Genomic DNA, 112,485 nt, shown 5'->3' with positions numbered 1-112,485 from the left:
GGACCGGACCTGCCTGCTGGACCTTGGCAAATCGCTGGAGCTGGAAGACGCGCCGCGCACATTGCGCGACAAGGTTGAGGATCTGACGCTTTTATTCACGAAAATCGAGGAGAAGCTCGGGACGTCGTATGTCGACAGCGAAGGGCATCTGGCGCTTCTCGCTTCGCAGATCAAACATTCCGGGTTGCTCGCTGAAGCGGATGTATATGTGGACGGGTTCGAAAGTTTCACGGCGCGTGAATACGAAATCCTGACGGAACTGATGAAGCATGCGAAACGGGTGACGGTCGTGCTGCCGATGGAGGACAATCTGTCGGGGCATGCCGATCACGAGCTGTTCTTCAATCCGGTGCGGACCGCCCTCCGCCTGCGGGAGATCGCGCGGACGGAATCAGTCGATGTGGAGGAGAGCGTCCATCTCGGCAAGCCGCTCCGGTACCAAAACGATGAGCTCCGGTTCTTCGAAGAGTCCTTCGAGCGTTATCCGGTGCCTTCCCGTGAATCGGAAGGGTGCATCCGGCTCATGGAAGCGTCGGACCGGCGCGCGGAAGTGCATGCGGTCGCGCGGAAGATCCGCGAGCTGGCGATCCGGGGCGAGCGCTATAAGGATATGACGGTGCTGTACCGTCAGCCGGATAAATATGATGAGTTGATCGAGACGATTTTCACGCAGTACGACATACCGGTGTTCATCAGCCGGAAAAAGCCGATGCTCCATCACCCGCTCATCGAATTCACCCGTTCCGTGCTCGAAGCGGTGCTGTCGAACTGGTCGTATGAATCGGTATTCCGCGCGGTGAAGACGGATATGTTCTTTCCGCAAGGCGAGGATCTGTTCACCTGGCGGGAGCGGGGGGACCGGCTCGAGAATTACGTGCTCGCAGGCGGCATCCACGGCAAGCGCTGGTTCGACGAGGATCGCTGGATCGTCAAACGCTACCGGGGGCTTGAGAAGTTCAAGACGGTGCAGACCGATGAGGAGCTCGCGCAGCAGGAGGAACTGCATATGGTGCGCGATCTCGTGCGGGAGCCGCTTGCGCAGTTCGAGGCGCGGCTGCTCCGCGCAAGGAATGGACGCGAGGTGGCGGAGGCGCTGTTCTCGTTTGTCGAGGATATGCGTGTGTACGATAAAATTATCGACCTCCGCACGGAAGAGGAGCGGGCCGGCCGTCTCCTCAGCATGACGGAGCACGAACAGGCGTGGGATAACTGGATCAATGTGCTCGACCAGTTCGTGCTCATGTTCGGGGATAAGACGATGGATCCGAAAGAGGCGGCGCGCATTCTCGATGAAGGGTTCGATACACTTGAATTCACCCGCATCCCGCCTTCGCTCGACCAGGTGACGGTGACAACGATCGAAATGAGCAGCCTGATGGAAATCGATTCCTGCTTCGTCATCGGCGTGAATGACGGCGTCTTGCCGCAGCGGATCGAGCCGGAAGGACTGCTGTCTGACAGCGACCGCGAATGGTTTGCGAGAAGCGGCCTGGAGCTTGCACCGACTGCGAAGATGAAGCTGATGGACGAGGCGTATATGGCGTACCGCGCGTTCACCGCATCGCGGGAGCGGCTGTTCATCTCCTACCCGATTGCGGATGAGGAGGGGAAGGCCCTTCTCCCGTCGCTGTACATTTCCCGCGTCCAGCAGCTGTTGCAAGGGGTCCCGCTTGAGCTGGCTGTGACAGATCCGGGCGAGCTGCTGCTAGATGTGGACCAGATGGAGTACATCAGCCATCCGAGGACCGCGCTTCCGTACATGGCGATGAAAATGAGGGAAGCGGAGCATGCAGGCGAGGGGCTGGCTCCCGAATGGCAGGCGGTCATGGATTATTATGAGGACGATCCGCTCTGGGCCTCCGTCGCTGCTTCCGTGCTGAAACCGATGGCGGGCAATCAAGCGGAGCGGCTCGCGCCCGACTTGACGGAAGGCCTGTACGGCTCGTCATTCGTCTCGAGCGTCTCCCGCATCGAATCCTATTACAGCTGTCCGTTCCAGCATTTTGCGACATACGGCCTTGAACTCAGGGAGCGGATGGAGTACCAACTGGAAGCGCCGTCGATCGGCGATCTGTTCCACGCAGGGCTCAAGTGGATTTCGGATGAAGTCTCAAAACGGCGCCTGTCGTGGGCGGAACTGTCCGCGGAGCAATGCTGGGTGCTTGCGCGCTCCGCAATGGAGGAGATCGCGCCGCGTTTCTTCAATCAGATCCTGCTGTCGACGAGCCGCTACTTATACATCCGCCGGAAGCTGACGCATATTTTGCAAAGGACGATCTTGGCGGTCACGAAGCAGGCCGCAACGAGCCATTTCCATCCGGTCGCGGTCGAAGCGTCATTCGGCCTTGGCGAACAGCTGCCGCCGCTTGAGATTCCGCTTCGCCACGGCAATAAGATGAACCTCTGCGGCCGGATCGACCGGGTCGACGGCGCGGAGATCGATGGCAAGGACTATGTGCGCGTCGTCGATTACAAGTCGTCTTCCAAAGGTCTCGACCTTGCGGATATCTACTACGGCATCTCGCTTCAGATGATGACATACCTGGATGTGGCGGTGAGCAATGCGGCAGAATGGCTTGGCGTCAAGGCGGACCCTGCAGGCGTCCTGTACTTGCATATCCATAACCCGATGATCAAATCGGAGCTGGAGCTCACCGAAGAATTGATTGAACAGGAACTGCTGAAATCCTATAAGATGCGCGGATTGCTGATCGAAGATGCGGAAGTCGTCCGGGGAATGGATACGGATCTCGGGAAGACATCGAATATCGTGCCGGCCGCGCTGAAAGTGGACGGTTCATTCACGAAGGCATCCAAAGTGCTAGCGCCGGACGACCTGAACGTCATCCGCAATTTTGTGCGGAAACGCCATCAGCAGGCGGGGGACGGCATGCTGGCGGGGGATGCGCGTGTGTATCCGTATAAGCTCAAGGACCAGATGCCGTGCACGTACTGCGCATACCGGTCTGTCTGCCAGTTCGACCCGTCGGACCCGGACTCGGAATACCGCAATTACGAACCGCTCGATGCAGGGCAGTCGCTTGAGAAGATGAGGAAGGAGGTGCTTGGCGATGAACATTCCCGTTAAACCGGAAGACGTGACGTTCACGGATGCGCAGTGGAAAGCGATCTGGGCGTCAGGGAAAGACATACTCGTCTCGGCTGCAGCCGGTTCTGGGAAGACGAAAGTGCTGATCACCAGGATGATCGAGAAAGTGCTGGATGAGAAGAAGCCGATCGACGTCGACCAGCTGCTCGTCGTGACATTTACGAACGCGGCGGCCGCCGAAATGCGGCACCGCATGGCAGAGGCGCTCGAGGAAGCGATCCTGAATAAGCCGGAGTCCGTCCATCTGCGCCGCCAGCTCAGCCTGCTCAATAAAGCGCAGATTTCGACGCTCCACTCTTTCTGCCTGAACGTCGTGAAACAGTACGCCTATCTGCTTGATATCGACCCGGGTTTCCGTATCGCCGATCAGACAGAGGCGGCATTGCTGCGGGACGATACGGTGGCGGAAGTGCTCGAGGATGCCTATGACGCGGAGGATCCATCGGCGATGTACCGGCTTGCGGACAGCTTCACGTCAGACCGGAGCGACCAGTCGATTGAGACACTCATCGACCGGCTGTACGATTACTCGCGGGTCCACCCGTCTCCAGAGGCATGGCTCAGGCTCATTCCTCAGCAATACGAAATCGGGGAACAGGCGGCGATCGATGAGCTCGATTTCATCGGTTCCTTGAAACAGGCGATCAGAAACGGGCTGGAGGAAGCGGAACATCTGGCGACAGATATGCGCCGCATCGCTCTCATGCCCGCAGGTCCTGAACCGTTAGCTGCAACGGCGGATGCGGATCTGCTCTGGATCCGCGAAGCGATCCGGCGCATGGAGGAAGGCTCGTGGCAGGAAGCGTATGATTTCTTCACTTCGCTTACTTGGGTGAAGGCGGGAACGATCCGCAAGAACACATGCGACGAAGAACTCGCGAAGCGGGCGAAGGCACTGCGGGATTCGGTGAAGAAGATCGTCACGGGCCTGAAAGATTCCTATTTCACAAGGACGCCCGCCCGGCTGCTGGATGAAATGCGTCTGATGGCGCCGATGATGCATACGCTCATTGAACTCGTCATCGAATTCGGCAAGCGGTACGGCAATGTAAAGACGGACCGGGGCCTCGTCGACTTCTCTGACCTTGAGCATTATGCACTCCGGATCCTGTCGAAGGAAGAGGATGGAAAGCTTGTGCCGTCCGATATCGCGGGCGATTATCTCGCGCAGTTCGAGGAAGTCCTCGTCGATGAATATCAGGACGTCAACTTGCTGCAGGAAGCGATCATCCAGCTCGTCAAGCGCGGCAAGGAAAAGGACGGCAATCTGTTCATGGTAGGCGACGTGAAGCAGTCGATCTACCGTTTCCGCCTGGCAGAGCCGAATCTGTTCCTCGGCAAATATGCGCGATTCCTCCCGGATGACGGCGAAGAGGGCCTCAAAATCGACTTGAACGCCAATTTCCGGAGCCGGAAGGAAGTGCTGGACGCAACGAACTTCATCTTCTCCCAAGTGATGGGCGAGCGGGTCGGTGAAATCGATTATGATGAGGCGGCCGCCTTGAAATACGGCGCCCAGTATCCGGAAAAGGAGATGCCTGCGCGGCTCACCCTGCTGTATGACGGAGGCGGCGAGGAAGAGGAAGACGCTACGGAGCTGACCGGCCAAAGCCTGAAGAGTTCGCAAGCGGAAGCGCGTTTCATGGTGAGGCGGATCAAAGAGCTCATGGAAGCGGGCGCAGAAGTGACGGACGCGTTCAGCGGCAAAAGACGGCCGCTCGAGTACCGGGATATCGTCATTCTCATGCGCTCGATGACATGGTCCGGAGAGATTGCAGAGGAATTCAAGCTTTCGGGCATCCCGGTATACGCGGAATTATCCAAAGGCTATTTCGAAGCGCTTGAAGTGATGATCATGCTGAACACGCTGCGGGTCATCGACAATCCGTACCAGGACATCGCGCTGGCGTCGGTTCTTCGCTCCCCGTTCATCGGCATGACGGAAAACGAGCTCGCGGGCGTCCGGCTGGCTGATAGGAAAGCGCCATTCTACGATGCGCTGCGCTCGTTCATCGCGCAGGGCGGGGCGGGAATCGCAGCTGAAACACAGCAGAAGCTGCAGCGCTTCTTCATCATGTATGAGGACTGGCGGAATCTGGCGCGCCGCGGCTCACTCGCCGACCTTATCTGGCAAGTCTACTCGGATACCCATTATTATGAGATGGTCGGCGCGATGCCGAACGGCAAGCAGCGCCAGGCGAACCTCAGGGCGCTCCATGACCGCGCGATCGATTACGAAAAGACATCGTTCCGCGGCCTGTTCCGGTTCCTCCGGTTCGTCGACCGCATGCAGCGGCGCGGGGATGACCTCGGCGCAGCGCGTTTCGTCAGCGAGACGGAGGATGTCGTCCGCATCATGACGATCCACTCGTCGAAAGGCCTTGAGTTTCCGTACGTCTTCCTTCCCGGCATGGGCAGGCAGTTCAACAAGATGGATTTCAATGAGCCGTATTTGTTCGATCAGCATTTCGGCCTCGCCGTCAAAGCGATCGATCCCGACATCCGGATCCAGTATACGTCTCTACCGTTCCTGGCGATGAAAGAGAAGAAGCAGCTTGAGATGCGGGCGGAAGAGATGCGGATCTTATACGTCGCGATGACGCGGGCGAAAGAGCATCTCGAGATGATCGCTTCCGTGAAGGATATCGAGAAGTCGATCGGATCGTGGCAGGACGCACAGCTCGTCGAAGAAGGCGGCATGCTGCCTGAGTATGTGCGCTCCAGGGCGAACGGTTATCTGGACTGGATCGGCCCCGCGGTTGCACGCCACAGGGATTTCGGGAAGTTCGGCGTGACGCAGGGCGGCACGCTGCTGGATGATTCATCCCTTTGGGAGATCAATGCGTATCCGGCCGCCGGCATGGCAGAAGCCGAAGACCCCGCGGAAAAGGAAACGGCGGAAGAAACGGCGCCCGCCGTACTGCAGAAGCGGGACGGTTTACTCGAGGCGGAAATCAGAAGACGCTTCGACTTCGTCTACCCGCATATGTCGTCCGTACGGAAACGGTCCAAACAGACGGTGAGTGAACTGAAACGGCTGAGTCTGCTGAACGACGAGCCTGATTTCGATGATCTGTTCACGACAAGGGACGACGAAGTGAGCACGCCGTATCTGCATGACCGGCCGGCATTCTTGCGGGAACGGACGCTGACCGCGGCTGAAGTGGGGTCTGCGATGCATACGATCATGCAGCATATCGACCTTTCGGCGAAGCAGTCCGTTGCAGATGTCGAACGGCTCGTCAATGACTTGCTGCAGCGCCAGCTCATCACGCAGGAAGAGGCGAACAGCGTCAATGCGCGGCTCGTCGCCCGCTTCTTCGACACCGATATATGGAAGCGGCTGAAGGGCGCGAAGCGTGTGTTCCGCGAGCTGCCCTTCACCTATGCGCATGACGGCGAGGACGGCGACTACCAGATCCTGCAGGGGATTGCCGACTGCCTGTTCGAAGACAAAGGCGGCTGGGTCCTGCTTGATTACAAAACGGACAGAGTGCGCGGCCTTATGCAGGACGATGCACTCACGGAGGAGATGCAGCGGCGGTACGGCATCCAGCTCAGCCTGTATAAGAAAGCGATCGAGGAGATCACAGGCATCCGCATCACAGAATTGATCCTGTACCTGTTTGACGGGGAAAGGGTCATCCATATCCAGGAGGAATCAGTTTGAACATGACACCGACGCTGGGCAAACGGATCGAAGCGCTCGATCTGCTGCGGGGATTCGCATTGCTCGGCATTTTCATAGCGAATATGCTCACATTCCATTCGCCGTATTTCCATATCAATCCGTATTCATGGTTCACGGCGCCCGGGGATGTCGAGACATTCAAGATCATCAACATTTTTGTGGAAGCAAGCTTCTATCCGATTTTCGCGTTCCTTTTCGGCTACGGCTTGAACATGCAGTATGAGAAAGGGCTGGCGGCTGGCGTGAAGCATGCGCCCCTCATGGCGAGAAGGCTCGGGATCCTGGCGCTCTTCGGCCTTTTGCACGCCATCTTCGTCTGGACAGGGGACGTCCTGTTCTCCTATGCCGTGCTCGGATTTGCGATGATTGCACTCGTGCGGGTGCCTGCCAAGTGGCTCGCCTCCATTGCTCTCGTCATGTACCTGATCCCGTCCTTCCTCATGATCGGCCTTTTATTCATGTCGGAAAAACTGTGGCCCGATGCGATCATGGATGACTATGTCAATATCCATGCCATTGAGCTCGCAATCAGCGCATACGGGCACGACAGTTACATGGGGGCGCTCGTCTACCGCGTGAAAGAGTGGATGAGCATCGGCCTGACGGGAACGCTTCTCGGCATTTTCATCATTTTGCCGCTGATCATGCTCGGCGCGGCATTTTCGAAAATGAAATTGATTGAGCGGGCAAATGAATTGCGGGGCAAGATTGCTGCTGCCGCAATCATCGGCCTTCTCCTCGGAACGGCGATCAAGTCCCTTCCGTTCATCTTTGAGCCGCACGCTTCCATGCAGCTGCTCCAGCAGCTCATCGGCGGGCCGCTTCTCGCAATGGGATATCTCTGCCTGCTCCTGCTGTTGACAGGAATCCCGGTATTCAGGTCTGTATTCCGGCCGATTGGAAGAGCGGGCCGGATGTCGCTTACGACGTATTTATCACAATCGATCATAGCGACACTCATTTTTAACGCCTATGGCTTCGGCTTATACGGAAAAGTGGATCTGGCGACAGGCACATGGATTGCGGTAGGCGTCTTCGCCCTGCAGGTCATCTTTGCGGAACTCTGGCTGATGAAATTCAGGATGGGTCCGTTTGAATGGATTTGGCGCAAAGGGACATACGGAAAAAATATGCCGAAAAAAGAGGGAAATGCGCAAGGCTTGTAGAATTGGAATGCAGCAGAGCCGCATTGGTTCGCGAGTATCTTAGTAAACGAGGAAGGTAGGGCTAGCACATGAAACTGTTATCGTACCGGTTTGGAGGCAAGACGGCATTCGGTCCGAAAGTGAAGAAAGAGGAAGCGGTCTGGGACATCCTGGCCATTGCGGAAGCTTACGGAGAGACGGATTTTCCGCAGACGATCATCGAAGGGATTGCAGGCGGAATGGATTTCGTCGAGAAGGTCCGCAAACTTGCCGAAAAGGCGCGGACAGACGAAGAGTCTCATCGTTTCAAGCAATCATTTACGGAAATCGAATGGCTCGCGCCGATACCGCGGACGCCGAAAAACGTGCTTTGCGTCGGCAAGAATTATGCGGACCACGCAGCGGAGATGGGCGGGGAAACGCCGCCTGAGAAGCTGATGATCTTCACCAAAGCGCCGACCGCAATCGCTGCCGACGAGCAGGAACTGCCGGTGCACGCCGATGTGACGGACCAGCTGGACTACGAAGGGGAGCTTGCGGTCGTCATCGGCCGGAAAGGGAAGGGCATCCCGAAACAGCTTGCCTATGACTATGTATTCGGCTATACGATTGCCAATGATGTGACGGCCCGTGATTTGCAGTACGGCCACAAACAGTTCTTCCTCGGCAAGAGCTTGGAAGGCTCCTGTCCGATGGGGCCTTACATTGTCACCAAAGACGAGATCCCTGATCCGCATCAGCTATCGATCGCGACGAAAGTGAACGATGAGGTGCGCCAGAACGGCAATACGTCCACGATGATCTTTAAAATCGATGATCTGATTGCGGAGATCTCGAAATATGTGACGCTCGAGCCGGGGGATGTCATCCTGACAGGAACGCCTGCCGGAGTCGGCAAAGGCATGAACCCGCCGTCCTTCCTGAAAGCGGGCGACACGGTGAAGATTTCGATCGAGAACATCGGCACCCTCGTAAACCGGTTTGCATGAGCCAGTTTCCTAACGCGGCCATCCGAATCTATGATAGGATAGATGCGAGGAACTGTAGATTGAAGATGAGGTGACTGTTTTGGATTTCTTGTCAAATACGACGCACTTCCATATTTTTACGTGGGTCGTCGGAATTATTGTCTTTCTCGTAGCGGCATTTATGCCAGCGGGATCAAAAGGTAAAAAAATCACGCATATGATTGCGCGCTTATTCTATGTGCTCATCCTGTTCTCCGGCGTCATGTTGTTCATCAAAGGGATGGATTACAACATGGGGGCGCAGTACGGCATCAAGTTCTTGCTTGGTATCATCACGATCGGCATGATGGAAATGGTCCTCATCCGGTCCGCGAAACAGAAGAATGTCACAGTCCTATGGGTACTGTTTTTCGTATTCCTGTTCGCAACCATGTTCATGGGCTTCAAGCTGCCGATGGGCTGGGAACTGTTCTAAGGCATTGATCAAAAGGGGGAGCGCATATGCACCAGGCATCCGGCATGATCTTTTTCATAGCGGTCATTGTCCTGATGGCACTGTTTGCGCTTTCTGTCATTTTGACATACCGCAGGCAGCGGTCAGATGAAGAAGAATGATAAAAGGCGGAATTTCCCACGCGGGAGGTTCCGCTTTTTTGTGTCATCTTTTCACAAAACAGCCCAATTTGCATCTGTAATATTTCCGAATTCCTTACAAGTGATGGCGGCAGGCGAAAGGGTTTGGTAAAATGGCGTGAGACATGCGTTTTTTAGGAGGCCTTTGTAGTGAAATTGAACTATGTACGTCATGCCGTTTTGGCGGCATCTTTAGCATTTGCATCCATCCTTCCGGCAACGGCGCACGCGGCCAGCGACCGCACCGTCGCTGACGAAAGCATATACGACTTGCTGGTCGACCGGTTCAATGACGGCAACCAGGCGAATGACGAAGGGGTGAATCCGCAGGACCCGTACGCATTCAGCGGCGGTGATTTTGAAGGGGTCGCCAAAAGGCTCCAGCACATCATCGACATGGGTTTCACCATCGTGTCGCTCGGACCCGTCTTTGACACGGAGACCTATGACGGCAGTGAAGTGACGGATTACGGGAAAATGGAACCGCACTTCGGTACGGAAGATGAATTCCATGCGCTCATCAAAGAGATCCACAAGAAAGAGCTGAAAGCGATGGCGGACTTCCCGCTAGGTATCGTCGGCAGCGATCATGTATGGGCGAAAGACGGCAACCTGCCATTCAGCGACCTGGGAGACGGCAAGATCGCCTGGGACCCTGAAAGCAGCGCGGTGCAGGATGCACTTCGGGAAGCCCTGGTCGATTTCGTCACAACCTACGACCTTGACGGCATCCGCCTCACGAAGCTGGAGGACTTCAGCGACCGGTATTTGAATGAATTGATCGCTTCCGTCAAAGAGGCGAAGCCGGGGATCTACGTCATGACGAACGAAGAGAGCGAGGCGGATTTTGATTCCAAACCGGATCTTGAGAAGATGCGCGTGCTCCGCCAGTCATTTGTCGAAGTGAATCCCGATTCGTCAGGGATGACCCATTTCTCGAACGCGACGGAAAACGAAATGACCGAATTCGACGACCTGCTCGGCTCCCGTTTCACATACGACATCGTAGAGAAGCGGATGTTCCCGCCGACCCGCTGGAAACTTTCCGCAACCGCGCTCTTCACCTTGCCCGGCGTGCCGACCATGCCATACGGAACTGAAATCGCCGTGAACGGCAAAGAGGCGCCCGAAAGCCATCCGATCATGAACTTCAAGACCGACATGGAACTGAAGGACTTGATCGGCAACCTGAACAGCCTCCGCAACCAGTCGGAGACGCTGCGAAAAGGCAAATTCGAGCTCCTGTACAATGAACACGGCTACATCGTGTACAAGCGATCCTCCGATAAGGAAACATGGATCATTTCCATCAACAATACCGATAAGACCGCGGACGCCATGATCCCGGCCGATAAAATCGGAGCCAACAAAAAGCTCCGCGGTCTGCTCGACGGCGACTTGATCCGCGAATCCAAAGACGGCATCTTCCGCATCGTGCAAGACCGGGAAACCGCGGAAGTCTACATCGCCGACGAAGACAAAGGATTCAACACGCCGTACCTGATCGCCACCATCCTCGTCTTCAGCTCGTTCCTCGTCTTCCTGATCATCCTGATCCGAAGAGGACGCAAGACGGCGCAAGAGGGAAACATCCATAAATAAGACAAGCCTTCGCACTGGTGTCATCCAGCTGCGAAGGCTTTTTAAGTAGGGGAGGAGCGGCCGGATTTCGCAAAGTAAGCAACCCGCGCGATTTAGAAGCAATCGTGTGTAGGAAGTAAGCAACGATGCTGGTCAAGTAAGCAATGACGGCTCTAAACGAAGCAACGGCTAGGTCGAAATGAGCAACGACTGCTTGCTAGTGAGCAATAGCCTCCTTGGCATGGGCACTAGGCTGCGCGGATGTGGCGTCGCCATCCATGTAAGCAATCCACGCAAATAAGAAGCAATCATCAACCGAAAGTAAGCAACAGCACCAGTCAAATAAGCAACACCCACTCCAAACGAAGCAACGACTGGCGCAAAATGAGCAACAACCACTCAAAAGTAAGCAATAGCCTCTCGCGCACGGCGCAAGGCTGCACGAAACCGGCGCGCCATCCAAGTAAGCAATCCACACAAATAAGAAGCAATCGCCAGCCAAAACCAAGCAACCGCACCAGCCAAGTAAGCAACGCCCAATCCAAACGAAGCAACGACTGGCTCTAAATGAGCAACAATCCCTCAAAAGTAAGCAATGGCCTCCCGCGCACGGCGCTAGGTTGCGTGTAACCGGCCGTGCCATCGAAGTAAGCAATCCACACAAATAAGAAGCAATCGTCAGCCAAAACCAAGCAACAACACCAGCCAAGTAAGCAACGCCCGCTCCAAACGAAGCAATGGCTGGCGTGAAATGAGCAACAATCCCTCAAAAGTAAGCAATAGCCTCCCGTGCACGGCGCAAGGCTGCGTGTAACCGGTCACGCCATCCAAATAAGCAATCCACGCAAATAAGAAGCAATCATCAACCGAAAATAAGCAACAACACCAATCAAGTAAGCAACACCACCTCCAAACGAAGCAACGACTGGCGCAAAGTCAGCAACAACCACTCAAAAGTAAGCAATAGCCTCCCGTGCACGGCGCAAGGCTGCACGGAACCGGCCGTGCCATCGAAGTAAGCAATCCACACAAATAAGAAGCAATCGTCAGCCAAAACCAAGCAACAACACCAGCCAAGTAAGCAACGCCCGCTCCAAAAGAAGCAATGGCTGGCGCAAAATGAGCAACAATCCCTCAAAAGTAAGCAATAGACTCCCGCGCACGGCGCTAGGCTGCACGAAGCCGGCGTCATCATCCAAGTAAGCAATCCGCGCAAATAAGAAGCAATCGTCAGCCGAAAGTAAGCAACTGCACCAGCCAAGTAAGCAACGCCACCTCCAAACGAAGCAACAACTGGCGCAAAGTCAGCAACAACCGCTCAAAAGTAAGCAATAGCCTCCCGCGCTCGGCGTAATGCTTCCCACGCTACCAGCATCCACCCATAAAAAAGAGACGCCTGATCAAAGGCGTCCCCCGTCACTTCACTCATTCACTTTATTCAAAAAGAACATGGCAATGGTCCCGGGGCCGGAGTGCGAGCCGACTGCGGAGCCGATCATATGCACTTCGACCGCTTTCGGGTGGAAGCGCTCCTCCACTGCTTTTTTCACTTCGAGCGCGGTCGCTTCGTCGTCGCCGTGGCTGATGGCGATAATCTGTTCCGAGAGCTTGTCGCCGCGTTCCTCCATAAGGTCCACCATCCGTTTCAGCACTTTCTTGCGGCCCCGGTGTTTTTCGAGCGGGACGAGCTTGCCGTTTTCCACATGCAAGAGCGGCTTGATGTTCAGGAGCCCGCCGATGAAGGCGCTCGCCTTGGAGACCCGTCCGCCTTTCGCTAGGTAATCGAGGTCTTCGACTGTGAATAAATGCTCCATATGGGCGGCCATCGCGCGGATTTTCCGTTCGATCGTGCGCACATCATCCCCCGCGTCCCGCAGGCGGACCGCTTCTTCAACGAGCAGGCCATGTCCGAGCGATGCGCAGCGGGAATCGATGATGACGAGGTTCATCCCCGGATTGCCCTCTTTCACCTGATCCTTCATCATGACGCCCGTATTGTATGTACCGGACAGCTCGGAAGAGAATGCGATGTACAATCCGTCTTCTCCCGATTCTGCTAGATCCTTCCACAGTTCGTGGAATAATTCCGGTGATGCCTGCGACGTCTTCGGATGCCCGCCGCTCCGGATATCCTTATAAATCTCTGTAGAATCAATTTCCGCGATATCATCATATTCCTTGCCGCCGATCAACACACGCAGCGGGATGAGTGTCACGTCATTCTCCTGAAAGAACGACAATGGCAGATCGCATCCGCTGTCCGCATATATTCTCATGTACTACCCCTCCCAAAGGTTCTTTCTATATAGATTCTACGCCAGGCGCAATCTTTCCTCCAAGACGCGCGCAATTCCATCCTCATTATTCGAAAGTGTCACTTCATTGGCAATCGATTTCAGCCGGTCGATCCCGTTGCCCATTGCAACGCCGACCCCTGCATAGTCGATCATCTCAAGATCGTTGTCCTCGTCGCCGAACGCGATGATCCGCTCGCGGGGGATATCGAGCCACTTGGACACATGCGAGATGCCGACTGCTTTATTCAACCCGTGGCGGACAATTTCAACGACATCCCACGGAGCTCCCCAGCGTCTATGATCAATCACTTCCGCATGGACTTCCGCCAAATGCCTGCGGATCGCTTCGACATTTTCACTGTCAGACTGGATCAGCAAACTGGTCGGCGCGTCCGTCAGCGATTTCCTGATATCGCCTTCCTTGATGACCGGGTTGCCTAATTCGAATATGTCGAGAAGCTGCGCGTCATGCTTCTGCAAGTAGACATCATCCATCACTTCCGCGATGATATTCTCGATGGGGAAATCTTGCATCGCGTCAATGACATCACGGACGACAGGAAGCGAAATCGTTTCGTGGATCGTCTTCCAGCTTCTGTCTTTCGGATGGTGGACAAAGGCTCCGTTGAAATTGACGATCGGCGTCATGAGATCCAGCTGCTTGTAATAAACTTCACTCGCGCGGTACGGGCGGCCAGTCGCAATCATCACTTTGTGGCCATGCTCTTCCGCTTTCTTCAATGTATGTGCGGTCTTTTCGGATATGATCTTTTCATCTGTCAGCAATGTTCCGTCGAGGTCGAGTACTATCAAATGCGGTTTCAAAGGCAATTCCTCCAAGTTATACGGTTATTGTATTCTTTACTATAACACGCTTTGCTGCCAGTTAATCATTTCAACCCTTCATCGGGGAAGGTGCGCTGAAGGGTGAACTTAAGGGTGCAATGAAGGGCGCACTTAAGGGTGAACTTAAGGGTTCCCTTTTGTTTTTTTAGAAAAACTTTGTTACGCTCTACTAAAAGTCAGAAGGTGTTTATGATGATAAAAGTGATGGAAGAGACATGGAAAGGGATTCCGCTGCTGCATATCTCAGAGGAAGAAACAAAAGAAGACGCGCCGGCGGTCATTTTCCTGCACGGTTTTACAAGTGCGAAGGAACATAATCTGCATTATGCATACAATATGGCGAAGCAAGGCATGCGTGTCCTGCTGCCGGAAGCACATTTGCACGGCGTCCGCGCAGAAAATCTGGATGAAGTGCAGCTCAGCCTGCGTTTCTGGGAAATCATCTTGACATCGATCGAGGAAGTGGAACTGCTGCACGAAGAGCTGACAAGCCGGGGCATCCAGCGTATCGGGGTCGGCGGCACATCGATGGGCGGCATTACAACACTCGGCTGCCTTGCCGCCTATGACTGGATTGACGCGGCGATCGTCATGATGGGGGCGCCGGGCTTTGTGGAACTCGCCAAACACCAGATGGCCGGTTTCGAGCGGAAAGGGTTCGAGCTCCCGGTCACGCCGGAGGAACGGAAATCGCTGCTCGACTCGCTCGCCATGTTTGATTTGACGAAAAAACGGTCGCGCCTGGCAGGACGGCCGGTCCATTTCTGGCACGGCAAGCAGGATGCGGTCGTGCCGTATGAGCCGACGCATAATTTCTTCATGGCGGCGAAAGAGGATTACCAAAACGCGGCAGGACGTTTCACCTTTACGACGGACAAGACGGCTGGACACGCCGTATCACGCAGCGGAATGCTCGAGGCATGCGATTTTCTGGCAACATATTTGAATGAATAAGCAGATATTTGCTATGATGGAACCAGTACTTGAACGGAGAGGAGAATGGCTAATGATGGATGAAGATATGAAAGGCAGCCTATACGGGGCGCTTGAGAACGTCATCGACCCGGAGCTCGGCATCGATATTGTCAATCTGGGACTTGTCTATGATGTGGACCTTGACGATGAGGGGACAGCGCACATCACGATGACGCTCACTTCGCTCGGCTGTCCGATGGGCCCGCAGATTGTGGCCAATATGAAGCAGGAACTTTTGGAGCTGCCGGAAGTGAAAGACGTCGACGTCAACATCGTCTGGAATCCGCCATGGTCCCGCGATAAAATGTCACGCTATGCAAAAATGGCGCTCGGCGTCCGCTGAGTCAGAAGCCGTATGACCGTTTCAACAGGTCATGCGGCTTTTTTTGTGCATCCGGATATTGAATGAGAACTTCTCTGCAAAGCGGGTAAACATCGCGGTCAGCCTGATTTCTGCCGCCCCCGGCTTGCTGCGTTTTGCCCCGCCGAGCACGGGTAGAGAACATATAGTGCCTCGGGCAATCCTCTTTACTTTATCAGGAAATAGGACTATAATTAAATTAATCAAAGATAGTCAAAGTCAAACACAAATTTAAATGAGGTGAATGCGAATGAGAATGGATGGCGTACAGGAAGATCAGCGGACTCCGCTCGAGCAGTTTGGACGCAATCTAGTGGAAGAAGTGAAGAATGGAAAGATGGACCCGGTCATCGGACGGGATGAGGAAATCCGCAATGTCGTGCGGATCCTTTCGAGGAAGACGAAGAACAATCCGGTGCTCATCGGGGAGCCGGGCGTCGGGAAGACGGCGATTGTCGAAGGGCTCGCCCAGCGAATCGTCAAAGGGGACGTGCCGGAAGGGCTCAAGGACCGTCAGATTTTCGAGCTGGACATGAGCGCGCTCATTGCCGGTGCGAAATTCCGCGGTGAGTTCGAGGAACGGCTGAAAGGTGTCTTGAAGCAAGTGAAGGACAGCGACGGGGAAATTATCCTGTTCATCGATGAAATCCATACGATTGTCGGGGCAGGGAAGACGGAAGGCGCGATGGATGCCGGCAACATGCTGAAACCGATGCTGGCCCGCGGCGAACTGCACTGCATCGGCGCAACGACGCTCGATGAATACCGCATGTACATCGAGAAGGACCCGGCGCTTGAGAGAAGGTTCCAGCAGGTGCTCGTCCGTGAACCGTCGATCGAAGATACGATTTCTATCCTGCGGGGACTGAAAGAACGGTTCGAGCTCCACCACGGCGTGCGGATCCATGACCGGGCGCTTGTCGCCGCGGCGACGCTGTCGGAGCGGTATTTGACGGATCGCTTCATGCCGGATAAGGCGATCGACTTGATCGATGAAGCGAGCGCGATGATCCGGACGGAAATCGACTCGATGCCGCAGGAATTGGATTCGGTGACGCGCCGGATCATGCAGCTGGAGATCGAAGAGCAGGCGCTTCGGAAAGAGAAGGACACGATCAGCCAGACGCGTCTTGAGGCGCTTCGCGACGAATTGCAGGACTTGAAGGAATCCTCCTCGGGCATGCGGGAGCAGTGGACGAAAGAGAAAGAAGCCTTGCGTGCAATTCAGGAGAAGCGCGGCGAACTCGACCGGTACCGCCGTGAACTGGAAGATGCGCAGAACCGTTTTGACCTTAACAAGGCGGCGGAACTGCAGTACGGCAAGATCCCGGAACTTGAGCGGGAACTGAAAGAACTCGAAGGGCCCCTTGAAGGCAGCCAGGACAACCGGCTGCTCCGGGAAGAAGTGACGGAAGAGGAGATTGCGGCGATCGTCGCCCGCTGGACAGGGATCCCGGTCACGAAACTCGTCGAAGGGGAACGGGAGAAGCTCTTGCGGCTCCGCGAAACTTTGGAAGAGCGGGTCATCGGACAGGATGACGCCGTGCAGCTCGTGACGGAAGCCGTCTGGCGCGCCCGCGCGGGGATCAAAGACCCGAACAAGCCGATCGGATCGTTCCTGTTCCTAGGACCGACAGGAGTCGGGAAGACGGAACTCGCGAAGACGCTCGCCGCAACGTTATTTGATTCGGAAGACCATTTCATCCGGATCGACATGTCGGAGTATATGGAGAAGCACAGCGTGTCGCGCCTTGTCGGGGCGCCTCCAGGCTATATCGGCTACGAGGAAGGCGGCCAGCTGACAGAAGCGGTGCGCCGGAACCCGTACTCCGTCGTCCTTCTAGACGAAATTGAAAAGGCGCATCCGGACGTATCGAACATCCTGCTTCAGATCTTGGACGACGGCCGGATCACCGACAGCCAGGGACGCCTCGTCCATTTCACGAACACGATCGTCATCATGACATCGAATATCGGCTCGGCCTATTTGCTGGACGGCAAATTCGATTCGGAAGACCACGCGGCAGAAGACCTCGTGATGGCGGAGCTGCGGCAGCATTTCAAGCCCGAACTGCTTAACCGGATGGACGATATCATCATCTTCCACTCACTCTCCGGGGATTCATTCGGCCGGATTGCGGACAAGATGCTCGGAGACCTCGTCAAACGGCTCCGCGCGCAAGACGTGGACCTCGTGTACGACGGCAGTGTCATCGACTGGATCGTAAAGGAAGGGACAGACGCCGACTTCGGAGCACGGCCGCTCGGGCGTTTCATCCAGCGGCATGTGGAAACGACCGTTGCAAAAGAGATCATCAAAGGCGACATCTCGGAAGGGCAGCGCCTCCACTTATCCATGGAAGACGGCAAACTGCTCGTGACGAAGGAATAACAGGAAAAGAGCCATCCGCAGATCAGCGGGTGGCTCTTTTGGCATTTTCTTAATGATCCGCGACTGGCTCGTCCGGAATGATTGCGGAAATGAGCAATACAACAATCGCAAGAACAACAGATACGATTACGCCTGCTGTGAAATCGAAAGGCGTAATGTCGGCAATGGAGCCGGTTACATAGTTCACCATTGTCACAAGAAGGAATGACCAGACGAATGTCATGATATATTTCATTACTCTCACCTCAACATACTCTTGACTATAATCCCATTTATCATACCATACGACCGGCCGGGGAGGAACCACTTTATGCCGCGCTGCTATTTTCTTGCGGGAAATGTGACATCATATTGAAAAATCCTTTGACTTCTTTTATAATTAACACCAGGTACTAATAATAGATGATAAGGAACGGGGTATGGAAATGAGCGTAGGATTGATCAGTATTGGCCGATGTGTCCCATCTCATGTTGTGACGAACGCAGACCTTGAAAAGCGGATGGATACGACCGACGAGTGGATACGGACACGCACCGGGATTGAGGAACGCCATATCGCTTCGGACGAAATGGATACATCCGACATGGCGTATGAAGCGGCGCAGGAAGCGATCGAGAAAGCCGGCATCACGCCGGATGAAATCGGCATGATCCTTGTCGCCACAGTGACAGGGGATAAGCCGTTCCCTTCTGTTGCCACAATGATCCAGGAGCGTCTTGGCTGCATGAACGCTGCCGCAATGGACGTTTCAGCCGCCTGCGCAGGATTCATGTATGGCGTCGTGACGGCCAAGCATTTCATCGATGCGGGCACGTACAAATACGTTCTCGTCGTCGGCGTTGAAAAACTGTCCAAGATCACGGACTGGGAAGACCGCAATACGGCCGTTCTGTTCGGAGACGGGGCGGGTGCTGCGATTGTCGGGAACGTGTCCGAAGGCAGAGGGATCCTTTCGTATGACCTCGGCGCAGACGGCCGCGGAGGCAAGCATCTTTACCAGGATAAATACATTTACATGAACGGCCGGGAAGTCTTCAAGTTCGCGGTGCGCCAAATGGGTGAATCAGCAGTGAACGTCATCGAGAAGGCGGGTCTTACAAAAGAAGATGTCGATTACTTGATCCCCCACCAGGCGAATATCCGGATCATGGAATCATCCCGGGAACGTCTCGGCCTGCCGGTTGAGAAAATGTCGAAGAGCGTCCATAAATACGGCAACACATCATCAGCCTCCATCCCGCTTTCGCTGTATGACGATTTGGAGGAAGGCAGAGTGAAAGATGATGATGTCATCGTTCTTGTCGGCTTCGGCGGAGGCCTTACATGGGGCGCCATTTGTATGAAATGGGGAAAATAAAACGCGTTTCCGGTATACTACATCTAGAAGAAGCGTGCAGTTGATATGATGAAGGGGAGAAAACAACGATGGAAAAACGACGTGTAGTAGTGACAGGGATCGGCGCCATTTCGCCGGTCGGCAATACGGCTGAAGATTCCTGGCAAGCGGTCATCAACGGAAAATCCGGCATCGGGCCGCTGACAAGGCTTGACCAGGAGCAATTCCCGGTGAAAGTCGCCGCTGAAGTGAAAGATTTTGATATCGAAGAATACATCTCTCGGAAAGATGCGCGGAAAATGGACCGGTTCACCCATTATGCGCTCGCCGCTTCCATCATGGCGATGAAGGACGCCGGGCTCGAGCTCGACGAGGAGACTGCCCTTCGCACGGGTGTCTGGATCGGCTCCGGCATCGGCGGCATGGAGACGCATGAACAGCAGTTCAAGACGTTCCAGGAGAAAGGGTACCGCCGGGTGAGCCCGTTCTTCGTGCCGATGATGATTCCGGACATGGCATCCGGCCAAGTGTCCATCCATTTCGGCGCGAAAGGCATCAATTCCTGTACTGTTACCGCATGCGCATCCGGCACGAACTCGATCGGCGACGCGTTTGAAGTGATCAAGCGCGGCGATGCGGACGTCATGATCACAGGAGGAACCGAAGCGCCGATCACGACGATGGCGGTCGCTGGATTCTGCTCGAATACGGCACTTTCCCTCAACCCGGATCCAAGTACGGCATCGCGTCCGTTTGATAAGGACCGCGATGGTTTCGTCATCGGGGAAGGCGCGGGGATCTTGATTCTTGAAGAATATGAGCATGCGAAACAACGCGGCGCAAAGATCTATGCTGAAATCGTCGGCTACGGATCGACAGGCGACGCGCACCATATTACAGCGCCGGCACCTGAAGGCGAAGGGGCTGCGCGTGCAATGGAGCAGGCGCTCAAAGAAGCGGAAATCAATCCGGATGCGATCGATTACATCAATGCACACGGCACGAGCACGCCGTACAATGACCTGTTCGAGACGATCGCGGTCAAGACGGTGTTCGGCGACCATGCATACAAACTCGCGATGAGCTCCACGAAGTCGATGACAGGCCACCTTCTGGGCGCGGCGGGCGGCCTCGAAGCGGTCTTCACAGTGAAGGCGCTGCAGGAGGGCATCATGCCGCCGACGACGAACTACGAAACGCCAGATCCGGAGTGCGATCTCGATTACGTGGTGAATGAAGCGCGCAAAGCCGATCTCGGCTATGCGATGAGCAACTCGCTCGGCTTCGGCGGCCATAATGCTTCACTCGTCTTCAAGAAAATCTGATAGAAAAAACGGCCAACCGTCCGGGTTTCCGAGGCGGCTGGCCGTTTTTCTCTTCTGTCGTAAAGAGCCGGGGACAATCATAGGGTAGAAGAAACAGCAAAGGATGGTCGAAGTGACGCGGCTTTTCCTCTTCCTCATGAGCTACGGGCTCATCGTCATCACCGTGACGCATATGATTTTCTATTTGAATTACATCACACTCGGATATGGATGGGGCCAGGTGCTCAGATACATCGTGTCCACGACGGACTTTTACATCTTCCTCGCAGCCGCCGTCATTTTGACAGCCGTCGTCTGCGTCCGAGCCCCATCGCCGCCTCCATCTTTGTAAGTGTCTCACGCGCGATGGCGTCTGCTTTTTCCGCGCCTTCATCCAAATAGCGGTCAAGCTCAGGAGACTCGAGCAGTTCCGCGTATCTTGCCTGGATGGGCGCCAGATGACCGATGATCGTCTCGGCGACGCCCGCTTTGAAAGCGCCATAGCCAAGCCCGTCATACTTCTTCTCGAGTTCCTCGATCGAAGCCCCGCAAAGCGCTGATTCGATAGTCAATAGATTGGATACGCCCGGTTTATTCTCCACATCATACTTTACGAACCCGTCTGAATCGGTGACAGCGCTCTTCACTTTCTTCTCGATCTCTTTCGGCGTGTCCAGGATGGAGATGGTGCCTTTCTTATTCGGGTCCGACTTGCTCATCTTCTTCAGCGGATCCTGGAGCGATTTGATGCGTGCGCCATTTTTCGGAATCCGGAGATCCGGTACCGTCAGCACATCTCTGTACCGCTTATTGAACCGCTCCGCAAGATCGCGCGTCAGCTCGACATGCTGCTTCTGATCATCCCCGACCGGCACGATATTCGTGTTGTATAAAAGGATATCAGCGGCCATGAGGGGCGGATACGTCAGAAGCGCAGCGGAAACCCCTTCCTTGCCGTCTGATTTATCTTTGAACTGCGTCATCCGCTCGAGTTCCCCGATATATGAAATGCACTGCATGATCCATCCGGCCTGTGCATGCGCAGGAACTTCCGATTGGATGAAAAGGATCGCCTTCTCCGGATCGATGCCGCTCGCTATATACAGGGCAGCGAGCGAACGGATCGTCTTTGCCAGCTCATCCGGGTCCTGCTGCACGGTGATCGCATGCTCGTCAACGATGCAGAAAAGACAGTCGTTCGTATGCTGGAGCTCCGTGAACTGCCGGAACGCCCCGATATAATTGCCCAGTGTAACCGTGCCGGTCGGCTGTACGCCTGAAAAGATAGTTGTCATCTTGTTCTCCTCCTTGGAAATAAAAAAACAGCCGTCCCTAAAAAAAGGGACGACTGATCATAGCCGTGGTACCACCCGAATTGCCCGAAGGCCGCTCAGCGCCGTAACGTGGCGGGACGTATGATGCTACCCGGGCTTGCCGCTCGCATCATAAGCTCAGGAACCCAATTCATCATGCGCAGCCGCCTGCTTGCACCAACCGCAGGCTCTCTGTAGACTGGACGCAGGACTACTCTTTCCGTCATCGCGTAAATGTCATTGGTATGTTACATGCGATTATAATACGGGGCGCGGCGGAATGCAACAGGTCGGATTCATGTTTGAAGCAGGAATAATAGGGGAATTGCTAAATGTTGATATCCAAGCGATCGGTAGTTTGGTAGAATTGGAAGTAGTGAAAGGGTGAGCAGACATGAAATTGGCAAGATGGGGGAGCGCGCTGATCCTCGCCGCCTCTTTCGCATTTTCGACGGCCCATGCGGAGGAAAGCGGACAGGCGGAAGACTTTGCGCAGCGTACATATGGATTCAAGGACGTGGATGGAAGCCTGGTCCTGGATTCAAAGTTATTTACATATGATTCGGGCCTTACGTTCGAATATCCGGATGCAGTCCGGGGCATCTACGTCACCGGCCACTCGGCGGGGGGCGCCCGCTTTGAACGGCTGACAAAACTGCTGGACGAGACGGATTTGAACGCCATGGTCATCGACATCAAGGACGACTACGGCAATCTGACATACGTGCCGGCGGATGACTCGCCGCTGAAAGCCATGGATATCGGCAAGCCGTACATCAAAGATCCGCGGGCCATGCTGGAGACATTGGAAGAGAAGAAAATCTATCCGATCGCACGGATTGTCGTCTTCAAAGACAGCGTCCTCGCGGAACAAAAGCCTGAATTATCCTATATGGAAGGCAACGCCCTCTGGAAGAACGGACGCGGCGAGGCATTCGTCAACCCGTTCCTCAAAGAGGTGTGGGACCACAATGTCGAAATTGCAATCGAAGCCGCGAAAATGGGATTCAAGGAGATCCAGTTCGACTACGTCCGTTTCCCGGAAGGGTTTGAAAAGCGCTCCGACACGCTGACATATTCAATGGGCGAGTATAAGGACTCTGAACTCGACTCCGTACAGCGCCGGGTGGAAGCAGTCACTGATTTCGTCGCCTATGCGAATGAACAGCTGAAACCGTATGGCGTTGATGTCGCCGTCGATATCTTCGGCTACTCGGCAACTTTGCCGGAAGCGCCTGGCATCGGCCAGAACTTCTCGAAGATCTCCGAGAATGTCGACGTCATCTCGTCGATGATCTACCCGAGCCACTGGACATCTTACTTCGGCATCGCTAAGCCTGATCTTGAGCCGTATAAGCTGGTGGACGCCTACGCGAAAGTCGAGAATAAAAAACTTGGTGAACTCGAAAATCCACCGGTATCACGCCCTTGGCTGCAGGACTTCTCTGCCCCTTGGCTCGGCAGCGGCAACTTCCTGCGCTACGGCAAAAAGGAAGTCGAAGCGCAGATCAAGGCGCTGAAAGACAATGGCATCAACGAATTCCTCTTGTGGAATGCGGGCAATACGTATACCGAAAACGTGAACTATAAGCAATGATGGGAACCGGGGTGTTTTCGCCCCGGTTTTTTATCGTATGCAAAACCAAACTTTTATTCCCCTGCAGTGAAACTTTCAGGCGCCTAGAAACGTACTAGTAAGAGAAAGGCGGGATCGGCTGCCAAGCAACCGGTTTTTTCATTTTATAATGAGTAAATGAGAAAGCGAAAGAATTGACAAAGATGATGTTTAATTATTTGTCTCAGCGGGTACAACAGTATAGAAAACAAGTTTACGTTAGAAGAACAGCAGAAAACCCCTGACTATTGCGGAAATGTGTCAGGTGAAAAGGATGTAAAATTATTTCTTGAAAAAGTGTATTCATTCCTGTCAAATACGTGTATAATATGAGTCAAGATAAATCTTTTAAAATCATTCTAATGTAACCAATGAAATTTCAACATAAGCAAGCCGACTGAAAAGGAGTGTCAGCGAATGGGAGTCACATTATTTACTTCACCTAGTTGCACATCATGCAGAAAAGCGAAAGCATGGTTGGAGGAACATGATATTCCGTATTCAGAGCGTAACATCTTTTCGGAACCTTTGAATATAGATGAAATCAAACAGATCTTGCGCATGACCGAAGACGGTACAGATGAAATTATTTCAACCCGTTCGAAGATCTTCCAAAAACTGAACGTCGACGTGGAAAGCCTTCCGCTGCAGCGTCTATATGAATTGATCCAGGAACATCCAGGCCTTCTTAGACGGCCGATCATCCTGGATGAAAAAAGGCTCCAGGTAGGGTATAATGAAGATGAGATCCGTCGTTTCCTTCCTAGAAAAGTGAGAGCCTATCAGCTGCTAGAAGCGCGGCGCATGGTAAACTGATTAAAGAAATAGGAAAAAGCTGATAGGGAGTGGAGTTTTCTCGCCATGGCCTTATCAGCTTTTTGATTTCCCCCTTGCTTTCTGGACCGGCGTTCTCTACAATGCTATATAAAACAAAGACTTCTTTTTCGGAGTTTTTGAATAAGATGGTTTATACGTCCTAGGTGAACCCTTTCATATCCTGCCGGACGGTCATATAGTAAGTATAAGCATTGCAGATTGCATGCAAACAAATAGTAAACGGTATAAAAGCCGTTTTTAGGAAGGGAGAGAAAAGGGATGGAAATAGAACGTATAAATGAAAACACAGTAAAATTCTACCTTTCATACGTCGACATTGAAGAACGCGGCTTTACGCGCGAGGAAGTCTGGTACAACCGCGATAAAAGTGAAGAGTTGTTCTGGGAAATGATGGATGAGATTAACGGAGAGACGGAATTTGAAATAGAAGGCCCTCTATGGATCCAAGTCCATGCGATGAACAACGGGATTGAAGTAACTGTGACGCGTGCCCAGATGCCTGAAGGGGAAGATGCAGAAATGCCATTTGGCATGGATGACCCGCGCAAGATGTTCCCGCACGCTCCGGATATGTTCGGGAAAGAAGAGATGGATGAAGTGGATGATGAGCCGGATGAGTGGACGTCCGATATGTTCGTGTTCCAAGAATTTGACGATCTCATTCCACTGGCCGGAAAAATTCCTGCCTATGACATTGGCTCTTCCCTCTATCTTTTCGAAGACAAATATTATTTGCATATCGAATTCGACGAGCAGATGTCCGACACGGTCAAGACAAATATTTGCAGTGTCATGACGGAGTACGGTGCGTTGTCCAACATGACAATCCACCGCCTGGAGGAGTATGGCAAGCCGATCATCGAGTCGGAAGTCTTCGGGACGATCAATAACTTCTTCTGAACCAAATGCATATTCAAGAGAGGCCGCAGCCGCGGTCTCCTTTTTTATTTGCAATACCGAATGGAAGTTCGTATGATGAGGGAGAGGAGGGGATGATCATCTTACTAGCTGTAGATTCCAATGGCGCCATCGTCCATTCACTGGAACGCTCCAAAACGGAGCTGATCCGTTTGCGGCGGACCCGGTCATTCACCTGTCCGCAGTGCGGTGAACCAGTCCAGTTGAAGGCGGGCGATGTCGTCATTCCGCATTTTGCCCATCTGCGTGCATCAGATTGCGAGACATCGTTTTCAGAGGGCGAGACGAAAGAGCATCTGCTCGGGAAAGATCAGTTGCTCAAATGCATCCGGCAAAGCGGCCGCGACGCCGAGCTGGAGCCTTATTTGCCGGATCTGCGGCAACGGCCCGACCTGTTAGCCATGCACGAAGGCCGCCGGCAGCCTATTGAGTTCCAGTGCAGCACGATTCCGCTTTCGGAAGTGGAGGAACGGACGGAAGGATACCGGAACGCAGGAATGGAACCGCTTTGGATTTTGCTTACCCCGGCAAAATTGCAAGCGCTGCCCCTCGGCCTCAATATGATCCGGCTTTCGAAGTTCCAAGAGCACTTTTTAACCCCAACCCATCTTCTTACCTATCACCCCCTTAGTGAATCATTCCATTACTTCAGCGGCCTTCTGCATGTGGCAGGGCAGCGCTATATCGGCATGCATTTGAAGCTGCCCGCCCGGCTGCAGCCGTTCCCCTTCGCGATTCCCCGGCCGCTCACCTTTGAGATGATCCAGCAGTACGCCTCCCTCTATTCCGCCAAGCGGAAGGAGTTTCTAGCAACCCGTATTTTCAACAATCGCAGGGGCGTCAAAAATCCTTTTCTAAGATGCTGTTATACACTCCGGATCCGCCCTGAGAACTTGCCCGGCTGGATCGGGCTGCCGGTGGAAAATGCGGAGTCGTTCAGAGAGCATGATGCGGAATGGCAGCTGCGTCTGCTCGTTGCCATCCGGAACGCAGACTTTCCATTCGGCGCAGCTCCGCTTCGGTTTCTGCACCGTTTCGTCTCCGGCTTCGCAGGCGAGACGGAAAGCCAGACCAGTGCATGTACTGCATATCTCAAGATGCTGGAAGAATGGGGCATCACTTCATTTGAATCAGCAGAAAAACTTGGCGAAAATAAGATTTTGCGCATACTTTCTGATAGATTTCTTGCAAAACAGGCGCGAACTTGAGAAAATGAATTTGATTCGCTTTCCGAAGAAAAGCGAGAAGGAGGAGACAGAATGACAACGGATACAAAGAACAAAGTATTGACACGCGAAGAAGTGAAAGTCGAAGATACATGGCGCCTTGAAGATATTTTCGCGACAGATGAAGCATGGGAACAAGAATACAAAGAACTTGAGGAGCTCACCTCTAAAGCGGAGTCCTTCAAAGGGACATTGCAGGACGGTGCGGATGCTCTGGCAAAAGCCCTTTCCTACCGGAATGAACTCTATGAGCGTCTTGGCAGATTGTATAATTACGCGCACCTGAAGAACGACCAGGATACAACGAACAGCAAGTATCAGGCGATGGAGAGCCGTGCAAGATCACTTTCCGTGAAGGTTTCTACCGCGCTTTCCTACTTCACGCCGGAACTCTTGTCGATTTCAGAAGAGGAACTGAACAGCCTTGCTGCAAACAACGACGACTTGAAGATCTACAAGCATGAGTTTGAGGAATTGAATAAGATGCGCCCGCATATCCTGTCCGCTGACAAGGAAGCGCTTCTCGCGCAAATGCGTGAAGTGGCGGGCAGCCCGTCCAACACATTCAGCATGCTGAACAATGCCGATTTGAAATTCCCGATGATCAAAGACGAGAACGGGGAGGAAGTTGAGCTGTCACACGGCCGCTATATCAACTTCCTGGAGAGCACAGACCCTCGCGTCCGGGAAGAGGCATTCAAAGCGATGTACGGCACGTACGGCGATTTCCGCAACACGTTCGCCTCCACATTGTCCGGGAACGTGAAAAGCCATAACATCAACGCGCGGATCCGCAACTACGAATCCGCACGGCAGGCGGCTTTGTCGGAAAACCATATCCCAGAGGAAGTGTATGACAACCTCGTCGCGACTATCAATAAGAATCTCGGGCTCCTGCACCGCTATGTAGCGCTTCGCAAGAAAGTGCTCGAGCTGAATGAACTTCATATGTGGGATATGTTCACTCCGCTAGTGAAGGATGTCGACATGAAGGTGCCATATGAGGAAGGGAAGCAGACGATGCTGGAGAGCTTCCACCCGCTTGGCGAAGAATATACATCCATCGTAAAAGAAGGCCTTGAGAACCGCTGGGTGGATGTCCGTGAGAACAAAGGGAAGCGTTCCGGCGCCTATTCGTCCGGTGCCTACGGAACAAATCCGTACATCCTCATGAACTGGCAGAACAACATCGATAACATGTTCACATTGGCGCATGAATTCGGCCATAGTGTCCATAGCTACTACTCCCGGAAGAGCCAGCCGTTCATCTATAGCGGCTACTCGATCTTCGTCGCGGAAGTGGCGTCCACAGTGAACGAAGCGATTTTGAACGATCACCTGCTCAAGACGATTGACGACGAGCAGAAACGCATCTACTTGCTGAACCACTGGCTCGACGGGTTCCGTGGAACGGTCTTCCGCCAGACGATGTTCGCCGAGTTCGAGCACTTGATCCACCAGCTCGATCAGCAAGGTGTTCCGCTCACAGCTGACAAGCTGACGGAAGAATATTACGCATTGAACCAGAAGTATTTCGGAGACGCGGTGGAGGAAGACAAGGAGATCGGCCTCGAATGGGCACGGATCCCTCACTTCTACTACAACTACTACGTCTACCAATATGCGACTGGCTTCAGCGCAGCTGTCGCACTCAGCCATCAGATCCTGACGGAAGGGCAGCCGGCAGTCGACCGCTACATCAACAACTTCCTGAAAGCCGGTTCATCCGACTACCCGATCGAAGTGCTGAAAAAAGCGGGCGTCGACATGGCAAGCGCGGCACCGATCGAAGAGGCGTGCAAAGTGTTCGAAGAGCGCCTGAACGAATTGGAAGAGCTATTGAACAAACAATCATAAGCAAGACAAAGCGGCCGCCCTGGGATCATCCCGGGCGGCTGTTTGCGTCTGGAGCCGGACGAAAAAGAGTGAAGATCTATGCGGGTAAACAGGGGGGAGGCCGCAGCAGCGCCAATCCATCCGGCCTGCCGCCAGTTCGCGCTGCACCGCGTCAGTTCTCCCGACTCCGGCGGCAGTGTTCTCAAGCCCCGGCACCAGTTCCCACATCAGCTGCGCCACGCGCTCCTGCATGTACACCAAATCACCATCTCGCGCCCGCTGGACCGTCCTGATACCCAGCGCATCAGCATTCCACAGCTCTCTGTATAATTTTGTATAATCTTGTCGAGTACGTTATATCTCTATAATGAAAAATGAAGCGCTTACATTTTTGACTTCTCATTACTTTTTGGAAAGAGGACCTCTGCAGTGACTACTGCAATAGTGTTTCCGGCAGATCTATTTGTGACATCTATGTGAAATGCATTGTGAAATGTTGACTCAACTATTATTCCGTGATAAATTATAGACGTGAAATAAATCACAAACCAAACATACACCCCTTTTGTTTGAACGTGAACATTTCTCCCATTCCCTTTTAAGGACCATCCCTCTCCCCCAGGAGGGATGGTCTTCGTATGTACATGCATATTTACAGATATACAAAAACCCGATTCCTCGATGGAATCGGGTTTTTACGCCTTTTTTCGCCAAAGTGTCGTCCGCTCTAGTGGAAGCCGCTCCACTTTTTGCTGCAGGAGCCGCTTCTTCAACTCGCGGTCCGCCTCTTTTTCGGAAATGGAATAAATTTCGGCTATTTCATTTGTCGATAATGTATCGAACCGGTTGAAGAGATCATCGAGCTTCGGAGGACATTCCGGGCTTGCAGGACTGCCAAGCAGCTCTTCCAGGATCTGTTCATACACTTCATATTGATACAGCCCGCTTACCATCAGGCCCTCGTCTTCGATATTGCCGTTGAAAAATACGAATGTCGGCGCTTCCTCTACTTCCATTTCATTTGCCAGGTATAAGTCCACTTGAAGAGAACGCATCACATTTTTAGAAGAGAAGTCGCGGATGAACTCATCAACATCCAATTTCAGCCTTTCGGCAATTTCAACGAGTACGGAAAATGAGGTCACATTCCGGTTTTTGAGGAATGTATACTCATACAGTTTGGAAAGGAAGCGGAAGCCCGCGCGTTTTCCTTGGAACTCCGCCGCTTTGACAGCGATGCTCGGAAAGGCGGGATGGCTTTTTTCACAAGCTTTCGAGTCGTCTTGCCCGATGCAGATCATGTTCGTCTTCGGCAATGACGTACGAAGTGCGATTTGGAGCGAGAAATACCGCTCATATTCGATTTGCAGTTTCCGCAGGGCGGGCTGCAGTTCCCAGCAATCTTTGCACAATGGATCGACGAATACATATAGTTCAATCGGCCGCGACTGGGAAGAAGGTGTAACCGGATCTTCCAAAAGAAGCCTTCTGTTCACCGATCATCACCCTCATTCCGGTTCACCATGTGGTTCGCGGTCAAGACGAGCCGTTGATAGTATATCTCGCGGAGAGGGCCGTCAAGGCCGACTTCATCCATCGCTTCAGCCATGCATGAAAGCCATGCCTTAGCCCGCGTCGGTGTGATTGGGAATGGCATATGGCGTGCCTTCATCATCGGATGACCGTGCTCTTCGGTATATAAATTGGGTCCTCCCAAATATTGCGTCTGGAATTGTTTTTGTTTCCGTGCAGTTTCTGTCAGGTCTTTAGGGAAAATCGGATACAGGTCCGGGTGGACAGCAACTTTTTCGTAAAAACGGTCGATAAGTTCCGATAACGTTTCGGCACCGATCTCCTCATAAGGGATCAAAGGTTTTCGAGTCATTTATGTCAATCTCCTTTGCTCTGACTGTAATGACATTTTATCAACGAGGGTATTCTTTCACAAACAAATAGCCTTGCAATGATTTAAACAGTGAGATTTTGATAATGGCCAAGGACCTTTTGGACATACTGCTGTGTCTCTTTGAACGGCGGAATTCCTCCGTATTTCCTTACATTTCCGGGACCTGCGTTATAAGCGGCCAGTGCAAGGCGGACGTCATTGCCGAACTGGTCGAGCATTTGGCGCAGATATTTCGCGCCGCCCATGACGTTCTGCTGCGGATCAAAGCTGTCCGTCACGCCGAGGTGCCGTGCTGTTCCAGGCATCAGCTGCATGAGCCCGGCAGCTCCCGCATGGCTGAGCGCCTTTGGATTGAAGTCACTCTCCTGCTTGATGACAGCGGAGATCAGATTCTCGGGCACGCCGAATCGCTGAGCGGCTTCCTTTATAATATTCGCGATATCACCGGTTTCATGATAGCTGTTTGAAATGGGGGCGGCATTTCCCCGTTGCGTCTCCAAACCGCCTGATAGCATCGCGGGCACGAATACAGGGTTGATCCCGGCGTATTGCAGGGAATCAGTGCCCATGCTGCTGAGCAGGGAGGCGGACTGGGAGGTGAGCGCTTCGGTGATCGAGGAATCGCCCGAGCCCATCAATTCACCGAGCAATTCATCGAAAATCCCTGTTGTCCCTCCTGCGTTTGCGTATGTCTGAACAGAGCCTAATGTCTGCATTGCATTTATATCAAGTAACGTGCGGATCATGTGTGAATCCATACCAATCTTCCTTTCAGGGACTGCTTCTGATGATCTCCCTTAGAGGCGGGAGTCCCTTGCTTCCAGTATACCAAGGATTGAGGTGAATCGCATATTCCAGACTGCATGAAAAGTGCGCATATGGTAGACTGAACGTATGATTACTGAAAGGAAGTAGAACGAATGCGTAAACAAAACGAAGTCGCAAAGACGATCATACAGGAACAAACGATATATTTCTTGCTAGAAGGCACAGCAGGAGAAGGGGGGACACCCTCCGGCAAGATGATCACCGATTCGGACAACGAGGCGTTCGTCTACCTGCTCGAAAAGGAAGACGGCTATACGTACATCCATTTCCCGAAAGATGTCTGGCCGGCGATGGCTGAAGTGCTGACGGAAGGGAAGCGGCCGATCCTGAAGGCGGGAGACGCGGAAACTGAGCTGACAGGATTTAAGGAAGAGCTGGAAATGCTCATTTTCAACATCGAAGGGAACGACAACTACGGAGAGGAATTCACCACTGCTGTCGAAAGCCAATTTGAATCCGTGCTGCAAGGGGCGGAGTAAAGGACGAAGGGAGTGCCGGTCATATGAATGAATGGAAGCAATTTCTCGGACCGTATAAGCAGGCGGTCGCCGAACTGAAAGTGAAATTGAAAGGCCTTCGCTCGCAATTCGAAATAGAAAATGTACATACACCGGTCGAATTCGTCACAGGCCGCCTGAAGCCGCTTGCCAGCATCTATGACAAAACGCTGGAGAAGAAAATTCCGTTCGAGCCTTCCGAAGCACTTGCGAAGGAGCTGCCGGATATTGCGGGCGTCCGCCTCATGTGCCAGTTTGTCGATGATATCGGCAAAGTTGTCCAGATCCTTCGGCAGCGCACCGATATGACGGTTGTCGAGGAACGCGATTACATCTCAAATAAAAAAGCGAGCGGCTATCGGTCGTATCATATGATCATCGAGTACCCGGTGCAGACGATCCACGGGGAGAAGACCATCCTCGCTGAAATCCAGATCCGGACGCTTGCAATGAACTTCTGGGCGTCCATCGAGCATTCCTTGAATTATAAATACCGCGGAGAATTGCCGGACGAGATCAGGCACCGCCTGGAGCGTGCGGCGGAAGCCGCTTTCCGGCTGGATGAGGAGATGTCCCTCATCCGCGACGAAATCCACGACGCCCAGCGTTATTTCAGCACATATAAAGAAACGACGGAACGCGATTACGGCGACCGGAAATGGAAAGGGGAGTAGGGGCCATGAAGTTTGCTATCCAGACGCGGACCGATGAAATATCAGAGCGGCTAAGGGACGAAGCGAAAGGCTATCTCGCTGATTTCGGGCTTGAATATAACGAGGAGGAGCCGGATGTCGTCCTGTCGATCGGCGGCGACGGGACGCTCCTCCATGCGTTCCACAAGTATATCCATCGCCTGGATCATACCGCATTCGTCGGCATCCATACCGGACACCTCGGCTTCTATGCCGATTGGAAACCGATAGAAATCGAAAAGCTCGTCATTTCAATCGCCCGGAAGGAATACGAGACGATCGAGTACCCTTTATTAGAAGTGAGCATCAACTACAGCCATTCCGAAAAGACCGCGACGTATCTTGCGCTCAATGAATCTACAGTCAAATCGCCTGATGTGACGCTCGTCATGGACGTGGAACTCAATGGCCTCCATTTTGAGCGGTTCCGGGGGGACGGCCTCTGCATGTCGACGCCGTCCGGCTCCACCGCGTACAATAAAGCGCTTGGCGGAGCGATCATCCATCCGTCACTCCCAGCGATGCAGCTGACGGAAATGGCGTCGATCAATAACCGGGTGTTCCGTACCGTCGGCTCTCCCCTGATATTGCCCGCACATCATAATTGTGTGCTGCGGCCGGTGAAAGGCCCAGATTTCATGGTGACAATCGATCATCTTCAGCTTCTGCATAAAGGCGTAAAATCGATCGAATACAAAGTGGCGGGGCAGCGCGTGAAGTTTGCCAGATTCCGTCCGTTCCCGTTCTGGAAACGCGTCCACGATTCGTTCATCGCGAGTGAGGACTGATGACAATGGAAGAGAGTCGGTTCCGGCTCGATTTCACAGTTCAGGAAGAGATGCTGCTGCGGGAATTCTTGCGGGAAAAAGGAATCTCCAAAAAGACGCTTGCCGCTACAAAATTCGAAGGCGGCCGCCTTCTCGTCAATGGGACTGAACGGACAGTACGCCACCTGCTTGCACCCGGTGATGCCGTATCTGTCCTGTTTCCAAGAGAGCAGGCGAGCGATGGCCTGTTCGCGCAAGAAGGGCCGCTTGAGATCTTGTATGAGGACGAGGCAATCCTGATTCTTGATAAACCAGCCGGGCAGGCGACGATTCCTTCGAGGGATCAGCCGGATGGCACGATTGCAAACTTCGTCCTCGGCAAATTCAGGCGTGAAGGAGTCGCGAGCACCGTGCATGTCGTCACCCGCCTCGACCGTGATACATCCGGCGTCATATGCATCGCAAAAAACCGGCATATCCATCACCTGCTTAGCGTACAGATGAGTGCGACTGGGTTCGGCCGGCGGTATATCGCGTTTGTGGAAGGCATTCTCCCTGATGAAACGATCTCCATCGAGCAGCCGATTGGCCGGAAAGAAGGGAGCATTATCGAGCGGACGGTCCGGCCTGACGGGCAATATGCCCGGACGGACGTGGAACCGCTCGCTTGTTTTGATGCAGCCGGCTATGCCTATACGGAAGCTGCTTTGACGCTCTATACAGGAAGGACGCATCAGATCCGCGTCCATATGCAGTGGCTCGGCCATCCGCTCGTCGGCGACGACCTGTACGGCGGATCGCTGCAGCTGCTTGGCAGGCAGGCCCTTCATTGCGAAGAGATCCGTTTCCTCCACCCTCTGTCAGGCGAAGCGCAAGTGTTCCGCAGCGCCCTTCCCCGAGATCTGCAGCATCTCGCTAGTCGTCAAAATGAGTGAACTTTTCGGGCATGAAGGGCTGACGGGAAGGGACGGAAGCGACTGTCTTTTCGGGATACCGGACGGCGGTCAGCTTGCCTCCGAACACACAGCCCGTATCGATGTTGACCGTGTTATGGATGAACCGGGCCTCTTCCACCGGGGTATGGCCATAGACGATGAACGGGGCGCCTTTGTAGTGCTTCGCCCAATCACGCCGCTCGGGCCGGCCGTCCTGCATCGTCTTGCCAGTAATATCGCCATAGGTGACAAACGTGCGGATGCTCTTTGAAATTGGGGCTCCAATCATATGTTCATGGATGCCGGCATGTGCGATAATGAGTTGTCCATTTTCGGCCATCACATAGGGCGGCAGCAATTCGTAAAATCTGCGGTACCGCACGAGAAATGCCTCCCTTTCCATCGGCGGCATGGCATCCAGCTCGGCAACAGTCGTCTCCAGGCCATGCGTCAGCTGGACATGATTGCCTTTCGCATACCGATAGAACTTATTGCAGTGGTTCCCGGGCGCATAGTGCAATACTCCCGCATCCTGCATGCCGAACAGGAAAACAAGCGTTTTCAGCGATGCCGGCCCGCGGTCCATCGCGTCCCCGGCAAACGCGAGCTGACGGCCGTCCGGATGTTGCGGAATGCCGTTAATGAGGGAATACCCGAGCTTTTCGATCAGTTCCATCAGCTCCTCAAAGCACCCATGGATGTCACCGATAATATCGTATTTCATCAGAACTGGACTCCTTTCATGAAGAGGATGACAGCTTTAGCGTATCACTAGTATATCTTGATATCATGCCCCGATGCATGGCAGAGTGGAAAGGAAGGTGCAGCCATGACTGAGTTTGAAGAAAACAAAGAAGACATCACGATTGATGAAGAAAAATTGACGAACGCTCTGGAGCGGGATGATATTTGGACGTTCCGCGAGGAGTATCTGTCCCTTCACCCATATGACCGGGCGATTTACTACGAACGGATCACGCCGGAATTACGCGGGCGGATCTACCAATACCTCTCGCCGAAAGAGCTTGCTGAAATATTTGAGACAAGTGAAATCGATGACGGCGAGTACAAAGAGTTCCTTCAGGAGATGGACACGACGTATGCGGCACATATGATTTCGCATATGTTCGTCGATAATGCGGTCGATGTCCTGAAAGAACTTGACAAGTCCCAGATCGCCAGCTATTTGACGCTGATGGATAAGGAAGCGGCGGCGGAGATCAAATCGCTCCTGCACTACGAAGAATATACCGCCGGATCGATCATGACGACGGAATATGTATCCATACCCGAAAACTCGACGGTCCGCTCCGCCATGACCATCCTGCGGAATGAAGCCCCGGGCGCCGAAACGATCTACTACGTGTTCGTCGTCGCGGATGACAACAAACTGACTGGCGTCGTCTCGCTCCGTGATCTGATCATCGCGGAAGAGGACGCGCTGATCCGGGACATCATGAACGACCGTGTCGTCAGCGTGCTCGTTTCTGACGACCAGGAAGACGTCGCGCGGAAGACGCAGGACTATAACTTGCTCGCCGTGCCGGTTGTCGATTTCCAGGATCACCTGCTCGGAATCATCACTGTCGATGACATCATCGACGTCTTGGATGAAGAGGCATCGGACGACTACTCCAAACTCGCCGGTGTCGCGAATATGGATTCGATCGACAAAGACTCCCTGTCCGCAGCCAAAAAGAGGATCCCATGGCTCTTGATCCTGCTGGTCCTCGGCATGCTGACCGCGAACCTGATCGATATGTTCACCGAAACGATTTCGCAGGTCGCCCTGCTGGCCGCATTCATTCCGCTCATTGCGGGAACTGCCGGAAACAGCGGCACCCAGGCGCTTGCCGTCGCGGTCCGCGGAATTGCGACACGCGACATTGAAGAGGAAAGCAAACTGAAGCTGCTCATGAGAGAAGCGGGAACCGGGCTCATTACAGGCCTCATCTGCTGCATCTTCGTCATCGGCCTTATCTTTGTCTGGAAGCATGAGTTCATCATTGCGCTGTTAGTCGGTGCAGCAATCCTCGTTTCCATCTTTGTCGCGACATTGTCGGGATCCTTCATTCCGATCTTCATGCATCGAATGAAAATCGACCCGGCTGTCGCTTCCGGACCGTTCATCACAACGCTGAACGACGTCATCAGTATCCTGATCTATCTGGGGCTGGCGACAACATTCATCAGCAAGCTCACCTGACAAACGTCCGATTTCCGAATGAACTCCCTGAAACCTAGGCGCATATACTGCTAGCAAAGGGGGTACAAATCATTCGCATGCAAAAACCGCTATTGTTTGTACAGGGGCCTCCGGTATATACACGGATCGTCGTTGTGGATGAAGAGAGCACGTCTGTCTTCGTCATGAAAGAGGAGGAGAGAACGGGCTCCCCGGCGAGCGCGGGCTATATCGCCGAACCGCTTCAGGAAGTGGATGACGACTTTGGCATGGAAGAGCGATATGAGGCGCAGCCGGCAATAAGGCCGCATAAAGTCATGGAAACACTTGCGTATCTGAACAATCCATTCCGGCGGCAGGCATACAGTCCGCTCACGTTCATTCTGCCGGATGAACGGATCAAAGGGACCATCCGGAAAATGGAGGAAGATACCATTTGGGTAGATCCCCACGGGGTGGAGACGGATGTCATGACCATTTCAGCGGGTGAAATTGAGTCGATCCTCTGGCGCGGCCAGCCATTTGAAATAAACGACTGAACGGGGCTGTCCAGAAAGTATAGAACTTATTGCAAGGACTTGAAGAAATATTTTTCAAGAGGATATAGAAAATCGCCAGAAACGGCCGACTCCTGCGGGAACAGCACGAGTCCGAGACCCCGCAGTGAAGCGAGGAGGCTCGGGCCGTGCCCGCGGAAAGCGTGCCGGTTCTGGCGATTTTCGTCTTTGTGGACAACTCCGTTTTTTTGGCTGCAAGTGCAGGCTGAACAGGTCAATCTGCCGCGACGGCTATATCGTTCGCTGTTCATCACAAAGAAGCAATCAGTTGTCCAAATGAAGCAACCCTCAGCATTTACGAAGCAAGGCGGCATCCAAACAGCGCAACAACACCCAGCAACAAAGCAACCTGTCCCCCTAACAGAGCAATCACGCCCCGAAACTAAGCAATCTCTTCCGCCGATCCGCTCCCAAGGAACAGCAAAAACGCCGGGGGACCGAGAAATCGGTCCGTCCGGCGCTCACATTAGTCGCTCAGCGAATCACACTTCATCGCACTCGATGAAGACATCACGGATACACTGGATGCCGCAGAAGCAAGTCAAGTCAACTGTGACACAGGAGCCGGTCGCCTCAAAGCGGACAGCGTCGCATACCGCATCAAGGTCAAGTTTACCGTTCTTGAACAAGTCGATGGCTCTGCCTCTCGCATCGCGTGGCTCCAATACTTGCAGAGTCGCACAGCAGTTATCGAAAATATTTTGTACTCTAAAGAATATTGAGAAGCAAGTTGCACACTCTCTAGCACGATTCTGCTCGTTTGTCGTTTCGTTTTCCCTTGCTGCCCGTCTACGGTTGAATAACGCTTTGAATGGATTTCCTTGTTCGTCTAGCAACATGAACACACGTGTGTTTGCGCGCTGGCGTGCTGGGCTGACAAGGCTGCCAAGCGGAGTTAAGAAGCAGTCTGTTCTGCAATCGTCACAGTCGATATCATCCCGGATATCCTGCACGCGTTTGATTGCGCGGACCACTTCACAAATGCAGTTATCGTGACGACGTACATCACTTACGTCTTCATTTCTTCCACATCCCATTCATTCCACCTCCTTTTCAGTTCCCTATACCTTATGCGGCTGCTACATGGGCAGCAGGGCGGACAACACGGGTATGAATAAAGTTTTGCCCTGAATGCCATACTGTGAAAAAAAGGGAGGGGATGGATGTGCGTAAAGGAGTAATCTTCATTCTCCTTTCCATGCTTCTGCTCGCAGGCTGCTCCAAAGATGCTTTCAGGATGGAGAACGGCACGGATGAGAATGGAGAGGCGGCTGAAGCTATCGTGAAGAAGGATAAGCGGATCAAGTCTTCGGCAATCGTCATGCATGATAAGTATCTGCTTGTTGGTGTCCGGGTTGAAACATTTTCCCGGTATAAGAAGAAGAAAGTCGCTAAAGAGCTTGAAAAGAAATTGCAAGAGGAGTTTCCTGACATGAATGTCACTGTGTCCGCTGACAGTAAAATCCTTTATGAGACGAACAAGCTGATCGACAGCGGTGAAAGAAAAGGTAGAAGCACTAAGATCGATAATCTGTTATCACTTTTGAAGGAAGAGACCTGATGAAAAAAGAGAACTATCCGAAGTTTGAGCAACAGCTGTCACCGAAGCCGCCTGTCTTGAAGAATTGCCTGAAAGCATTTCTCACCGGAGGGACCATTTGCCTGATCGGCCAATTTGTTGCGTTGTTCTACATTACATTCTTTGATTTCACGGAGAGGACTGCCAGCAATCCGACTGTGGCGACGATGGTCTTTTTCGCGATGCTGCTCACCGGCTTTGGCCTCTATAAGAAAATTGGCCAGTTTGGCGGGGCGGGTGCCGCTGTTCCGATTACGGGATTTGGGAACGCGGTCGTCTCATCCGCGATTGAGCACCGGACGGAAGGATATGTCCTCGGTGTCGGCGGGAATATATTCAAACTTGCAGGATCTGTCATCCTATACGGCGTCTTTTCCGCGTTTGCGGTCGCCTTGATTAAAACCATCCTTGTGAAATTGGGGGTCGTCTCATGGTGACACGCGGGTGCGTCCAATTCAAATCGACGCCGTCCATCGCTTCGACAGGCGTGGTGGCAGGCCCTTTGGAACAAAAGAAGAGCCCTTTCCAAGATGAGTTCGATAAATTATACGTCAGTGAGCGATGCGGGCTCGATACAAATGAACATGCCCATGCAAAATTAATGGAAGATGCTGTGATGATTGCGCTCAGTAAAGTAAGTGCGGTGCCCGAAGATGCCGATATCCTGCTGACAGGCGACCTCGTCAATCAGATGACACCATCAAATTTCTGTGCGGAATCTTTAGGCATCCCGTTCCTCGGCATGTTCTCCGCGTGTGCGACTTCTGTCTCCTCCATGCTGGCCGCTGCCATGATGACTGAACTGGGCATATCGGAACTTGCCATCGCGGGCTCCTCAAGCCAGCACAATGCAATTGAGAGGCAGTTCAGATATCCGATTGAATACGGTGTGCAAAAAGGGGATGCGGCGCAATGGACCGTGACGGCAGCAGGGGCTGCGGCAATTACTCCATATGCTGCAGGCCTTCCGTGCATTGAACGCGGAACATTTGGCAAAGTCATCGATCTAGGGACGACCGATCCGCTGAACATGGGATCCGCCATGGCGCCGGCAGCGGCGGATACGTTAATGCGTCATTTGGAAGGACACGGCGCATCGCCAAGTGATTACGACGTCATCATGACAGGTGACCTCGGAAAAACAGGCCTCACGATACTGAAAGAACTTGTGAAATTAGAAGGAATAACATATACATCCAATTTCAGGGACGCCGGCCAAGAGTTTTACGGCGGCGACTCCGCTTTTTTTTCAGGAGCAAGCGGCGCCGGCTGTTCGGCGGCAGTCTATTTGAGTCACATCTATAATAAGCTGCTGGCGAGGAAATATAAACGGGTGCTGTTGATTGCAACAGGCGCATTGCTTTCTCCGCTTTCCTTCCAGCAAGGCGATACGATTCCTTGTACAGCACATGCGATCGAACTAACGATGAAATGAGTGGTTCCCATGTATTCAATCTATATTACCGCCTTCATAGTCGGCGGCCTTATCTGTGTAATCGGCCAATTGTTATTTGATGTCTTTAAACTGACTCCCGCACACACCCTTTGCATTCTTGTCGTCACGGGATCGATCCTGGACGGCTTTGGATTATACGAGCCGTTCATCGACTTCGCGGGAGCCGGCGCGACGATTCCTATCACGTCTTTCGGTAATGCCTTGACCCACGGGGCTCTGGCGGAAGCCGAGGCCCATGGATTGATCGGCGTGCTGACAGGCATGTTCGAAGTGACCAGCTCCGGCATCACATCCGCAATCCTTTTCGGATTCATCGCTTCCTTTTTGTTCAGATCGAAAGGGAAGGCCTGAAATATTGTGCATTCGCCCCCTCCAACTCTTCGCCTCCTGCATAGGATAGGTGGAAGGGAAGGAGGGATTTTTAATGGCTGGAGGTTACGGGCCTTGGGGTCCAGGTTGCTTTGGAGGCGGTTATCCTGCAGGATGCGGCGGCGGCTATGGCGGCGGCGGTTACGGCGGCGCAGGCGGCAGATACGGCGGTTCTTCGTTCGTTCTGATCGTCGTACTCTTCATCTTGTTGATCATCGTCGGCAGATCGTTCGTATGAAGGGGGGAGTAAGTGCATGAACGATTCTTTTTTCCGGAAAATCGAATCTAAAACAGGCGTGCCGATGGAGGAAGTGTTTGCACTCGCAAATGCAATCCAATACGCAGATTTCACTGATGAACGGCAAGTGCGCAAAATTGTAAAACGTGTCGGAAAGCTTGCGAACAAAGACGTACCGCCGCATCTGGAAGATCAGCTTGTCAGCTCGATCATGTCAAGCGGCAGTTCGTTCAACATGAGTGACATTCAGCGGATGCTGGGCAATTAAAAAAAATCTCCGGAATAGGTTTTAAATTCAGCGCATATGGATATAGAAGAATAAAGTGCGCCAAAAAACCAATGGAAGGGTGTGGGCTAATGGGCTACCGACTGCCGGTTGAACCAATTCAATCACAAATCTATGCAAACCGTCTCAATGATGAGCGATACGACTTCGCTTATATTGACAGAGTTCAAAAAGTGAATCTTGAACCTGAATTCATGGAACAATATAATCGTGTTATGCAGCAGCATGTACAAATCGCGGAAGAGGGCAGGCAAACGGAACGCACATCCAAGCTCCCGCCAGAAAAAGCTGGTTTTACCTATCCGAATCCTGTGAATCTGTCGCCGGTGATTGCGAGGGTCACGGGTAAAGGCAACGCTGTCAATCAGTATGTGTAATAGAAAAACCTGTTTTGCCTATGCAAAACAGGTTTTTTTCATAAGGAAAGAGGCTGAAAGTCCTTCTGCTGGAGATCGGACGGTTCAGCCTCTTTTTATTCCGCGAAATTCTTTTCCATCGCTCGGTGGGGAATATCCGCATCCATGAATTCTGGGGATGTGACGGCATATCCGAGTTTTTCATAGAATGGAATCGCATACGATTGTGCATTCAGGATGATCCGCTTCATGCCGGCACTTTTTGCATGCTGTTCCAAGGAATGCATGACCAGATTGCCAAGATGTTTCCCGCGATGTTCAGGCAGGATGCAAACACGCTCGACTTTGCCGACTCCCTGCTCGATTTCCCGTATCCGTCCTGCACCGATCGGCTCGCCGTCAGAGTAGACGATAAAATGAGCTGCTGTTTCGTCGTGCTCGTCTATTTCAAGCGTCAAAGGCACGCCTTGCTCCTCGACGAACACTTTTTTCCTCACAAAGAACGCATCGTCCCGTTCACGCTCGTTTGCTGCAATCTGTACTTCGATCAACGTGCCTTACTGCTCCTCATCAAGACGGAATGTTTCATACACAGTCCACGAACCGTCTTCGAGCTGGTACAGGAGATGCATGCGGTCGATCGTCTCGGTATGATCGACGCCGATCATCTTCAATTGGCCGACGATATCATCATGCTCGGTCGGATTCAATTTCTGAGCGATCGTAATATGAGGGACGAACGAATACTCATTGGTAGAGCCGGTGAACACCGAATCTAGATCCTTGTGAAGGCTCATCAGTTCATCATTCGGCGTGACTTTGAAATAGATCGTGTTTGTAATCGGGGCAAACGTACTGACTTTAGAGACGTTCAATTCGAACGGTTTGTTTTTGATAGCGATTTCACGAATTTCTTTAGCCACTTGTTCAATTTCTTTATCATCCGCTTCGAACACATCTTTTAACGTCATATGAGGTGTGATCAGTGCATAGTGGGGGTCATACCGTTTCCGGTAGCCGTTAGCCAAGTCTTGCAAGTTCTTTGAAGGAAATGCGACAACGCCGTATTTCATAATAAAAAACCTCCTTTGGAAAAATGGTGTTTCGGTTCCATGTTGCAATTATAGCAGATGAATCGGTTTTTTGCCTTATTTCGCATCATTGTAATTTTCCAGCAATGCCCTTCTTATATCTTTTTGCCAGTAAGTCCACGTATGATCTCCCTCGAATTCTTCATAGAAATATAGGAAGCCTTTCTCTTTGATCACTTTATTCAACTCACGGTTCGGCGTCAGGAAATCGCGCTTCCCGTCAATGGTCGTCTGCACTTCGGTCTCCCCGGTGCCGATCAAGTGATAGATGGAGAAACTCGAAGGGTCCTTGCAGTTTCTCACCTTGTCCAGGACGGAGTCATCTACATAAGGGGAATGGAGCATCACCTTGCCGAAACAGTTCGGGTATTTGAGGGCAGTGAGCAGCGAAATGGTTGCGGCGAGCGAATCACCGATCAGCCCCCTGCCGGCACCTACCTGGTAGGTCGGATAATTTTCATCAATATAAGGTACAAGTTCGTGGGCGAGGAACCGGATATACGCTTCGTGCCGGTCGCCTTCCGGGTGGTACAGCCGCCTGCGCTCCGTGACATTTTTATACGGGACGCCGACAATGATCATATTATCGATTTCCCCCTCGTCCAGGAGTTCATCCGCCACCCGCCCGATCCGTCCAAGCTGGAAGTAATCCTTTCCGTCCGACGCAATCAGGACAGAATGCTTATATAACGGGGAATACGCATGCGGGAGATGAATGAGCACTTGCATTTCCTCATCCAGCGATTTGCTGTATAACGTCACTTCCTCAATCTTTCCGTACTTCACTGTAAAAATCTCTCCTTTTTCGTTATCGTGTATTGAAATTGTAACATAGGATGAGGAACAGGTATAATGCTGGAATAAGGCATCCGCAGGGAGAAAGGGGCCACGCTGCAGATCAGCATGACAAGACTGAATTAAAAAGGGGTTGTATTGTATGTTCACAGGTAAAAATATCGTTCATTCCGACGTCGTGACAAAGGCGACGCACGACGCGCTCACTAGAAGAGGGGTTTCGCTGAAAGATATAGCGGAAATCGTTTATGAGATGCAGGCACCGTACAACGTGGGGCTGGATATGGAAGAATGCATCGATTCAGTCGAAAAGGTCCTCCGCAAACGGGAACTGCAGCACGCACTGCTAGTCGGCATCGAACTCGATGAACTGGCGGAGCAGGGAAAGCTTTCTGCGCCGCTACAGCAGATTGTGGAAAATGATGAAGGGCTCTTCGGGGTCGATGAAACGATTGCGCTAGGCGCCGTATTCACATACGGCTCGATCGCGGTCACGACTTTCGGACACCTCGATAAAAACAAAATCGGAGTCATCAATGATCTCGATACGAAAAAAGGCGGGGGCGTGCATACCTTCCTCGATGACCTGGTCGCAAGTGTTGCATCCTGCGCGGCATCGCGGCTCGCCCACCGAAAACGCGACCTCGAAGAAGCCGGGCTGACATATAAGGACTTAGCAGAAGACTGATTGACGGGAAGGGAGAGTGATCCCTTCTTTTTTTATGCCTGCCTATAGGTGTACAAATAGCAAACAATAATGATTATTATCTGTGGATTGTACGGTGTCCGAAATAGGTGGAAATGGGTGTGCTGGCAGTATATTAGATGGTTTGAATGAATTCATGATTTGTATATTCAATAAAAAAGAAAGAAAACGGACAGCTGGAATCGCTTTCAAGAAACTGACAATTCTCAGAAGGACGTTGACAAATCAGCCTGCTATCATGGTAGAATGGACTCTGAGATTGGAAACTACTAAATAAAGGGGAGAACAATTGAATGAAAAATAGTAAAATCCGTCTGCTTGCTTTGATCACGATGGTTGCTATGTTAGTTCTGGCGGCATGTGGATCAGATGACAAGAAATCAGAAGCCGGCGATTCCGGTAAATCTAAAGACGACTACAAATATCTAAGCCTATTGACTGGCGGTACGCAAGGCACATACTACGCTCTTGGCGGCGCCCTTGCGGATTTCATCTCTGACGGAACTGGCGTCAAGACGACTGCTGAAGTTTCCCAGGCATCTGCTGCGAACATGACGGCACTCAAAGAAGGCAAGGCTGAACTTGCTTTCGTTCAAACGGACATCGCGTATTACGCTTCTGAAGGGGAAATGATGTTCAAAGACGACGTTGTGGATGATGTATCCGCAATCGGCGCACTTTACCCTGAGACTGTACAGCTTGTAACACTTGATAAATCAGGCATCAAATCGTTTGAGGACCTGAAAGGCAAGAGCGTATCCGTTGGAGCTCCAGGTTCCGGAACATATGCGAACGCTGAACAGCTTCTTGAGATCCACGGTCTTTCCATGGACGATATCAAACCTCAGAACCTTGACTTCGGTGAATCACAAGAAAGCTTGCAGGCTGGCCAGATCGATGCAGCTTTCATCACTGCAGGTACACCGACAGGCGCGGTTGAAGGACTCAACGCTACTAATCAAGTATTCGTTGTTCCTGTAACAGAAGAGAAGGCGGATGAGCTGATCTCGAAGTACCAGTACTATGCGAAAGAAGTCATCCCTGCAGGCACATACGGCCTGAAAGAGGATACACCGACTGTTTCCGTCGGTGCGATGATCGTCGTGAAAAACGATATTCCTGAAGATCTTGCATACGAGATCACGAAAGCGATCTATGACAATGCGCCAAACCTTCAGCACGCAAAAGGCAAGCTGATCAAAGCTGAAACAGGCCTTGACGGCGTGGGCATCCCGGTTCACCCAGGTGCTCAGAAGTATTTCGATGAAGTGAACAAGTAATAACGCGGACAATAGATAGGGGGCGGTGAAGCTTTGTAGCTTCTGCCGTCCCATTCTTCATTACATACATCGGAAAGGATGTGGCGGATGAAAAGGAAAAGAAGAATCATCCTGCCAACTCTTTTGCTGTTGCTCCTGCTTGTCCTCGGCATTTTTTTCCTTCCACTCAAGAAGGCATTTACATTCACAGAGTACCGGACAGAACATCCGGCAGTTTTTTATGTGCAAGTTTCAGATAGCCCGGACTTTGAAATCAGGTATGTCCACTCGATCTTTTTAACGGAAGTCGTTGAAAAGTACAGGATCCATGGAAGCGATTCCATGAGAATGATCTCCATGCGATATGAGGACGTCGGGATCGGCTTGCCCGCTTATGCGGAAGAAGGGGAATCGCTTGTCGTCAAGGACGGCGTGTATACGCTTTCGTTCGATGATAAAGTGCTGGACTCCTTCGTCCTGTTTGTCGGTGATGTCGATGCCGGCCTGCATTTTAAGTACCGGGACATCGAATATGATTTGAAGAAGCATCTGACACGAGGGGATTCATATACCTTTGAGATCAAAAGGCTTTCCCTCTACCAGATGATGAAAGGAGTCGAAATGAATGGCTAAAAAGAAACAAAAAGAAGAGCAGATCGAACCGGGCAGCGAGAAATTCGATACGCTTTCCGAAGAGGAACAGCTCGAACTGCTTCAGAAATATGATCCGGAATCGAACACGCGCAATGTCGCAGGGATTATCAAATATATCATCTTTGGCGGCCTGCTTGCGTTCTCGCTCTTCCAGCTCTATACATCAATCGGTAAACCGTTTACAGCGTATATCCAGCGGTCCATCCACCTTGGTTTCGCGCTGTCCATCATTTTCCTGCTGTTCCCGGCGTTCAAGAAACCGGGCATGAAGCGCAATAAAGTACCATTTTACGATATCATCCTGTCGCTGATGGCAGTTGCGGTCGGCCTCTATTGGCCGCTGTTCTATGATGATCTTGTCTTCCGGGTCGGACGCGTGACGACACCTGACCTGATTGTCGGGATCATCGCGATTCTGCTGACGCTTGAAGCGGCTCGGCGTGCTGTCGGCTTGCCGATCACGATCATTTCGGTCGTCTTCCTGATCTACGCGTTCTTCGGACCGTATTTCCCAGGGTTCCTCGCACACCGCGGACAAGATGTGGAGAGCCTTGTACAGCTCATGTTCTTTACGACGGACGGGATCCTCGGAACCCCGATCAGTGTATCGTCGACCTTCATATTCGTGTTCCTCCTCTTCGGGGCCTTCCTCGTCAAGACGGGGGTCGGGAACTACTTCAATGACCTGGCTGTCGTGCTGGCAGGGCGTCTCACTGGCGGTCCTGCGAAAGTGGCGATCTTCTCAAGTGCACTCCAAGGGACGATTTCGGGAAGTTCTGTTGCAAACGTCGTCGGATCGGGTTCTTATACCATTCCGATGATGAAAAAGCTCGGCTACCGGAAAGAATTCGCCGGAGCCGTTGAAGCGGCCGCTTCGACGGGCGGGCAGATCATGCCGCCGATCATGGGTGCTGCGGCGTTCCTGATGGTCGAATTCATCGGCAACGTCACATACTGGGAAATTGCGAAAGCCGCCGCAATCCCGGCGCTGCTTTACTTCACAGGCATCTGGATCATGACGCACTTCGAAGCGAAGCGTGTCGGCCTGCAAGGGATGAGCGAAGATCAGATCCCTGACCGGAAAGCGACACTGAAAAAGATCTACCTGCTGCTTCCGATTGTTGGAATCATTTTCTTCCTGCTGTTCGGTATCCCGACGATGAAAGCCGCATTGCTCGGTATCGTCTTGACGCTCATCGTAAGCTTCTTCGATAAATCGACGCGTCTTGGCATTAAGGACATCATCCTCGCGCTCGTCGACGGTGCACGCACAGCGCTGGCGGTTGCTGCCGCTACGGCATGTGCCGGTATCATCGTCGGTGTCGTCGTGAAAACAGGTCTCGGACTCAGCCTGGCGAACGGTCTTGTATCGGCAGCGGGTGGCAATATCCTGCTCACGCTCATCTTTACGATGCTTGCCGCTATCGTGCTCGGCATGGGCTCGCCGACAACTGCGAACTATGTCATCACGTCGACGATTGCAGCTCCTGCCATCATCACTTTGCTGATGCTCGGTTCACCGGCTGATGCAACAGTTCCGGTCGTTGTTGCGATCTCTGCGCACTTGTTCGTGTTCTACTTCGGCATCGTGGCGGACATCACGCCGCCCGTCGCGCTCGCCGCTTTCGCAGCATCCGGGATTTCCGGAGGCGATCCGATCAAAACGGGGGTCAACTCGGCGAAACTTGCTATCGCCGCGTTCATCATTCCGTATATGTTCGTCTTCAATCCGGCGCTGCTCATGATCGACGCCTCATTCCTTGAAATCATCTGGGTGACCTTCACCGCCATTGTCGGTATGGTGGCGATCGGCGCGGGGATCATCGGTTTCTGGTACCGGAAATGCAACTGGCTGGAGCGCCTCATCATTGTCGCGACAGGCCTCTTGCTCATCTTCCCTGAGACGCTCACCGACATTATCGGCCTAGGCCTGTTCATCGTCATGTTCGCGATCCAGTGGAAGACGAAGGATAAGGGCAACAAGAATAAAATGGCAACTGCTTGATCAAAAGCCGCCTTCGACGCGATATGCTGCGTCAAAGGCGGCTTTCTATATAACTGTGTATAATGAAATTATCCGCAGCCTGCAGATTGCAGTTCTGCATGTTGTGCAATGATAGGAACAACAACCCTTTGCAAGGGAATACAACAGTCGAAAGGAACGGATGGTTTGCAGCTTACACTGACTTTCATCATATTGGGGATCACGGTCATCCTGTTCATGACAAACCGGCTGCGCACAGATCTGGTCGCAGTCCTCGCGCTGCTTGCCATGACCCTCGTCGGCATCCTGTCGCCGCAGGAAGCGCTCTCCGGCTTCTCGAATTCGGTCGTCATCATGATCGCCGGGCTCTTCATCATCGGAGCGGGCATCCTCCGCACCGGGCTTGCAAAGATGGCGGGTTCTTTGCTTTTGAAATATGCAGGAGACAGCGAGAAGCGGCTCTTTGTCCTGCTGCTTGCCATCGTGGCGGCGGTCGGCGCCTTCATGAGCAATACAGGGACGGTCGCGCTCATGATGCCGATTGTCGTCAGCATTGCGATCAGCTTGAAAAGCAGCCCGTCGAAATACTTGCTGCCGCTGTCCTATATGGCAAGTTTTTCAGGCCTTCTCACGTTGATCGCGTCTCCGCCGAACCTCATCATCAGCCAGCTGCTCGTCGATAACGGCTACGCAAAGCTCGGCTTCTTCCAGATCACCCCGATCGGCATCATCGGCGTTGTGGTCGGAATCGTCTACCTGTTCCTCATCCGCAACACGCTTTTGCCTACGGGGGAAGGGGCTAGAACCGCGCGGGCGGGACATACACTGTCGCCGAAACAGCTGTCAGCGGATTACGAGCTCGGCGGCAATCTGTTCCGCATCAAGGTTCCGGGGGAGTCGGAGCTGGTCGGCAAGCGGCTCGCGCAGCTGAAGATCCCGGCAAACCATCATCTATGTGTTCTGAAAATCAGCCGTAAATCCTCTGAGAACATGAAGCTGCTGCCGATGACATTCCAGGAGATGGCGGGTCCCAGCAGTGTGATCCAGGCGAAGGACCGCCTGTACGTGCAAGGGTCCCTCGTGAATGTCCAGCGTTTCACCGAAAACTTCGGCCTTATAATGGAAGAAGCGGAACCTGAAGCGTCCGAGCTCATCTCCAAGCAATTCGGCATCGCGGAAGTGCTCTTGACGCCCCATTCGTCCTTCATCAATGAAACGATCCGCGGCGTCGGCTTCCGGGAGAAATACAATGTCAATATACTGGGCATTAACCGGCAAGGGGAGTATGTCGCAAGGGACATGACGAAGCAGCGTCTCCGGTTCGGGGACTCCCTCCTCGTCCAAGGGGCGTGGGAATCCATCGAGCTGCTCGCGAAAGAGACGAAGGATGTCGTCGTCATCGGGCAGCCGAAGGAGCATGCGGGAGTGGCTGCGGCAAGCGGCAAGGCATGGGTTGCAGGAGCGATCATGCTGCTCATCGTCGCCCTTATGGTGCTTGAAGTGTTCCCGGCCGTCATTTCGGTCCTGATCGGCGCGGTGCTTATGATTGTGACAGGCTGCGTGCGGAACATGGATGACGCCTACGGACAGATCAACTGGGAAAGCATCATCCTCATCGCCGCCATGCTGCCGATGGCGACAGCGCTCGAGAAGACGGGCGGCATGGTGATGATGGCAGAAGGGATCACGAACCTGCTCGGCGGCATCGGTCCGCTCGGCGTTCTCGGTGGCATCTTCTTCCTGACGATGCTGTTCGGACAGTTCATCAGCAATACGGCAACCGCCGTCCTGTTCGCACCGATTGGCATGACCGCCGCCGTCACAATGGGCGTCAGCCCGTATCCTTTCCTGATCGCGGTCGCAGTCGGGGCAAGCATGGCATTCTCGACACCCGTCGCATCCCCGACCAATGCCCTCGTCATGACAGCGGGCAACTACGAGTTCCGGGATTTCGTCAAGGCAGGCGTGCCCTTGCAGCTCATCATGTTCGTCGTCATGATGGTGTTCATCCCGCTATTTTTCCCGTTGTAATGAAAAGAAGGCAAGCAGCTGCGGCTGCTTGCCTTTTCGTATGGGACGGATATCTGCAATTGGGTGCCAAAGGTAGCGATGCTGTTTTTCAAAGTAAGCAATCAGGAAATAGAAGTAAGCAACCGCCAAGTGAAAGTAAGCAACACTGGTTCCGAAGCAAGCAATCACCAAGCAATAAGCAACATCGCCATCAAAGTAAGCAACACTGGTTCCGAAATAAGCAATCACCAAGCGATAGTAAGCAACATCGCCTTCAAAGTAAGCAATCACCAAGCGAAAATAAGCAATGAAGCATTCAAAATCAGCAATCCTCGCGCCAAATCATCACACCCGGCCGCCCCCTACGAGCAGCCTGTCCGTCAGTGGATGGCGGATTTGAATGTTGCGCCATGCGTCTCCTGCGTGTTCATGACGGTCACGAACGCTTTCGGGTCCACGTCGCGCACGATGTACTTCAATTTGGAAATCTCCAGCCGTGTGACGACGACATAGATGACATCCTTCTCGCTGTCTGTAATGCCGCCGCGGCCGTGAAGCTTTGTCACGCTCCGGCCGAGCCGCTGGACAATCGCGTCGCTCAGCTCTGCATATTCATCCGAAACGATGATGACCGCTTTCGTCTCATCCAATCCCTGGATGACCATATCGATCATCTTGGAAGCGATATAGTACGTTAAAATGGAGTACATCGCTTTTTCCCACGTCAGGACGAAACCCGCCCAGCCGAAGATGAAAATATTAAAGAACATGACGAACTCACCGACAGAAAATGGAATGCGGCGCGTTAAAAGGATGCCTAGTATTTCCGTACCGTCGAGCGCACCGCCGTTCCGGATGACAAGCCCGACCCCCATGCCGAGGATCAGCCCGCCGAAAACGGTCGCAAGAAGGGGATCCGTGACAAACGGCCCGACTGATTTCAATGGAAACTCGATGACCGCGAGCAGAATGATGGCGACAATCGAAGAGATGAAGAAGTTCTTTCCGATATGCTTGAAACCGAAGAATAGGAAAGGCAGGTTGATCAGCAAGATCAAGACGCCGAACGGAAATCCGGTAATGAAGTTCAAGAGCAGGGAGATTCCGATGATGCCTCCATCAATGACTGAATTAGGGATCAGGAAAAGCTCAAGCCCTACCGCGGCAAGTGTGGCGCCGAGCGTTATGAGGAGAAAGCGTTTCGCCACCTCGCTTGGACGCTCTTTTTTGTGTTCTCTTTTCATAGGAACAGCTCCTTCTGCAGGATAGGATGAATGGACCGTTTTCCGGAACGGCCCTATGCATCCAATGAAACACCCCGCAAGTATATAGATAGTATAACAGTGAAACCGGTTGCAGAAAAAGATTGACTTTCTATTTGAAAGGATATAATATTCTTTTTATTGAAAAAGGCAGCCCGGATCCTGCATGTCCGGGCTGCCTTTCTTCAATTTAATTATGACAGCGGGAAGTTCAATTCATACAAGGCACTCGGCCTTCCTTGTTTATACGTCATCTCTTCTCCGGTGATCAAGATGTAGTCAAAATCAGTCATCTTCTTGATGATCCGTTCCGCGGTACGGCGCGTTACCCCCATATGGACTGCCAGATCGTTCGCGGTGAATTGCTTGGATTGACGGAACCTTCCGAACTGGATCACTTTCGATAGATTGGCGGGACTTAATTTCGTCTGTTCCGCCATCTCCTGCATCATAGGGGTATTCACTTGCAGGTTGATAGTATGGGCTTCATCAGGATATGGTCCCCGCAGGCGTTTTGCACCGTCCAGGATATAGAACTTACCGGGACCCGCCAGAAGTCCGATCGCCTGTCGGGCATTCTGAGCAGCCTCGACAGTCGTCTCGCCACATCCGAATGCCATGCTGGCGTGCTCGGAGATGTCCCTGAACAGAGCATGGAATGGCTCCGTGGCAACAGCAGATTCGATATTGCCTAGCGTTGTGAACAAGTTAAATCCTTCTTCATCCGGGGAGATATGCCCGTGAAGCAATCCTGCCAGCTGTTTGGCGGCATTCTGCACAAGGGCAGGTGACTCCGTGCGGATCAGGCCGACCGCTATCTGGGATGAACGGCTTCTTTCAAGGAGCACCACCTGCTTCGCTTCCTCGATCGTCCGTAAGATGGAGCTTTCCGGGTCGATCATCTTCATGGAAGGGATCTGCAGTTCACGCAGCTGTTCATGGACGGCGTGCACGCTTGTCACTGCCACTTGTGTCTTGCCTTCCGCAAACAGTTTTGCGTGGAAGCCGGTGACACAATCGATTGCTTCCGCTGATGTAAGGTAATGGATATAGGGTATTCTGATGGCACTTCCGAGATCATTCAAAATATGTTCCATCGGTCCCTGTTCTCTAATATCGATGGACACGGTATCCATCCCGATCTGCCGCTCCAAGGACAGCGACAGCAATGTGGCAGTGATCGCGGTCTCATCTTGCCTGAGAACCACATATGGAAGACGCATCGCTTCGACTGCCTCCCGCGCATAGTCGAAAGGCAGGGAGCCCGAAAACAGGATGACGTCGCAAGGCTTCAGGCGCTTCACGATGTCCCGCGCCTCCAGCGGCTCCGCATAGATATAAGGGGATAACGAGACATCAGCGCGGTGGGGGGTCCCGGTGAGCGATAGCACACGCGCGCAAAACGAGGATGAGCCAATCAGTGCAATTTTAATCATAAAGATCCTCCGTAATTATAGCGACCATTTAACGACAATGATACAATAGTTATACGATAAATCCAACAGGAAAGAGGAAAAAACTTCATGAAAATAACTGATATCCAGGTCTTCGCAATTGAGCTCCCTCTTCATGAGCCATTCATCATCAGCTATGCGACTTATGACACGATGCCGTCCATCATCGTCAAAGTGACGACTGACACGGGTCAAACGGGTTACGGAGAGGCGGTTGCGGATGAACATGTGACAGGGGAAAGCTGGGAAAGTACATATGCAGTCATCCTTCATACGCTCGCGCCCGCATTGATCGGCGAGAATCCGTTGAACCTCGAGACAATCCACGAAAAGATGGACAAGGCAATCAAAGGCGTGCCTGCCGCAAAAGCGGCCCTTGATATCGCTTGTTATGACGCGGCAGGCAAAGCGCTGGGCGTGCCGGTATACGACCTGCTCGGAGGCAGATACCATGCCGAATTCCCGATCACCCACGTCCTCAGCATCAACCCGCCCGGGCAGATGGCGGAGGAAGCGGAAACGCGCGTTGCAGAGGGGTACCGCTCACTCAAGATGAAAGTCGGCACGAACATGCCGGAAGACGTCAAGAGGATTGAAGCGGTCCGGGAACGCGTCGGCGATGCCATCGCGATTCGCGTCGATGTGAACCAGGGATGGGTGAACAGCGCAACGACCCTTCAGGCGATGCGGAAACTGGATGCCTGCGGACTCGACTGGCTGGAGCAGCCTGTCAGCGCGGACGATATCGATGCCATGGTGGAAATCAAATCGAAGACATCCTGTCCGGTCATGATCGACGAAGGCCTGCGCGGCTTCCGGGACATGAAGGAGATCATCATGAAACGGGCCGCCGATAAAGTGAATATCAAGTTGATGAAATGCGGCGGCATCTATCCTGCGATGAAACTTGCCCATATGGCGGAGATGGCGGGGATTGAATGTCAGATCGGATCGATGGTCGAGTCCTCTGTCGGCTCCGCAGCAGGTTTCCATGTCGCCTTCTCGAAAAAGATCATCACAAGCGTCGAGCTCACAGGTCCGCTAAAATTCAGCAAGGATATCGGGAATTTGAAATACGACGTGCCGTTCATCCGGCTGACGGAAAAAGCGGGACTCGGCGTGGATGTGGACGAAAACGTGCTGGCCGAGTTGACCGTGAAATCAGAGAAGGTGTCCCGATGAATAAGCTGTTTTTGAAGGACGGCAGAATGGTGATGGCCGTAATCCTGGACGACAGCCATCTCCCGGCCATGCTGGAGTTGCAGGACCGGGTGATCGGTGCGCTGGCAAACCCCGGATTTCTTCAGTCTCTCACAATCCCCGAGTTCGAGTGGATCCTTCGCGGCAAAGGGAGGGTGCTTGGCGCATTCAGTGAAGATGGCCAGCTGATCGCCTTTCGCGCCATGCTCGTCCCGCCAATCGACGAGGAGCATCTTGGCAGGGACGTTGGCATTTCGGAAGAGGAACTGCCAGCTATTCTATATTCCGAGATCTCTGCCGTCGATCCCGCTTTTCGCGGAAATGGCTTGCAGCAGCTTCTCGGCAAGCAGCTCTTCGAGGAGACCGATCTATCCAATCACCGTTATATCTGCACAACAGTCGCCCCGTATAACATTGCAAGCCTAAAGGATAAGTTTGCGCTCGGCATGCATGTGGCCGCATTGAAAGTGAAATATGGCGAAAAGCTGCGGTATATCATGTTGCGGGACATGAGTGCGACCGGCTCCAAATCCTTCACCCAATCAAAAGATGTGGAAATGATAGAAACAGAAGCCCAGCAAAAGCTGCTGGCTGAAGGATGGATCGGCACCCGGATGTATCAGGCGGAGGGCAAGTGGTTCGTCAAATACCAGAAGTAAACGAAGGCTTCCGTTAAAAAAACGGGAGCCTTTTAGGTATATATGACTAAATATGAATCGTCTGTTATATAGAAAAGGAACTATTAACTGTTTTCTACAAACTACCTTCCTAATCGTATTTTTATAGTCTATACTAATTAGTGGTTTTGTAATTATAGGGGGATAACAATGAGATTTACAGTAAAAAGAAAGTTGTGGGCTGGATTCCTTTCGATTATTCTTTTTTTAGCAGGGACCGGGGTGTTATTCTATATGACGCTTCCGTGGATCAGTACTCAGTATGATGACCTTCTGGATAACCAGATGGAAGTCGTCATCACCATGGAGCAGATGTCCACGCTGCAAAACGAAATTTCCAATGATATGCGAGGATACTTGTTATATAAGCGGATCGGTTATTTGAAGAACCGAAGGGAACTGCTTGATTCATTCAATGAACGTCTGGAACTATTGGAAGACCGCTTGACGTCGAAGGAGTCACTGGCCATCATAGAAGAGATCAAGCAGGCCGCCGGCTCATATGAGAAGCTGACCGAGACAGTGATCAACGACTTTAACGTGGGCAGATTCGAGGAAGCGATCGGCAAAGCGGAAGAGGCAGAATTGTACCAGGACATTATCATCGAGAAGGCGGATGAGGTGATCGGCAATCAGCGCGCCGAAGCGGACCGGGCACGCCAACAGCTGGTGAAAGACATGTCAATGCTCGGACTCGTCATTCTCGCGGCAGTGGCCGTTGTCGCTTTGATCAGCGCACTGATTGCGGCTTACATCAGCAGAAGCATCACGAAACCGGTGCAGATTGTCACACATGCGATCAAACGCCTGGCGACCGGGGACTTTTCCACCGGACCGCTCTCCATCAAGAACAACGATGAGATCGGTGATATGGCAGCCGCTTTCAATCAAATGACGGACGATCTGCGCGGCAGCATTTCATCGACACGCGATACGGCCAACGAACTGGCGGCACAGGCGGAACAGCTGTCTGCCAGCTCGCAGGAAAGTCTCGCTGCCTCAGAAATGGTGGCAGAGATTGCGGAGAAGAATCTTATGTCTAGCGATATGCAGTCAAATATCGTCAAAGAGGCATCGGATTCCATGAAAGAAATGGCCGGCGGCATCAATGAAATAGCCGATAACAATGAGGCGATGCATGCGTCGTCGACGACAGTCGCGAATCTAGTGGAGGATGGCGCGGCCATGATGGAAGAAGTGGCCACGCAGATGACAATCATCTCGGAGACGATTTCCGAATCGACCGGGATCATCAATGAACTGGCTGACCACTCTGCAGCCATCCGGAACGTGACGGGGCTGATCACCGGCATCGCGGAGCAGACCAACTTGCTCGCGTTGAACGCCGCAATCGAAGCCGCGCGTGCAGGCGAACACGGCAAAGGATTTGCGGTCGTGGCGGATGAAGTCCGGCACCTGGCCGAGCAGTCCAAGCAGTCCGCCGAAGAGATCGGACGAATGATCGAGACCATCATCCAGAACGTCACGAGAGCGGTCGACAGCACCGAATCCGGCAATGAACGTGCACAGGAAGGCATCGGCATTGCCAGAAAAGCAAATCAGGTCTTTGAAGAAATCGAAAAAGCAGCAAACGATGTGGATGATAAGGTGGAGCTCGTTTCAGCCGCCATCCGGAACATCCGAAATACGACGGAACAGGTCATCGAAGGGGCTGCAAAAGTGCAGGAGCTTGCTGCTCAAACTGCTGCTGAAGCCCAATCGACAAGCGCGGCCACCGAGGAACAGCTCGCCTCCAACCAGGAGATTTCCTCCAGCGCCCACACCCTGTCCGAAGCCGCAGAACGTCTGCAAGCGAACATGGCGAAGTTTACAATATAATGGGAAGAAAAGCCGCTCAATTTTGGGCGGCTTTTCAATTTGCAGGAGTGGCCGGGTGCAAACGAAGCAATCAAGCAGCCGAAGTGAGCAACAGGCACGCGGAAAGCAGCAACCCGGCGGCTGAATCGAGCAACGGGCATGCGGAAAGCAGCAACCCGGCGGCTAAAGCGAGCAACGAGCATGCAAAACGAAGCAATCATGCAGCTGCTCCATTATCGCAAACTCGTACACGGTCCTGACGCTGGCAAGCACAATCTCCGTACACATGCAAACAGCTAGAATTTTCATTACTCCACTATTGCCTGAAACTTCCCTGAATGGTACAATCAATGTCTGTTTTAAAACCCCGACATCTCCATCTACATATCGCAGGACGCAAACTATTAAAAAACCGGAGGATCTGTCCATGCAGAAACATCCTGATTTTACATGTGAATTGGAGCGTCTGACCTACACCAAAGATTACATGCAAAAACTGCTTGCCGAATCAAGGCGCGATGTGGAATCCTCACAGGAGCAGGTCCGGCATGCGATGGCCGATCTCGATTATCTGGATTCCAGTTTGAGCTTCATCAACATCCTCACGAATACCCGCTTCTTTGAGATGGCCCGCTCCCAGAAGGAGGGCCTCGAAGCGATCCAGCAGAAACCGTATTTCGCCCGTATTCATTTCCAAGCCGAGGAGGAGAAGGACCAGTTCCTCTATATCGGCAAGACATCGGTATTTCATCAGGAATCGCAGGAGCCGATCATCGTCGACTGGCGGTCCCCGGTCGCGAATGTCTATTATGACGGCCGGCTCGGCGACTTGACGTACAAGGTGCGCGATGAGGAAATCAGCGGCCATCTGTTCTCGAAACGCCAATATAAAATAGAAGAAGGCGAACTCCTGGATATCCGGGATATCGACCTGACGACCAATGACGAACTGCTGCAGGAGGCGCTTGCCGGCAAGGCGGATGTGCGGCTGACGGAAATCGTCTCGACCATTCAGGCGGAGCAGAATGAGATCATCCGGGCGAATCTCCATCAGCCGATCATCGTCCAAGGGGCGGCGGGAAGCGGAAAGACGACGATCGCCCTTCACCGGATCTCCTATTTCCTGTACACCATGCCGGATTTCCCTGCGAATAAACTGATGATCCTTGCCCCGAGCAAACTGTTCATGGAATATATCGGTGATGTCCTTCCTGAGCTCGGCGTCGGCAATATCCATCAGTCCACATATGCGGAGTACGTCCTTGCGGCGACCGGCATCTCTTTGAAGTTGACGGACGCAAACCGGAAACTGGAACTGCTTGCCGCAGCCGAGGCGCTCGATGAGGAGACGCTTTTCATCTCCCGGATGAAAGGGTCGCTTGCGTATAAAGACGTCATGGATCGCTACGTACAGAGACTGGAGCAGCAGAGCGCCGCGCTGTTCGAAGACGTCTATATCGATAAATACCGCATCATGCGGGCTTCCAGGCTTCGGAAACTGTTCCTTGAGGATTTCGCTTACATGCCGGTTGAAAAGCGGCTGGAGCGCATCAAGCGCATCATGCAGTCGGAAGTGAACCGGAAACGGAAGCAGCTGCATGCCATTTTGTCGGATAAATATGAAGCCGCCCTCGACAAAGCGCTGTATGGCATCCGGGACGACGAGAAACGCCGGGCCCGCATTACGAGAATCATGGAGGAGCGCGACGAACGGCTGCCGTCGGTCGAAAAGGAAGGGAAAACGAAAGTCTCTTCTTATATGAAACGATTCAAAAAGCATAACGTGAAAAAGCTGTACCGGCAATGGCTGTCGGATGAAAGTCTGCAGCAGGATCTTGCGGATGACTGGCGCCCCGAAAAACGGGCGGCGTTTCTCAAACTGCACTTGAAAGAGGCATGGGAGAGCGAGGATTTGGCGGCGCTCTATTATTTGCATGCCCGCCTGAAGGGTGTCGAGGAGAAGTGGAAAATGCGTGTCGTCTTCATCGATGAAGTGCAGGATTACAGCGAGTTCCAGCTGGCTGCATTGCAGGCGGGGCTTGAAACGGACATGTTCACAATGGTCGGCGATCTTGCGCAAGGCATCCACAGCTATCGGTCGCTGACGTCCTGGGACCCGGTCAACACGCTTTTCCCGCGTGCCACGTATACGACGCTGCAGAAAAGCTACCGGACGACGATCGAAATCATGGAGCTTGCGAACGAAGTGCTCATGCAGATGGATGAAGACTTGCCGCTCGTCGAACCGGTCGTCCGCCACGGCCGTCCTCCTGAGTTTCATGCAATGGCGACGTTTGACCCGGCAGTGGTACAACAACTGCACACTGATATCCAGTCGAGGGGCCACCGGTCGATCGCCCTGATCACGAAGACGGGCCGGGAAGCGGAAACACTCCACGGCCTGCTTCTAGACGCGGGACTCCCTGTGCAATTTCTCGATGAACAGTCGGACATTGACGGCGACCGCCTTCTTGTCGTGCCGAGCCACCTGGCAAAAGGCCTGGAATTCGATGCAGTCCTGATCGCAGCCTTTGATGAACCGTTCCGTGACCATCCGATCGACCGGAAGTTGCTGTATGTCGCGATGACAAGGCCGATGCATGAACTTCACCTGCTGGGTATGCCGGAATTCGGCAAGCTAGCTTTATGAATCTCTGCCATATTCCAGTGGACAAACTCCTGTCCGCATTGTATGATATTCGCAGCAGTATGGAATATACAGGAAAGCTAGTTGCCGAGATGAAGAAAATCGCTATGATCCTCTCTGCGATCCTGCTAGCGGCCACGTTTACCGCAAGCGGCCAGCATGCGGAAGCAAAGGGCGAGAAAGTGGTCAAATACAAGAATTGCACAGAGCTCAATAAAGTCTATAAAGGCGGCGTCGCACGCGCGGCCAACGTGAAAAACAAAGGCGGCAAGACGAAGTTCACGCCATTCGTCTCCCAGGCCCTCTATGACATGAACAAAGGGCTCGACCGGGATAAAGATTTCATCGCATGTGAAAAATGAACAGGAGAGGAGGCCCATCCGGCTTCCTCTCCTTTTTTTATTGATAACTATTACTTATGTAAAACGTTAATAACTATCTAATTTTCTTATAAACCGCAAAGGAGTACACTAGAGATAATGACAGAGGGGGTGTTCCTCATGGAATATGTCGGACTATTTTTGATCGGCGTGGCGGCGACAACGATCGGCACGATGGCGGGTGGAGGAGGATTGATCAGCCTGCCGGCGATGCTGCTGCTTGGGGTGCCGATCCACTCGGCAATCGGCGCAAATAAAGTATCGAATACGGTCAGTTCCTTCTCCAGTTTTCTCGTCCTCTTGAGACAGAAGAAGGTGTCCTTTCGGGAATCCTGGTGGATGATCCCGGTCAGCCTTTTCGGAGGGGCGAGCGGCGGATTCCTCGCGACCCGGCTGACGGAGGGGCAGCTTACCATAGGCGCCATCATCCTGCTGACCTTCGCATTCATCACATCGTTTCTCGGAAAAGGGGATTTTACAGGGGATCAACAGCTCAAACCAGGCAAAGCAAGCATCCCTGGCCTGTACAGCATCGGCATTTACGACGGGATGTTCGGCCCGGGGCAGGGGACATTGATGTTCTATCTGTTCGGATATTTACGCATTTCGTATATCAGGGCAGTCGGCCTTGTACGGCTGGCTACGTTTTCTAGCTGTTTCGGAGCAGCTGTCACCTATATCGCCGCGGGAAAGATCATCTGGCCGGTGACGCTTATGCTCATGCTCGGTTCTGTAACCGGTGCCCAGCTTGGCGTGCGCCTCGCTGAAAAGCTGAAGCCTGCTTACGTGAAGCCGCTCTTGCGGGTTGTCACCGTCATACTGATATTGCAAATCGTCCTTGAACAATTGTAAACAATATGCGCGTCACCTCTAGGCTGTCATATACATATGATGCAATGATAAGAAAGGGGCTGACAAACGTGCAGGAAATGTACTTGCAAAACCCGTATGACGGCGCCGGCCACCCATATCCATACGACCCGGGCTTTCAGCAGACGGCTCCCTATGGGAACGGCATGCAATACCAGCAATCTTCCGATTTTGCGCAGCCGCAGATGAATCCGTATGGCTGGGCCGCTCCCGCAGCTGCCAGCATGCCGCAGCAGGCAGGCCAGCATACGCCAAGCCATGGACATACCCATGCGCACGGCGGAGCGACGACGTGCCAGAAAGGACATACACATCTGCATCCGGGCGTGACAAGTGTCCCAATTGAAACGGAGCAGGGGCATGTTCATTATTTGAGCGGAAATACGACCTTTGAGGATGGCCATATCCATCAGTATGAAGCATATACAAGCGTCCCGATTCCGCTCCCCGGCGGGTATCATACGCATTATGTGGAAATCAGGACGACGGAGGATGACGGGCACATCCATATCATCAAAGGGTACGTGGATCCTTCCCTCAGTTAAGAAGCGCAGATAGCTGGCGCTTCTTTTCCTTTGTATGAAGCGGCCGGCCAGCGGGTATAGGTGATAATAAGAAGAACGCGGAAAGGGGGCGACGCAATGATCCGGACGATGGGGGAAACGAGAGAAGGCGTCCTCGTGTATGATTTCACGCTGGAGGAGATCAAAAACCGCAAACTGGCATGGTACTGGGTCGATTTCGATCAGCCTACCCAGCACGAAGCCGACTATTTAAGCACCTATTTCAATTTTCACCCTCTCGCCATCGAGGACTGCCTCGGGCGCCTGCAGCGGCCTAAAATGGATGCGTATGACGACTATTTGTTCTTCGTGCTCCACTCAATCTGCCAGGAGGATCTCATGCCTGAGGAATTGAATCTGTTCATTGGCGACGGATTCATCGTCACGTTCCATTTCAATCAATTGCAGGAACTGAGCCAGGCAAGGGAATCCGTCATCAATCATAAAAAGAAGTGGGACAGGGGATATATGTACGCAGCGTACGAAGTGATCGACAAGGTGGTCGACCAGTACTTTCCGATCCTGTATAACATCGAAGATCATCTTGATGAAATCGACGATCAGCTATCGCCGCAAAATGTCCATTTGTCAATGGATTATATATTCGAAGTGAGGCGGGATCTGCTGCGGCTGCGCCGCACCATATTTCCGATGCGCGAACTGCTATACCGCATGCTCGATTCGGAAAGGCTCGATCTGACAGCGCATGAGCAGGCGTATTTCTCGGATATTTACGACCATCTGCTCCGCTTAGTGGAGATGGTAGATGCGAACAGGGAATTGACGGCGGATATACGCGACAGCCAGATGTCGATCAATTCGGACCGGATGAACAGCATCATGATGACGCTGACGATCGTTTCGACGGTGTTCATCCCGCTGACGTTCATCGCAGGCGTCTATGGCATGAACTTCGATTATATGCCGGAGCTTCATTACCATTATGCATATCCTGCCATCCTCATCATCATGGGGCTGATCGCGCTGGCATTGCTAATCTGGTTCAAGTATAAAGGCTGGCTCGGCATGGACAAGTCATAGAAGGACAGAGGCGCGCGTGCGTGCCCCTGTCCTTTTCATTGCAATGTAAAATAGGCGGCCTGCTCGTATTTTGGCGTGCGCTCCGGGTGGATGGCGAAGAGGGAGAACCCTGCCACGTCAAAGCCGATCGGCGTAAAATTCTCTTTTTCTATGACGATGCCGTAATCGCTCTTCCTCTTTTTGGCTATCGTCATATGGGGCGTGAAACGGTTCGATTCCTGCTTTCCTGTCAAAGAAGCTGCAGCGCCATGGACGTCGCGCTGCAAAGAGGCAAGAGGGTCCGATTTCTCCGTGCCGATGTAGACGACGCGCGGCCCTTTCGGCGAGCCGAAAAATGAAAGGTGGCTGAACTCAAGATGGAACCCCTTATGTGAAGAGGCGGTCTCGCTTAGTGCCTTTGACAAGGGACCGAGCTTTTCTTCCGGCATGGCGCCAATGAAGAACAGCGTAATATGCAAATCTTCCATATGGGGAAGGACTTTGTATGTGTCCGCAAGCTGGAGACGCTCGCGGAATGTTTCCACCTGTCCGCAGATGGAGGCGGGGGCTTTGATGCCGATGAAATAATGCCGATCCATAGTTGACCTCCTATTTGCTCCGCTTAGAGCGTTTTTCCTGTATACTAGTCTGAAAATAGGGGTGATGCAAATGATACGAGGAATTCTGTTCGATTTGGATGATACATTGCTGTGGGACCGGAAAAGCATCGACACCGCTTTTCGGAAAACATGTGCGTATGCTGCGTCAAAAGCGAAAGTGGACGCCGTGCAGCTCGAGAAATCGGTCCGCAGCTCGGCAAGAAGGCTGTATGAGTCCTACGATACATATGAATTCACCAAGATGATCGGCATTAATCCGTTCGAGGGGCTGTGGGGGCGCTTTGACGATCCGGGAGACGAGTTTGGAAAGATGAAGGAACTCGCTCCTATATACCAGCGGGATGCATGGACGGACGGATTGCGGGAAACAGGCATCGCGGACCGCATGCTTGGAGCGGAACTTGCGGTACGTTTCCGAGATGAGCGCAAGGCATGCCCGTTTGTCTATGAGGAGACGTTCGATGTGCTCGGACGCCTCCAAAAAGACGGTTTCCGGCTAGCGCTTCTGACAAACGGAGCACCGTCTTTGCAAATGGAGAAATTGTCTTTGACTCCTGAGCTGGCGCCTTATTTTGATGGTGTCATCATCTCGGGCGCGTACGGCAAAGGAAAACCGGACGAAGGCATATTCCGCCATGCGCTTGAAGCAATGGGCATCCCTGGGGAGGAAGCACTCATGGTCGGCGACAATTGCATGACGGACATACTTGGGGCTTCCCGCGCCGGAATCCGATCTGCCTGGCTGAACCGCGAAGGGAAGCAGGCTCCACGTGACGTGCAGCCGACTTATGAAATACAGGATCTCACCGGCCTGTTTGCCATTTTAGAGCAGGCGGACCAGCAGACTGTCTAATGAGAAAACGAGCCGGTATGGCTCGTTTTTTCATTTTCAAAAGGATTTCTTCTCTGAGCGTAGTATGTGAAATGACTGCGCGGGTCATCCTTCATTCAAATAGACTTTCTGGGCTGCTGCGACGCCGGTTCCCAGCTGAATCGATTTCCCGAGTTTCATAAGAGCGAGGTCCAAGACACCGATCGCCTGCAGGATATCGGCAGGCGAGCAGTATTATGGCGCCTGTCTCCTCATTAAGCAGAAAATTAAATTAGGTACAATGATAACAAAACAAAACTCCCTGTCAACAATTTTTCACCGGCTGGACGAATAATTTCTATTCATTGAGACAAGCTAAAATGGAAACCCGGAAAATGAAAATGGAAAGAGGAGAGACGAATGGGAATTCTAAGCGGTAATCCAAAAGACGAGCCGATGCATTATGGCGAAATCACAGGCTGCTGGGCGTATGTCGGAGCGAACAAAGGGCTGATCAGTGCATATGAAGCATTCATCAATCATGCAGGTGATGAAGACTTGAAAGCGCTGCTAAAAGAAGCAGTTGACACGATGAAGGAAGAGAACAAAGAGATCGAGGGAGTACTGAAGGAAAACGGCATCACGCCGCCGCCGACATTGCCGGAGCGCGCTGTCGCCAGTTCCGATGATATTCCGGTCGGAGCACGTTTCATGGATCCGGAAATATCTGCAGCTGTCTCGATCAACGTCGGCCAAGGCATGGTATCTTGCAGCCAAGTGATGGGCCAATGCTTGCGTGAAGATATCGCTGTGATGTTCGGCAAGTTCATCACTAATAAGATGATGTTCGGCAAGAAACTGCTTCGCATGAACAAGGAGAAGGGCTGGATCATCCCGCCGCCGATCCACCACGCACAAGGGTGACAGCTGGAATTTTCCAGCTGTTTTTTTTATTGCTGCATAAGCACTTTATCGTGCGAACTATCAGAACAGATGGTAAACTGACAAAGATAACTAGACAGGGGGAATGGCAATGAAAACAGCCGTGGAAACGAAGAAAGAACATGTCGTAACGGATTATCACGGGACGCTGGTCGAAGATCCCTATCGCTGGCTGGAAGATGCGGATGATGCGGAAGTCAAGCAATGGGGAGATGCACAGAACGCATTGACGGCAAGATTCCTGGAGACCTATCCTAAACGGGAAGAGGTCAAGGAAAGACTGACTGGACTATGGGACTTTCCAAAGTATTCTGTTCCGCGAAAAGAAGGGGACTATACCTATTATCAAAAGAACGACGGCCTGCAAAACCAGTCCGTGTTCTACCGGACGAAGGATCTGGCGTCAGGTGATAAGGAGCTTGTGCTCGATCCGAACACGATGAATGAGGAAGGGACAGCCGCACTTACGAACCTCGCCTTTACGAAAGATGGGAAGCGCCTGGCGTACGGGGTTTCTTTCAACGGCAGCGACTGGCAGGAGATCCGGATCCGGAATCTTGAAACAAACGAAGATGAATCCGATCTGATCAAATGGTGCAAGTTCAGCAGCATCGCCTGGAACGAAGAAGGGACGGGCTTCTATTATAACCGTTTCCCTGAGCCGGGCACCGTTTCTGCCGAAGATGAAAGCAATTATAACAAAGTGTACTGGCACACGGTCGGCACGCCGCAAGAGGACGACAAGCTCATTTATGAGGATCCAGCGAACAAAGGGCTGTCATTCAATCCGATATTGTCGGATGACTACAAATACCTGATCCTGTCTGTCTGGAAAGGCACGGAGAATAAAAGCCGGATCTATTACAAAGAGGCAGGGACGGATGGAGAATTCATCAAGCTTCTTGCGGATGATGATGCCCGTTATGACTTTGTCGGAAATGACGGGACGCTCTTTTACTTTGTGACGAACGCTGATGCACCGAAAGAGCGGGTCATAGCGATCGATATCGACAACCCGAAGCGCGGCAACTGGAAAGATATCATCCCAGAGCAGGAAGATGTATTGGCGTTCGCGTCCATCATCGGCAACCGGTTCGCTGTCTGCCATCTGCATAACGCGCACTATCAGCTGAAAATCCATAGTCTTGAAGGAGAGCATCAGGCGGATGTGCCGCTGCCGGATTTCGTGACAATCGCAGGCATCTCGGGCAAGCGGAAAAGCCCAGAAATGTTCATCGGCTATACATCATATCTCGCACCGCTATCCGTCGTGCGCTATGACATTGAAAAAGGTGACCTCAGTACGGTGTTTCAATCCGACCAGTTCAGTTCAGCGGGTTATGAAACAGTCCAGGTCTTTTATCCGTCAAAGGACGGGACCGAGATTCCGATGTTCCTCACCCATAAGAAAGGGATCGAGAAAAATGGTGCCAATCCGGTTTTGCTGTATGGCTATGGCGGATTCAATGTAAGTCTTACGCCGACCTTCTCACCAGCGGTCCATCTATGGCTCGAAGAGGGCGGCATCTATGCAGTCGCAAACTTGCGGGGCGGCGGTGAATTCGGGGACGATTGGTATAACGCAGGGACGCTTGAGCGGAAACAGAATGTCTTCGATGACTTCATCGCAGCAGCGGAATGGCTGTTAAAGGAGAAGTATACGAGCAGCCAGAAGCTGTCCATCATGGGCGGCAGCAACGGCGGGCTTCTGGTCGGTGCGTGCATCACCCAGCGTCCGGATCTGTACGGGGCGGCTGTCTGCCAAGTGCCGGTCATTGATATGCTTCGTTATCATAAGTTTACTGTCGGCAGGTATTGGGTCACAGATTTCGGAAACGCAGAGGAGAGCGCTGAGCAGTTCAAGTATATGTACGCCTACTCACCGCTCCATAATGTGAAGGAAGGCACGAGCTACCCGCCGACCTTGATCACGACGGCGGATACGGACGATCGGGTCGTTCCGCTTCACGCGAAAAAATTCGCGGCAACGTTACAGGCGGCACAGGCGGGCGACAATCCGATCTTGCTGCGGATTGAAAAGAACGCAGGGCACGGCCTCGGGAAGCCGACCGTGAAAATCATCGAGGAACAGACGGATATCTATTCCTTCCTATTCAAGACATTGCAAGTCGATTGATAAGAGAAGAGCCTGGCATCCAGTATGCCAGGCTTATTTTTGGTTTTCCCAAGTACGGAGGGATGGGTAGGGATCGAAGGACCATTCCGTCCGGCCATTGTACTTATACATGCCGTAATGCAGATGCGGCGGGAACTTGCCCGAGGTGCCTTCCTTTCCGTACCCCGAACTGCCTACAAAGCCGATGACGGTGCCAGGCTCAACGACATCGCCTTCCGAAATATCCTTATTGAAATACGCAAGATGGGCAAAATAGTGATACGTATTATGATTGTCGCGGATGCCGACGCGCCAGCCGCCGTACTCGTTCCAGCCCATCACTTCGATGACGCCATACGAAGTTGCACGGACAGGAACGCCATAGCCCGCAAAAATATCAGTGCCTTCATGGATTCGTCTGCCGCCCCACCCGCGCTTTGCGCCCCATGTCCCTTTATACGTGTAATTGTATTCTTTAGGGATCGGGAAGCGGTGCTCATCAAGGTCGATCGTCTCAAAATGAGAAAACAATTTCGCGATCGCCATCACCTGCTTGACGGTCTCCTCTTTTCCATAGAAGTCTTCAAGAGCAGTCCGGAATCCGTCCTCCGCCGGACCGTATTTCAATAAGTGTTTATGGATAGTTGCAAGAACATCTGCCGGATTATTGCGGTCTGCAATCCCGTCAAGATCACCGTCTTCGCCATGTCCTCCGAAGTAGCCGATTGAAAATGGCGAGACATCTTCCAGGTCAGGGTTTACCGCGCCTGCCCACAGTTCAGGCGGGTGGAGGATCGAAATGGGTCCATCAACCTTCGGCAAGTCTTGGCGCACCTGCCGGATATTCCGCTCATATTGATCAATGGCGGCAAGATGATACCAGGGAACGAGGTCATCGCTGAACCGTAAATAGAACTCCATCCGTTCATTCGGAAGCGTCTCCGTCTCCTCTGACAGGACCGCTGTGCTGAACGATAGAAAAAAGATGAAAGTGAAGGCAACAGCCATTCGGCGCATGACGCAATCCTCCTTTGCTCCTTGTAGTGTGCCCAGAGTGGAATGAATCATGAAGCCGGAAAAGCGGTTTGTTCGATGGCTGGAATAGATATATGAATATGCTATGATTAAGCTAGCAAGTTAGAAGATTTCGAGAAAGGGGAGATCTGGAAGATATTCTGCTCGTCAGCAATGCCAATATCGGAGGAACGACAACCGCGGCTGCCATGGCAATCGCTAAAGGATGGAAGAACCTGATCGGGCCGATTCTCGTTGTTGGAACAATCGGGTACATCATCGGAAACTATATAGGCACAACGCTCGGCCTCTGGTTTGGCACGATGCTATAGAAGCATGCGGGATGGAACTCGCTTCCCGCCGTGCTATACTGACGTAGAGAAACTACCTAGATTCAGACTGGAGTGACAGACATGGAAAAACTGCAATCGAAGGAACAATTCGAGCAGCTGCGCAATGAGGAACGGGTCGTCTTCTTATTTTCGGCGGACTGGTGTCCTGATTGCCGCATCATCGAACCGATCCTTCCCGGCATCGAAGCGGATTATCCCGAATACACATTCATCTATGTAGACCGCGACGACTTTATCGAAATATGCCAGGAAAATGACATCTACGGAATCCCAAGTTTCCTCGCGTTCAATCAAGGCAAGGAAACCGGCCGCTTTGTCAGCAAAGACCGGAAGACACGGGAGCAGATTGAGGAATTTTTGAATAGCCTTTCTGCTTAAATGAAAAGGACCTCTTCTCGTGAAAAAAATGTCTCGAATTTCAAAGGGTCTCTGTACAATCAAAAAAGGCAATTTCTGTTCAGTTTTGATCAGAAATCGCCTTTTTCTTCCTCTCTTCACTGCACTTTTTCCGTAAAGGAGCTAGAGGCGCGGTTTCAGATTGACGGAAAACGTCCGCCCGGAACGGAAATCCACGGCGCCAAACGGAAAAGCCCGGCAGGACCAGTAAATCGTTTCATGCCGAGCTAAAAAGCAACTTGGGTACTTTTCGGTGCCCTTCTCCTGAAAGGAGCTTTCCTTTTTTGCTTATTCATTCAATTCATCATGCATCCGCTCGGGATAATCCGTGAAGATCGCCTGGACGCCGGCTTTTTTCAGCATATGGGCGTACTCCGTGTCGTTCACCGTAAAGGTTCGGACCGGGATGCCGGCTGCGAAAACCTCTTCGAACGAGGGGCGGATTGCGGTTGGGAACAGAACATGATAGCTATCAGCAGGAATCGAGCGTAAATAAGCGAGCGGGCGGACTAGGACTTCCATCGTCAACGCACCAGTCTCAATCTGCGGCGCGAGTTCCTTCGCCTTTTGGATGGCACTGTGGTCGAATGATGACAGGATCACCCGGTCTTCGAAGTGATAGGCATGGATGAGCTCCAACACTTTTTCGACCATCCCTTCATACGGGAAGATGTCTGACTTCAGTTCGATATTTAAAATATGTCCAGTATCTTTGAATACGTTGAACACGTCCCCGAGCGTCGGGATCTGCTGCCCTTCGAAGTCCTTGGAGAACCAGCTGCCGAAATCATATTGGCGCAGCTCCTCGAGTGTCATATCCTTGACGAACCCTTTCCCGTTTGACGTCCTGTCGATCGTTTCGTCATGGATGATGGCAAGTTCACCATCCTTCGTCATATGTACGTCAAATTCGATGCCGTGTACAGGGAGACGGGCCGCTTCCTGAAAGGCTGCAAGTGTGTTCTCAGGGAATGTTCCTGATGCTCCCCGGTGTGCAAAAATGTTCATCTGTCAGACTCCTTCCGGTTTTAAGGGTAGATCGTTACTTTGACTATATCATACGCTCATAAAAAAGACCGTTTTCCACAGGAAGACGGCCTTGATCATTCAATCTACATCGAGATCGCTATTTTCTTTGATTTCCTCGAGGAGAATCTCGGCCCCTTTCGGACTGATGTACATTCCATTGGATAGCCGCCGGTTCTCAGGGGAAATGACACCGGTAACAACACACGCCTCATCGACTACGTATTTCCGCAAGATGATCATGTCGTCATCCACAAAAATTTCAAGAGGCGAGCCTTTGTCCAACTGAAGGGTATTCCTCAACTCTTTCGGAATGACGATACGTCCCAGATGATCCACTTTCCTGACAATGCCTAAACTGCGCATGCATATTTCCTCCTTTTGATATGCAATTCCACCAGTTATTGCTACTCTGCTAGCGGATTTCATATTTTCCAAAATGATTAGTATACTCTGCTTCTATTTCCTTATTTGCTACTATTCCTTTTCTCCTTCTTTTAAAACTTTGCAACCGGACTATTTCTGGTAAAATGAGTAGGGTTATAAAAGGAAAGGAGCAATCGTCATGGCAAATGGTATACGTAAAACTACGGCACTCGACTATGCGCAAATCATCTTAGGCGCTGCGCTTGTCGGCTTGGCCTTTAACTTATTTCTTCTTCCTGCAAGGATAGCGGCGGGCGGAGTTTCGGGAATCAGCACAATCGTCTATGAAATGTTCGGCTATCAGCCGGCATATACGCAGTGGATTATCAATATTCCGCTGATTGTCCTTGGTTTTGTGCTTGGCGGCAAAGAGTTCAGCCTGAAGACAATCGTCGGCACGTTCGCTGTACCGTTCGTCATCTGGCTGACGCACGATATGCATCTGACGCTTCATAATCCGATGCTGAGCGCGATTTACGGGGGGATTATGCTTGGCATCGGGCTTGGCATCGTCTACCGCGGAAACGGCTCCACCGGCGGCACTGCGCTGATCGCCCAGCTGCTCAAAAAGTATACTGGCATCTCGAGCGGCTTTTCCCAGCTGATCGTCGATGGGATTGTCGTCGTGACGTCCGCATTCGTTTTCAACTTTGAACTTGCCCTGTATGCCCTCATGTCCATCTACGTGACAAGCAAGGTAATCGACTTTGTCCAGCTGCAAGTTTCTCCGACAAAGCTGGTCCTCATCATCACGGAGCATGAGCAGCAAGTGCAGGCGATCATCCGCGACGAGATCGACCGGGGTCTTACAAAAGTGAAATCGACGGGCGGGTTTTCCGATCATGATAAAACGATGATCTTCTGCGTAGTGGAACAAGCGGAGGCGGTTTATTTGAAGAAGGTTCTGCAGACTGCCGAACCGACCTCCTTCGTCATATTCTTGAATGCTTCTGAAATACTCGGTCTCGGATTCTCAAAAGCTAAAATATATCAATAATTCATGCTTCACTCTAATTATTGCAAAAAATAAGTGTTTTGTCTAGGCGATGCTAGGTATATATGCCTTTTTGCAAACTGCAAGTGCTGCTGGATATGCAAAGACCGAATCATCCGGAAATTAATAGATGCATTTTAGAAACATCATGGTATACTAGTGAAAATTGAATAGTTCCTTATCAAGAGAAGCTGAGGGATTTGGCCCGACGACGCTTCAGCAACCTCTGCGCAAGCAGGAAGGTGCTACTTCCAACAAGATGTGAATCTTGAGAGATAAGAGCGATATAGAAGCAATGCCTCGTTCCTGTCTCCAGCGGAACGAGGCTTTTTTAATTGAGATGAAGGGGGAATGGCAATGCCAATCAATATACCGAAAAGCCTGCCCGCAGGCGAATTGCTGAAAGAGGAAAAGATTTTCATCATGGATGAAGAACGGGCGACCACGCAGGATATCCGGCCGCTCAGCATTATCATCTTGAACTTGATGCCCGAGAAGGAACGGACGGAACTGCAGCTGCTCCGGCTTCTTGGCAATACGCCACTCCAGGTGAACATTTCGTTTCTGCATACCGCATCGTACGAGTCCAAGAATGTGAGCAAAAGCCATCTGGAGGAATTCTATACGACATTCGATCAGATCAAAAACCGTAAATTTGACGGGATGATCATCACAGGCGCGCCGATTGAGCATCTGCCCTTCGAAGAAGTCGTATACTGGGATGAAATGAAGCAGATCATGGACTGGTCAAAGACGAACGTGACATCCGTCCTTCATATTTGCTGGGGAGCGCAGGCCGCGCTGTACCACCATTATGGCATTGACAAGCATGACTTGCCCGGAAAGCTTTCCGGCGTCTACAATCATACATTGACCGATCCGACCGTCACACTTGCGAGGGGCTTCAACGATGAGTTCAGAGCACCGCATTCGCGATACACATCCGTTTCCATCGACGAAATCAAATCCCATCCAGGCCTTGAACTGCTGGCCGTTTCGGATGAAGCGGGGGCGTTCATCATCCTGTCCAAAGATGAGAAGCATATCATGGTCACCGGTCACCTGGAATACGATGCAACGACACTGGCAGAGGAATATGAGCGGGATCTTGCAAAAGGGCTCGATAGTGAAGTGCCTGCTAATTACTTCCCTGACAATGATCCCACCAGGCGCCCTCTCAATACATGGCGTTCCCATACGCATCTTTTGTTCTCCAATTGGCTGAATTATTATGTGTACCAGGAAACGCCGTTTGATTGGAAGTAAGCTCCGGAGCGCATAATTTCACCTGGACAGCGCACACTCCTTAACACGGAGGTGTCACAAATGGGTGATGGTTTTTTTAAGTTTGAGTTTTGGGAGATGACAGCCCGTGTCATATCCACATTCATTGTGCTGCTGATCCTTGCAAGATTCCTTGGAAAAAAACAGATTTCCCAATTGACGTTTTTCCATTACGTAACTGGAATCACAATCGGCTCCATCGCAGGGGAAGTCGCGGCGCAATCAGAGACCCCTTTTATTAATGGTATTTATGCAATGGCTTTATGGGCGGTTTTGACCTATGCCATGAACCTGATGACATTGAAGTCGAAAAAAGTCAGGGTCTTACTGGATGATGAACCTACCGTCATCATGCATAACGGAAAACTGAATGAACAGGCGATGAAGAAAGAACGCTTGAATTTGAACGATCTGAATATGATGCTCAGGGAACAAGGAATCTTCTCCATCAAAGACGTAAACTATGCCATCTTGGAGACGAATGGACAATTAAGCGTTCTTGTCAAAGCAGATCAAGGGCCGGCGACGAAGAAAGATGTGAAAGCGCCAGCACCTGACCCGAAATACATTCCAACTGAAATCATATCTGACGGGAAAGTCCAGACAAAGAACCTTCAGGAGCTCGGTCTGACCGAGCAGTGGCTGAACGAACAGCTGAAGAGCCAGGGCATCGGGAAGGCACACCAAGTGTTTTACGCGGAAATCCAGCAAGACGGCAGTCTGCATGTAGATCAGCGGTCTGCATAGGAAGGGATTCGCCAACGCGGCGGATTCCTTTTTAACTTGTTTGGTGATGGGGCAGCTGCTATGGTAGAATAAACGATTGATATCCATTGCCAATAAACGGTTACTGACCATAGAAGATCTAGGAGGCACTTATGCGTAAAGATCAAAAACAGCCCTCACGCCATTCGGCTGCTCATCATGTACAAGAGGAATCGGAAATGCTCCCATTCTTGCTGCAAGCACTTGGGAAAACAAGCCGTAATTCTGTGAAATCCATCCTGTCCAGGGGACAAGTGAGTGTGAACGGCACCACGGTCACCAGGCATGACCATGTGCTGCGGCCAGGAGACCAAGTGGAAATTCTCATGAACAAGGCGGCAAAGGAGGAAAGCCGCCTGCAGGGGATCACTATTCTCCATGAAGATGATGATTTGATTGCGGTGGATAAAGAAGCGGGTCTTCTGACGGTTGCTGCAAAAGACAAGTCTGAAGTCACTGCGTTCAGCCAAGTGGCAAAATATGTCCGCGGGATGAATCCGAAAAACAGGGTCTTTGTCGTCCACCGGCTCGACCAGGGTACGTCCGGCGTGCTGCTGTTCGCTAAGAGTGAAGAGATGAAGCGGAAATTGCAAGACAACTGGAACGAACTTGTGAAACTGCGCTTGTATACTGCACTCGTGCAAGGGAACGTCAAGAAGGATGAAGGCACGGTCAAGTCCTGGCTCAAAGAGACGAAGACATTCAAAATGTATTCCTCTCCGGTGGATAACGGAGGGCAGCTCGCCATCACGCACTACCGGAAGCTCCGCGGGGGCCATAATACGACCTTGCTGGAGTTGAAACTTGATACGGGACGCAAAAACCAGATCCGTGTTCATATGGAAGAGATCGGCCATCCGATCGTCGGAGACAAAAAGTATGGCTCTACCGTCAACCCGATCAAGCGGCTCGGACTCCATGCGAACGCCATTGAGCTGATCCATCCTGTGACGGGTGAACGGATCCGTTTCGAGTCAGAAGTGCCGAGGGAATTTTTCAGGAAAATAAAGTGAAAAGAAAAGCAAACGTCCAACCGGAACGTTTGCTTTTCATGTTGTTATTGCAAGTTCTGATTTTGTCCCATTTGGCCCATCTGCGCCTGAGCAGGAGCATATGCACCCATGATGGCCTGCATATCCTGCTGAGTCAGCTGTGGAACCTGGTAGAAGTGGTGTTTATTCTGATAAATGGAAAGCTCGTAAGCCATTTCAATGCAATTCGGGACAGAGTCGGCAAGGATTCTGCGAACGACAGGGTTTGTCGTCTCCAGGGCAGCCATCGCTTTATGGGAAGCAGCTTCTTTAGTCGCCCCAAGCAAGAAGCCTGAAATGACTTCATCATTCAGCTCATTTGCAGATTGCATAGGCTTCTTCGGCTGGGACGGCTTCATGCCGTAAACAAAGTCGTTACCAGTTTTCATCTTATAGCTTCCAGTCGGATGGGATGGGTCCTGTCCTGTTTTGAAAGCTTGCAGTGTAATATTGTATTCATCCTGCATAAAGCGGAGCTGGCGATCCAGAATATCAAGAAGCTCAGGATCTTTTACGTGAGGCCGCAAGATAACGGATTGGTTCATTGCGCCAATTGCGGCACTTAGTACTTCATGGACATCGAACATCTCATGGCCGCCATGGTTCATCTTCTGAGGAACAGGGCCGGTTTGCATATTCTCATGCGTCTGACCGAATGGATTTTGGGTCATGTACAAGTCCTCCTTTTGTTTGTGGTCAATCAAATATAGTATGGTGAAGCAAAAGGGAACTATACGCGAGAAAGCCGGCGAGCGCAGTCATAAAAATCATCCTTCGAAAATAGATTATACGAGAGCTTGTATAGTATAGCGGAAGGCGGATGATGGACTTGCAAATCCACGTAGTACAAAAAGGACAAAGCTTGTATGGGATCGGGCAGGCATATGGAGTATCGTATGAAACAATAGCCACGGCGAATGAATTGCCGGATCCTGCGCGGCTTGCGGTCGGCCAAGCATTGGTGATCCCCATTACAGGGAGATATCACTATGTTCAGCCGGGCCAGTCGCTGTACATGATTTCGCGAATGTATGGACTCTCTGTAGCGGAGCTCGCAAGGATAAATGGAATCTCGCAGTCAGGTATACTGCAGATCGGACAGCGCCTGTATATCCCGCCGAAACAGAAAAGACTGATTGACACGCTCGCTTATGTTGAACCAAGACAGCCCATCAGCGACGTGCTGATCGAGGAAGTGAGGCGGCGTTCGCCGCAGCTGACTTATTTGGCAATGTTCAGCTATGAAGCGCAGCGCAACGGCACGTTGAAAGAACCGCCGATTGATGATTTGCCGAAATTGGCAGCAGCTAATGGAACAGTGAATGCGCTTGTCGTCAGCAATCTGGAAAACTATGCATTCAGCGGAGATCTGGCAAACGTTTTATTCACGGATAAGAAGGTCCAGAGCCGCCTGTTTGAAAATATTGTCCAAGTCGCGAAGCGGGTCGGGTATTTGGATGTCCATTTCGATTTCGAATTTCTGAAGCCTGCCGACCGGGAATTATATAACGATTTTCTGAGAAGCGCCCGCGTCCGTTTCAAGGCTGCGGGTCTCGGACTATCAGCGGCACTGCCTCCGAAAGGCAGTGAAAGCCGGACAGGACTGTACGGCGCATTCGATTATAAGACAATTGGCGAGATCTGTGATTTTGTCACTCTGATGACGTATGAGTGGGGATATTCCTACAGCGATCCTCAGGCCGTCAGCCCACTGCCGCAAGTCAGGGGGATCGTGGAATATGCAGTGAGCAAAATACCGTCCGAAAAGATCTTCCTAGGCCAGAACTTGTATGGGTATGACTGGGCCGCCCCGTTTCCGCCGCAGAGCGGAGTTGCAGCGAGGGCGCTGAGTCCTCAGCAGGCGCTGCTCCAGGCGATTCGGATGAATGCCGCCATCGAATACGACTACACTGCGCAGGCGCCGCATTATACGTATTATGAAAATGGAGTGGAGCACGTCGTCTGGTTTGAGGACGCTCGCAGCATCCAAGCCAAATTCGACCTCGTCAAAGAATTCAACTTGCGAGGCATGATGTATTGGAAACTGGGATTGTCGTTTCCGCAAAACTGGCTGCTTCTCACAGACAACTTCACGATTCGGCGACGATAAAGACAAGGGGAACCATCCGGCTATAAACAGCTGAAGGTTCCCCTTTTTTCATTCTTTGGCTATATAATTCAGCACCGTTTGAAATACGTCGATATCAGGGTTGATGAGCAGAGCTGGAAGGAATGCAAAGGTCAGGATGATCATCAGATTCGCTCCGATGACAGTACGCAGCAGCTTGTGGATTCTCATAATGCATCTCCTCTTTCTCTTCGTTTTTCTCCCATATACAATTGACTGGGCCATACTACTCCTGTTTTTGCAAATTGTAAATGGAATATATTGCTCCTGAAGAAATGCGATGTACATGGATTATTCATATCCGAACTTCATTGTATTCATTTTCCTGATAAAATAGTTGTGTATATTGAAAGATTCAGTAATAATAATGAAAACGGAGAATCTACTGCGGTACATTCCCAATCTATGACAGAGGACATACTTTTTTGTTCTTCGATGACCTAACAGAAAGGGATGAGCTTATGGCTAGAATTCATGCAGAACAGGATAATCGGAACCGTGCGAATGACTATGTGCACGAAGTATATGAACTTGTAAAAAGGCGGAATCCAGCCGAGACAGAATTCCTTCAGGCGACGAGGGAAATATTCGACTCTTTGCGGCCGGTGTTCAGAAAGCATCCGGAGTATATTGAAAACGGCATTCTGGAACGGATTACTGAACCGGAGCGGATTGTCTCTTTTCGCGTCGCCTGGGAGGATGATAAGGGAAAGGTCCAGGTGAACCGGGGATTCCGCGTGCAGTTCAACAGCGACCTGGGGCCGTATAAAGGCGGCATCCGGTTTCACCCGTCCGTCAACAGCAGCATCATGAAGTTCCTCGCGTTCGAGCAGATTTTCAAGAATGCGCTGACCGGCCAGCCGATCGGGGCAGGCAAGGGAGGCGCGGATTTCGATCCGAAAGGGAAATCAGACAGGGAAATCATGCGTTTCACGCAAAGCTTCATGACTGAACTGGCAAAACATATTGGACCTGATATCGATGTGCCTGCCGGTGACATCGGAGTCGGCAAGCGGGAAATCGGTTATATGTTCGGGCAGTACAACCGGCTGAAGGGCGGCTATGAGGCAGGCGTCCTTACCGGGAAGGATCCAGACCATGGCGGGAGCCTCGGCAGGAAAGAGGCGACAGGGTACGGCACCGTCTATTTTGTGGAAGAGATGCTGCGTGAGCACGGCATGTCGTTCGAAGGCATGAAGGTCGTCGTATCGGGGTCCGGCAACGTTTCGACATACGCGATGGAGAAGGCGCAGCAGCTGGGCGCACGAGTCGTCGCATGCAGCGACTCGGACGGCTACATCTATGATGAGGAAGGCATTGATCTGAAGACAGTCAAGCGGCTGAAAGAAGAGGAGAAGAAGCGGATTTCCGAGTATGTGAAAGAGCATCCCGGCGCCGAGTATCATAAGGACTGTTCGGCGATCTGGTCCATTCCATGCGATGTCGCCCTTCCTTGCGCCACGCAGAATGAAATCGATGAAGTGTCCGCACATCTTCTGATTGCAAACGGGGTGAAAGCGATCGGGGAAGGCGCCAATATGCCGTGCACAATAGAAGCGATCAACATCTTTCTTGAGAATGACATCTTGTTTGCTCCCGCTAAAGCGGCGAACGCGGGGGGCGTCGCTGTATCAGCTATGGAAATGTCACAGAACAGCATGCGTCTTGGATGGACGGCAGAAGAAGTGGATGACCGGCTGAAAGTGGTCATGCGGAATATTTACGCGAGCTGCAAGGAAGCCGCGAAGGAATACGGCGATCCAGGCAACTTTGTCATGGGTGCCAACATAGCAGGCTTCCTGAAAGTGGCCAATGCCATGGTCGCTCACGGCATCCGGTAAAAGAGAAAGTATACCACTGCAATGAAAATTGCGGTGGTTCAGACTGTATACAAAAGGGTTGGAGATCACAGATCTCCAACCCTTTTGAGTAAACAAGTCATTTAAAGTGGATTGAAACAACGTTGATTTCCGTTCCGGGCGGACGCTTTCCGGGGGGCTTGCCCTCAGCCTCCTCGTCGCTTCGCTCCTGCGGGGTCTTCACGCTGCGCTGTTCCCCCAGGAGTCGCCGCCCTGCACTCCTATCAACTGGATAGCGCCGGTGCCCTCCAAGCCTAATTAGCCATCTTCTTCAAATTAATGGCTTCTGAATGGTTAAACCGCAGAAATACGGCCAAATGGACCCTGCGCTGTCCAATTGGCTTGAGCCGTGCCCGCGGAAAGCGTGCCGGTTCTGGCGATTTTCGTCTTTTCAGACACCCCTTTTTTCACATTATCCTTGCAATTCATCAACTCTATGATATTATAAACATACATTTAAATGAATAATAATACATAAGAGTGAATGGAGGATGATGAGGATGGCAAAGAAAAAAGTGGTTTTGGCATATTCCGGAGGCCTGGATACATCAGTGGCGGTGCAATGGCTCACCGATCAAGGGTATGATGTCGTCGCGTGCTGCCTGGATGTCGGCGAGGGGAAAGATTTGAATTTCATCCAGCAGAAAGCACTGCAAGTCGGTGCGGTGAACAGTTATGTCATCGATGCGAAAGAGGAGTTTGCGGAAGAATATGTGCTCCTCGCATTGCAGGCGCGCACGCTGTATGAAGAGAAGTATCCGCTCGTATCCGCGCTGTCTCGCCCGTTGATCGCCAAAAAACTTGTGGAAATCGCCCATAAGGAGCAGGCGGATGCGGTTGCCCATGGCTGTACGGGCAAAGGGAATGACCAGGTCCGTTTCGAAGTCGCCATCAAAGCGCTGGATCCTTCGCTTGAAGTGATTGCCCCGGTCCGAGAATGGAGCTGGTCGCGGGAAGAGGAAATCGAGTATGCAAAAGAGAAGAACATCCCCATTCCGATCAATCTCGACAGCCCGTATTCCATTGACCAGAACCTCTGGGGCCGAAGCAACGAATGCGGCATCCTGGAGGATCCATGGGCGGCGCCGCCGGAAGACGCATTCGGCTTGACGGCATCGATCGAAGACGCACCGGACACGCCGGACGTCATTGAGATCGGATTCGAAAAAGGGGTCCCGGTCACGCTTGGCGGGACAGCATACCCGCTGGACGCATTGATTCTTACGCTCAATGAGATTGCAGGGAAACATGGGGTCGGCCGTATAGATCATGTGGAAAACCGCCTCGTCGGCATCAAATCCCGAGAAGTGTATGAATGCCCGGGAGCTGTCACGCTCCTGACAGCACATAAGGAATTGGAAGATATCACGCTTGTGAAGGACGTCGCCCATTTCAAGCCGCTCGTTTCACAAAAACTGAGCGAACTCATTTACAACGGGCTCTGGTTTTCCCCGCTCCGCCCGGCTCTTGAAGCATTTATTAAAGAGACCCAGCAACACGTCAATGGGACGGTCCGGGTAAAACTGTTCAAAGGCCATGCGATCGTGCTGGGCCGCAAGTCCGGAAATTCACTCTATGACGAGAAACTGGCCACCTATACATCCGAGGACCAGTTCGACCAGACCGCTGCCGTCGGTTTCATCCAGCTATGGGGCCTGCCGACTGAAGTGCATAGCGCAGTGAACCGAAAAGAGAGAGTGGAGCACTAAGAAGTAGGGCAAAGGAATGGTTTCCTTTGTCCTGTTCTTTTATAGGCAAGCGGTCACTGGGTTGTTCGGCTCACTTTCACAGAACCAACCACCCATTTACTAAATGGTGGTAAATAATCAATTCTCGAAATTTGGCACAAATCTTGAAGCTTTATAGTAGAATCTCTATGATGTGTGAAAACGAGTAACCGAGAATAGGAGAGAGTGAATAGTGGAACAAGAACAACCTCAGGCAGTGAAACGGAAATCGCCTGCCCTGCTGATTATCGTGTTGACCGTATTGTTCGTAGCCGCGGCTGGCACCGTGTCTGCATTTTTATTCCTGAACAAATCACCGAAAGTGCAATACTTGCTTGCGGAAACGAAGACGATCAGCCAGATGAATGAATTACTGCAAGCACGTTATCAAAATGAAGCTGACTGGATGGAAGTCCAGAAGAAGAAGCCGGTCGAGACGATCTATGACCTGTCGGCTGAGTGGAATGATCCGTATGTCGACTATGACATGGAGGAGATCCAGTCCATCGTCAACAGTGTCAAAATACAGCTTGGCCAAGTGAAGGATCCCGTCAAAAAAGAATGGGAGACGAATGCCAGGTTCACATTCGGCAACATTGATTCGGAACTCGGCAAACTGTTCATCACGCCTGAACGTCTGCTGCTCGCCTTGCCGTTCACGGATCAAGTGATTCGCTTCGACGACAAGGATTATGGGAAGTTCATGAGGGAGACAGATGATCCTGATGCCTATACGGGCGAAGAGACGCTTGGCCTTTCCCACCTTTTCGAAGAAAAATACGGCCTGTCGGAAGAATTCCGGAACTATGTACAGAAAGAGTATTTCACTTATTTGTATGAAGAACTTCCAAAAGATGCGTTCACCAGCGAAAAAGAGCAAGTGGACGTGTTCGGGGAGAAGCTGAAAACGCAGCGTGTGACGATGGCGCTGACGGAAGAGGAAGTAAAATCACTGCTGAAGAATTTATTCCAGAAAGCCCGTAATGATGAGAAGCTGAAGGCCTTGATCAAAGAGCAGCTCTCCTTCTCCTCGATGGCGGATGAGATGACAGCAAGCGACTTGACAGAAATGATCCGGGACTTCGAGGATGGATTGGATGATGCTGCAAGAGGCGTCGATGACATCAGATTGCCGGATGGACTTACATCGACGATCTGGCATGTGAAGAACAGCATCGTCAAACGTGATTTCAAAATGACGGCGGGCCCGTCAGATGATGATCTCGTGCAGCTTAAGATCCGCGGCATCCAGCGCTTGAAAGAGGATAATCAAAAATGGGATTATGCCATCGAAGGCAATGATGTGTCGGCAGGCGACGGGGGTGTCGTCTCATTCACGGGCGACCTGAATTGGAAAGATGACAAAGCCTCCGATTCCATGAAAATCGTCTTGGAAGACATGGAACTTACTTATAACGGAAAAGAAGAATTGAAGGGGAACGAACGGACCTTCAACCGGTCACTTTCATTCTCGGACGGATTTTCCGAGCCGGCGCTTGTCTGGACTGGAAAGGCTGTGCACGAGAAGGACTCCATGAAAGCGGATCATGAATTCACGCTGGAAGGGGAAGATTTCGGACTTGATATGGTCACCCTCCACGTGAAGCAGAACGGCAAGATCGTCAAGAAGGTCGATATGCCGGATCCTGAGAAGAAGACCGTCAATATCGGAGTGATGACCGAGGAAGAGCTGGAAGAATTCTTTGAACGAGACATCATGGACGACTTCGAGTCATGGGTCATGGACTTGATGGGCGATCTCGAAAACGAGCTGGGCTACTGAAGCCGGCCTGATAGGAAGTGAACAGTGTGAAGCCGATCCGGAACATGCTATTTTTCACAACTGCACAATTGAAACAGCTGAAGAAGAAGTGGGGGACCCTTCTTCTTCTTTTTCTATTTCCGCCCGTGCTCATCGGACTCGCCGTTCTTCTTTTGGCAGGCCTCCTTGTACCGGAAGGGAAAGAGCCGATCAAAGTGGCGCTTGTCGATGAGGATAAGACGAAGGAATCGGAACTCATCAGCATGCTGCTGACAGAATCGGCAGGAGACGACACATTCCTGCAAATCAGGAGCGAGTCAAAGGGGCAGGCGCAAGCCAGCCTGGCGAATGAAGAGATCAGTACATACATTTCACTGCCAAGCGGATTTACAGAACGGCTGTACGAAGGGAAGCCTGTGACACTGCCGGTTGCATTCAATCCGGCGCGCCCGGTTGACAGCTATATTGTAAAAGGGCTGCTCGACAGTCTTGCCCGGTATATCGGTGCAGCGCAGGCGAACATCCTTGTCATCAATGACTATGCGAAGGAAACGCCGATGAAGAAAGACGAACGGATGGATCTGATGTTCCGCCAATTCATGGATTTCACGCTGTACACCCTTGGGAAAGATAAGTTGCTGGATGAAGAGAAGATCCGCAATGCCGCGACGTCCTCCCCAGCCATGTATTATTCTGTCGCCGCGCTGTTCACCACATTTTCCATTTGGATCCTCGGCTTGTATACGTTGCTCGGGACCGAAGAGAAACCTGCGATGCGCATGCGGCTGCGGCTGTTCGGCGTCACAGAGGGACAGCGGACAGGGGCACGGCTGCTGGTCGCCTGGTTCTGCTCCTTCGTGCCGGTTTTGCTGCTCGTGTCCCTCGGTCTTGCAAATGCCGAGGCGGATTTTTATGCGGTGGATTATGGACGGGTGTTCCTGTTCCTAGGTCTGTACGGTTTGACGCTCGTTTCTGGGATTGCTGTGCTCGGTGTCTGGGCGGGCCAGCTGAAAGCGGGGCTCTTTCTGCAAACTCTTTTCACTGCCGCTGTCGTGTTCATGAGCGGGGCGATTGTGCCCGCGATTTATTTTCCGCAGGCCTTGCAGGAACAGCTGCCTTATCTATTCTCCTATGTTGACATGAAGTGGCTGATCGACATTATCGTGGACGGCAGGAATTACGCCGACTTCATGGAGCCTGCCCTTCATGCGGCGGCACTGCTTGCACTTCTTTGGCTATCCATTGCGGTTCGGAAGAAGGTGGCTGCATGATCACGTCTCGGGTGAAAAGTGAATGGAAGAGCGTTTTCATGTGGCTGCTGATTCCGCCGCTGCTCACGATTCTCGCAATGAGAGGAGTCGGGAGCTTCCAGGAGCATGCGAAAGTGCCGATCGGACTCGTGATGGAAGATGAGTCCCCTTTTGCTGAGCGGCTTGCAGAAGAATTGAAGGCGGACAGCTTGCTCGCCGTAAGGGAATTGGATGAGGATGATGCGCTCCATGCCCTTGCGCAGCATGAGCTCGACAGCGTGTTCATCATCAAAAAAGGATATGGGGAACACGTCCTGGCCGGCAAACGGAACGCACTGATCACCGGGTATTCATCCAACCGGTCATTCGCCTATACGGCGGCGCGGGAGACAGTCATGTCACTGGCGCAAGAAGATCTCAGCCGCTCCAAAGCCGCGTACATTGTTGAGCGCCTGTTCAATGACTATGGCATGTCGGACCAATGGGACTATGAAAAAGTCACCGCCTCCGCGTTAAGCAGGCAACAGGAAGAGGAGCTCTTAAAGACGCGTTTCGTGTACGGAGCTGAAGGGAAACAGGCGGAACAGTTGCCGCTCCTTGATAGCTGGGGGGCATGGGCATTGTTCGCCATCATCAGCGCATTTTTCCTTTTCGACTGGATGATCAAGGAAAGCGCGCCTGATATGAAGATCCGGTGGCTATACAGCTCGAAGCCGTTTCAAGTGTATGCCCTGCAGGTGTTCCTGCTGTACACAGGCTTGACGCTGCTGGCGGATGGCCTGGCGGTATGGCTGTTCCACGTGTTCCTTGGGGAGGGCGTGACAGGAAAGTTTCTGCTCGCGCTGCTAGTCTTCCGGCTGACGATGAACATGTTCGCGTTCTTGTTCGCAATCGTCATCGACGGTCTTATTGTTTACTACGGAACGGGGATTGCTGTCAGCCTGCTGCTTACGGTCGCTGGGGGCGGCTTGATTCCACTGGACGGCATCCAAGGCCAGTACCGGTGGATCGAGGCGCTGAGTCCGGTTCAATCATTATTGAAGAGCGGACTCCCGGGAGCCTGGCTCATAGTACTTCTGCTGCTTCTTTGTGCGTGGCTATGGAAAGGGGGGAAACGGATTGCTTGAAGTGACAGATATTGCAAAAAGATACCGCAGGAAAACGGTCCTGCGCGGCATCTCCTTCACCGTGGAACCTGGCGAAATCATTGGACTTGTCGGGGAGAACGGGGCCGGAAAGTCGACGCTTCTCCAAATTATCGCAACGGCCATGCAACCTACGTCAGGAGAGCTTCGTTTACATGGTACGCAGTATGACGGCGAATTGAAAGCGATCCGGCGCAAGATCGGCTACGTGCCTCAAGAGATTTCCGTATGGGAAGAATATACGGTCAAAGGGAATATGGAGTTTTTCAATAAACTGTCCTGGAAACCGCGGACGCTTGAAGAATGCCGGATATTATGCGAAGAAATGCAGCTGATGGAATGGAATGAGCCGGTCCGTTCATTGTCAGGGGGGACGAAGCGCAAGCTGAACCTCGCCATCAGCCTGTTGCATGATCCGGATCTGCTTCTGCTGGACGAACCGACTGTCGGCATCGATCTGAAATCGAAGACGGAAATCGGGGTGTATCTGAAAAGGCTCGCCAAGCAGCATGGAAAGATGATCATCTACATTTCGCATGATATGGAGGAGATCGAGCATCTGTGCGACCATGTCTACTCGATCGGGGAGGACCCGTTCTACCCGGAACTGCTGGCTGGCCGCGGCATTTCAGTTGAGCGGCTCCGCTGAATTCATTGTCCGGCAGCCTCCGTCATACACTATGGGCATACGGAAAGGTGATTCTTCTTGAAGACACGCAAAAGATGGGGGATCGGAATCGTTGTAATCATTGTGCTTGCTGGCATGGCTGCCCTTTGGGTCATGTCCGGCATCTGGATGGAAGAAGGAAAAGGGCCGGCTGCAGATGGGACAAACGCGTACGCTATTGTCCTAGGAGCGAAAGTGAACGGGGAAACGCCTTCGCTTTCATTGAGATACCGCCTGGAAAAAGCGGCGGACTACGCAGATAGGCATCCCCATGTATCCTTGATCCTATCAGGAGGACAAGGGCCGGATGAAGGGATTGCCGAAGCGGAAGCGATGCGTCGGTACCTCGTGGAACACGGCATTTCGGAAGATCGTCTTCTGCTGGAAACAGAATCCACTTCGACATATGAAAACCTGTTGTTTTCAAAGCGGCTGCTGCCGGAAGGCGTGGATTCAGTCACGCTCATTACAAGCGATTACCATGTTGCCCGTGCGCGGAAACTTGCTGAACATATGGGGCTCAGAACAGACAGTATCGGCGCGAAAACACCACGCTCCGTCCGCGCCAAGCAAAACATCCGGGAGCGCCTCGCTCTGATCAAGACATATATTGCAGGAAGATAAAAATAGGATACTAAAACTCCCCGAAACGCAGCGTCTGCTGTTGCTGCGTTTCGGGGAGTTTTTTGCCGGCTGTGGATGGATGGGACGTCTTGCTTCTTCTTCCAGGCGGATCATCCTGTCAGCCGAAATGTATTACAACGTTTCAATCGGATGGAATTCAGGTTTCATCTTGTCGAATGTCGCGATATAGCGGAAGCCGATGGATTTCAATAAATCGAGCGATTCCTTGAACTGGTAGCCGACATGTTCCGTCCGGTGGCTGTCGGATCCAAGTGTGATGATTTCCCCGCCGCATTCCTTATACAGCTGCAGCACGTCCTTACTCGGCAGTCCGCAGTCCAGCCCATACCGGACGCCGGATGTATTCAGCTCGATCCCTTTCCCGGCAGGAATGATCTCCTTAAAAATTTCCGATAGCAAGTCATGGAAAGGATGATTCACTTTCTCTTTTGCATAACGCTTGATCAGATCGACATGTCCAAGGACCGAGTAGGAGTCGAAAGAGCGGACGCAGCGGAGCAGCTCCGAATAATACGCCGTAAATGCCTCTTCTGTCGTCCGGCCTTCAAAAATTTCCCCGTAATGCAGTCCTTTTCGTTCCACGGTGTGCATAGAACAAATGATGAAATCGAAGCCCTCCTGCTCCGCCATTTCCGCGCATTGCTGCAGAATGTGCGGCTGGACACCGATCTCGACACCTTTCTTGATCCGGATCTGCCCCTCATATGCCTTCTGTAGCCGCTTGATCTCTGCGGCATATTTCTTTTTATCAAAATCAAAAAAGATCGAGTCATCCGGATAGTCATAGTCGACATGATCGGTGAAGCAGATCTCCTTGAGACCTGCCGCAATCGAGGCAAGGACCATATCCTCCATTTTCATCTCACAATCTCCTGAAAACTCGCTATGCATATGGTAATCAAACATACTGCAAAATTCTCCTTTCGGTTGACAAAACTGAAAACTGATATTATAGTACTCTATAACTTCATCACAGTAAAGTAATAAAGCGATGATGCATACACTTTGCACATGAGTGCATGCAAGGAATGGGGGAACACAGTGACTGTACTTGCTAGGAAAGACAGATTCTTTCAACAGACATTGCGGACGATGGAAAATCGGTTTGAATCATACGGTTTCGAGAAAGTGCGGACACAAGCCCTGGAATCGTATGAGTTATACATGGACGCAGGAAGTTCCATCGACCGGCGAGAGATGGTCAAAGTGATCTCTGGCGCCGGTGAAGTGCTCGTCTTGCGGCCGGACGTGACCATTCCGATTACAAAGGAATTGTCTCATGCGAAAGAAAAGCTGACAAGCGAACACCGTTTTTACTACATACAGGAAGTGTTCCGCACATCAGGAGAGGCGCATGCGCCGCTGTCGAGAATACAGGCAGGCGTCGAATATTTCGGGGAAACGACTGCGATGGCGGATGCCGAGACGGTTGCGCTTGCAATCCAGACTCTTAAAGATCTGGGATTTCCGCAGATCACCATTGAAATGGGCATGCCGGAACTTTTTCAACTGCTTGCCGCAAACATTCCGGAATCCCAAAGAGATCTTATTAGACAGCTCATCAGAACGAAAAATAAGGTTGAACTCCATCGCATGCTTGGTCAGATGGATGACGCGCCCGAGAACAGGATCATCCGCAAGATTCCTGAACTGTATGGAAAGCCGTCTGATGTTCTGCAAAATGCGCGGACTTGGTTCAAGGGACAGCGGATGGAACATCTTTTCAACCATTTGGAAGAAGTGAACCGCCTTCTCGGAATCTACGGTCACGGCGAGTATATCAATCTCGATCTCGGCCTGCTCAATGACATGGATTATTACTCAGGCATCGCGATACAGGGGTATGCAGGAACGTTCGGCAAGCCGGTTCTCATGGGAGGGCGGTATGACCGTCTCGTCCGCCAGTTCGGTGCCGAACTTCATGCGGTCGGTTTTGCATTCGAAGTGGATTCATTGATGGAAGCGATGGAGCAGCCGCCTGCCGGCAGCAAAGCAAGGCAGATCTGCTTTTATTACGATGATCAGAGCGTGGAACTGGCAATCCGGCTGTCGGAGGAGATGCGCCGGGCCGGCTTCCGGGCCAGCATGGCAAAGAGGGCTGGAAAGGAAGACACAACGCTGTTCGTGGATTTGAACAATGGAGAACAGATGTTATCGCGCTGCGGTGAAAGGATTTCATTTGAAACAGGAAAAGAGCTTGAAGCGCTCTTGGAAAGGGGGGGCGGCTGATGGTGCCACTTACAATCGCAGTCGCAAAAGGGCGTACGGCAGAGCGGGCAATTTCCATCCTGCGTGCATCCGGAATTGATTTTGATGGATACGGCGAAGGAAGCCGGAAGCTCGTATTCCGCAATGAGCGGCGTCAGATCGATCTGCTCGATGTGAAAGCGGTCGATGTTCCGACGTATGTGGAAAAAGGGGCGGCGGATATCGGGGTGATCGGCAAGGATATTTTGATGGAAGATCCGCGGGATGTATATGAGCTGGCGGACCTCGGCATCGGTGCCTGTAAGATGGCCGTGGCAGGTTTCAATCGTCCGCTGCCGGATGAACGGCTCCTCGTCGCTTCCAAATATCCGAAGATCGCCATGGACCATTTCAAGCGGAAAGGGATCCGGCCGGAAGTCATCAAACTGAATGGCTCCGTAGAACTTGCGCCGCTCATCGGACTCGCGGATGTAATTGTCGATATCGTCGAAACGGGATCCACACTCCGTGAGAACGGCCTCGTGGTCCTTGAGGAGATTGCGGATATCAGTGCAAGGCTTATTGTGAATAAAGCAAGCTATGCGACGAAGACGCAGCGGATCCAGGAATTCATCATGGCGGTCGAATCAGGGAAGGAGTTATGCAGATGAGAGTGCTCGATGCGGACCAGTTTTTCCGCGAAAAAATGGCCGTGGATGGCAATGGAAAGGCGGAGGGCGGTACGGATCAGGCAGTCCTCGATATTATCCGGCAAGTCCGTAAAGAGGGCGATGCGGCGCTGAGGAGACTGACAGAACGGTTCGATGGCGTGAGGCTGACCGACTTCCGAGTTTCAGAAGAGGAGTTCCAGGAAGCCGAAAGGATGGTCCCAGAGCGGCTGATGAGGGCGCTGGTGAATGCGGAGAGAAGGATCAGAGCATTCCATGAAGGCCAGAAGGAGCGCTCTTCATTCATGACAGAAGAAAACGGAATCCTCCTCGGGCAATTGGTGACACCGATCGAGAGGGTCGGCATGTATGTGCCGGGCGGGACAGCGGCGTATCCTTCCACTGTCCTCATGAATGCGATTCCTGCAAAACTTGCGGGTGTCCGGCAGCTGGTCATGGTGACCCCGCCAGATCAAACTGGCAACGTGAATCCGGCAGTTCTAGCTGCAGCAAGGTTCTGCGGCGTGGACGCCGTCTATAAAATCGGGGGCGCCCAGGCAATTGCTGCCCTTGCGTATGGAACGGAGAGCATTCCGAAAGTGCTGAAAATCACAGGCCCCGGCAACCAGTTTGTCGCCAGTGCGAAAAAGTGGGTGCATGGCGATGTCGCAATCGATATGATTGCGGGGCCGAGCGAGATCTGTGTCGTCGCAGACGAAACGGCGAGTGCAGCGTATGTGGCGGCCGACCTGTTATCACAGGCGGAGCATGATGAGCAGGCGGCGGCTGTTTGCATCACCACAAGCGAGACGTTTGCGCGGGCACTTGCCGCGGAAGTCGAAATCCAGCTAGGCCGGATGAAACGGAAAACGACCGCCGCAGCTTCGATTGAGAAGAATGGCCGGATCATCATGGCTTCGGGGATCGAGGAAGCGATTGAAACGGCGAACCGGCTGGCGCCGGAACATCTCCAGCTTATGATGGAGAATCCGATGGAATATCTTCCGTCCATCCATAGCGCTGGAGCAGTTTTTATCGGCCCGTATTCACCGGAAGCACTCGGCGATTATATGGCGGGACCGAACCATACACTTCCGACAGGCGGAACGGCAAAGTTTTCCTCACCGCTCGGCGTATACGATTTCCAGAAGAGATCGAGCCTCATCCGATTCACGGAGAAAGCATTCGATGAAGTGGCTGGCGATATCATAGCAATCGCGGAAGCGGAGGGATTGCAGGGGCACGCCGATGCGGTGCGGATCAGAAGGGGGAACGTTAGGGATGAGAAAAGCGGAAGTCTTGCGGAAGACAGCCGAAACGTCGATCGAGCTTGCGCTATTGATTGACGGAACGGGAAAGACGGACATACGGACGGGGGTCGGTTTCTTCGATCATATGCTGACACTGTTCGCGGCGCATGGCCGCTTCGACTTGACGGTATCATGCGACGGGGATCTGGAGGTGGATCAGCATCATTCCATCGAAGATATCGGCATCGTACTCGGCCAGGCGGTCCGTGAGGCGCTGGGTGATAAAAAAGGGATTGAGCGGTATGCACATGCCATGACGCCGATGGATGAGGCGCTTTCCGCTGTTACGCTCGATATTAGCGGAAGGTCGTTCCTTGTATTTCGGGTCGATGGAATGAAAGAAAAAGTGGGTTCATTCGATACGGAGCTGGTCGAGGAGTTTTTTCTGGCGTTCACTAGAAGCAGCGGCATGACGCTTCATATTGAACTGAAATATGGAAAGAACAGTCACCATATAATCGAATCGATCTTCAAAGGGTTTGGAAGGTCGCTCGGCGCTGCAGCCGCGCTGAATCCGGACGTGAAGGGAGTCCCTTCGACAAAAGGGATCTTATGAGGAGGGGAAACGGATGATTTTATTTCCAGCGATAGATATCCTGGGCGGGCGGTGTGTCCGGCTCAGGCAAGGGGATTATGGGCAAGAGACAGTCTACCACGAGTCGCCTGCTGATATGGCGAAAGAGTGGCAAAGGCAGGGAGCTGAATATATCCATGTCGTCGATCTGGACGCGGCGAAATCAGGACAAACGGAAAATCTGTCTGCAATACGTGAATTGACGGAGGCGGTCCAAGTTCCTGTCCAGGTAGGCGGAGGGGTCCGAAACCTGGACAGGGTCCGGACTTTGCTTGAGCTTGGCGCGGCTCGAGTGATCATCGGGACGGCTGCGGTGCGGGACAGGGATTTTCTAAGGCGGGCGGTCTTGGAGTACGGGGAGCGGATTGCCGTCTCCATCGATTCACGTGACGGGTTTGTCGCGACGGACGGCTGGACGCAGGCAAGCTCTGTCAAAGCGCTCGATCTTCTTATGGACCTTGAGAAGATAGGCGTCCAGACAGCTGTAAGCACCGACATCTCTAGGGACGGGATGCTGGAAGGGCCGAGTATCGCAGAACTAGCTAGGTTCGCGAAAGCTTCCGCTGTCCGCATCATCGCATCAGGGGGAGTTACGACAGAGAAGGACATTATGGAATTGCGCAACAAGGGCCTGTACGGAGCAATCATCGGGAAAGCCCTGTACGAAGGCAATTTGTCACTTGAATCTTTACTGGGGGCGGAGCAGCTATGAAAGAAAAAAAGATTATTCCTTGTTTGGATATAGATAGCCGGAAAGTCGTCAAAGGGAAGAAATTCCTTGAAGTGAAGGAAGTCGCCGATCCGCTTGAACTTGCAAAAAAATATGTCGCGGAAGGGGCCGATGAACTCGTTTTCTATGATATTTCAGCAACCCGGACAGGAAGGGCCATATTCCTGGACTTGATCGAGGAAATCGCAGCCGTAACATCTGTCCCTTTCATCGTGGGAGGAGGCTTGCAGTCGCTTGGCGATCTGGCGGCGGTATTTGCGGCGGGCGCCGACAAAGCTTCCATCAATAGTGCAGCCCTTCGGAACCCCGATTTTGTGAAGGAAGCCGCGGAACAATATGGGCCTGAGCGCATCATGTTATCGATGGATGTGAGAAAGACAGGGGAAGGGAAATGGGAAGTCTTCGGGGAGGCCGGCATGAAAGCGACCGGCATAGACGCAATTGAATGGGCGAAACAGGCCGAGCAGCTCGGCGCCGGTGAACTCGTCGTCAACAGCATCGACGGGGACGGAATGCGGGATGGATATGACATTGCCCTCTATGAAGCCTTGCACAAGTCAGTCCGGATTCCTGTCGTCGCGAGCGGCGGGGCCGGAGAGCCGGAGCACTTTGGGGAAGTCCTGAAAGAGGGACGCGCGGACGCTGCACTGGCCGCTTCTGTCTTCCACTTTGGCGACATTCGGATCAGCGACTTGAAGGATAGCCTTGCAGAGGGGGAGATCTCATGCTTTTGAATACCGAGGGGATCGTCTTTGGGCCAGGCGGACTGATTCCTGCAATCGTCCAGGATGAGCGGACAGGCGAAGTGCTGATGCTTGCTTATATGAATGAGAGGTCGCTTCAAAAGACGATGGAGACAGGTGAGACGTGGTTCTATAGCCGTTCGAGAGAGGAACTGTGGCATAAAGGCGCGGCGTCGGGGAACCGGCAACGGGTCGTCAGGATGGTGCTCGACTGCGACCGGGATACGCTTCTTCTCGAAGTGGAGCCGCTCGGTCCTGCTTGCCATACCGGCGAAAGAACCTGTTTCGGCTCAGGAAGCGGCAGCATCAGGCGCACGCAGAGGAACATTGTCAGAGACGTACAGAACAGCATCAAGGAGAGACGCGCCAATCCATCGGAGGGTTCCTATACTTCCTATCTGATCAGGGAAGGGATCGATAAAGTGTGCAAAAAAATCGGGGAAGAGGCGACGGAGGTGGTCATTGGCGCAAAGAATGGCGACCGCCGGGAGATTGCGATGGAACTCGCCGATCTGGTGTATCATTCCCTTGTCCTCATGGAAATGACAGGTGTCTCGATCGATGATGTGAAGAATGTGCTTCTTGAAAGAAGCGGAGGGGAAGGCGGATCAGGTGAGTGAACTATGGAGCACGAAGGCGCGTCTTGCGGAGCCTTATGTGCCAGGCGAACAGCCGAAGGATCAGGGATTTATCAAACTGAATACGAATGAAAATCCTTACCCGCCAAGCCCTCTTGTGCAAGAAGCGATCGCCGCGGAAATTGAAAAGCTGCAATTGTATCCTTCTCCCTTCGCGGATCCGCTTCGCGAGACGATCGCCCGCTATTATGGCTTGGCGAACGAGTACGTGTTCGTCGGCAATGGCTCCGATGAAGTTCTGGCACTCGCATTCATGGCCTTTTTCGAGCCAGGCAAAACGATCCGCTTCCCTGATATTACATATAGTTTCTATCCGGTATATGCAAAGTTGTTCGATGTCCCGTTCGAACTGGTGCCGCTGAACGGCGATTTCACCTTATCTGCCGAATCGTTCATTCATTCGCAAGGAGGCGTGATCTTTCCGAATCCGAATGCGCCGACAGGTTTGTTCGAGCCGCTGGAGGCGATCGGGAAAATCGCTAAAGGCAATCGCGGCAAGCTGGTCATCATTGATGAAGCGTATGCCGACTTCGCGCCCGGTTCAGCCATCCGCCTGATCGAGGAGCATGAGAACCTTCTCGTCATCCAGACGGCATCCAAGTCTCGGTCGCTTGCGGGACTGCGCGCCGGGTTCGCGCTTGGCCAGCCGGCGCTGATCGAAGCGCTCAACCGCATGAAGGATTCGTTCAATTCCTATCCCGTCGATCGCCTCGCAATTGCAGGGGCCGCAGCCGCTTTTAAAGATGAAGACTACTTTGCCGGAACGATCAAAGCCATCAAAGCGACGAGGGAGCGGGCGGCATCACGACTGGCAGAGATCGGTTTTCATGTGCTTCCCTCGGACGCGAACTTCCTTTTCGCGGAGCATCCGACCGTAGGGGCCCGATCCATCTATGAGCAATTAAGGGAGCGCGGCATTCTCGTCAGACATTTCGACAGTCCGCGGATTCGGAACTTTCTTCGCATCTCCATTGGTACCGACGAGCAGATGGATGCCCTGTTTTCAGCGCTCGCTTCATTCCTCCGCTGATGACGGAGCGGCCGCATCATGATATACTGGAGTTGAATTTGCGGGGCAATGGACCCGACTTTCAATTCGGAAGGATGTGGCTTCATTGACACCGAAATACGTGGATGTCGCTCTGATTGTGTTTCTTGCGTTTTTAGCCGTAACCCGGTTCATGGAGGGCAGGACAGGCTTCGGCACCATGCTTGCGGTACTTGCGCTGATGAATGTGTTTGTACTCGTCATGAAAATAAAGCAGGACCGTGAACAAGGGTCCCCATCGGAGAAGAAAAAAGCGTGATTTTATGCAACTGGCCATGGTTTTGTGTTATAATTACCGAATGCAAAACGAGAAACGGGGAATTGAAATGAAACAATCCATATATGGTTCGACGTTAGAACAACTCACGGACTTCCTTGTTGCGAATGGCCAAAAGAAATTCCGCGCCGCCCAAGTATGGGACTGGCTTTATAAAAAGCGGGTCACCTCTTTCGCGGACATGACAAATATCAATAAAGACTGCCTTCAGCTGCTGGAGGATCACTATCATATACAGACGCTTGAACAAGAAGTAAAACAAGTGTCAGCAGACGGCACAGTGAAATTCCTGTTCCGCCTGGAAGACGGCAACTTGATCGAAACGGTCCTGATGAAATTTCCGTACGGGCAATCGGTCTGCGTGACGACCCAGGTCGGCTGCAACATCGGCTGCAGTTTTTGCGCAAGCGGACTGCTGCGGAAAAACCGCGATCTGAATGCGGGAGAAATCGTCGGCCAGATCATGAAAGTGCAAGAGCACCTCGATGCACTCGGCAATGAAGAGCGCGTCAGCCATATCGTCGTCATGGGCATCGGGGAGCCGTTTGACAACTACACGAACCTGATGAACTTCTTGCGGGTCGTCAATGACCAGAAAGGCCTTTCTATCGGGGCGCGGCATATCACCGTTTCAACGAGCGGCCTGACGCCGAAGATCCGGGAATTTGCAGAAGAGAATATCCAGATCAACCTGGCTGTCTCCTTACACGCGCCGAACAATGAGCTGCGGACGCAGATCATGAAAATCAACAAGGCATATCCGATCGAGAAGCTGATGGAAGCGATCGATTACTATCTTGAAACGACAAACCGCCGGATCACATTCGAATATATCCTCCTTCGCGACGTCAATGACCACGTCGAGGAAGCGGAACAATTGGCGAAGCTGCTGGCGAACAAACGCCACTTGGCCTACGTCAACCTGATCCCGTACAATCCGGTCGATGAACACGGCCAGTACAGCCGGAGCGAAAACGAAGCCATCAAGGCATTCCACGAAACGCTCAAAAAACGCGGCATCAACTGTGGCGTACGGCTTGAACATGGCACTGACATCGACGCTGCCTGCGGACAGCTTCGAAGCAAGCAGATCAAGAAACAGAAAGCATTGGCATGATAAAACGCACACCTTACGCGGCCTTCCGCGTAAGGTGTGCGTTTTTTTTGTCGTTTCAATGGCAAAGTAAGCAAAGCGCAGGGAAAAGTAAGCAATACTGGCCGCAAAGTGAGCAACACATGCGGCGTAGCAAGCAACGAATGCGTTAGAGTGAGCAATACAACGCGCGAAGTAAGCAACACACGCCGCGAAGTAAGCAATGCACCGAGCTGGGGGGCAGCAAAGCTAAGTGAGCCGCGACAGCAGCACGTGCCGAGAAAGTAAGCAATGTGGTCGTCAAAGTGAGCAATACAACCCGCGAAGTGAGCAACACATGCGGCGGAGCAAGCAACGAATGCGCTAAAGTGAGCAATACAACGCGCGAAGTAAGCAACACACGCCGCAAAGTAAGCAATGCACCGAGCCGAGGGGCAGCAAAGTGCGCCGCGACGGCAGCGCGTGCCGGGAAAGTAAGCAATGTGGTCGTCGAAGTGAGCAATACTGGCCATGAAGTGAGCAACACATGCGGCGAAGTGAGCAACAACAGCTGAAAAGTGAGCAACATACGCCTGGAAATAAGCAACGATAGCTGTAAAGTAAGCAACGCACTCCGGCAAGTAAGCAAGACAGCGCGCCAAGCAATCTGCGTCGCGTATCAAGCCATGCTTCCGCTAAAACATTCACCCACCAGCCAATTCAACAGTCCAATCCTAAAGCAAAAAACCATCCAATCAAGAAGGATGGTTTTGTCCTTTATCCGAAGGTTTGATCAGCATTTTGACCGCTTGGACAATCAATGCAACACCAAAGCCGAGTGTGGTGAAAATGAAGAGAGACAGAATTCCCGCAGCATCCCCTAATTCCTTGTCCATCACAAAGCTTCTGAACATCTCGGCGAATCCGAGAATAAGCGCAATCATGAAAATCCAAAAGCTGGCTTTCATTTTATAGAACAATAATAGGATCGCCAGCATCCCGATCGTGACGCTGAATATGGCGAACGTCAGGTAATTTTTGAAGATCAGTTCATTGCCGAGTACTGTCCTTGTTCCGAGGATCATCAGGACGAATGAGGTGAGGGCTGTGAAAAATCCTATTTTCCAAATCTTACTGTCCATCTTTTTGGCACCTGCTTTCCGTCTCCATCATATCGGAAATTGGTGAATTGGGAAAGCAAAAGAAGCGCCACCCGCTCATGGATGGCGCTTCTTCAATACATTATGATCATTTATTGGCGACGATGACAAGCTTGCCATGGTCGAGTTCACGTTCCGCATCGGCCGCTTCCTCTTTCGAGAGGCCAGCTGCTTCCATCTTGCTGCGCAATTCATCGCCGCGGGACGTGAACATGTTTTTCATGCTGTCCAGGAAGCCTTGTTCCTTCATGCCGACTTGTTCTGTATCGAGGGCGTCAGAGATGTCTTCCGATCGCTTTTTATCATGTGCGAACACATAAATATCATCGTGAGTGAACCCTTGTGTTGTCAAATCCTCGATTTCCTTCTTCGCTTGCACTGCGTTTTCCACAATTCGTTTCATTGTCATAATGATTCCCTCCTATATGGTTATATTCTTCTATACCACAGGCAAGATCATCTGAAACAAGTCTGACAAGCAACTGCTTGGCTATCGTCAGGAAGGAAAGAAATCACCGCGCAGCTTTCGGTAGGAAGACATGAAATGCTCCGGATCGGTTGCGATGGAAAAGGAGAAGAGTCCTTGATTCGTATGCAGATAAAATAAGCCCGAACCGCTTGAGAACGGACGGTAGGAGACATCCTGGACATGATGGATCGGGAAAATCCGATCTGGCGTGTGGACTTCCGTTTCAAACAAGAGGATTGCATGCTGAAGCTGCCTTTCCTTTTGTACAAACCACTCGACGGTGCGTTCCACCCGGGAGAACGGGAGCGAAGAGATCAGCCGATCACTTGGTTGCATAGGGTACCCTCCAATCATGTTGTTTCTATCCTATCCTTTTCCGGTTGAATGCACAAATAAAAACACATCTGCAGTAATATGAATGATTTGTGTCCAAAGTACGTCTAAAGCGTGTCGCATGCAAGCCGTTCATATCAATCAAATTGACGGTAGTGAAAGAACTGCGCTAAGCTGAAAAAGAAGAGGAGGCGTTCTAGATGAAGAAATCATACATAATCATATCACTTATCCTGCTGCTGGCTCTCGCGGCTTGTGGAAAGAACAAGAACGAGGAGGCGCCTGCGCATGACACATCCGCTGACAGTCAGGCGGTCGTGCCGATCTCGGTCGAGCTGACGGTGCCTGAACACGCGGAAGCCGGCGAAGCGGTAACCTTTGAAGCGCTTGTCAAACAAGGCGACACGTTTGTCGATGACGCGGACGAAGTGGTCTTTGAAGTGTGGGAGGAGGGAAAGAAAGGCGAAGGCGATATGGTGGACTCGAAGCTTGCGGGCGACGGTCTGTATAAAGGTGAAATGTCGTTTGAGCACGACGGCTTGTTCCATGTCCAAGTACACGTGACTGCGCGTGATATGCATACGATGCCTGAAAAGGAAATCACAATCGGCGAAGGCGGTCATTATGAGGAAGGTCATCATCACGATCATGGAGCGGAAGGTTTCTCCATGCATTTCATGGTGCCGAAAAATGCAAAGACAGGCGATACGCTGACGTTCATTACCCATGTCCAGAAAGACGGGGAACCTCTCGGAAAAGCGGATGTCCGCTATGAAGTCTGGAACGCGGCAAAAGAAGAGGATGCCCATGAGTACTTGGATGCTGTCGAGATGGAAGCGGGCGAATACCGCACCTTCAAACGGTTCGAGGAAGCAGGGACCTACCAGATTCAGGTCCATGTGAAAAACGAGGAAGGGCTGCACGAGCATCAAGTTTACGAGCTTGTTGTGGAATAAAGACGGAAGAGCCTCCGGGTTATGCGGAGGCTCTTTCTTTTTCAGCCGATCACTTCGAACAGCCCGATGACGACGAGCAGCAAACCGGCAATCCGATCCGATTGCCTGCCGAACCAAGAAGGTCCGATGAGATGGCCGACTTTCACGCCGATATGGATGGAAAGGAACGAGAATACGCCTACGGAAACAGAAGCAAGAACCGGTTCAACGCCTGCGATGCCTGCGCCAAAGCCGATCGACAGGCAATTGACGGCCATGATAAAACCTAGAAAAAGTGATTCCTTCCATGTGATTTCTTTGATTGTGCCGCTTTTTCCATCCTGCGCAGCAGGCTGTTTGATGAGGAGCCATGCACCGAGGGCGATGAGCAGCGATGCGCCGATGACGTTCCCGGATTGTGCGGATAAATAGCCTGAGAGCACGCTGCCCAGAGTGATGGATGCATAGGTGAACACCATCGAAATGATCGAGATGACCAAGTTATATCTGAACGGGATCCGGCTTGCGCGTAGGCCATAGGAGACACTGATTCCCAGGTTATCAAGGTTTGCGGCGATGCCGATCAACAGTACTGTGAATAAATGCATGAGATCCCCCCATATTTATCATGTAGTCTAGTATGTATATGAGAAAGCGAGGGGCAGGTCTTAGGCATTCCTTCTTCTCAGACACAGGTAACATTTCTCGTCTTTTTCTAATTCTGTTGGTACACTACATATATATGTTAGCTAAAGGAGTTGTCAGTAATGACGGATTACCCAGAAAAAACATGTTCAGTTGAACGCCTTGTAACAGTTCCTGAAGATATCCAAAAAGTGCTGGAAGGGAAAAAGACAGCGACACGCCGCAACGGTGTCTATGCTTATCCAGGTGAGATTATGGTTCTGGACGGCAAGGAATACAAAGTAGATAAACTATATTCTCAGACTCTCGGGGAGTTGACAGATGAAGAGGCGAAACAGGAAGGTTTTGATTCGCTGGAAGAATATAAGCAGTCCATCCTTTCCATGCATCCTAAAATGCCTTGGCTTCCGAAAATGAGCGTCTGGGTACACGAATTCAGCCCTGTAGAGAAGTAAGATGGCGGCATGAAAGTGGACTTCTACACGACCATCCTCTATCTGCATATCTTGAGCGCCATCCTTGCAACGGGACCGCTGTTTGTCCTTCTGCCGATCATCGGCAAGCTTGCCAAGTCTCCGCGTGAATTGGAAGGCGCGCTGTTATCCCTGCTGAAAACGATCATCCGGCTCGTCATGCATGCGGGCCATGTCCTTGTCATCACAGGAGTGCTACTCATTATGCTCGGACTCTGGCCGTGGCACACCTCCTGGGTTGTCATGACGGTCGCTGTAATGCTCATATCCATCGTGTTCCTTGCAAGAGGATTCTCACGGGTGCTGAAAGATTTCGATCCAGCAGCCGATAAACAGCTGATCATCCGAAAACTGAAGAAGACAACATGGCAATACATAACGCTTATGCTGGTCATGTTATGGCTGATGGTGCAGAAACCTCAGTTCTGGTAAGAAAGAAGTGTCCGTTGCAGGATGCTTCTTTTTTTAATGCTAGAAATGCGATATACTCCATTGAAATAGGGGAGGGGTAAATGGGATGGAACTTATTGAAAGTAAAGATTCACAGCATTTTAAGCGGCTGGCGGCTCCTATATTGCAAGAGGGGGAAGACCGCTACAACTTGTTTGCGGGGGTGTTGAAAGGGATTTGCGAAGGCCGATATGAACGTCCTTACATGGCAGCAATGGTGGAAAAAGAGGAGGTGCTTGCTCTGTTTCAGATGACACCGCCGCATCCGATGAATGTGATTATTGCAGACGATGGGCGGGAAGGGGACATCATCCGCGAAGCGATCAGTTCTCTTGTGACACGTGAAGTCAAAGTCCCTTCTTTAATCGGGCTGAGAGAGACTGCGGAGAAATTTGCTGAATGCTGGACGGAAACCCTTGGCCTTTCAAGTGAAGTGCTCATGGACCAAGGGATCTATCGCCTGGACAGGGTAGTTCCGGACCTTTCCTATAGCGAGGGAGACTTCAGAGTAGCCAGTGAAGCGGACAGCGGGCTGATTTTGGAGTGGTATCAGCAGTTTGAACAAGACACGCACCTGCCAAAGACGGATGCAGAGGCGGCGCGGGCTAAGGTTGATCAATTCATAGCAGGGCGTGAAGTGTTCCTATGGGAAGCGGAAGGAAAGACCGTCGCTATGTTGAAAAAGTCGCGCCCGACCGATCGCGGCATCACGGTCTCCCTTGTCTTCACACCCCGTGAAGAACGGAAGAAGGGATATGCGCGGTCCTTGGTTGCCCGCGTGTCACATGAACTATTAAAAGAATATGAGTTCTGCACGCTGTATACGGATATGACGAATCCGACGTCGAATAAAATCTATCAGGAAATCGGATACCGGAACATCGCCGATTCCGTCCACATCGGTTTCGTTTGACCAAAAGGCCCGCCTGTAAAAAAAGGGCGGGCCTTCTTATTGGAAATCAGCTGAGTTTCCCTCCGGCGGTTTCTGTTGCGGAGAAGATGCCAAGCTCTTCGATTCTCGATACTGCTTCCCGGATCCGTTCCTCATCTGCCAGCAGACCGACGCGGACATACCCTTCGCCGTGTGTTCCAAAGCCGATGCCTGGCGTGACAACAACGCCTGTTTTAGACAGCAGTAAATCCGCGAACTGTGCACTCGTGTAAGGAGGCGGCACAGGGAGCCACGCGAAAAACGATGCTTTCGGCGCATCCACTTCCCAGCCGATGCGGCGGCATTCCGCTATCAGGACATCTCTTCGCTTTTCATACAGATCGGTCATTTCCTGCACGCAATCTTGCTCATCTTGGATGGCGGCAATTGCTGCATGCTGGACGGCAGGGAAGATGCTGATGAACAATTGGTTCTGGAGCTTGGTGATCGCTTCAATCATCTGGCGGTTTCCAACGGCAAAAGCGACCCGCCAGCCAGCCATATTATAAGTCTTTGAAAGCGTATACATTTCAATGCCGACTTCTTTTGCCCCTTGTGCCTGCATGAAGCTCATCGGTTTTTCCCCGTCAAATCCGATGCCTCCGTATGCCATATCATGAAGGACGAATATGTCATGTTCACGGGCGAATCGTACCGTCTCCTCAAAGAAGGGGAGGGAAGCGACAGCGCTCGTAGGATTGTTCGGATAGTTCAAATACATAAGTTTCGCCTGTTGTTTGACGTCTTCAGAAAGAGCCTCGTAATCTGGCAGAAATTCATTTTCAGCAAGCAGCGGCATCGTCCTGTACTTGACATCGGCAAGGTGGATGCCGGACAGATAATCAGGATACCCCGGATCCGGCAGCAGCATCAGATCGCCTGGGTCCAGCATTGCAAGCGGCAGCTCAACAAGCCCGATCTTAGATCCCCCGATGATGGCGACTTCCGTATCGGGATCGATGTCTACGCCGTACTCGCGCTTGTAAAATGACGACACCGCTTCGCGGAACTCGCGGATTCCATTAAAAGGTGAATACCCGTGTGATTCAGGTCTTTCGGCTGCTTCTACGAGCGCTTTCACAATATGGGGAGGCGTCGGCTGATCCGGATTCCCCCTGCCCAGATTGATGATATCTAGGCCCGCTTCCCTTGCCGCATCTACTTTTTTGACAAGCGACGAGAAGAAGTGCGGCGGCATTGCCTGCAATCGTTTTGAAAGTATCATACTGATCCCCCATTCCCTTAGTTTGGAAATCAATTCTTCTTCTCCATCGTACTATACTTGAAACTAAATATCCAAATTATATTCAGATAGTTTAGTACATTAAAAAAACCAGCCGCTCGTCCGGCTGGTTCACTGGCTTGACTCCATCACATAAGTGAGAAGATGTTCCCATTGATCGATGGTCTGTTCAATCTTTCGATAATCTGCCGACTTTTTCGCGAGTCTTTTATCAAGATCTTCATAGAAACGGATAATCCGGGCTGGCCGGTCCGCATCATCGAAGATCAGCTTCATTTCCACGGTGGCCACTTTCCGGTGGATGATTTTTTTGGCCGCTGAGATTTTTGTGGCGGCGGGATCTCCTACGGTCTGGCCAAGAGCCGTGAGTCTTTCTTCTGTGCGATCTCCAGGCTTTTTATCGGCCCTTTTCAACATGCCGTTTTCATAAATACAGACAGCGAGCAGATCTTTGAAAGGATAATCTTTTATCTCATAGGGCATCCCTTTATATGCCTTGTTGACATATTTGCCGTTCTTCATCGGCGGAGTCCACAAGTAAATCCGTTTGTTCTTGTCGTCTACAGCCAATTTCGAGAGCAAGTCAAAGCTGATGAACGAATGTGACTCCGTATAGGATGGCTTTGAAGGCGTAAAAGTCGCCAAGTAGTCGGCCTGCTTTTGTTTCGCTTTCTCTTCATAACGTCCCGATAGATACAGGAAGAGCACAGCGATTCCGAAAAAGAGTACAAAGAAGAGGAAGGCGGGCAATATCCGGTCCTGCCGGATCAGCACGAATAACGCCACGATCCCAAGAATAGGCGCAAGACATCCTAGGCGTATAAAAAGGTTGGATTCAGTCGATTGCATGAAATTCACTCGTTTCTAAAAGTTGCTTTTCCCATCATAGCTAAATTTATGTAGGTTTTCAATGCCACACTTCATATAAAACCAGAAGGGACATCTAAAAAACTGCCCCTCGGTAAAATCCGGGGGCAGCCTCTTTCCATCAATCCACTTTTGCAGATTCGATCTCGTCTGTCAATTCAACCAGCTGGTCGATCAATTCACCGATATAAGCAATAGTGTCGCGCAGCGGCTGCTCGGTCGTAATATCGACACCTGCCATTTTCGCAAGTTCCGCAGGGGATTTCGTGCCGCCTGCTTGAAGGACTTTGAGCCAGTCCTGTACTGCCGGCTCTCCTTCTTCCAGAATGCGCTTCGAGACTTGTGTAGAGATTGTGAGACCTGCACTGTACGTATATGGATAGAGTCCCATATAGTAATGCGGCTGGCGCATCCATGTGAGCTCGGCACCTTCGTTGATTTTCACATCATCGCCCCAGAACTCTTCCAGCACTTCGCGTTTCAATTTGTTAAGGACGTTCGCATTCACGCTGCCGCCTTCGTCGATCCGCTCATAGACCTTGCGCTGGTAAGCCGCTTCGAGCAGGTGAGTGACGAAGTTATGGTAGTAGGTGCGGGCAACGATGGACGAAATGACCCAGCGCTTGAATTTCGGATCATCCGAATTCTTCAGCAGATGGTTTGCCATGAGCATCTCATTCATCGTGGATGGCGCCTCAATGAAATAGAGCGATGGACGCGAGTTAAAGATGTTCTGATGTTTGTGCGCATTATAGAAATGGCCGGCGTGGCCAAGCTCATGCGCCAGCACAAACACATCTTCCATGCTGCCTGTCCAAGAGATCAGGATGTATGGATGGATGCCATACGGGCTTGAGCAGAAGGCGCCAGTCGATTTACCGATGTTCTGCGCGAAATCCGTCCAGCGTTCCTTATACGAGCGGTCCACCATGTTGACGTAGTCATCGCCCATGATGGCAAGCGCATCATCAATGTATTTTTTGGACTCTTCTATAGAGATTTTCGGTTCATATCCAGGATCAAGAGGAATCTTCAGATCCGAGAACGTCATTTCATCAAGTCCATACACCTTTTGAAGAAGCTTCGCATATTTGCGCATATGAGGCGCGAGTTCCTTCATGATCAGATCGATTTGGCGGTCATACATGGAACGGTCGACTTCCTGGTCGAACAGGAGGAATTCGAAGACGTCCTTGTAGCCGCGCTCGTCAGCCATCGTCTTCTCCTGTTGAAGATGCATATCGTATGTCTTCGCAGTCGTATGCTGGTACTCACGGAGCTTGGATTGGAATGCATCATATGCCGCACGGCGCTTTTTCGTATCCGGTTCGGATTCCCAGCCGCCTTCGAAAGAAGTATAGCTGAGAGGGAATTTTTCGCCGTCCACTTCGAACTCGCCAAAATTGATGTCGACAAGCTTTGTCGTGTTGTATAGGTCATACGGGCTGCCAAGTACGGAAGAGAATGCAGCAAGCGTCTTTTCGACTTCCGGATGCAGGCGATACGGCTTTTCGCGGATCACTTCGTTCAAGTAGTGTTTGTATGCATCAGATTTCGCTGCAGCTTTTTCAAGTGTCTCAGCCGGCAGCTCGGACAATTCGCTTCCCATGAAGGACAGCTGGCTGCCGAGTTTTGCGGCGATGGATCCGAATTTGCTTGCGCGCATCTGCGCCTCGTCATTCGTCTGGTCTTCGCTCATGGAGAGGCTAGTATATGTACCGATCGGCACAAGTTTCTTGCGGATATCCTCGTAGCCTTTCATCGCTTCGATGACAGCGTCTTCATCAGTGATGTTGCCTTTGAATTTCTCTGCAAAGGCAGCGACTTCCTTTTGGATTTCTTCTAAAGCGGCATTGTAATCGCTTTCCGATTTGAATAAATCATGGAGGTTCCACGTCTCTTCCACTTTCACTTCTGATCGTTTCGGCAAACTTTTGACCATTCTCATCTCTCCCTTTTATTACGATTATCGAACTAAGTCTATTATATAGCAGACTCCTCGAAAAGTAAAAACGAATAGAAAGATTCTTTATAAAACAAACTAAATACTATAACATGAAAAACAACTAGATCCTCCGACTGCAAAATAGTAATACGTTCTATTAAAAGAAGTTGTGAATCACAAGGACTGGGGCTATCATTGCTGAGAAAACTTAGCAGAACAAGAGGGGGCTCACGGTGATGAGACGTGTCGATGTGGTATATACGCTGATTATAAAAGAGGAAAATGTGCTATTGGTGAAGAATAGGAAATACGATAATTGGACGCTGCCTGGCGGTTCTGTGGAGGAGGGAGAGACGCTGGAGGAAGCGGCGGTAAGGGAGGCTTGGGAAGAGACGGGATTGCGGGTCTCCGTCAGCCGGCTGCTTGCTGTGAATGAAGCGTTCCGCGAGAAAGAAGGAAACCATGTCCACTTTTTTACGTTCCTGAGTGAAGCGGCCGAAGGAGATGTTGATGTGCAGGATACTGAGGGGATTTTGGAGGCTGCCTGGATGAGTATGAATGAGGCAAGCCGTGAGCTGCCTTATCATAAAGGCGGCATCGAAGGTTTGCTCAAAGATTCGATTCCGTATACATTTCAGGGGATTCAATAAACAGGAGGAATGAGAATGGGATATATTGAAGACTTGCGCGCGGAAGTCGGCAACCGACCTTTAGTGCTGACGGGAGTCGGAGTTGGCGTCTTTAACAAACGTGGGGAAATACTGCTGCAGCTCCGTCATGATGGAAGATGGGGCGTTCCGGGAGGATTCATGGAGCTTGCGGAGTCAGCGGAAGAAGCGGGCCGGCGTGAAGTGAAGGAGGAAACCGGAATTGAAGTCGGCAAGCTGCATCTTGTCAATGTAATCTCAGGTCCGGGGACACATACTATCTTGAAAAACGGGGACGAATACTACTCGGTGACTATCATTTACGCGACCGACGATATAACGGGCGGCGAATTGAAAGCGGACGGCGTCGAAGCGATGGAAGCCCGGTTCTTTCCGGTCAACGGCCTGCCTGAAAGCATGAATCCGGTAATCTCTAGCATGATCCGGCAATATGGCCAGCGGATGCTGCGGAAAGAGGACCAACCATAAAATGAGAAAGCGGGAGCCTCGCGTAAGGCGCCCGCTTCCCTATTTATTTGAAGCGAAGAAGCGGACCAGCCAATCCACATCGAGCGGGCCGTCTACAATCTGATAGTACAGCAAGGAGTTTTGGATGATGATATTTTCATTCACAACAATGGTGACTGTCTTGCCTGAGGGATCCACAAGGCTCACGCTGAATTGGTCGATATCATCCGCGATGCTGATTTCTGCCGGGTCAATTTTCTTCACCTTGTAATCCTCCAAAAATGTAAGTAATGCTTCCACTTCTTTTTTGTTGTCGACTACCCATGTCTTTTCAGGCATCGATAACATCGGCGGCATATTGAAAAGGAGGGTGTCGAAATCCGCTTCCATGGAACCGATATAGTCCGCGAATGTTTTCTCGTTGTATTCATCGATTGATTTGATCATCACGTAAGCCCCTCCGATCATAAGGGCTAGCAACAGTAAGGCTCTTATTCTCATATTCGATTCCTCCTGGATTCGTTTCTATAGTATACGTGCGGAGAGTGCGGGTGGAACAGTACATATCTATGAAATGAACAGGCTAAAGATTAATGATAAGCATACTTTCCGATAAAATCAGAATTCTGTCGTGAGTAGCACGCTGCAAGTGTTATAATGGAAATAGACAATAAGAGTGGGAGGAATGAAAATGACAAAAGAACTTACACACGCGATACAGGACGATTATGCTGATGATTTTGCATGGTGCTATGGCTGTGGGCGCCTGAATGAGACAGGCCACCACTTCAGGACAGGCTGGGACTCCGGCGCGGGTCAAGACAATCAGACCGTGACATACTATGAGCCTGAGAAAGATAAGATCGCGATTCCCGGTTTCGTTTACGGCGGGCTGATCGCTTCATTGATCGACTGCCATGGAACAGGCTCATGCGCTCTCGCACTTCACCGGAAAAATGGGCACGAACCAGGTGACGGTGCGGAAGTTCCACGATTTGTTACGGCATCCCTTCAAGTGAATTTCGTAAAACCGACGCCCCAGGGTAAGACATTAAAGGCGGTCGGCACGGTAGAGGAGATCCATCCGAAAAAGTTCAAGGTGGATGTGAAAGTGTTTGCAGGCGATGATTTATGTGCGACTGGGGAAGTGGTGGGCGTCATTATGCCTGCGACATTTACTGCGAAATAAAACGGAACCTTTCGTCATACTATCCGTAAATGATAGGAATCGCGGAGCCTTCCGCCAGTAAGCTAAAGGGGATGGGTGTTAAGTATGCTATATGTAATGGGAATCGTGGCAATTGTCATGTGTGTGCCGATTACGGCAATCGTTTCGGAACATAAGCGCAAGGCGATGAAATTGAAAGCGGAGATCGTACGTGAAGAGATAGAACTTGAGAGGCTGAAAGAGCAGAACTTCATCATTGAAACCGAGAAAATGAAGCTGGAACTCCAACAGATGAAACTGGAACATAAAGCTGGCAGCAAGGATTTATACAAGATCGAATAGGGGGCGTGCCGCATGCAGGATGAGATGCCGAAATACAACGATCTGATCGGGGATATCCTGAAACGCCATACAGATGAAGGCGGGATGGAGAATTTGCAGGGACAAGGGAAACCTCTTTCCAAGGATTATTTGTCGGGCGACACATTCGCCCACTTCCAAAAGATCGCTAAAGATGCAGGATACAAGCCGCACTGGCTGAAGCTGCAGCATGAGATCAAGGACAGCCTGATTGAAATGCGGGGACGCATCGGAGAGCTCACTAGGGATGAAATACAGGAAACGGTCAGAAAGCTGAATGAAAAAATAGCCGAGCATAATAGACACTGTCCGCCTCCCATGCTGAAAGGAAAAGTGCGCGAGGACTCAATCGATGAAGCGATCGAAAGATGGAAATAGGATGCAGGGTTCCGGCTTGCGCTTCCATTGTTATCCCTTTGCGGCCGCCCTCCTGCTCATTATCTTGGCGGGATGCACGAATGCCTCAGCCGGGGGGCAGGGGGAGTCTTATGAGTTCAGTGAACGGCATGCACCGCCGCCTATTGAAGTCGATCTTACAACTCCGTACGAAAGGCAGATTCTGAAAATGACGCCGGAAGAGAAAGTCGGCCAATTGCTTGTCGTCGGCTTCAGCGGGCAGGCGTTCTCGCCGTCTCTTGAAAGGCTGATCAAGGACTTGCATGTAGGCGGGATCATTGTTCTTGGCAAAAACATTTCCACGGCTGACGCTCTAGTCGATCTGCTCGATAAAAGCAAACAGGCAAATGCCGGCAATCAAATCCCCCTGATCCTATCGGTTGATGAGGAAGGCGGAAAGGTCTCAAGGCTTCCAAAAGGGATCCGGAAAGTGGCTGCCGCGCGCAAGATCGGAAGCCATCCGGATCCTGACGCCCCGTACCGTGCAGGAAGGTATACCGGCCAGGTTCTGTGGGCATTCGGATATAATATGAACTTCGCTCCTGTGCTCGACGTGGACAGCAATCCGCGCAATCCGGTCATTGGAGACCGGTCATACAGCCGGGATCCGGAAGAGGTTGCAAAAGCGGGAATTAGGATGATGAATGGATTGAAAGAAACGGGAGTCATCCCGGTAGTCAAACATTTCCCGGGGCATGGAGATACGGCGCTTGATTCGCATAGGGCACTGCCGGTTGTTGATAAAACGCTGGAAGAGCTGGAGAAGACGGAGCTGCTTCCATTCCGGCAGGCGATTGACGGCGGAGCGGATGCAGTGATGGCCGCGCACGTCGTCTATCCGGCGCTGGACCCCTCCAGGCCCGCATCGCTTTCCAAAAAGGTGATCAGCGGACTATTGCGCAGCGAGATGGGATTTGATGGCGTCGTTATTACCGATGATCTGACTATGGGTGCGATCACGGGAAAAAGAGATGTGCCGGAAGCTGCACTGGAAGCGTTCCTGGCAGGGAATGATCTGCTGCTGATTGCGGGGGATGAAACAACCCAAGCCGAAACGGCGGCTGTATTATTGAATGCCCTGGAAACAGGACTCATATCGGAGGATCGGCTTGATGAAAGCCTGATGCGGATCTTGCGGCTGAAGGAGAAATACGGCCTGCGTGATGAGCAGGCGGGCAAAGTGGATATCGCAAAGCTGAATGGCCTGTACGAAAAGGAGTTGAAATGAAACTTTACCGCCTGGTGAATCGTATACTATACTATACTTCATCAGAACGGAGGAGTCTTTATGGATAACCGCGGAATGCGCGTGCTTGTACACGCGAGCGCGTTTTTTGCCCCTTTTCTAGTACCTTGCGCCGTTTATATATTTTCTGATGACCCCGAAGTGAAACGGGTCTCCATCCAGGCTTTGCTGTTCCAGCTGGTGATGGGTGCGCTGATCTTCGTATCATCCATCTTAAGCTTCCTGCTGATCGGGCTTCCATTCGTAGTCATCTTCATTTTGATGACACTGATTGTGCCGATCATCGGAATCGTGAAGTCACTGAATGGCGAACCTTATAACTATCCGATTGTCGGCCGCTGGTTTTAATACCTGACCCTGCTGCTGGTAAACTAATAAAAGGTGTTGTCCCAAAAAGACGAAAATCGCCAGAACCGGCACGCTTTCCGCGGGCACGGCTCAAGCCTCCTCGCTTCGCTGCGGGGTCTTGAGACTCGTGCTGTTCCCGCAGGAGTCGGCCGTTTCTGGCGATTTTCTACATCCTCATAAGAAATGTTTTTTATGTTCTTGAAAAAAATTCTGCTTTCTGGACAGCCTCTTTTTACATTGGCAGCATCTTCATTAGCGGTTCAATTTCTTTTCCACATCGTCGACGATGTCATTCACGGAACGTCCTTCCACGCTGACGACAGGGAAGTCAAACTGATCGACATTGACGTCGCTGAGTGCGCGTACGACACCGACGTCACAGCCTTTCACGTTTTCATCGCTTTCAAACATCTGCACTTCATACCCTTTTTCCTCAAGCACCTGCTTCACGTCTGTAAATGGATTTTCAACTGCAACTTTTGCCATTCATAAAACCTCCGTTTGTAATTTTGTTCATCTCACAATCTGTTTTCCCGATATCGTTTGTGATAAACATAGACGGCGTTCCGGCTCCTGCAAGGAGACAGCCCAAAAAAGCAGCAATCCTTTTGCGGATCACTGCTTTATTCCAAATCCGTTTCTCTGCTTTCCGCGCTGGATTGGCGGAAACCTGAAAATGCGTCGACAGCGGTTGTGACGAGAGTCGCAAGCCCTACTCCTATGATAATCCAGCGCACCTGGCTATAGAGATCTTCAGGGGACTTCTGGAAGATGCCGGCGAAGAACGAGGCGAGTGCATGCTCAATCAAAGCTGGTTTTAAAACGATAATAAGGATGAGAAGTGTCCAAAGCATGTTGACGATGAAATTTCCTATAGCGAGTTTTTTGGTCCATTCCGTGGAAAATGACTTATAACTGGCCAGCACGATTTCACATGTGATGAGCAGCATGGTCACAGGCATTAGTATAGTGAGGGAGATGCTTTGCAAAAAGGACCCCATGCCTCTTCTCCTTTCTCTTCGTTTGCTCGTAGTGTACCCCGGGCCCCTTCTTCCTTAAACAGCACAACAGGAGATAGTATATAAACGGCAAGCCGTATCATGTATACTGAGGTACATGCAGGGCTTGGTCCGGCTTCCTGCAATCGAAAAAAGGGGGCAACCAATCTTGACTACGATAAAGAAGATGAACCCGGCAAATCCCGTGTATGCTGTCATGTTTGCAATCAGCGGATGCCATCTTCTCAACGATACGCTTCAGGCGGTCATCCCGGCGATGTTTCCTGTGCTGGAGCAGGAGAGGGGATTATCATTCACCCAGCTGGGATTCATCTTTTTCTCTTTGAATCTTGTCGCCTCAGTACTTCAGCCGGTCATCGGATTTTTTAGTGACCGGAAACCGATGCCGTATGCGCTGCCGGTCGGAATGACATTCTCGATGATCGGAATGGCAGGCCTGGCGTTCGCGCCTAGTTACCTTTGGATTCTATTGTCTGTCGTCATCTTAGGACTTGGATCTGCAATTTTTCACCCGGAAGGTTCGCGTGTCGCGTTTCTGGCAGCGGGGGATAAGCGGGGGCTGTCCCAGTCGGTGTTCCAGGTGGGCGGAAATTCCGGACAGGCGCTGGCTCCTCTGATCAGTGCATTTGTCCTTGTGCCTCTCGGCCAGATCGGCGCAGCGGTCTTCATTGTCGTAGCAGCCATCGGGATTGCCGTGTTATCAAAGATCTCCTCCTGGTATAAAGACCAGCTGGAGCAGGAAAAGAACGGGAAAAAGAAGAAAGTGCTGCTGTCTTCCCTTGGGAATTTGACGAAAAAGCAGATTGGCACCGCATTGACGCTGCTGCTGATCATCATTTTTGCACGGTCGTTCTACGTGACTAATATGACGAGCTTTTACGTGTTCCACCTGATTGATTCGTATGGATTAAAAATTGAGCAGGGGCAATTGTACATATTCCTATTCATGGCTATGGGGGCGGCGGGCACATTTTTCGGAGGTCCCGTTGCAGACCGTTTCGGCCGGAAAACAGTGATCATCCTATCTTTGCTCGTTCCTCTTCCGCTCTGTCTGCTGCTGCCTCATGTCGCGTTGTGGGCGGTCGGCATCCTGCTGGCGCTGATCGGCTTTTTCATCATGCTCAGCTTTGCAGTTACAGTAACATACGCCCAGGAGCTTGTGCCGAGCAAAATCGGGACGATGGCTGGCCTGACAGTAGGCCTTGCGTTCGGCATGGGGGCAATCGGCGCAGTGGCGATTGGTGTCCTGATGGATAAGATCGGCATCTACCCAACGATGATTGCGGCTTCGTTCCTTCCATTCCTTGGTCTTGCTGGCCTGGCATTGCCGAAAGACGGCAAAGTGACAGAAGAGGCTTCCTCGGCATTGAAATAGAAGTGGAATAAGGAATGATATTCTTAGAATGCTGCTGGCTGTAGACAAATCCCGAAGAATTTTGGATTGCCTGCTATAGTCCGTGGCATTTTTTATTCCCGCAAGATCGTATAGCATAGATTTCTTTCATTTTCCCAAAGAAACACCATGTTAGTTTTTAAGCAAAACGGGTATAGGATACGAGAATAAAAAGGGGGTAACTGTTGACTTGGGTAGTAGAAAGTTTTGGAAAAATCCGGTATTCTCCATTTCGGCAATCGTCATATTGGCGCTTGTCCTGCTGGGAGCACTTCTTCCTAAGCAGTTTGGTGAAGTAGCGGATACATTGTACAGTTTTACGACGGTGAATTTCGGATGGTTTTACTTATTGACGGTCTTTATTGTCATCCTTTTCTTGATTGGACTTGCAATCAGCAAGTATGGGGCCATTCGGTTAGGAGGGGATGAGGAACGGCCGGAATATCCGTTTTTTACTTGGATCGGCATGCTTTTTTCTGCGGGATTCGGTGTTGGCCTTGTATTCTGGGGCGTTGCAGAACCGATGAGCCATTATTTCACGGCACCTCTATCGGATGTCGAGTCACATACGAAAGAGGCGGCCCGCGTTGCGATGGGATATTCGTTTTTCCATTGGGGCATTTCACAGTGGGCCATATTTGGGATTGTCGGCCTCGTCATCGGATTTCTGCAGTTCCGCAAAAAGAAGGATGGCTTGATCTCCACCGCTTTGGAACCGCTCGTCGGCTCGAACAAAGCACTGAAGACAGGGATCGATTCATTCGCAGTCATCGCGACTGTCATGGGAATTGCCACGTCAATCGGGATGGGCGTCCTGCAGATGGGAGGCGGCTTGGAATCCGTCTTTCCTGTCAAAAACACATTCTGGGTACAGCTCGCCATCATCGGTGTCGTCTGTATCGCCTATTTGCTATCCGCTTCAACCGGGCTCAAGAAAGGGATTGCATATCTCGGCAATTTCAACTTGGCAATGGCACTGGCGCTGCTTGTGTTTTTCTTCATCGTCGGGCCGAAGGTGTTCATCATGGATACTTTCACACTAGCGATCGGTGATTATATCAATAACTTCATCCGCTATAGTTTGCGGCTGCAGCCCTATAAAGGCGGCACGTGGGTGCAGGACTGGACGATTTTCTATTGGGCTTGGACGATTGCATGGTCGCCGTTCGTCGGCGCATTTGTCGCGCGTGTCTCGAAAGGGAGGACAATCCGCGAATTCATCGCGGGGGTCATGGTCATACCGCCTGTTTTTGCATGTATGTGGATTGCAACACTCGGCGGCACGGCGCTTTATAATGATTTGAACAATGGGACGAAAATAGCGGAAGCGGTGGATGCAGATGTCACGTCGGCCATTTTCGAGACGTTCAATCATATGCCATTCACGAATGTCCTTTCAGTACTCGCAATCATTCTGATCTTGACATTCCTCGTGACAAGTGCGGATTCAGCAACTTATATACTAGCGAGCATGACGACAAAAGGGGATTTGCTGCCGCCCCTTGCTGTTAAGATCATCTGGGGCGTCCTCATGTCAGCCATAGCGGCTGTCCTTCTCTATGCGGGTGGCCTGGAAGCTCTTCAGACCGCGTCACTAGTTTCCGCCTTGCCGTTCACGCTGTTCCTGCTTTTGCTGATCTTCTCGTTTGTGAAGCTGGTGAAACGGGAACCGATCACCGTGCGGCCGACTGATATACGAAGATTTGAGCACATCGAGAAAGAAGTAAAGAAAAAAGAGAAAAAGAAGAAGGCTTCTAAATGAATGAAAAGGGATCCAGCCGTAAATAGCGGGCTGGATCCCTTTACCTATTTATCCATCTGACCGGACGGCGTATGTTCTCAAGCTTGGCCATTCGAGGCAATTGAGCTGGCCGCCGTATACTGCGGCGCCGTCAATCCCGATAATCTTGTTCTTTCCAAAATAGACGGTATGGTCATCCTCCCCGCGAAGATACTTTACAGGAGTATGGCCAAAGATGACTGTCTTGTCCCCTTCATATCCGTTATGGAAAACATCCCGGACCCAGACAAGATCATATGGATCAGTATCGGCGGCTTCTTGGCCGGGAATGAGGCCCGCATGGACGAAGATCACGTCATCCTCTTCCACGTAATATCCAAGTGATTGGATGAATGCCAAATGCTTGTCCAGCTCTTCGCTATGTAGTTGCGGCGCTTTAAAATCCGCATCTTCCGGAACTAGAAAATCGCTCTCATTGAAACCGTAACTCATCAATGTCTGGTCACCGCCGTTCCGCTCGGTCCAGTTTCGCCAGGCCCGCTCCTCGCCAGTCGTCAATGATTTGACCATCATCTCCTCATGGTTGCCGCGCAGCACGATGGCGCCGTCCTCGTG

116 protein-coding genes, 1 pseudogene, 1 riboswitch and 1 other annotated feature (2 of these 119 running past the window's edge) are annotated in these 112,485 nt (G+C 51.8%); of the genes and pseudogenes, 84 read left to right on the top strand and 33 right to left on the bottom strand.

Annotated features, from left to right (window positions below; translation table 11 throughout):
• From addB to ACZ5FK_RS05400, 6 genes are all read left to right on the top strand, one after another.
• Nucleotides 1-3,088 carry the 3' portion of a helicase-exonuclease AddAB subunit AddB gene (addB, locus tag ACZ5FK_RS05425; protein ID WP_464806885.1) on the top strand. It extends 404 nt beyond the left edge of the window, so only the last 3,088 of its 3,492 coding nucleotides appear in the window; its start codon lies off the left edge, out of view; it ends in the stop codon at nt 3,086-3,088.
• The gene (addA, locus tag ACZ5FK_RS05420; protein WP_464806884.1) at nt 3,072-6,779 is read left to right on the top strand and encodes a helicase-exonuclease AddAB subunit AddA; all 3,708 of its coding nucleotides are present in this window, start codon (nt 3,072-3,074) and stop codon (nt 6,777-6,779) included. Before addB ends, addA begins: the two co-directional genes overlap by 17 nt.
• Before the next feature lie 2 nt (nt 6,780-6,781).
• Entirely contained in the window at nt 6,782-7,966 is a 1,185-nt protein-coding gene (locus tag ACZ5FK_RS05415; RefSeq protein WP_464807373.1) for a DUF418 domain-containing protein, read from the top strand.
• A gap of 68 nt (nt 7,967-8,034) precedes the next feature.
• A complete protein-coding gene (locus ACZ5FK_RS05410) occupies nt 8,035-8,934 on the top strand; it encodes a fumarylacetoacetate hydrolase family protein (protein ID WP_464806883.1) in 900 nt (299 codons plus the stop codon).
• A gap of 79 nt (nt 8,935-9,013) precedes the next feature.
• Nucleotides 9,014-9,388: a YisL family protein gene (locus ACZ5FK_RS05405; RefSeq protein ID WP_464806882.1), complete on the top strand. Its 375-nt coding sequence runs from the start codon at nt 9,014-9,016 to the stop codon at nt 9,386-9,388.
• A gap of 308 nt (nt 9,389-9,696) precedes the next feature.
• Nucleotides 9,697-11,148, top strand: coding sequence for an alpha-amylase family glycosyl hydrolase (locus ACZ5FK_RS05400; protein ID WP_464806881.1), 1,452 nt, complete (start codon nt 9,697-9,699; stop codon nt 11,146-11,148).
• A 1,400-nt stretch (nt 11,149-12,548) separates the two neighbouring features.
• On the opposite strand, the gene ACZ5FK_RS05395 is transcribed toward ACZ5FK_RS05400, so the two are convergent.
• Together ACZ5FK_RS05395 and ACZ5FK_RS05390 are read right to left on the bottom strand one after the other, a co-directional pair.
• Nucleotides 12,549-13,403 carry a DegV family protein gene (locus ACZ5FK_RS05395; protein ID WP_464806880.1) on the bottom strand — a complete coding sequence of 285 codons (855 nt, stop codon included), beginning with the start codon at nt 13,401-13,403 and terminating at the stop codon, nt 12,549-12,551.
• Nucleotides 13,404-13,439: 36 nt separating this feature from the next.
• On the bottom strand, nt 13,440-14,249 hold the full coding sequence (locus ACZ5FK_RS05390; protein WP_464806879.1) for a Cof-type HAD-IIB family hydrolase: 810 nt from the start codon (nt 14,247-14,249) through the stop codon (nt 13,440-13,442).
• A gap of 213 nt (nt 14,250-14,462) precedes the next feature.
• Here ACZ5FK_RS05390 and ACZ5FK_RS05385 point away from each other — a divergent pair, with 213 nt between their 5' ends.
• The 3 genes from ACZ5FK_RS05385 to ACZ5FK_RS05375 all read left to right on the top strand — a co-directional run bounded on the left by ACZ5FK_RS05385 (nt 14,463) and on the right by ACZ5FK_RS05375 (nt 17,998).
• Nucleotides 14,463-15,224, top strand: a complete 762-nt coding sequence (locus ACZ5FK_RS05385) for a prolyl oligopeptidase family serine peptidase (RefSeq protein WP_464806878.1) — start codon at nt 14,463-14,465, stop codon at nt 15,222-15,224.
• A gap of 55 nt (nt 15,225-15,279) precedes the next feature.
• Nucleotides 15,280-15,588 carry a metal-sulfur cluster assembly factor gene (locus ACZ5FK_RS05380; RefSeq protein WP_464807372.1) on the top strand — a complete coding sequence of 103 codons (309 nt, stop codon included), beginning with the start codon at nt 15,280-15,282 and terminating at the stop codon, nt 15,586-15,588.
• Between the two features lie 262 nt (nt 15,589-15,850).
• Nucleotides 15,851-17,998, top strand: a complete 2,148-nt coding sequence (locus ACZ5FK_RS05375; RefSeq protein WP_464806877.1) for an ATP-dependent Clp protease ATP-binding subunit — start codon at nt 15,851-15,853, stop codon at nt 17,996-17,998.
• Nucleotides 17,999-18,047: 49 nt separating this feature from the next.
• Here ACZ5FK_RS05375 and ACZ5FK_RS05370 read toward each other — a convergent pair whose 3' ends face one another.
• Entirely contained in the window at nt 18,048-18,233 is a 186-nt protein-coding gene (locus ACZ5FK_RS05370) for a YjzD family protein (protein WP_464807371.1), read from the bottom strand.
• Nucleotides 18,234-18,423: 190 nt separating this feature from the next.
• On the opposite strand from ACZ5FK_RS05370, the gene ACZ5FK_RS05365 reads away from it, so the two are divergent.
• The 3 genes from ACZ5FK_RS05365 (at nt 18,424) to ACZ5FK_RS05355 (ending at nt 20,991) form a co-directional block, all read left to right on the top strand.
• Entirely contained in the window at nt 18,424-19,356 is a 933-nt protein-coding gene (locus ACZ5FK_RS05365) for a beta-ketoacyl-ACP synthase III (protein WP_464806876.1), read from the top strand.
• Nucleotides 19,357-19,424: 68 nt separating this feature from the next.
• Complete coding sequence (gene fabF, locus ACZ5FK_RS05360) at nt 19,425-20,660, top strand: beta-ketoacyl-ACP synthase II (RefSeq protein ID WP_464806875.1); 1,236 nt, start codon at nt 19,425-19,427, stop codon at nt 20,658-20,660.
• A 112-nt stretch (nt 20,661-20,772) separates the two neighbouring features.
• Nucleotides 20,773-20,991: a hypothetical protein gene (locus tag ACZ5FK_RS05355; protein WP_464806874.1), complete on the top strand. Its 219-nt coding sequence runs from the start codon at nt 20,773-20,775 to the stop codon at nt 20,989-20,991.
• Here the strand turns inward: ACZ5FK_RS05355 and trpS are convergent.
• Nucleotides 20,936-21,934 carry a tryptophan--tRNA ligase gene (gene trpS, locus ACZ5FK_RS05350; protein WP_464806873.1) on the bottom strand — a complete coding sequence of 333 codons (999 nt, stop codon included), beginning with the start codon at nt 21,932-21,934 and terminating at the stop codon, nt 20,936-20,938. The two genes, ACZ5FK_RS05355 and trpS, sit on opposite strands and share 56 nt — an antisense overlap.
• A 42-nt stretch (nt 21,935-21,976) precedes the next feature.
• Nucleotides 21,977-22,188, bottom strand: a binding site (T-box leader).
• Nucleotides 22,189-22,346: 158 nt separating this feature from the next.
• Here trpS and ACZ5FK_RS05345 point away from each other — a divergent pair.
• The 5 genes from ACZ5FK_RS05345 to pepF (ACZ5FK_RS05325) all read left to right on the top strand — a co-directional run bounded on the left by ACZ5FK_RS05345 (nt 22,347) and on the right by pepF (ACZ5FK_RS05325) (nt 28,405).
• Nucleotides 22,347-23,549: a putative glycoside hydrolase gene (locus ACZ5FK_RS05345; RefSeq protein ID WP_464806872.1), complete on the top strand. Its 1,203-nt coding sequence runs from the start codon at nt 22,347-22,349 to the stop codon at nt 23,547-23,549.
• Nucleotides 23,550-23,984: 435 nt separating this feature from the next.
• A complete protein-coding gene (gene spxA, locus ACZ5FK_RS05340) occupies nt 23,985-24,383 on the top strand; it encodes a transcriptional regulator SpxA (RefSeq protein ID WP_191694934.1) in 399 nt (132 codons plus the stop codon).
• A gap of 279 nt (nt 24,384-24,662) precedes the next feature.
• On the top strand, nt 24,663-25,304 hold the full coding sequence (gene mecA, locus ACZ5FK_RS05335) for an adaptor protein MecA (protein WP_464806871.1): 642 nt from the start codon (nt 24,663-24,665) through the stop codon (nt 25,302-25,304).
• Between the two features lie 92 nt (nt 25,305-25,396).
• Nucleotides 25,397-26,530, top strand: a complete 1,134-nt coding sequence (locus ACZ5FK_RS05330; RefSeq protein WP_464806870.1) for a competence protein CoiA — start codon at nt 25,397-25,399, stop codon at nt 26,528-26,530.
• 51 nt (nt 26,531-26,581) lie between these two features.
• Nucleotides 26,582-28,405 (top strand): oligoendopeptidase F, encoded by a 1,824-nt coding sequence (gene pepF / locus ACZ5FK_RS05325; protein WP_464806869.1) that lies wholly within the window; start codon nt 26,582-26,584, stop codon nt 28,403-28,405.
• 674 nt (nt 28,406-29,079) lie between these two features.
• On the opposite strand, the gene ACZ5FK_RS05320 is transcribed toward pepF (ACZ5FK_RS05325), so the two are convergent.
• The 3 genes from ACZ5FK_RS05320 to ACZ5FK_RS05310 all read right to left on the bottom strand — a co-directional run bounded on the left by ACZ5FK_RS05320 (nt 29,080) and on the right by ACZ5FK_RS05310 (nt 31,048).
• Entirely contained in the window at nt 29,080-29,880 is an 801-nt protein-coding gene (locus ACZ5FK_RS05320) for a DsbA family protein (protein ID WP_464806868.1), read from the bottom strand.
• Nucleotides 29,877-30,269, bottom strand: coding sequence for a globin domain-containing protein (locus ACZ5FK_RS05315; protein WP_464806867.1), 393 nt, complete (start codon nt 30,267-30,269; stop codon nt 29,877-29,879). The genes ACZ5FK_RS05320 and ACZ5FK_RS05315 overlap by 4 nt, the downstream gene beginning before the upstream one ends.
• Nucleotides 30,270-30,352: 83 nt before the next feature.
• Complete coding sequence (locus tag ACZ5FK_RS05310) at nt 30,353-31,048, bottom strand: lytic transglycosylase domain-containing protein (protein ID WP_464806866.1); 696 nt, start codon at nt 31,046-31,048, stop codon at nt 30,353-30,355.
• Nucleotides 31,049-31,210: 162 nt separating this feature from the next.
• On the opposite strand from ACZ5FK_RS05310, the gene ACZ5FK_RS05305 reads away from it, so the two are divergent.
• From ACZ5FK_RS05305 to ACZ5FK_RS05290, 4 genes are read left to right on the top strand one after another with little or no spacing between them, the layout of a single operon-like run.
• Entirely contained in the window at nt 31,211-31,597 is a 387-nt protein-coding gene (locus ACZ5FK_RS05305; protein ID WP_464806865.1) for a UPF0738 family protein, read from the top strand.
• A 23-nt stretch (nt 31,598-31,620) separates the two neighbouring features.
• Entirely contained in the window at nt 31,621-32,289 is a 669-nt protein-coding gene (yjbM, locus tag ACZ5FK_RS05300) for a GTP diphosphokinase (protein ID WP_464806864.1), read from the top strand.
• A 5-nt stretch (nt 32,290-32,294) separates the two neighbouring features.
• Nucleotides 32,295-33,095 carry an NAD kinase gene (locus ACZ5FK_RS05295; protein ID WP_464806863.1) on the top strand — a complete coding sequence of 267 codons (801 nt, stop codon included), beginning with the start codon at nt 32,295-32,297 and terminating at the stop codon, nt 33,093-33,095.
• A 5-nt stretch (nt 33,096-33,100) separates the two neighbouring features.
• Entirely contained in the window at nt 33,101-34,009 is a 909-nt protein-coding gene (locus ACZ5FK_RS05290; RefSeq protein WP_464806862.1) for an RluA family pseudouridine synthase, read from the top strand.
• On the opposite strand, the gene prpE is transcribed toward ACZ5FK_RS05290, so the two are convergent.
• The gene (gene prpE, locus ACZ5FK_RS05285; protein ID WP_464806861.1) at nt 33,990-34,733 is read right to left on the bottom strand and encodes a bis(5'-nucleosyl)-tetraphosphatase PrpE; all 744 of its coding nucleotides are present in this window, start codon (nt 34,731-34,733) and stop codon (nt 33,990-33,992) included. The genes ACZ5FK_RS05290 and prpE overlap by 20 nt on opposite strands.
• A gap of 105 nt (nt 34,734-34,838) precedes the next feature.
• Here prpE and mgtE point away from each other — a divergent pair, with 105 nt between their 5' ends.
• The gene (mgtE, locus tag ACZ5FK_RS05280; RefSeq protein ID WP_464806860.1) at nt 34,839-36,215 is read left to right on the top strand and encodes a magnesium transporter; all 1,377 of its coding nucleotides are present in this window, start codon (nt 34,839-34,841) and stop codon (nt 36,213-36,215) included.
• Between the two features lie 77 nt (nt 36,216-36,292).
• Complete coding sequence (locus ACZ5FK_RS05275) at nt 36,293-36,733, top strand: hypothetical protein (RefSeq protein ID WP_464806859.1); 441 nt, start codon at nt 36,293-36,295, stop codon at nt 36,731-36,733.
• 500 nt (nt 36,734-37,233) lie between these two features.
• On the opposite strand, the gene ACZ5FK_RS05270 is transcribed toward ACZ5FK_RS05275, so the two are convergent.
• Entirely contained in the window at nt 37,234-37,788 is a 555-nt protein-coding gene (locus tag ACZ5FK_RS05270; protein WP_464806858.1) for a CotY/CotZ family spore coat protein, read from the bottom strand.
• A gap of 128 nt (nt 37,789-37,916) precedes the next feature.
• Between ACZ5FK_RS05270 and ACZ5FK_RS05265 the strand changes: the two genes are divergently transcribed.
• From ACZ5FK_RS05265 to ACZ5FK_RS05235, 7 genes are all read left to right on the top strand, one after another.
• A complete protein-coding gene (locus tag ACZ5FK_RS05265; protein ID WP_464806857.1) occupies nt 37,917-38,312 on the top strand; it encodes a YhcN/YlaJ family sporulation lipoprotein in 396 nt (131 codons plus the stop codon).
• Nucleotides 38,312-38,767 (top strand): stage V sporulation protein AC, encoded by a 456-nt coding sequence (spoVAC, locus tag ACZ5FK_RS05260; protein ID WP_464806856.1) that lies wholly within the window; start codon nt 38,312-38,314, stop codon nt 38,765-38,767. The genes ACZ5FK_RS05265 and spoVAC overlap by 1 nt, the downstream gene beginning before the upstream one ends.
• Nucleotides 38,761-39,765 carry a stage V sporulation protein AD gene (locus tag ACZ5FK_RS05255; RefSeq protein WP_464806855.1) on the top strand — a complete coding sequence of 335 codons (1,005 nt, stop codon included), beginning with the start codon at nt 38,761-38,763 and terminating at the stop codon, nt 39,763-39,765. The genes spoVAC and ACZ5FK_RS05255 overlap by 7 nt, the downstream gene beginning before the upstream one ends.
• Nucleotides 39,766-39,774: 9 nt before the next feature.
• The gene (gene spoVAE / locus ACZ5FK_RS05250) at nt 39,775-40,137 is read left to right on the top strand and encodes a stage V sporulation protein AE (RefSeq protein ID WP_464806854.1); all 363 of its coding nucleotides are present in this window, start codon (nt 39,775-39,777) and stop codon (nt 40,135-40,137) included.
• A 202-nt stretch (nt 40,138-40,339) separates the two neighbouring features.
• On the top strand, nt 40,340-40,393 hold the full coding sequence (locus tag ACZ5FK_RS05245; protein WP_464807370.1) for a YjcZ family sporulation protein: 54 nt from the start codon (nt 40,340-40,342) through the stop codon (nt 40,391-40,393).
• 16 nt (nt 40,394-40,409) lie between these two features.
• A complete protein-coding gene (locus ACZ5FK_RS05240; RefSeq protein ID WP_464806853.1) occupies nt 40,410-40,661 on the top strand; it encodes a stage VI sporulation protein F in 252 nt (83 codons plus the stop codon).
• Nucleotides 40,662-40,750: 89 nt separating this feature from the next.
• On the top strand, nt 40,751-41,056 hold the full coding sequence (locus ACZ5FK_RS05235) for a hypothetical protein (protein WP_464806852.1): 306 nt from the start codon (nt 40,751-40,753) through the stop codon (nt 41,054-41,056).
• 95 nt (nt 41,057-41,151) lie between these two features.
• On the opposite strand, the gene ACZ5FK_RS05230 is transcribed toward ACZ5FK_RS05235, so the two are convergent.
• The 3 genes from ACZ5FK_RS05230 to ACZ5FK_RS05220 all read right to left on the bottom strand — a co-directional run bounded on the left by ACZ5FK_RS05230 (nt 41,152) and on the right by ACZ5FK_RS05220 (nt 42,912).
• Nucleotides 41,152-41,586, bottom strand: a complete 435-nt coding sequence (locus ACZ5FK_RS05230) for a GNAT family N-acetyltransferase (protein ID WP_464806851.1) — start codon at nt 41,584-41,586, stop codon at nt 41,152-41,154.
• Nucleotides 41,587-41,592: 6 nt separating this feature from the next.
• Nucleotides 41,593-42,108 carry a YjcG family protein gene (locus ACZ5FK_RS05225; protein WP_464806850.1) on the bottom strand — a complete coding sequence of 172 codons (516 nt, stop codon included), beginning with the start codon at nt 42,106-42,108 and terminating at the stop codon, nt 41,593-41,595.
• A 75-nt stretch (nt 42,109-42,183) separates the two neighbouring features.
• Nucleotides 42,184-42,912 (bottom strand): alpha/beta hydrolase, encoded by a 729-nt coding sequence (locus ACZ5FK_RS05220; RefSeq protein WP_464806849.1) that lies wholly within the window; start codon nt 42,910-42,912, stop codon nt 42,184-42,186.
• 151 nt (nt 42,913-43,063) lie between these two features.
• Here ACZ5FK_RS05220 and ACZ5FK_RS05215 point away from each other — a divergent pair, with 151 nt between their 5' ends.
• The 5 genes from ACZ5FK_RS05215 (at nt 43,064) to ACZ5FK_RS05195 (ending at nt 49,555) form a co-directional block, all read left to right on the top strand.
• The gene (locus tag ACZ5FK_RS05215; RefSeq protein WP_464806848.1) at nt 43,064-43,609 is read left to right on the top strand and encodes a phosphatidylglycerophosphatase A family protein; all 546 of its coding nucleotides are present in this window, start codon (nt 43,064-43,066) and stop codon (nt 43,607-43,609) included.
• 311 nt (nt 43,610-43,920) lie between these two features.
• The gene (locus tag ACZ5FK_RS05210) at nt 43,921-44,907 is read left to right on the top strand and encodes a TAXI family TRAP transporter solute-binding subunit (RefSeq protein ID WP_464806847.1); all 987 of its coding nucleotides are present in this window, start codon (nt 43,921-43,923) and stop codon (nt 44,905-44,907) included.
• An 87-nt stretch (nt 44,908-44,994) separates the two neighbouring features.
• Nucleotides 44,995-45,519, top strand: a complete 525-nt coding sequence (locus ACZ5FK_RS05205; RefSeq protein ID WP_464806846.1) for a DUF1850 domain-containing protein — start codon at nt 44,995-44,997, stop codon at nt 45,517-45,519.
• Nucleotides 45,512-47,545: a TRAP transporter permease gene (locus ACZ5FK_RS05200; RefSeq protein WP_464806845.1), complete on the top strand. Its 2,034-nt coding sequence runs from the start codon at nt 45,512-45,514 to the stop codon at nt 47,543-47,545. Before ACZ5FK_RS05205 ends, ACZ5FK_RS05200 begins: the two co-directional genes overlap by 8 nt.
• A 216-nt stretch (nt 47,546-47,761) precedes the next feature.
• Nucleotides 47,762-49,555, top strand: coding sequence for an SLC13 family permease (locus tag ACZ5FK_RS05195; RefSeq protein WP_464807369.1), 1,794 nt, complete (start codon nt 47,762-47,764; stop codon nt 49,553-49,555).
• Here the strand turns inward: ACZ5FK_RS05195 and ACZ5FK_RS05190 are convergent.
• The 3 genes from ACZ5FK_RS05190 to ACZ5FK_RS05180 form a co-directional block, all read right to left on the bottom strand.
• Nucleotides 49,538-49,828, bottom strand: coding sequence for a hypothetical protein (locus ACZ5FK_RS05190; protein WP_464806844.1), 291 nt, complete (start codon nt 49,826-49,828; stop codon nt 49,538-49,540). The genes ACZ5FK_RS05195 and ACZ5FK_RS05190 overlap by 18 nt on opposite strands.
• 86 nt (nt 49,829-49,914) lie before the next feature.
• A complete protein-coding gene (locus tag ACZ5FK_RS05185) occupies nt 49,915-50,778 on the bottom strand; it encodes a YitT family protein (protein WP_464806843.1) in 864 nt (287 codons plus the stop codon).
• 212 nt (nt 50,779-50,990) lie between these two features.
• Nucleotides 50,991-52,232, bottom strand: coding sequence for a hypothetical protein (locus ACZ5FK_RS05180; RefSeq protein WP_464806842.1), 1,242 nt, complete (start codon nt 52,230-52,232; stop codon nt 50,991-50,993).
• A gap of 87 nt (nt 52,233-52,319) precedes the next feature.
• Between ACZ5FK_RS05180 and ACZ5FK_RS05175 the strand changes: the two genes are divergently transcribed.
• The 8 genes from ACZ5FK_RS05175 (at nt 52,320) to corA (ending at nt 61,446) form a co-directional block, all read left to right on the top strand.
• A complete protein-coding gene (locus ACZ5FK_RS05175) occupies nt 52,320-53,432 on the top strand; it encodes a mandelate racemase/muconate lactonizing enzyme family protein (RefSeq protein ID WP_464806841.1) in 1,113 nt (370 codons plus the stop codon).
• On the top strand, nt 53,429-54,109 hold the full coding sequence (locus ACZ5FK_RS05170; protein WP_464806840.1) for a GNAT family N-acetyltransferase: 681 nt from the start codon (nt 53,429-53,431) through the stop codon (nt 54,107-54,109). The genes ACZ5FK_RS05175 and ACZ5FK_RS05170 overlap by 4 nt, the downstream gene beginning before the upstream one ends.
• Before the next feature lie 168 nt (nt 54,110-54,277).
• A complete protein-coding gene (locus tag ACZ5FK_RS05165; protein ID WP_464806839.1) occupies nt 54,278-55,966 on the top strand; it encodes a methyl-accepting chemotaxis protein in 1,689 nt (562 codons plus the stop codon).
• A gap of 406 nt (nt 55,967-56,372) precedes the next feature.
• Nucleotides 56,373-58,595, top strand: coding sequence for an RNA polymerase recycling motor HelD (helD, locus tag ACZ5FK_RS05160; protein WP_464806838.1), 2,223 nt, complete (start codon nt 56,373-56,375; stop codon nt 58,593-58,595).
• 89 nt (nt 58,596-58,684) lie between these two features.
• Nucleotides 58,685-58,954, top strand: a complete 270-nt coding sequence (locus ACZ5FK_RS05155) for an excalibur calcium-binding domain-containing protein (RefSeq protein WP_464807368.1) — start codon at nt 58,685-58,687, stop codon at nt 58,952-58,954.
• A 138-nt stretch (nt 58,955-59,092) separates the two neighbouring features.
• Entirely contained in the window at nt 59,093-59,824 is a 732-nt protein-coding gene (locus ACZ5FK_RS05150) for a sulfite exporter TauE/SafE family protein (protein WP_464806837.1), read from the top strand.
• 77 nt (nt 59,825-59,901) lie between these two features.
• Nucleotides 59,902-60,387: a YmaF family protein gene (locus ACZ5FK_RS05145; RefSeq protein WP_464807367.1), complete on the top strand. Its 486-nt coding sequence runs from the start codon at nt 59,902-59,904 to the stop codon at nt 60,385-60,387.
• A gap of 96 nt (nt 60,388-60,483) precedes the next feature.
• Nucleotides 60,484-61,446, top strand: a complete 963-nt coding sequence (gene corA, locus ACZ5FK_RS05140; RefSeq protein WP_464806836.1) for a magnesium/cobalt transporter CorA — start codon at nt 60,484-60,486, stop codon at nt 61,444-61,446.
• Between the two features lie 35 nt (nt 61,447-61,481).
• Here the strand turns inward: corA and thpR are convergent, their stop codons facing one another.
• A complete protein-coding gene (gene thpR, locus ACZ5FK_RS05135) occupies nt 61,482-62,024 on the bottom strand; it encodes an RNA 2',3'-cyclic phosphodiesterase (protein ID WP_464806835.1) in 543 nt (180 codons plus the stop codon).
• Nucleotides 62,025-62,094: 70 nt separating this feature from the next.
• Here thpR and ACZ5FK_RS05130 point away from each other — a divergent pair, with 70 nt between their 5' ends.
• The 3 genes from ACZ5FK_RS05130 to ACZ5FK_RS05120 all read left to right on the top strand — a co-directional run bounded on the left by ACZ5FK_RS05130 (nt 62,095) and on the right by ACZ5FK_RS05120 (nt 65,935).
• On the top strand, nt 62,095-62,898 hold the full coding sequence (locus ACZ5FK_RS05130) for an HAD family hydrolase (protein ID WP_464806834.1): 804 nt from the start codon (nt 62,095-62,097) through the stop codon (nt 62,896-62,898).
• Between the two features lie 378 nt (nt 62,899-63,276).
• A complete protein-coding gene (locus ACZ5FK_RS05125) occupies nt 63,277-63,780 on the top strand; it encodes a DUF3231 family protein (protein ID WP_464806833.1) in 504 nt (167 codons plus the stop codon).
• Between the two features lie 109 nt (nt 63,781-63,889).
• A complete protein-coding gene (locus ACZ5FK_RS05120; protein WP_464806832.1) occupies nt 63,890-65,935 on the top strand; it encodes a prolyl oligopeptidase family serine peptidase in 2,046 nt (681 codons plus the stop codon).
• Between the two features lie 33 nt (nt 65,936-65,968).
• On the opposite strand, the gene ACZ5FK_RS05115 is transcribed toward ACZ5FK_RS05120, so the two are convergent.
• Complete coding sequence (locus tag ACZ5FK_RS05115) at nt 65,969-66,931, bottom strand: M23 family metallopeptidase (protein ID WP_464806831.1); 963 nt, start codon at nt 66,929-66,931, stop codon at nt 65,969-65,971.
• A 143-nt stretch (nt 66,932-67,074) separates the two neighbouring features.
• Between ACZ5FK_RS05115 and ACZ5FK_RS05110 the strand changes: the two are divergent.
• Together ACZ5FK_RS05110 and ACZ5FK_RS05105 are read left to right on the top strand one after the other, a co-directional pair.
• A pseudogene (locus ACZ5FK_RS05110) lies at nt 67,075-67,260 on the top strand (DUF819 family protein); the annotation flags it as partial.
• 81 nt (nt 67,261-67,341) lie between these two features.
• Nucleotides 67,342-67,659 (top strand): thioredoxin family protein, encoded by a 318-nt coding sequence (locus ACZ5FK_RS05105; RefSeq protein ID WP_464806830.1) that lies wholly within the window; start codon nt 67,342-67,344, stop codon nt 67,657-67,659.
• Between the two features lie 306 nt (nt 67,660-67,965).
• Here the strand turns inward: ACZ5FK_RS05105 and ACZ5FK_RS05100 are convergent, their stop codons facing one another.
• Together ACZ5FK_RS05100 and ACZ5FK_RS05095 are read right to left on the bottom strand one after the other, a co-directional pair.
• Complete coding sequence (locus tag ACZ5FK_RS05100) at nt 67,966-68,685, bottom strand: glycerophosphodiester phosphodiesterase (RefSeq protein ID WP_464806829.1); 720 nt, start codon at nt 68,683-68,685, stop codon at nt 67,966-67,968.
• 99 nt (nt 68,686-68,784) lie between these two features.
• Nucleotides 68,785-69,069: an AbrB/MazE/SpoVT family DNA-binding domain-containing protein gene (locus ACZ5FK_RS05095; protein ID WP_464806828.1), complete on the bottom strand. Its 285-nt coding sequence runs from the start codon at nt 69,067-69,069 to the stop codon at nt 68,785-68,787.
• 199 nt (nt 69,070-69,268) lie between these two features.
• On the opposite strand from ACZ5FK_RS05095, the gene ACZ5FK_RS05090 reads away from it, so the two are divergent.
• The 4 genes from ACZ5FK_RS05090 (at nt 69,269) to ACZ5FK_RS05075 (ending at nt 73,185) form a co-directional block, all read left to right on the top strand.
• Nucleotides 69,269-70,126, top strand: coding sequence for a YitT family protein (locus tag ACZ5FK_RS05090; protein WP_464806827.1), 858 nt, complete (start codon nt 69,269-69,271; stop codon nt 70,124-70,126).
• A 172-nt stretch (nt 70,127-70,298) separates the two neighbouring features.
• A riboswitch (SAM riboswitch) is annotated at nt 70,299-70,405 on the top strand.
• Nucleotides 70,406-70,480: 75 nt separating this feature from the next.
• Nucleotides 70,481-71,389 (top strand): homoserine O-acetyltransferase MetA, encoded by a 909-nt coding sequence (gene metA / locus ACZ5FK_RS05085; RefSeq protein ID WP_464806826.1) that lies wholly within the window; start codon nt 70,481-70,483, stop codon nt 71,387-71,389.
• Nucleotides 71,390-71,449: 60 nt separating this feature from the next.
• Complete coding sequence (locus tag ACZ5FK_RS05080; protein WP_464806825.1) at nt 71,450-72,154, top strand: YetF domain-containing protein; 705 nt, start codon at nt 71,450-71,452, stop codon at nt 72,152-72,154.
• 131 nt (nt 72,155-72,285) lie between these two features.
• On the top strand, nt 72,286-73,185 hold the full coding sequence (locus ACZ5FK_RS05075; protein WP_464806824.1) for an RluA family pseudouridine synthase: 900 nt from the start codon (nt 72,286-72,288) through the stop codon (nt 73,183-73,185).
• A gap of 44 nt (nt 73,186-73,229) precedes the next feature.
• Here the strand turns inward: ACZ5FK_RS05075 and ACZ5FK_RS05070 are convergent, their stop codons facing one another.
• Nucleotides 73,230-73,874 (bottom strand): spore coat protein, encoded by a 645-nt coding sequence (locus tag ACZ5FK_RS05070; RefSeq protein WP_464806823.1) that lies wholly within the window; start codon nt 73,872-73,874, stop codon nt 73,230-73,232.
• A 158-nt stretch (nt 73,875-74,032) separates the two neighbouring features.
• Here ACZ5FK_RS05070 and ACZ5FK_RS05065 point away from each other — a divergent pair, with 158 nt between their 5' ends.
• On the top strand, nt 74,033-75,313 hold the full coding sequence (locus tag ACZ5FK_RS05065) for a glycoside hydrolase family 18 protein (protein ID WP_464807366.1): 1,281 nt from the start codon (nt 74,033-74,035) through the stop codon (nt 75,311-75,313).
• 48 nt (nt 75,314-75,361) lie between these two features.
• Here the strand turns inward: ACZ5FK_RS05065 and ACZ5FK_RS05060 are convergent, their stop codons facing one another.
• A complete protein-coding gene (locus ACZ5FK_RS05060) occupies nt 75,362-75,502 on the bottom strand; it encodes a hypothetical protein (protein ID WP_464806822.1) in 141 nt (46 codons plus the stop codon).
• A gap of 290 nt (nt 75,503-75,792) precedes the next feature.
• Here ACZ5FK_RS05060 and gdhA point away from each other — a divergent pair, with 290 nt between their 5' ends.
• The 7 genes from gdhA (at nt 75,793) to ACZ5FK_RS05025 (ending at nt 84,365) form a co-directional block, all read left to right on the top strand.
• Complete coding sequence (gene gdhA / locus ACZ5FK_RS05055; protein ID WP_464806821.1) at nt 75,793-77,172, top strand: NADP-specific glutamate dehydrogenase; 1,380 nt, start codon at nt 75,793-75,795, stop codon at nt 77,170-77,172.
• A 518-nt stretch (nt 77,173-77,690) separates the two neighbouring features.
• Nucleotides 77,691-78,899, top strand: a complete 1,209-nt coding sequence (locus tag ACZ5FK_RS05050; protein ID WP_464806820.1) for an argininosuccinate synthase — start codon at nt 77,691-77,693, stop codon at nt 78,897-78,899.
• Nucleotides 78,900-79,110: 211 nt separating this feature from the next.
• The gene (locus tag ACZ5FK_RS05045) at nt 79,111-80,700 is read left to right on the top strand and encodes a hypothetical protein (protein WP_464806819.1); all 1,590 of its coding nucleotides are present in this window, start codon (nt 79,111-79,113) and stop codon (nt 80,698-80,700) included.
• A 26-nt stretch (nt 80,701-80,726) separates the two neighbouring features.
• Nucleotides 80,727-81,950, top strand: coding sequence for an ABC transporter permease (locus ACZ5FK_RS05040; RefSeq protein WP_464806818.1), 1,224 nt, complete (start codon nt 80,727-80,729; stop codon nt 81,948-81,950).
• The gene (locus ACZ5FK_RS05035; RefSeq protein WP_464806817.1) at nt 81,947-83,056 is read left to right on the top strand and encodes an ABC transporter permease; all 1,110 of its coding nucleotides are present in this window, start codon (nt 81,947-81,949) and stop codon (nt 83,054-83,056) included. Before ACZ5FK_RS05040 ends, ACZ5FK_RS05035 begins: the two co-directional genes overlap by 4 nt.
• A 1-nt stretch (nt 83,057) precedes the next feature.
• Nucleotides 83,058-83,723, top strand: coding sequence for an ABC transporter ATP-binding protein (locus ACZ5FK_RS05030; RefSeq protein ID WP_464807365.1), 666 nt, complete (start codon nt 83,058-83,060; stop codon nt 83,721-83,723).
• A 57-nt stretch (nt 83,724-83,780) separates the two neighbouring features.
• Nucleotides 83,781-84,365 (top strand): YdcF family protein, encoded by a 585-nt coding sequence (locus ACZ5FK_RS05025; protein ID WP_464806816.1) that lies wholly within the window; start codon nt 83,781-83,783, stop codon nt 84,363-84,365.
• Nucleotides 84,366-84,497: 132 nt separating this feature from the next.
• Here the strand turns inward: ACZ5FK_RS05025 and ACZ5FK_RS05020 are convergent, their stop codons facing one another.
• Nucleotides 84,498-85,247 (bottom strand): histidinol-phosphatase HisJ family protein, encoded by a 750-nt coding sequence (locus ACZ5FK_RS05020; RefSeq protein ID WP_464806815.1) that lies wholly within the window; start codon nt 85,245-85,247, stop codon nt 84,498-84,500.
• A gap of 180 nt (nt 85,248-85,427) precedes the next feature.
• Here ACZ5FK_RS05020 and ACZ5FK_RS05015 point away from each other — a divergent pair, with 180 nt between their 5' ends.
• From ACZ5FK_RS05015 to ACZ5FK_RS04965, 11 genes are all read left to right on the top strand, one after another.
• Entirely contained in the window at nt 85,428-86,615 is a 1,188-nt protein-coding gene (locus ACZ5FK_RS05015; protein ID WP_464806814.1) for an ATP phosphoribosyltransferase regulatory subunit, read from the top strand.
• Nucleotides 86,615-87,244: an ATP phosphoribosyltransferase gene (gene hisG / locus ACZ5FK_RS05010; protein WP_464806813.1), complete on the top strand. Its 630-nt coding sequence runs from the start codon at nt 86,615-86,617 to the stop codon at nt 87,242-87,244. Before ACZ5FK_RS05015 ends, hisG begins: the two co-directional genes overlap by 1 nt.
• Nucleotides 87,241-88,587: a histidinol dehydrogenase gene (gene hisD / locus ACZ5FK_RS05005; protein ID WP_464806812.1), complete on the top strand. Its 1,347-nt coding sequence runs from the start codon at nt 87,241-87,243 to the stop codon at nt 88,585-88,587. Before hisG ends, hisD begins: the two co-directional genes overlap by 4 nt.
• On the top strand, nt 88,523-89,107 hold the full coding sequence (hisB, locus tag ACZ5FK_RS05000) for an imidazoleglycerol-phosphate dehydratase HisB (protein WP_464806811.1): 585 nt from the start codon (nt 88,523-88,525) through the stop codon (nt 89,105-89,107). Before hisD ends, hisB begins: the two co-directional genes overlap by 65 nt.
• A gap of 13 nt (nt 89,108-89,120) precedes the next feature.
• Entirely contained in the window at nt 89,121-89,837 is a 717-nt protein-coding gene (gene hisA / locus ACZ5FK_RS04995; protein ID WP_464806810.1) for a 1-(5-phosphoribosyl)-5-[(5-phosphoribosylamino)methylideneamino]imidazole-4-carboxamide isomerase, read from the top strand.
• Nucleotides 89,834-90,589 carry an imidazole glycerol phosphate synthase subunit HisF gene (gene hisF / locus ACZ5FK_RS04990; RefSeq protein WP_464806809.1) on the top strand — a complete coding sequence of 252 codons (756 nt, stop codon included), beginning with the start codon at nt 89,834-89,836 and terminating at the stop codon, nt 90,587-90,589. The genes hisA and hisF overlap by 4 nt, the downstream gene beginning before the upstream one ends.
• Nucleotides 90,580-91,218, top strand: coding sequence for a bifunctional phosphoribosyl-AMP cyclohydrolase/phosphoribosyl-ATP diphosphatase HisIE (gene hisIE / locus ACZ5FK_RS04985; RefSeq protein WP_464806808.1), 639 nt, complete (start codon nt 90,580-90,582; stop codon nt 91,216-91,218). The genes hisF and hisIE overlap by 10 nt, the downstream gene beginning before the upstream one ends.
• The gene (gene hisC, locus ACZ5FK_RS04980) at nt 91,211-92,266 is read left to right on the top strand and encodes a histidinol-phosphate transaminase (RefSeq protein ID WP_464806807.1); all 1,056 of its coding nucleotides are present in this window, start codon (nt 91,211-91,213) and stop codon (nt 92,264-92,266) included. Before hisIE ends, hisC begins: the two co-directional genes overlap by 8 nt.
• A gap of 85 nt (nt 92,267-92,351) precedes the next feature.
• Entirely contained in the window at nt 92,352-92,543 is a 192-nt protein-coding gene (locus ACZ5FK_RS04975; RefSeq protein ID WP_464806806.1) for a hypothetical protein, read from the top strand.
• 67 nt (nt 92,544-92,610) lie between these two features.
• Nucleotides 92,611-93,678, top strand: a complete 1,068-nt coding sequence (rlmN, locus tag ACZ5FK_RS04970) for a dual-specificity RNA methyltransferase RlmN (protein WP_464806805.1) — start codon at nt 92,611-92,613, stop codon at nt 93,676-93,678.
• A gap of 281 nt (nt 93,679-93,959) precedes the next feature.
• A complete protein-coding gene (locus ACZ5FK_RS04965) occupies nt 93,960-94,208 on the top strand; it encodes a hypothetical protein (RefSeq protein WP_464806804.1) in 249 nt (82 codons plus the stop codon).
• 180 nt (nt 94,209-94,388) lie between these two features.
• Here the strand turns inward: ACZ5FK_RS04965 and ACZ5FK_RS04960 are convergent, their stop codons facing one another.
• The 3 genes from ACZ5FK_RS04960 to ACZ5FK_RS04950 form a co-directional block, all read right to left on the bottom strand.
• Nucleotides 94,389-94,775: a hypothetical protein gene (locus ACZ5FK_RS04960; RefSeq protein ID WP_464806803.1), complete on the bottom strand. Its 387-nt coding sequence runs from the start codon at nt 94,773-94,775 to the stop codon at nt 94,389-94,391.
• Nucleotides 94,776-94,881: 106 nt separating this feature from the next.
• Entirely contained in the window at nt 94,882-95,202 is a 321-nt protein-coding gene (locus tag ACZ5FK_RS04955; RefSeq protein ID WP_464806802.1) for a YflT domain-containing protein, read from the bottom strand.
• A gap of 87 nt (nt 95,203-95,289) precedes the next feature.
• Nucleotides 95,290-95,598: a hypothetical protein gene (locus ACZ5FK_RS04950; protein ID WP_464806801.1), complete on the bottom strand. Its 309-nt coding sequence runs from the start codon at nt 95,596-95,598 to the stop codon at nt 95,290-95,292.
• A gap of 197 nt (nt 95,599-95,795) precedes the next feature.
• On the opposite strand from ACZ5FK_RS04950, the gene ACZ5FK_RS04945 reads away from it, so the two are divergent.
• Nucleotides 95,796-96,551: a FixH family protein gene (locus ACZ5FK_RS04945; RefSeq protein ID WP_464806800.1), complete on the top strand. Its 756-nt coding sequence runs from the start codon at nt 95,796-95,798 to the stop codon at nt 96,549-96,551.
• A gap of 41 nt (nt 96,552-96,592) precedes the next feature.
• Here ACZ5FK_RS04945 and ACZ5FK_RS04940 read toward each other — a convergent pair whose 3' ends face one another.
• Nucleotides 96,593-97,138 carry a manganese efflux pump MntP gene (locus tag ACZ5FK_RS04940; protein WP_464806799.1) on the bottom strand — a complete coding sequence of 182 codons (546 nt, stop codon included), beginning with the start codon at nt 97,136-97,138 and terminating at the stop codon, nt 96,593-96,595.
• A gap of 159 nt (nt 97,139-97,297) precedes the next feature.
• Between ACZ5FK_RS04940 and ACZ5FK_RS04935 the strand changes: the two genes are divergently transcribed.
• The 3 genes from ACZ5FK_RS04935 to ACZ5FK_RS04925 all read left to right on the top strand — a co-directional run bounded on the left by ACZ5FK_RS04935 (nt 97,298) and on the right by ACZ5FK_RS04925 (nt 99,011).
• Entirely contained in the window at nt 97,298-97,630 is a 333-nt protein-coding gene (locus tag ACZ5FK_RS04935; RefSeq protein ID WP_464806798.1) for an ASCH domain-containing protein, read from the top strand.
• A 9-nt stretch (nt 97,631-97,639) separates the two neighbouring features.
• Entirely contained in the window at nt 97,640-98,080 is a 441-nt protein-coding gene (locus tag ACZ5FK_RS04930; RefSeq protein ID WP_464806797.1) for a DUF2269 family protein, read from the top strand.
• An 85-nt stretch (nt 98,081-98,165) separates the two neighbouring features.
• Nucleotides 98,166-99,011 carry a GNAT family N-acetyltransferase gene (locus tag ACZ5FK_RS04925; protein WP_464806796.1) on the top strand — a complete coding sequence of 282 codons (846 nt, stop codon included), beginning with the start codon at nt 98,166-98,168 and terminating at the stop codon, nt 99,009-99,011.
• A gap of 46 nt (nt 99,012-99,057) precedes the next feature.
• Here the strand turns inward: ACZ5FK_RS04925 and ACZ5FK_RS04920 are convergent, their stop codons facing one another.
• The 3 genes from ACZ5FK_RS04920 to pepF (ACZ5FK_RS04910) all read right to left on the bottom strand — a co-directional run bounded on the left by ACZ5FK_RS04920 (nt 99,058) and on the right by pepF (ACZ5FK_RS04910) (nt 103,081).
• Nucleotides 99,058-100,254, bottom strand: a complete 1,197-nt coding sequence (locus tag ACZ5FK_RS04920) for an aminotransferase class I/II-fold pyridoxal phosphate-dependent enzyme (RefSeq protein WP_464806795.1) — start codon at nt 100,252-100,254, stop codon at nt 99,058-99,060.
• A 129-nt stretch (nt 100,255-100,383) separates the two neighbouring features.
• Complete coding sequence (locus ACZ5FK_RS04915) at nt 100,384-101,121, bottom strand: hypothetical protein (RefSeq protein WP_464806794.1); 738 nt, start codon at nt 101,119-101,121, stop codon at nt 100,384-100,386.
• A gap of 139 nt (nt 101,122-101,260) precedes the next feature.
• The gene (pepF, locus tag ACZ5FK_RS04910) at nt 101,261-103,081 is read right to left on the bottom strand and encodes an oligoendopeptidase F (RefSeq protein ID WP_464806793.1); all 1,821 of its coding nucleotides are present in this window, start codon (nt 103,079-103,081) and stop codon (nt 101,261-101,263) included.
• A gap of 239 nt (nt 103,082-103,320) precedes the next feature.
• On the opposite strand from pepF (ACZ5FK_RS04910), the gene ACZ5FK_RS04905 reads away from it, so the two are divergent.
• Together ACZ5FK_RS04905 and ACZ5FK_RS04900 are read left to right on the top strand one after the other, a co-directional pair.
• Entirely contained in the window at nt 103,321-103,734 is a 414-nt protein-coding gene (locus ACZ5FK_RS04905; protein ID WP_464806792.1) for an NUDIX hydrolase, read from the top strand.
• A gap of 15 nt (nt 103,735-103,749) precedes the next feature.
• Nucleotides 103,750-104,220: an NUDIX hydrolase gene (locus ACZ5FK_RS04900; RefSeq protein WP_464806791.1), complete on the top strand. Its 471-nt coding sequence runs from the start codon at nt 103,750-103,752 to the stop codon at nt 104,218-104,220.
• Nucleotides 104,221-104,259: 39 nt separating this feature from the next.
• On the opposite strand, the gene ACZ5FK_RS04895 is transcribed toward ACZ5FK_RS04900, so the two are convergent.
• Nucleotides 104,260-104,700: a hypothetical protein gene (locus ACZ5FK_RS04895; protein WP_464806790.1), complete on the bottom strand. Its 441-nt coding sequence runs from the start codon at nt 104,698-104,700 to the stop codon at nt 104,260-104,262.
• A gap of 190 nt (nt 104,701-104,890) precedes the next feature.
• On the opposite strand from ACZ5FK_RS04895, the gene ACZ5FK_RS04890 reads away from it, so the two are divergent.
• The 5 genes from ACZ5FK_RS04890 (at nt 104,891) to ACZ5FK_RS04870 (ending at nt 107,717) form a co-directional block, all read left to right on the top strand.
• Nucleotides 104,891-105,388 carry a PaaI family thioesterase gene (locus tag ACZ5FK_RS04890; protein WP_464806789.1) on the top strand — a complete coding sequence of 166 codons (498 nt, stop codon included), beginning with the start codon at nt 104,891-104,893 and terminating at the stop codon, nt 105,386-105,388.
• 84 nt (nt 105,389-105,472) lie between these two features.
• Complete coding sequence (locus ACZ5FK_RS04885) at nt 105,473-105,709, top strand: hypothetical protein (protein WP_464806788.1); 237 nt, start codon at nt 105,473-105,475, stop codon at nt 105,707-105,709.
• 12 nt (nt 105,710-105,721) lie between these two features.
• Entirely contained in the window at nt 105,722-106,105 is a 384-nt protein-coding gene (locus ACZ5FK_RS04880; RefSeq protein ID WP_464806787.1) for a DnaJ family domain-containing protein, read from the top strand.
• Nucleotides 106,080-107,351, top strand: a complete 1,272-nt coding sequence (nagZ, locus tag ACZ5FK_RS04875) for a beta-N-acetylhexosaminidase (protein WP_464806786.1) — start codon at nt 106,080-106,082, stop codon at nt 107,349-107,351. Before ACZ5FK_RS04880 ends, nagZ begins: the two co-directional genes overlap by 26 nt.
• Nucleotides 107,352-107,411: 60 nt before the next feature.
• Nucleotides 107,412-107,717, top strand: coding sequence for a DUF4870 domain-containing protein (locus ACZ5FK_RS04870; protein ID WP_464806785.1), 306 nt, complete (start codon nt 107,412-107,414; stop codon nt 107,715-107,717).
• Nucleotides 107,718-107,969: 252 nt separating this feature from the next.
• Here ACZ5FK_RS04870 and ACZ5FK_RS04865 read toward each other — a convergent pair whose 3' ends face one another.
• Together ACZ5FK_RS04865 and ACZ5FK_RS04860 are read right to left on the bottom strand one after the other, a co-directional pair.
• Nucleotides 107,970-108,203, bottom strand: coding sequence for a YkuS family protein (locus ACZ5FK_RS04865; protein ID WP_464806784.1), 234 nt, complete (start codon nt 108,201-108,203; stop codon nt 107,970-107,972).
• 137 nt (nt 108,204-108,340) lie between these two features.
• On the bottom strand, nt 108,341-108,718 hold the full coding sequence (locus tag ACZ5FK_RS04860) for a hypothetical protein (protein ID WP_464806783.1): 378 nt from the start codon (nt 108,716-108,718) through the stop codon (nt 108,341-108,343).
• Nucleotides 108,719-108,902: 184 nt separating this feature from the next.
• Here ACZ5FK_RS04860 and ACZ5FK_RS04855 point away from each other — a divergent pair, with 184 nt between their 5' ends.
• Together ACZ5FK_RS04855 and ACZ5FK_RS04850 are read left to right on the top strand one after the other, a co-directional pair.
• On the top strand, nt 108,903-110,111 hold the full coding sequence (locus tag ACZ5FK_RS04855) for an MFS transporter (protein ID WP_464807364.1): 1,209 nt from the start codon (nt 108,903-108,905) through the stop codon (nt 110,109-110,111).
• A 208-nt stretch (nt 110,112-110,319) separates the two neighbouring features.
• Nucleotides 110,320-111,891 carry a BCCT family transporter gene (locus ACZ5FK_RS04850; protein ID WP_464806782.1) on the top strand — a complete coding sequence of 524 codons (1,572 nt, stop codon included), beginning with the start codon at nt 110,320-110,322 and terminating at the stop codon, nt 111,889-111,891.
• Between the two features lie 48 nt (nt 111,892-111,939).
• Here ACZ5FK_RS04850 and ACZ5FK_RS04845 read toward each other — a convergent pair whose 3' ends face one another.
• Nucleotides 111,940-112,485, bottom strand: the 3' portion of a protein-coding gene (locus tag ACZ5FK_RS04845) for a metallophosphoesterase family protein (protein WP_464806781.1). It continues 168 nt past the right edge of the window; the window shows 546 of its 714 coding nt (coding positions 169-714); its start codon lies off the right edge, out of view — the gene reads right to left on this strand; its stop codon occupies nt 111,940-111,942.

Source organism: Sporosarcina sp. GTC18466 (assembly GCF_055389225.1).
This window is presented reverse-complemented; position numbering and strand designations above follow the sequence as displayed.

Bases quoted from the DNA above. Each gene is read 5' to 3' on its own strand.
- addA (WP_464806884.1), top strand. From the start codon at position 3,072: ATGAACATTCCCGTTAAACCGGAAGACGTGACGTTCACGGATGCGCAG.
- ACZ5FK_RS05415 (WP_464807373.1), top strand. From the start codon at position 6,782: ATGACACCGACGCTGGGCAAACGGATCGAAGCGCTCGATCTGCTGCGG.
- ACZ5FK_RS05410 (WP_464806883.1), top strand. From the start codon at position 8,035: ATGAAACTGTTATCGTACCGGTTTGGAGGCAAGACGGCATTCGGTCCG.
- ACZ5FK_RS05395 (WP_464806880.1), bottom strand. From the start codon at position 13,403: ATGAGAATATATGCGGACAGCGGATGCGATCTGCCATTGTCGTTCTTT.
- ACZ5FK_RS05385 (WP_464806878.1), top strand. From the start codon at position 14,463: ATGATAAAAGTGATGGAAGAGACATGGAAAGGGATTCCGCTGCTGCAT.
- ACZ5FK_RS05380 (WP_464807372.1), top strand. From the start codon at position 15,280: ATGGATGAAGATATGAAAGGCAGCCTATACGGGGCGCTTGAGAACGTC.
- ACZ5FK_RS05375 (WP_464806877.1), top strand. From the start codon at position 15,851: ATGCGAATGAGAATGGATGGCGTACAGGAAGATCAGCGGACTCCGCTC.
- ACZ5FK_RS05370 (WP_464807371.1), bottom strand. From the start codon at position 18,233: ATGAAATATATCATGACATTCGTCTGGTCATTCCTTCTTGTGACAATG.
- ACZ5FK_RS05365 (WP_464806876.1), top strand. From the start codon at position 18,424: ATGAGCGTAGGATTGATCAGTATTGGCCGATGTGTCCCATCTCATGTT.
- fabF (WP_464806875.1), top strand. From the start codon at position 19,425: ATGGAAAAACGACGTGTAGTAGTGACAGGGATCGGCGCCATTTCGCCG.
- trpS (WP_464806873.1), bottom strand. From the start codon at position 21,934: ATGACAACTATCTTTTCAGGCGTACAGCCGACCGGCACGGTTACACTG.
- ACZ5FK_RS05345 (WP_464806872.1), top strand. From the start codon at position 22,347: ATGAAATTGGCAAGATGGGGGAGCGCGCTGATCCTCGCCGCCTCTTTC.
- spxA (WP_191694934.1), top strand. From the start codon at position 23,985: ATGGGAGTCACATTATTTACTTCACCTAGTTGCACATCATGCAGAAAA.
- mecA (WP_464806871.1), top strand. From the start codon at position 24,663: ATGGAAATAGAACGTATAAATGAAAACACAGTAAAATTCTACCTTTCA.
- ACZ5FK_RS05330 (WP_464806870.1), top strand. From the start codon at position 25,397: ATGATCATCTTACTAGCTGTAGATTCCAATGGCGCCATCGTCCATTCA.
- pepF (WP_464806869.1), top strand. From the start codon at position 26,582: ATGACAACGGATACAAAGAACAAAGTATTGACACGCGAAGAAGTGAAA.
- ACZ5FK_RS05315 (WP_464806867.1), bottom strand. From the start codon at position 30,269: ATGACTCGAAAACCTTTGATCCCTTATGAGGAGATCGGTGCCGAAACG.
- ACZ5FK_RS05310 (WP_464806866.1), bottom strand. From the start codon at position 31,048: ATGGATTCACACATGATCCGCACGTTACTTGATATAAATGCAATGCAG.
- ACZ5FK_RS05305 (WP_464806865.1), top strand. From the start codon at position 31,211: ATGCGTAAACAAAACGAAGTCGCAAAGACGATCATACAGGAACAAACG.
- yjbM (WP_464806864.1), top strand. From the start codon at position 31,621: ATGAATGAATGGAAGCAATTTCTCGGACCGTATAAGCAGGCGGTCGCC.
- ACZ5FK_RS05295 (WP_464806863.1), top strand. From the start codon at position 32,295: ATGAAGTTTGCTATCCAGACGCGGACCGATGAAATATCAGAGCGGCTA.
- ACZ5FK_RS05290 (WP_464806862.1), top strand. From the start codon at position 33,101: ATGGAAGAGAGTCGGTTCCGGCTCGATTTCACAGTTCAGGAAGAGATG.
- prpE (WP_464806861.1), bottom strand. From the start codon at position 34,733: ATGAAATACGATATTATCGGTGACATCCATGGGTGCTTTGAGGAGCTG.
- mgtE (WP_464806860.1), top strand. From the start codon at position 34,839: ATGACTGAGTTTGAAGAAAACAAAGAAGACATCACGATTGATGAAGAA.
- ACZ5FK_RS05275 (WP_464806859.1), top strand. From the start codon at position 36,293: ATGCAAAAACCGCTATTGTTTGTACAGGGGCCTCCGGTATATACACGG.
- ACZ5FK_RS05270 (WP_464806858.1), bottom strand. From the start codon at position 37,788: ATGGGATGTGGAAGAAATGAAGACGTAAGTGATGTACGTCGTCACGAT.
- spoVAC (WP_464806856.1), top strand. From the start codon at position 38,312: ATGAAAAAAGAGAACTATCCGAAGTTTGAGCAACAGCTGTCACCGAAG.
- ACZ5FK_RS05255 (WP_464806855.1), top strand. From the start codon at position 38,761: ATGGTGACACGCGGGTGCGTCCAATTCAAATCGACGCCGTCCATCGCT.
- spoVAE (WP_464806854.1), top strand. From the start codon at position 39,775: ATGTATTCAATCTATATTACCGCCTTCATAGTCGGCGGCCTTATCTGT.
- ACZ5FK_RS05240 (WP_464806853.1), top strand. From the start codon at position 40,410: ATGAACGATTCTTTTTTCCGGAAAATCGAATCTAAAACAGGCGTGCCG.
- ACZ5FK_RS05235 (WP_464806852.1), top strand. From the start codon at position 40,751: ATGGGCTACCGACTGCCGGTTGAACCAATTCAATCACAAATCTATGCA.
- ACZ5FK_RS05225 (WP_464806850.1), bottom strand. From the start codon at position 42,108: ATGAAATACGGCGTTGTCGCATTTCCTTCAAAGAACTTGCAAGACTTG.
- ACZ5FK_RS05215 (WP_464806848.1), top strand. From the start codon at position 43,064: ATGTTCACAGGTAAAAATATCGTTCATTCCGACGTCGTGACAAAGGCG.
- ACZ5FK_RS05210 (WP_464806847.1), top strand. From the start codon at position 43,921: ATGAAAAATAGTAAAATCCGTCTGCTTGCTTTGATCACGATGGTTGCT.
- ACZ5FK_RS05205 (WP_464806846.1), top strand. From the start codon at position 44,995: ATGAAAAGGAAAAGAAGAATCATCCTGCCAACTCTTTTGCTGTTGCTC.
- ACZ5FK_RS05200 (WP_464806845.1), top strand. From the start codon at position 45,512: ATGGCTAAAAAGAAACAAAAAGAAGAGCAGATCGAACCGGGCAGCGAG.
- ACZ5FK_RS05195 (WP_464807369.1), top strand. From the start codon at position 47,762: ATGACAAACCGGCTGCGCACAGATCTGGTCGCAGTCCTCGCGCTGCTT.
- ACZ5FK_RS05185 (WP_464806843.1), bottom strand. From the start codon at position 50,778: ATGAAAAGAGAACACAAAAAAGAGCGTCCAAGCGAGGTGGCGAAACGC.
- ACZ5FK_RS05180 (WP_464806842.1), bottom strand. From the start codon at position 52,232: ATGATTAAAATTGCACTGATTGGCTCATCCTCGTTTTGCGCGCGTGTG.
- ACZ5FK_RS05175 (WP_464806841.1), top strand. From the start codon at position 52,320: ATGAAAATAACTGATATCCAGGTCTTCGCAATTGAGCTCCCTCTTCAT.
- ACZ5FK_RS05170 (WP_464806840.1), top strand. From the start codon at position 53,429: ATGAATAAGCTGTTTTTGAAGGACGGCAGAATGGTGATGGCCGTAATC.
- ACZ5FK_RS05165 (WP_464806839.1), top strand. From the start codon at position 54,278: ATGAGATTTACAGTAAAAAGAAAGTTGTGGGCTGGATTCCTTTCGATT.
- helD (WP_464806838.1), top strand. From the start codon at position 56,373: ATGCAGAAACATCCTGATTTTACATGTGAATTGGAGCGTCTGACCTAC.
- ACZ5FK_RS05155 (WP_464807368.1), top strand. From the start codon at position 58,685: ATGAAGAAAATCGCTATGATCCTCTCTGCGATCCTGCTAGCGGCCACG.
- ACZ5FK_RS05150 (WP_464806837.1), top strand. From the start codon at position 59,093: ATGGAATATGTCGGACTATTTTTGATCGGCGTGGCGGCGACAACGATC.
- ACZ5FK_RS05145 (WP_464807367.1), top strand. From the start codon at position 59,902: ATGTACTTGCAAAACCCGTATGACGGCGCCGGCCACCCATATCCATAC.
- corA (WP_464806836.1), top strand. From the start codon at position 60,484: ATGATCCGGACGATGGGGGAAACGAGAGAAGGCGTCCTCGTGTATGAT.
- thpR (WP_464806835.1), bottom strand. From the start codon at position 62,024: ATGGATCGGCATTATTTCATCGGCATCAAAGCCCCCGCCTCCATCTGC.
- ACZ5FK_RS05130 (WP_464806834.1), top strand. From the start codon at position 62,095: ATGATACGAGGAATTCTGTTCGATTTGGATGATACATTGCTGTGGGAC.
- ACZ5FK_RS05125 (WP_464806833.1), top strand. From the start codon at position 63,277: ATGGGAATTCTAAGCGGTAATCCAAAAGACGAGCCGATGCATTATGGC.
- ACZ5FK_RS05120 (WP_464806832.1), top strand. From the start codon at position 63,890: ATGAAAACAGCCGTGGAAACGAAGAAAGAACATGTCGTAACGGATTAT.
- ACZ5FK_RS05115 (WP_464806831.1), bottom strand. From the start codon at position 66,931: ATGCGCCGAATGGCTGTTGCCTTCACTTTCATCTTTTTTCTATCGTTC.
- ACZ5FK_RS05105 (WP_464806830.1), top strand. From the start codon at position 67,342: ATGGAAAAACTGCAATCGAAGGAACAATTCGAGCAGCTGCGCAATGAG.
- ACZ5FK_RS05100 (WP_464806829.1), bottom strand. From the start codon at position 68,685: ATGAACATTTTTGCACACCGGGGAGCATCAGGAACATTCCCTGAGAAC.
- ACZ5FK_RS05095 (WP_464806828.1), bottom strand. From the start codon at position 69,069: ATGCGCAGTTTAGGCATTGTCAGGAAAGTGGATCATCTGGGACGTATC.
- ACZ5FK_RS05090 (WP_464806827.1), top strand. From the start codon at position 69,269: ATGGCAAATGGTATACGTAAAACTACGGCACTCGACTATGCGCAAATC.
- metA (WP_464806826.1), top strand. From the start codon at position 70,481: ATGCCAATCAATATACCGAAAAGCCTGCCCGCAGGCGAATTGCTGAAA.
- ACZ5FK_RS05080 (WP_464806825.1), top strand. From the start codon at position 71,450: ATGGGTGATGGTTTTTTTAAGTTTGAGTTTTGGGAGATGACAGCCCGT.
- ACZ5FK_RS05075 (WP_464806824.1), top strand. From the start codon at position 72,286: ATGCGTAAAGATCAAAAACAGCCCTCACGCCATTCGGCTGCTCATCAT.
- ACZ5FK_RS05070 (WP_464806823.1), bottom strand. From the start codon at position 73,874: ATGACCCAAAATCCATTCGGTCAGACGCATGAGAATATGCAAACCGGC.
- ACZ5FK_RS05060 (WP_464806822.1), bottom strand. From the start codon at position 75,502: ATGAGAATCCACAAGCTGCTGCGTACTGTCATCGGAGCGAATCTGATG.
- gdhA (WP_464806821.1), top strand. From the start codon at position 75,793: ATGGCTAGAATTCATGCAGAACAGGATAATCGGAACCGTGCGAATGAC.
- ACZ5FK_RS05050 (WP_464806820.1), top strand. From the start codon at position 77,691: ATGGCAAAGAAAAAAGTGGTTTTGGCATATTCCGGAGGCCTGGATACA.
- ACZ5FK_RS05035 (WP_464806817.1), top strand. From the start codon at position 81,947: ATGATCACGTCTCGGGTGAAAAGTGAATGGAAGAGCGTTTTCATGTGG.
- ACZ5FK_RS05020 (WP_464806815.1), bottom strand. From the start codon at position 85,247: ATGAAAATGGAGGATATGGTCCTTGCCTCGATTGCGGCAGGTCTCAAG.
- hisG (WP_464806813.1), top strand. From the start codon at position 86,615: ATGGTGCCACTTACAATCGCAGTCGCAAAAGGGCGTACGGCAGAGCGG.
- hisD (WP_464806812.1), top strand. From the start codon at position 87,241: ATGAGAGTGCTCGATGCGGACCAGTTTTTCCGCGAAAAAATGGCCGTG.
- hisB (WP_464806811.1), top strand. From the start codon at position 88,523: ATGAGAAAAGCGGAAGTCTTGCGGAAGACAGCCGAAACGTCGATCGAG.
- hisA (WP_464806810.1), top strand. From the start codon at position 89,121: ATGATTTTATTTCCAGCGATAGATATCCTGGGCGGGCGGTGTGTCCGG.
- hisF (WP_464806809.1), top strand. From the start codon at position 89,834: ATGAAAGAAAAAAAGATTATTCCTTGTTTGGATATAGATAGCCGGAAA.
- hisIE (WP_464806808.1), top strand. From the start codon at position 90,580: ATGCTTTTGAATACCGAGGGGATCGTCTTTGGGCCAGGCGGACTGATT.
- rlmN (WP_464806805.1), top strand. From the start codon at position 92,611: ATGAAACAATCCATATATGGTTCGACGTTAGAACAACTCACGGACTTC.
- ACZ5FK_RS04960 (WP_464806803.1), bottom strand. From the start codon at position 94,775: ATGGACAGTAAGATTTGGAAAATAGGATTTTTCACAGCCCTCACCTCA.
- ACZ5FK_RS04955 (WP_464806802.1), bottom strand. From the start codon at position 95,202: ATGACAATGAAACGAATTGTGGAAAACGCAGTGCAAGCGAAGAAGGAA.
- ACZ5FK_RS04950 (WP_464806801.1), bottom strand. From the start codon at position 95,598: ATGCAACCAAGTGATCGGCTGATCTCTTCGCTCCCGTTCTCCCGGGTG.
- ACZ5FK_RS04945 (WP_464806800.1), top strand. From the start codon at position 95,796: ATGAAGAAATCATACATAATCATATCACTTATCCTGCTGCTGGCTCTC.
- ACZ5FK_RS04940 (WP_464806799.1), bottom strand. From the start codon at position 97,138: ATGCATTTATTCACAGTACTGTTGATCGGCATCGCCGCAAACCTTGAT.
- ACZ5FK_RS04935 (WP_464806798.1), top strand. From the start codon at position 97,298: ATGACGGATTACCCAGAAAAAACATGTTCAGTTGAACGCCTTGTAACA.
- ACZ5FK_RS04930 (WP_464806797.1), top strand. From the start codon at position 97,640: ATGAAAGTGGACTTCTACACGACCATCCTCTATCTGCATATCTTGAGC.
- ACZ5FK_RS04925 (WP_464806796.1), top strand. From the start codon at position 98,166: ATGGAACTTATTGAAAGTAAAGATTCACAGCATTTTAAGCGGCTGGCG.
- ACZ5FK_RS04920 (WP_464806795.1), bottom strand. From the start codon at position 100,254: ATGATACTTTCAAAACGATTGCAGGCAATGCCGCCGCACTTCTTCTCG.
- ACZ5FK_RS04915 (WP_464806794.1), bottom strand. From the start codon at position 101,121: ATGCAATCGACTGAATCCAACCTTTTTATACGCCTAGGATGTCTTGCG.
- pepF (WP_464806793.1), bottom strand. From the start codon at position 103,081: ATGGTCAAAAGTTTGCCGAAACGATCAGAAGTGAAAGTGGAAGAGACG.
- ACZ5FK_RS04905 (WP_464806792.1), top strand. From the start codon at position 103,321: ATGAGACGTGTCGATGTGGTATATACGCTGATTATAAAAGAGGAAAAT.
- ACZ5FK_RS04900 (WP_464806791.1), top strand. From the start codon at position 103,750: ATGGGATATATTGAAGACTTGCGCGCGGAAGTCGGCAACCGACCTTTA.
- ACZ5FK_RS04895 (WP_464806790.1), bottom strand. From the start codon at position 104,700: ATGAGAATAAGAGCCTTACTGTTGCTAGCCCTTATGATCGGAGGGGCT.
- ACZ5FK_RS04890 (WP_464806789.1), top strand. From the start codon at position 104,891: ATGACAAAAGAACTTACACACGCGATACAGGACGATTATGCTGATGAT.
- ACZ5FK_RS04885 (WP_464806788.1), top strand. From the start codon at position 105,473: ATGCTATATGTAATGGGAATCGTGGCAATTGTCATGTGTGTGCCGATT.
- ACZ5FK_RS04880 (WP_464806787.1), top strand. From the start codon at position 105,722: ATGCAGGATGAGATGCCGAAATACAACGATCTGATCGGGGATATCCTG.
- nagZ (WP_464806786.1), top strand. From the start codon at position 106,080: ATGAAGCGATCGAAAGATGGAAATAGGATGCAGGGTTCCGGCTTGCGC.
- ACZ5FK_RS04870 (WP_464806785.1), top strand. From the start codon at position 107,412: ATGGATAACCGCGGAATGCGCGTGCTTGTACACGCGAGCGCGTTTTTT.
- ACZ5FK_RS04865 (WP_464806784.1), bottom strand. From the start codon at position 108,203: ATGGCAAAAGTTGCAGTTGAAAATCCATTTACAGACGTGAAGCAGGTG.
- ACZ5FK_RS04860 (WP_464806783.1), bottom strand. From the start codon at position 108,718: ATGGGGTCCTTTTTGCAAAGCATCTCCCTCACTATACTAATGCCTGTG.
- ACZ5FK_RS04855 (WP_464807364.1), top strand. From the start codon at position 108,903: ATGAACCCGGCAAATCCCGTGTATGCTGTCATGTTTGCAATCAGCGGA.